Below are 113,087 nucleotides of genomic sequence, written 5' to 3'. Positions count from 1 at the left end.
CCGCTGCTGATTCCGGGCGAGCGCTTCAACAAGACGATCGTCAACTACCTGCGCTTCGCGCGTGAGTTCAACGAACGCTTCCCGGGCTTCCATACGGATATCCACGGGCTGGTGGGCGAGACGATCAACGGCCGCATCGAGTACTTCGTCGATTGCGTGCGCGGCTGAAGATGGCACGGTTGCAACGGATCGGCGGCGCCTGGCTGTTGGCCGCCGCCGTGGTGCTGACGATGGCGTCGACGGTGACGTCCAGCGCGCGCGCCGAAGTGGCCGCGGCCGATCCGATCGACGCGGCGATGCGCGCGTGTCTGGCGCGCAGCGACATGTCGTCGACTGCCGGGCAATTGCAGTGCATGGAGACGGCCCGCTTCGGCTGGCAGGCCGCACTGAACACGGCATGGCAGCAACTGCTGGCGAAGCTGCCGCCGGCGCGGCATAAGCCGTGGGAAGACGCACAGGCGCGCTGGCAGGCATCGCGCGATGCGCAGGCGCCCTTGCTCGACGCGGTCTTCGCGACCCGGCAAGGCACGATGTACCAGTTGGCCGAGGCCGACATGCAACTGCAGCCAGTGCGCGACCGCGCGCTGGCCCTGCGCAGCGCGGTGGCCGGTGCGGCGACCGGCGCGGCCGCTCCGGTTCGTCCACGTCCCTGCAACGCAGATGCGCTGTGCGAACACGCGACCTTCGATATGAACCGTTACTACCGCCGTTTGCTGGCGAAGATGCCGGCGCGTGCCCGTCCTGCTCTCGTGCGGGCGCAACGGGCGTGGACTGCTTACCTGGTTGCTGCGAGTGCGGTGACCGATGAATCCGGACGGGTCGATATCATCGGTGCGCGGGTGGCGACGTTAAAGCGCTTGTCGGAGACTGTCGGCAGCGCCTGAACCCAGGGACGGGGGACTGTTGCGCACCCCCGGACTCCACTGCGGCAACAAGGCGGCGGCCTTCTTCCGCTGCGGCGACGAGGCGACGGTCGGACCGCACGTGTTTCAGCCCGACGACGAGCACAGTCGACCCAACGAGCACTGCACCGATGAGGGCCACGACACGCAGGGTCATGCGTCGGTTCGCACACCATGACATCCTGCCGGCGCAACGGGTCGATTGCCGCCACCGTGCCGCGGGCCATAGGCGCGGGGCGCCGCGAGCGGCGTCGATCAACGGCGGATCGATCTGCTCCGGCAATGGGGCCGCGGCGGCCTCTTCAATCTTGCAGGACAGGCCGGACGGCACGAATCGATAACCGGCGCGCGGCAGGGTTTCGATATGGTCGCCCAGATTGAGCGGCCGCAGCGATTTACGCAGCCGGTAGACCAGTTGCGTCAGATAGAGCTCGTCCATGAGCGCTGCACGCTGTCCCCAGATCGCGCCCATCAGTTGTTCTCTTGTGCACAAGGCGGGTGCATGTTCCACCATGAGACGTAACGCGACTTTCTCCTGGCCTGAGACCCGGGCCGTGATGTCGCCACGCGTGACACGTTCATGCTGCCAATCGAACCGGACGATGTTGCAGTTTTTTTCCATGGAGTGCTCTCACGTCGTCAACTGGCACGTAACGTAGCAGAGAAGGGACTGTGTACCAATGGAGCCATGGCAGGCTCGCAGAAATAACTTCTGCGGCGAATAGGACACCCGACTTTCCATATAGGTTCGCCCTGGACAGGCGTTTTTCCATGTGTTTTCCATGTTCCGCACCGCTTCGGCCGACGAGGATGAGTGCGTCGTTTCAATTGCAGAACACGCTGTGATTGAGCGACGTCCACTGACTCATCTACGAGGTTTTTATGAGACTTTTCAACGAAGTCGTTGCCGGCACAACGCCCTTGCAGGCACAACGGGCAAACAGCAAGCTTGTCTATGACGGCGATCCTGGCGACCAGGCCGGTGCCCAGGGCGCGACGGAACAGAAGTACCAGCAGAACGGCTACAAGGCCGCCACCGAGGTGGAGAAGTTCAGCTATACCTCGGGCCGTGTCGCGAAGCGCGTGTATAACCGCTATGCGTCGAATGACCTGACGGTGTTCGGCTACTACACAGACTGGTCGCAGTACGACGGCCGGTATGACGGCCTGTTCGCCGACGATCAATGCGGCCGCGGCATCGATCTGATGCTGCTCGATCCGAACGCGTACGACAAGCTCGTGCTCGGCTTTGCAGGCATCGTCGGCGACAAGGGCGAAAAGCAGCAGACGATCAATCGGGCCGCGAGCGACTTCGCTCGCAAGAACGATGAGGCGACCTTCGTCGATGCCTGGGGCGATGTCGCTTCGTACCGCAATTGCGGCTTCCCTGGCTGGGTCAGCAACGACTACAAGATGTTGTTCGATCAGAAGACAGCGCAGGGTGTGTTGGGCGGCTTGCGCAAGCTGAAGGAGAAGAATCCGAAACTCGTGCTCTCGTTCAGCATCGGCGGCTGGACGATGAGCGAGGCGTTTCACTGGGTCGTGGCGTCGGCGGAGCGCCGTCGTACGTTGATCTCCAGCATTCTCGATATTTTCAAACGGTTCCCGATGTTCGGGGAGATCGATCTCGACTGGGAATATCCGGGCGCAGAAGGCAATGCCGGCAATACCTACACCGACAGCGACACGCCAAACTTCAAGGCGCTCGTTCAGGAACTGAGGCAGGCGCTCGATACCGGGGGCCGTGCCGACGTGTTGATCAGCATTGCCGCATCGGCCGCGGTGAAAAAGATGCAGAAGGCCGACCTGAAGGGGATGCTCGATGCCGGCGTGTATCGCATCAACCTGATGACCTATGATTTCTTCGGTACACCGTGGGCGCCGGCGCTTGCGCATCACACGAACCTGCATCCAGGTCATCCGGACAACGCCGATGAGTTCAGCATCGATGCCGCGCTCGACTATCTCGAGCAGACCGGCGTGCCGCTCGGTCGGGTCGTGCTCGGATATGCGGCTTACAGTCGCAGCGCGCGCAATGCCGAAATCAGCAACTGGTCGCCGCTCACCGGCACCTACACGCCTGGCAGCGGTACGACCACCGGCAGTTTCGAATCCGGCACCACGGAATGGTATGACCTGATCTATAACTACCTCGATCTGGAGCACCAGACGGGTATCAATGGCTTCAACGTCTACACCGATCAGACGGCCGATGCCGACTATCTGTACAACCCGCAGACGAAACTCTTCCTCTCGGTCGACACGCCGCGCTCGGTCAAAGCGAAGGGCGAGTATGTACGCAGGCGTGGTCTCGCGGGGCTCTTCACCTGGACCATCGAGATGGACAACGGCGTGCTCGCCAATGCCGCCCGCGAGGGGCTCGGCAATCAACTGGTCAAGCAGGCCATCGATATGGCGCCGTTCTACTTCGAGGGCGTGAACGTGGGCGGCGCCAACAGGCCGCCGGTCGCTGCGATCGACGGCCCGCTCGAGGCGTTCGAAGGCGACACGGTCCAGTTCACCGGCAAGCGTTCGAGCGATCCGGATGGCGACACGTTGACGTACCTGTGGTCGGCACCGGGACTGCCGTTCGACGGCGCGACCGTGGCCGAGGTCGAGGGTATCGTGCCGGTGAACGGCGCAGGCGCCAGTTACACCGTGACACTGACTGTGGACGACGGCCACGGCAAGCGCAACGCCGCCTCGGTCAGCCTGCGCGCGAAGACAAAGGGTGGACAACCGCCTGTCGCGCTGTTGACGGTGCAGCTAGCGTCGGGCACGCCGTTCCAGGTGTCGGGCGCCGCTTCGTTCGACCCGGACGGCGATCCGCTGACGTATGCATGGAGTGCACCGCAACTCGCGTTCGACGGTTCGGCGGAAGCGACGGTCAGCGCCGTGGTGCCATCGGTGGACAAGCCCACCGACTACCGGATCCAGCTCTCGGTCAGCGACGGCTCGGCGAAGTCTGACGAGGCGATTTACCTTGAGGCGATGCCCTCGGCCGGCACGTCGGTGCAAGCGGTGATCACCGGCAAGGCGAAGGTTGAAAGCGGCGGCCCATTGAGCCTCTCGGGCGCCGATTCGAGCGGGCCCGAGCCGTTGGTGTACAAATGGTCCGCGCCGGGGCTGCCGTTCGACGGCTCCAGCCAGGTCAGCATCCAGGTCACGGCGCCAGCGGTCGCGAAGGACACCGACTATCCGGTGCAGCTCACGGTGACCGGCCACGGTGGCGATGGGGCGCAGTCTGTCGCGTCGGTCACGGTGACAGTGCACGCGAGCGGCAGCAGTGGTACCTGGTTGCCGCAAAGCTATCCGGGCGACTCCGAGGTCACACACGATTACAACGGGCAAGGACTGCACCGGTACCGTGCGAAATGGTGGACCGCAGCGGATAACGAGCCGGGTGATCCTGCTTGCACCAGCACCTCGGCGGACGGCAACGACAAGGTATGGCTCGATCTAGGCAAGACCTGATAGCCAGGCTCGACTGAGACAGCGCTAAGCTGCTCGCGCCGCGGTGTACGCAAGGACGCCGCGGCGCGCTTCAGTCGAGCACGAAGTCGCGTTGGGTGGCGCTGGCAACCTCGACGCCCGGCTCCGCGAGCAGATCGCGCGTGGCGTCTTCGATCGCCGCGCACATCGTGTTGAGCGCGAGATCATTGTCTTCGGTGCCGAACGGGTCTTCGATCTGCGAGGCGATCGCTTCGTGGGCCATGAATGCATAGGCGACGAACACCGAGAAGACCGGCGTGAAAATGCCGATGCTGTCGACGAGGCCGAACGGCAGAGTCGCGCAGAAGAAATAGACCGTGCGGTGAATCATCACCGAATACGCGAATGGCAGCGGCGTCGAGGCGATCCGTTCACAACCGCCAATCACATCCGAGAGCGTGTCCAGATTGCGGTCGAATGCGAGCACCCCCCAGCCATCGAGCGCTTCTTCGCGTACGCGGCGTTGCACCCACTCGCCGAGCCACATCATCAGCGTGGCGGGGCGGTAGCGCGAGGCCATCACGCGTTCGACGAGCGCTGCGGGAAGGCGTGCGGCGAGGTCCGCACGAGGATCGGAATGGCGCAACTGATGGCGCAGCGCATGCGGCAGTGTGCAGAGCACCTGCATGATTTCACGCACTTCTTCCGCGCTCGGTGTGCCGTTGCGGGGCAGTGTCAGTGCCTGGCGGGCGAGCGAGCGCGTGTCGTTGAGCAGCTCGCCCCACAGCTTGCGGGCTTCCCAGTAGCGGTCATAGCTCGCGTTATTGCGAAAGCCGAGAAACACGGCGAGCGCAATGCCAATCAGCGAAAACGGCGCGGTACTGAGACTGATCGTGATCTTCAGGACGTGATCGTGCACCGCCACCGCGCCGAGCGAGATCAGGAAGATCAGGAACAGCCGCGGCAACAGTTGCGGCAGCACCGAGCCGCGCCACGCGAGCAGCATGCGGAACCAATGCAGATGGGGGCGGACGATCATGCCTGGGCTCAGGTGTCAGGTGTCAGGTGTCAGGTATCAGGCGTCTGGCGTTACGCCAGGTTTGCGCGCGCTGCCTCGACCGCCTTCAGTACCTGCTCGGGAGCCGTGCCACCCGGATGATTGCGGCTCGCCACCGATCCTTCGAGCGTCAGATAATCGAACACGTCGTCGCCGATCAGATGCGCGACGTTCGGCAGTTCGGTGCGCATTTCGTCGAGCGTCAGGTCGGCCAGATCGCAATTGCGGTCCACGCAGATCCGCACGGCGTGCGCTACCGCCTCATGCGCGTCGCGGAACGGCAAGCCACGCTTGACCAGATAATCGGCCAGATCGGTAGCCGTGGAGAACCCCTGCAGCGCCGCAGCCCGCATCGCCTGCGGCTTCACCGTAATCCCCGCCGCCATCTCCGCAAAAATCCGCAACGTATCCGCCACCGTATCCACGGTATCGAACAGCGGTTCCTTGTCTTCCTGATTGTCCTTGTTGTACGCCAGCGGCTGACCCTTCATCAACGTCAGCAACGCCATCAAATGCCCGTTCACGCGGCCGGTCTTGCCGCGCGCCAGTTCCGGCACATCCGGGTTCTTCTTTTGCGGCATGATCGACGAGCCGGTGCAGAAACGGTCCGCCAGATCGATGAAGCCCACCCGCGGGCTCATCCATAGCACCAGTTCTTCCGAGAAACGCGACACGTGCGTCATCACCAGCGCCGACGCCGCCGTGAATTCAATCGCAAAGTCGCGATCCGATACCGCGTCCAGAGAATTTGCGCAGATGCCGTCGAAGCCCAGCGTCTTCGCCACCGCATGGCGGTCGATCGGGTAGCTCGTGCCGGCCAGCGCCGCCGCGCCCAGCGGCAGGCGGTTCACGCGGGTGCGGCAGTCGCGCATGCGCTCGGCGTCGCGCGTGAACATTTCCACGTACGCCAGCAGGTGATGGCCGAACGTCACGGGCTGCGCCACCTGCAGATGCGTAAAGCCCGGCATGATCGTTTCGGCGTTCTGTTCGGCCAGATCGATCAGCGCACTGCGCAGGTCCTTCAGCAAGCCGATAATCCGGTCGATCTCGCCGCGCAGCCACAGGCGGATGTCCGTCGCCACCTGGTCGTTGCGCGAACGGCCCGTGTGCAGGCGCTTGCCCGCGTTGCCGATCAGCGCCGTCAGGCGCGCTTCGATGTTCAGGTGCACGTCTTCCAGATCGAGTTGCCACTCGAACTCGCCACGCTCGATTTCGCCCTTGATCTGCGCCATGCCGCGCTGGATGGCCGCCAGGTCGTCGGCGCCGATGATCTTCTGCGCAGCCAGCATCGCGGCGTGCGCGAGCGAGCCCTCGATGTCGACGAGCGCCAGTCGCTTGTCGAAGAAAACCGACGACGTGTAGCGTTTGACAAGCTCCGACATCGGCTCCGAGAAGCGAGCCGACCAGGCTTCGCCTTTTTTGTGCAGTTGGGACGTCATGGTGTTGGGGCAGTGAACGTGCAGTGAAGAGGCCATCGGCTGTGCAGACGTCGCCGATGCGAACAAGACAACGATTTTAACATCCGGGAGCAACCGGCCAGGTGAGCGCCGCGTCGCCACGGCATAAGCGGGCCTGCAGACGACCGATAGGCGGCCCTGCAAGCGCGCCGCTACTCCCGCACCAGCACCACCAGCTTCAGGTCTTCCCGGTGCGCCGGCTTGAATGTGATCTGGTCGAACACGACCCGTCCGTCGCGCGGATGGTTGAATTCGCGCCGGCCGCCTTCGCGCTCGCCCACATCCTGCGACGCCCAGAAGCGGGCGAACGCGTCGCTCGTGCCCGTCAGCGTGTCGATCAGGCCGCGCGTAGGCGCGTCCGTCAGGTGCCGGATCGAGTCGGCGCGAAACTCGGCGGCGAGCCGCCGCGCGCGCGTTTCCCAGTCGACGATCAGTTCGCGCGCCGTCGGCTCCGTAAAGGTGAAGCGCAGCAGGTTGCGGTCGTGGTCGCCGTCGAGCCAGCCTACGAACAGGTCCGCCGCGCGCTCGTTCCACGCCAGCGCGTTCCACTGCCGGTCCAGCACATAAGCCGGAGCGTTCACCAGTTGCACGGTTTCGAGCAGCGTCGCGGGGGCATCGGCGGCGGCCGGGTCGGGCTCGGCCGGGTCGCGTTGGGCCGCCAGTTCGAACAGATAGGCGCGCTCGGCACGCGACAGTTGCAGCGCGACGGCGATCCGGGCCAGCGCATCGGCAGAGGCCGAAACCGGCCGTCCTTGCTCGATCCACGTGTACCAGGTGGGACTGACGCCGCACAACTGCGCGACTTCCTCACGCCGCAGACCCGGCGTGCGCCGGCGCGGGCCGGGCGGCAAACCCACTGCCTGCGGTGAGAGCCGCTCGCGGTGCGCGCGGATGAAGTCGCCTAGCGCATGGGCAGGCGTCGCATCGAGCGGAGGCGGGGCGGAATCGGTGGGGGACGGCGTGCTCATCGTGTCGGTAAAGGGGGTGTTGGCGATACCAGAATAATTGCTCGGCCTGTACTGGTACAAACTGGGCTCCATTGTAGCGGCAGGAAGCGTGCATGCGCACGCTGCGTCTGCAGCGTGGCTGCAGACGCACGTGGTGGACGGGCGCACAAAACAAAGCGCCCCGTATTGCTGTGCAGTACGGAGCGCTTCGAGTATCCCGCTCAGTCATCTATCAACGCGGATCCGGCGAGCCGGCCGTCCACCGCCGGCTCGCCACCAGTGTCGATTCGCCGGCCTCAACCCGTATTCCGCAAGCCCGCCGCGATGCCATTGATGGTCAGATGAATCCCACGGTTCAGGCGGACGTTTGTCTCGCCCGCACGGTGACGCTTGAGCAGTTCCACCTGCAAGTGATTCAACGGATCGAGGTACGGGAAGCGGTTCTTGATCGAACGCGCAAGCAGCGGGTTGTCCGCGAGCCGTTCGGTCTTGCCGGTGATCTCCGACAGCACCTTGGATGTGCGCTCCCATTCCGCGACGATGCGCTCGAACACATGCTTGCGCAGTTTCTTGTCGGTGACGAGCGCGGCGTAGCGCGAGGCGACCGCGAGGTCGGTCTTGGCCAGCACCATGTCCATGTTCGACAGCAGGTTCGCGAAGAACGGCCAGGTCTTGTGCATCTTCTTCAGCAGCGACAGACGACGGGCCCGCTCGGCATCGGAAGGCGCGCTGTCCAGATGGGCGGCCACCGCGCTGCCGAAGCCGTACCAGCCGGTCAGCAACAGGCGGCATTGGCCCCACGAGAAGCCCCATGGAATGGCGCGCAGATCTTCGATCCTGCGCTGCTTCGGGTCCTGCAGCTTGCGCGAGGCCGGACGGCTGCCGATGTTCAGTTCGGCGATCTCCGAGATCGGTGTCGATTCGAAGAAATACTCCTTGAAACCCGGCGTTTCGTAGACCAGCGCGCGGTACGACGCCATCGCCGCGTCGGACAGTTGCTGCATGGTTTCCTCGAAGACCGGCAGTTGCGCGGGCGTGTTGCCGTGCGGCAGCAGCGACGCTTCGAGGGTGGCGGCGACTACGGTTTCAAGGTTGCGCCGGCCGATTTCCGGATTGCCGAACTTGCTGGCAATTACCTCGCCCTGTTCGGTCAGGCGAATCTGGCCGTCCACCGTGCCCGGCGGTTGCGACAGGATGGCCTGATAGGTCGGGCCGCCTCCGCGTCCCACTGTGCCGCCGCGGCCATGGAACAGCCGCAGCGTCACGCCGCGTTCGTTGAAGAGCGACACCAGCGCGAGTTCGGCGCGGTACAGCTCCCAGTTCGAGGTGAGGAAGCCGCCGTCCTTGTTGCTGTCCGAGTAGCCGAGCATGACTTCCTGCTCGCCGCCCTGATGTTCGATCAGCGAGTCGACGCCTGGCAGTGCGATCAGATCGCGCATGATGTGCGGCGCGTTTTGCAGGTCGGGGATCGTCTCGAACAGCGGGATCACCATGAGCCCGGCCTTGGCCGGGTGATGTGCGTCGCCGAGCAGCCCATGCAGCAGGCCGGTTTCCTTTTGCAGCAGCATCACTTCAACCAGATCGCTCACGGTTTCCGTGTGCGAGATGATGTAGTTGCGCACGGCCCGCGCGCCGAATTTTTCGCGCGTCACGCGAGCGGCTTCGAGCACGCCGAGTTCGCTTTTCACGAGCTCCGAGTACGCCAGGTAGGGCGAGCGCAACAGGCGCGGCTGCGCGAGTTCGTCGAGCAGCACGCGCAGCTTGTCGGCTTCGGACAGTCCCGCGTAATCCTCTTCGACACCGGCGCGCTTGAGCAATTCGGCGATCACCGCTTCGTGGATGTCCGAGCTTTGCCGCAAGTCGATGCTCGCGAGGTGGAAGCCGAACACTTCGGCGGCGCGCGCGAGCGGCGACAGGCGCGGGCTTGCCAGCGACGCGCCATGGTGCTCGGCGAGCGAATCGATCAGCACATGCAGGTCGCGGGCGAACGCGTCGGCGTCCTCGTAGGGTTGGGCGCGCACCGGCGCCGCGCCGCGGCCGGCGCTGCGCAACGGCACCGCGCCTTCGCCGAGCCGCACCCGCGCGCTGGCCGCGAGCCGCGTATAGATGCCGATCAGCGCCCGGCGATACGGCTCGTCGACGCGATGCGGCGACTGGTCCGGCGACGCGGCCGCCAGTTCCTTGAGCGCATCGCTCGCGCCCGTCAGCAGGTTCGACACCGACAGTTCGGCGCCGAGCTTGTGCACCTGCTCCAGGTAATGTTCGAAGATCACCGCGGCCTGGCGCGTGATGGCTTCTTCGAGCGTCGCGGCGCTGACGTTCGGGTTGCCGTCGCGATCGCCGCCAATCCAGCTGCCCATCTGGAAGAACGCCGGCAGACGCGCATCGAGACCGTGCTCGGCGAGCGCCGCTTCGATATCGGCATACAGGGCGGGGATTTCCTCGAGGAAGGTGGCGCGGTAGTACGACAGCGCGTTCTCGATTTCGTCGGCCACCGTCAGGCGCGCATCGCGCAGCATCCGCGTTTGCCATAGCGAGGTGACGCGGGCGCGCAGCATTGCTTCGTTGTGCGCACGTTCGCGGTCGGTGAGCTGCTGATCGCGTTCGGCAAGCAGGCGGGCGATGTCGTGCTGCGCGTCGAGGATGCTCTTGCGCTGCACTTCGGTCGGGTGGGCGGTGAGTACCGGCACGATCAGCGCGTCGTTGAAGAACTGCTGCAGGACCGGCGTGGCGGCGGCGTTCGCCTCCATCAGCCGTTCGAGCGCATAGGCGATCGTGCCGGACTGCGCAGCCGAGCCGGCCAGCGCATGGATGCGGTGGCGGCGATTGCGATGGCGGTCTTCGGCGATGTTCGCCAGATGCGAAAAATAGCTGAACGCCCGCACGACGCTCACGGTCTGCTCGGGGCTCAGCGAGCGCAGTTTCTTTTCGAGCGTCTGTGCTGCGCTGCTGTCGTCTTCGCGGCGAAACCGCACAGCGGTCTGACGGATCGTCTCGACTACTTCGAATACCGCGTCGCCTTCCTGCTCGCGCACCACGTCGCCGAGCAGGCGTCCCAGATAGCGGATGTCCTGGAAGAGCGGCTGGTCTTTGTCCTCGCGCGTGCGGCTGCCGGCTTTCGGCGCGGGCGCGCTTGTTTCCGACACCGCGTGCAGCACCGTCGCTGCCGTGCCGTTGCCGGCGGCCTTGCTGCCTGGGTTTTTCGTGGGCTTGCCGGTTTTCACGGCGCTGGACGCCTTGTCTGCCGCCTTGCCTTTAGCCGGCTTGTCCGCCTTGGCTGCTTTGCTGGCCTGCCTGGGCCTGGCCGGGTCGGCGGCGCCGCGTTTGGACAATGCGCTGGACGTGGCCGGTGCGGTAGGGACAACTACGGGCGCACCCGCAGAACCGTTGAGCGATGCAGTGTTGCGGCGGGCAGGGCGCGCCGATCCGGAAGACGTCACGATGGGTTTCCTCAGGGAAGCCAGGGTCTAAGAGAAATGGACTGCTACAACAAGAACACAGCGCACGAGCGGCGCAGGTACTGCGATGCATCATCCCGCAGGATGCCGTTCGGCGCGCGAACGACCGTGCGTGAAAGGCGGTGCGGCGCGACGGCACAACGATGGGGTCGAAATCTTGCGGGTGCCCGGAGCGGGCCTGTCTCCTTCAACGGTGGTGCGCCAGCATAGCCATCAGGCCGATAAAGCAAGGCTGGAGCGCGTGCTAACATTGTTTGTTATTAGCTCCCGTCCTCCACTGACCTCGCAATGAATTCCGAGACGCTTTCGGCGCCACCGCCCTCTACCCTGGTCATCGCTTCGCGGGAAAGCCGCCTTGCGATGTGGCAGGCCGAGCATGTGCGGTGTGCGCTGCACAAATTATATCCATCTTGTGACGTAAAAATCCTCGGGATGACGACACGCGGCGATCAAATTCTCGATCGCACGCTTTCGAAGGTCGGCGGCAAGGGCCTGTTCGTGAAGGAACTGGAGAACGCGCTGGCCGAAGGCCGCGCCGATCTCGCCGTGCACTCGCTCAAAGACGTGCCCATGGAGCTGCCGCCGGGCTTTACGCTGTCCACCATCATGGAGCGTGAAGACCCGCGCGATGCGTTCGTCTCGAACGGCTACGAGTCGCTCGCCGCGCTGCCCGCGGGCAGTGTGGTCGGCACCTCGAGCCTGCGCCGCGAGGCGATGCTGCGCGCGCGTTATCCGCACCTCGTCGTGCAGCCGTTGCGCGGCAATCTGGATACGCGGCTCGCGAAGCTCGACCGCGGCGATTACGCGGGGATCATTCTGGCCGCCGCGGGTCTCAAGCGTCTGGGGCTCGGCGAGCGGATCCGCGCATGGCTCGATCCGGACGACAGTTTGCCGGCGGCCGGGCAAGGCGCGCTCGGCATCGAGATTCGCGCGGGGCGCCCCGAACTGGAAGCGTGGCTGGCACCTTTGCATCACGAGCACACGGCGGCTGCCGTCGAAGCGGAGCGCATGGTGTCGCGCGCGCTGGGCGGCAGTTGCGAAGTGCCGCTGGCGGCCTACGCCACCTGGCACGACGGCGCGCTGCATCTGCGCGGCGTCGTGGCCACGCCCGATGGCCGGCGCGTGCTGAGCGCCCAGGCCTCGGCGCCTGCGCCGACGGTCGAACGGGCCGTGCAGTTGGGCCTTGAAGTCGCGCAGGCGCTCGAAAGCCAGGGTGCCCTTGATATCGTCCGTGCCCTCAGCACGGCGAGCGGTCCGGCGACTGGCGCGTGATGGCGGCACAGGCAGGCGTCAACTCATCCCCCCAACCGAACGGTCAGGCGCCGTCGTATACGGTCGTGATCACGCGTCCGGCGGGCCAGTCGGCGGCGCTCGCGGCGCAACTGAATGCGGCCGGCGTCGCCACGCTCGAGTTTCCGCTGATCGAGATCGCAGCCGCCGAAGATGTGGCGCCGCTGCATGCCGCGTTAGGCGCGCTCGAACGTTATGCGCTGGTGGTGTTCGTTTCGCCCAACGCGGTCGACTACGCGTTTGCCGAGTCCGGCTCGATCTGGCCGCATGCGTTGCCGGTCGGCGTCGTCGGCCCGGGCAGCGTTGCGGCGCTGGCGCGTCATGGTGTCGCGGCGCCGGCGTACCGGGTGATCAGCCCGTCGGCCGCGGCGGACGACGAAGCCGCGCGCTTCGATTCCGAGGCGCTGTTCGCAGCCATCGACACCGCGCTTGGCGCGGCCTCGCTCGAAGGCAAGCGCGTGCTGATCGTGCGTGGCGACGGCGGCCGCGAGTGGCTGGCCGAGCGTCTGCGCGAAGCGGGCGTCGAAGTGGAGACGGTGGCGGCCTACCGGCGCCTCGTGCCGGAGCCGTCCATTGCCGCGTGGACGCGCGTGCATGAACTGCTGGCGGGCGAGCCACACGCGTGGCTCGTCACCAGCTCCGAGGGCGTACGCAATCTGGATGAACTGGCGCGCGAGCATCTGAACGCCGGCGAAATCGCGCAATTGAAGCGCGCGACGCTCGTCACGCCTCACCCACGTATCGCGCAGACCGCGCGGGGACTGGGTTTTGATAGCATTACGGTGTCCGGCGCGGGCGATGAGCGCATTGCCCCTGCCTTGCTTTGCGCCGTACCTCCCGTTGTTCAACCGGTACCGACCAACCCGGCTCACTCACGCATGACTGAATCGAACGCCTCCACGAACGCTTCACCCCAGCCGGCTGCGACCACAGCGTTGCCGCCCAATCCCCCCTTCACGCCCTACGAAGCGCAAAAGCGCCGCAGCGCGAGCGGACCGCTGCTGTGGTTTGTCGTGGTGATCGTCCTGTGCGCTGCAGTGGTCGGCGGCATTGCGCTCAATCGCAAGGTCATCCGGCTCGATCAGCAGTTGACCCAGCGCCAGCAGGCCAACGACGCGCAAACCGCTGCGCTCGCCGTGAAAACCGATCAGGCGGTGGCAACGGTGCACGAGATCGATTCGCAGATGTCGCAGCTCGAAGGCAAACTGACCGATGCGCAGCAGGCCGAGCAGGCGCTGCAACAGCAATACGCCGATCTCGCGCGCAATCGCGACGACTGGACCCTCGCCGAAGTGGGGCAGATGCTGTCGAGCGCGAGCCAGCAACTGCAACTGACCGGTAATACGCAGCTCGCGCTGTTCGCGCTGCAAAGCGCCGACACGCGGCTGGCGGCGTCGGACGGTGCGCAGGTGATGGCGGTGCGCAAGGCGATCGCCCAGGACATCGACAAGCTGAAGTCGGCGCCGTCCACCGATCTGACGGGCCTTGCCATCAAGCTCGACAACGCGATCGACCAGGTCGACGCGCTGCCGCTCAACGGCGAAGCGCTGATCGCGCACACCGTGCCGCACGCGGTTGCGCCGGCCGATACCGCGCAGGTTGCGGCGGCCACCGGCGAGCCGCGCTGGAAGGTGTGGTGGCAGCAGTTCTACACGGGCATCGGCCAGCAATTGACGAGCCTCGTGCAGGTACGCCGCATCGACAACGCTGACGCCATGCTGATCACGCCGGACCAGGGCTACTTCGTGCGCGAGAATCTGAAGCTGCGCCTGCTGTCGGCGCGTCTCGCGCTGCTGTCGCGCAACCAGACCACGCTGAAGTCGGATCTGCACGCGGCCGACGCGGCGCTCGCACGCTATTTCGACAACGCGTCGAAACGCACGCAGACCGTGCGTGGGCTGGTGAAGGACGTGGACGATGGCTCGGCGGCCGTTGAAGTGCCGAACCTGAATACGAGCCTGCAGGCCGTCAATCAATACCGGAGCCGAGGTTAATCATGGCGATCCGGGGACTTCTTTGGCTGGCCCTGCTGTTTGTCATCGCGGTGGCGCTGGCGACGGTCGGGCGTTTCGATACGGGCCAGGTGCTGCTCGTCTATCCGCCGTACCGGGTGGACGTATCGCTGAACCTGTTCGTGGTCGGACTGGTGGTGCTGTTTATCGTGGTGTATGCGCTGTTGCGCATCGTGCGCAACATCTGGCGCATGCCGCAGCGCGTGGCCGCTTACCGGGCCCGTTCGCGCGTGGCGAAGGCGCATGCGGCACTGCGCGATGCGATCGGCAATCTGTATGCGGGACGTTTCTCGCGCGCGGAGAAAGCGGCGCGCGACGCGCTCGCCAACGGCGACAACAAGGGCGCGGCGGGTCTCGTCGCTGCTACCGCCGCGCACCGCATGCGCGAGTACGCGCGGCGCGACGAATGGTTGTCGCAGATCGACGAGGCCGACTGGCAGGACGCCCGCCTGATGGCTACCGCCGACATGCGTGCGGACGGCCGCGATGCGGACGGCGCGCTGGCCGCGTTGACGGAGATGCAGTCGCAAGGCGGACGCCGCATTCATGCGCAACAGATCATGTTGCGCGCGCAGCAGCAGTTGAAGAACTGGAGCGAGGTGCTCAAGCTCGTCAAGACGCTGGAAAAGCGCGAGGCGATTCACCCCGCGGTGGCGGTGCGCTTGCGCCAGCTCGCGGCGGAGAACCTGTTGCGCGACCGTCGTCATAACGCCGATGCGCTGCTGGAGTTGTGGCATTCGCTGTCGCCCACGGAGCGGCACTCGCCGCGCCTCGCTGACCTCGCCGCTGAATTGCTGGTGACGCTCAATCGTCCGCAGGACGCGCGCAAGATCGTCGAAGAAGCGCTGGCGCAGAACTGGGACGCTCGTCTGCTGCGCCGCTATCCGGACACGGCTGGCGGCGACGCGTTGCCGTTGATCCAGAAGGCCGAAGCCTGGCAGAAGGAACGTCCGGAGGACGCCGATCTGATGTTCACGCTGGGCCGCCTGTGTCTGCATCAACAACTGTGGGGCAAGGCGCAGTCGTTCCTCGAGACGGCGCTGAAGCTGGCCGATAACGAGACGCTCAAGATCCGTTCGCATCGGGCGCTGGCCCGCTTGCACGAACAGTTGGGCGACGGCGAGAAGGCGAGCCAGCACTATCGGGAAAGCGCGCTGGCGATGAACGTGGTTTGAGTTCGGGCGGTGTCGCGGTTTAGCCGCGTAACGGTGTAGCGGCGTAATGGCGCAAGGCCGCAAGGCCGCGAGCGCGCAGCAGCAGCCGGCACACCGGCACACCGGCACACCGGCGCAAAAGGAAAGCCCTCGGAGGAAACACGCTCCGAGGGCTTTTTATCGTCCGCACGCGCTACTTGTTCACGAGCTTTGCCGGCACGCTCAGCGCCAGCAATCCGCCCAGCACCATGAACGCCGCCAGCATATACATGCCCGAATCGTTGGCGGCCGTGGCCTGCTTGAGCCAGCCCACCGCGTAGGGACTCAGGAACCCGGCCAGATTGCCGATCGAATTGATCATTGCGATTCCCGCTGCTGCGCCGGTGCCGGCGAGGAATGCCGTCGGCAGACTCCAGAAGAGCGGCAGCGTCGTGAGGATGCCCATGGTCGCGAGCGTGAGGGACGCCATCGCCAACAACGTGTTGTGAGCCCATACCACCGACAGCACCAGGCCCACCGCCCCCGCCACCGCCGGCAGCGCGATATGCCAGCGCCGCTCGCGCTTGCGGTCCGCGCTGCGCGAGACCAGCACCATGCCCACCACCGCGGCGGCGAACGGAATCGCCGAGAGCAGGCCGATCATGAACGCATCGGTGACGCCGGTTGCCTTGATGATGGTGGGCAGCCAGAAGCTCACGCCATAGAGGCCCATCACGAACGAGAAGTAGATCAGGCTCATCAGCCAGACGCGCGGACTCGCGAGTACCGTGCGGATCGGCAGGTCGTGCTTGGCGGCGTCCTCGGTGGCGATATTGCTTTCGAGCAGTTGCCGCTCTTCCGGCGTGAGCCAGCTGGCTTTGGCGATGCGGTCGTCGAGCAGGACGAACACGAGGATACCGACGACGATCGACGGAATGCCTTCGAGCAGGAACAGCCACTGCCAGCCATGCCAGCCGTTGGCGCCGTTGAAGGTCTTGAGGATATAGCCCGACACCGGCCCGCCGATCACGCCCGACAGCGCAATCGCGGTCATGAACCAGGTGGTCATGCGGCCACGCCGATGCGCCGGATACCAGTAGGTCAGATACAGGATGATGCCGGGGAAGAAGCCCGCCTCGGCGAGCCCGAGCAGAAAGCGCATCACATAGAACAGGGTGGGCGTGGTGACGAACATCGTCAACATGGAGATCACGCCCCACGACACCATGATGCGGGCAATCCACACGCGCGCGCCGACCTTGTGCAGGATCACGTTGCTCGGGATCTCGAACAGAAAGTAGCCGACGAAGAAGATGCCGGCCCCGAAGCCGTAGACCGCGTCGCTCAGGTTCAGGTCGGTGGTCATCTGCAGCTTGGCGAAGCCGACGTTGACCCGATCGAGATAGGCGACCACGTAGCACAGCATCAATAGCGGCGTGAGACGCCACGCCACCTTGCGGTAGGTCGCCTCTTCGAAGGTTGAGGGCGGCGCCCCCGCGCCGGGATGATGAAGCGGATTCGCAGGACTTGCCATGGTGGTGTCTCCTCTTTTTTTGTGGAAATCAGGTGCCGCTCTGTGCCGCAGGGTGCCCGGGGTTGACTACACGCAGCGCCCGCCGTCCACCTCCAGGCACACGCCGGTGACGAAATCCGCTTCGTCCGACGCCAGATAGAGACAGGCATTGGCGATGTCCTGCGGTGTCGAGAAGCGGCCGAGTGGAATGCCTGCCAGGAAGCGCTGGCGGTTCTCCGGCGTATCTTCGACGCCCATGAACTCAGTCAGCAGTCCGGTTTCGCCCATCACGGGATTCACGCAATTCACGCGGATCCGGTCTGGTCCCAGTTCGGCGGCGAGCGCCTTGCTGGCGATGATCACCGCGCCTTTGCTGCCGTTGTACCAGACGAGCCCTGGACGCGGCCGCACGCCCGCGGTCGAGGCGATGTTGATGAACACGCCGCCGCCTTGCTCGCGGAAGTACGGCACGAATGCCTGCACGCTCCAGTAGAGGCTCTTCACGTTGACCGCGTAGACACGGTCGAACTCGGCCTCCGTCACGTCGAGCACGGGCTTGTTGCGATGCGTGGTGCCGGCATTGTTGACGACCACCTGCACGCTGCCGAAGTCCTCGAGCGCGGCTTGGCGCAGACGCTCCCAGTCGGCGCCAAGCGTGACGTCTCCTGGCACCGCAATGGCCTTGCCGCCCGCCAGCGCGATGTCGCTCGCGACGCGTTCGGCCGCCGCGGCGTTCAGATCGTTGATCACGACGTTCGCGCCTTCGCGCGCGTAGGTCCTGGCAATGCCCTCGCCGAAACCCGAGCCGCCACCCGTGACGATGGCCGTTTTACCTGTCAACCGCATGATGTCTCCGTATGTGTCAGCGTTGTGGTTGCCGCTAGCCGTGCCGGATCGCGACCGTCTTCAGTACCGTAAAGCCGTAAAGCGCCTCGAAGCCTTTTTCGCGGCCGTGGCCGGAATGCCCGACACCGCCGAACGGCAGTTCGACGCCGCCACCCGCACCGTAGTTGTTGATGAACACCTGGCCCGACCGCACCCGCCGCGCGAGGCGCAACTGGCGGCCGCCATCGCGCGTCCAGATGCCCGCGACGAGCCCATACGGCGTGCCGTTTGCGAGCGCCACCGCTTCGTCTTCGTCGGCGAAGGACATCGCGGCAAGCACCGGACCGAACACTTCCTCTTGCGCGAGACGGTGATCCGGCGGCACATCGCGCAGCAGCGTGGGCGCCTGATAGAAGCCGGTTTCCGGCGCCTCGTGGATGACCTCGCCGTGCGCCGCCATGGCGATGCGGTCGTGATGCGCGTCGGAGAGAAAGTCCCACACGCGTTGCTGCTGTTTGGCGCTGATGAGCGGCCCGCAGTCGAGATCGGCGTGCGCCGGCCCCACGCGCAAGGCGCTGAACGCGGCGCCCAGGCGGTCGAGCAAGGGTTCGTAGATGGCGCGCTCGATCAGCACGCGGCTGCCCGCCGAACAGGTCTGCCCGGCGTTCTGCACGATCGCCGAGACGAGCACGGGCAAGGCGGCGTCGAGATCGGCGTCGGCGAACACGATCTGCGGCGACTTGCCACCCAGTTCGAGCGTGACGGGCACGTGATTCTCGGCGGCCATCTGCACGACCAGCTTGCCGGTCTGCGGCGAGCCGGTGAAGGAGATATGGTCGATGCCCGCATGACGCGCGAGCGCCGCGCCCGCTTCGTGGCCGTAGCCGGTCACGATGTTCAGCGCGCCGGCCGGCAAGCCGGCTTCGACGGCCAGTTCGGCGACCCGCAGCACCGACAGGCAGGCGTCCTCCGCCGGTTTGACGACGCAGGCATTGCCCACCGCCAGCGCCGCGCCGACGCTGCGGCCGAAGATCTGCATTGGGTAGTTCCACGGCACGATGTGGCCGGTCACGCCGTGCGGCTCGCGCACGGTGAAGACGGTATAGCCTGTTTGATAGGGCAGGGTTTCGCCGTGCAGCTTGTCGGCGGCGCCGGCGTAGAACTCGAAATAGCGGGCCAGCGCAGCCGCGTCCGCGCGCGCCTGGCGCAACGGCTTGCCGGTGTCGCGTGCTTCGAGTTGCGCCAGCTCTTCGTGGCGGGCGGCGACCAGCATGGACAGGCGGTACAGCACCCGGCCCCGGTGCGCGGCGCTGGCGGCGCCCCACGGGCCTTCGAAAGCGCGCCGCGCCGCCTGTACCGCGGCCTCGATATCCGCCGCGTTGCCGCGGGCCAATTGCGTGAAGGGCTGTCCGTCAGACGGATCGAGCACCGGAATCGTCTCGCCCCCGGCTGGGGCGACCCATTCGCTGCCGATGAAGTGTTTCGCTTCTTCCATGCATGCTCCTGGCTGAAAAGGCTGTGAGTCCGAGCCTTGGCGCGCCGGCGAGGTGCCCCAAAGCGCCGGCAAAGCCGGTGTCCGGGCGCCGCCGCAGCGCGCGTGAAGCGGCGCTTGAGATCGCGCCTGCAATGACGCTGACAGCCGCGCTCACAAAGATTATCGCGCCGAACGTCCGGGCGGTGCCATCGGCCGATTGGCTATAATGACGCATTCCGCACTTCCGGCCCGCTGTGTCACGCCCGATTGACGTCAGGCACCGCATCGCGTGCCGTGTTCCGAATTTCATCCTGTTCAGAGAGCGCTCATGAGCTTCAATCACGTCCCCGCAGGCAAAGACCTTCCGCAAGATTTCAACGTCATCATCGAAATCCCGGCGCAAAGCGATCCGGTCAAGTACGAAGCAGACAAGGATCTGGGCCTGCTCGTCGTCGACCGTTTCATCAGCACCGGCATGCGCTATCCCGCCAACTACGGCTTCATTCCGCAGACGCTGTCCGGTGACGGCGACCCGGTCGACGTGCTGGTGATCACGCCGTTCCCGCTGCTGGCCGGCTCGGTCGTGCGCGCGCGCGCGCTCGGCATGCTGCAGATGACGGACGAATCCGGCGTCGACGCCAAGCTGATCGCCGTGCCGCACGACAAGGTCTGCCCGATGACGGCGAGCCTGAAGTCGATCGACGACGTGCCGTCGTACCTGAAAGACCAGATCAAGCACTTCTTCGAGCAATACAAGGCGCTGGAGAAAGGCAAGTGGGTGAAGGTCGAAGGCTGGGCGGACGTCGAAGCCGCTCACAAGGAAATCACTGAAGGCGTGGCGAACTACAAGAAGTAAGCCGGCTCGCTCTTCCAGAGGTTAAAAAAACCGCGCAGGCCCGAATGAAAGGGCGGCGCGGTTTTTTCATGGCGGCGTGGATTGGGGCCTTAGGGTCTTAGCGTCGTTACGCAAGCATAGGCATACGCATAGTCCATAGTCCATAGTTCGCGCATGCACATGGACTCGCCACGGCCATGCCCTGCAAACACTAGGCGTTATCCGACTCTTTAGCTTCGGTCGCCGCGTCCGCTTCCTCTTCCGCTTGAACCACCACCGGCAACACGGATTCAAGCGTGCGCACACCCGCTGCCAGCGCCCGCTTCTCCGGCGGCGAGAGCCGCTTGACCCAGTACTCCGCGCTCGACGCGCTCGACCGGTCCGCGAGTTCGAACGAGGCCAGCACCTGCACCGGCTTGCGCGAGCGCGTATACCGCGCCCCCGTACCGCTGACATGCTTCTCGAAGCGTGCCTGCACATCCACCGCAATGCCGGTATAAACACTGCCGTCGGCGCATTCGATCAGATAGAGAAACCACGGCATGGCTAGCTCTTGAACGGATTATGGTCGCGCAACTCGTCGACGTAAGCGTGGATGCTGTTCGTCTCGCTGTCGAGAAAGCGCGCCACCGCGTCGGAGAAAGCCGGATGGGCAAGCCAGTGCGTCGAGCGCGTGACGGTGGGCAAAAAGCCGCGCGCCATCTTGTGTTCGCCTTGCGCGCCGCCTTCGAACACGCCGAGCTTCTCTTCGATGCAGAATTCGAGCGGCTGGTAGTACGCGGTCTCGAAGTGCAGGCACGGCACGTGTTCGAGGGCGCCCCAGTAGCGGCCGTACAGCGTGCCGCCGGTTTTTTCGTCGCGTTGATACACCACCAGCGAACTCGCAATCGGCTTGCCCTCGTACTCCGCGATCACCAGCAGCAGGTTCTCCGGCATGGTCGCGCCGATCGTGCGGAAAAACTCGAGATTCAGATACGGACTCGAAAAGTGCTCGCGGTAGGTCTGCCTGTAGCATTTGGCGAAGAAGCGCCACTCGGCATCGCTGATGTCTTCGCCGCGTACGCGGCGCATCGTGACGCCCGCTTCGCGGACCTTGCGGCGTTCGGCGCGGATGTTCTTGCGTTTCTTCTGCTCGAGCGTCGAGAGGAACTCGTCGAAGTCGCGATAGCCGTCGTTCAGCCAGTGAAACTGCACGCCCTCACGCTGCATCATGCCGAGTTCGGTGAGCGCGTCGGCTTCGCCGGCGGTCGGAAACAGCACATGCAGCGACGACACGTCCGCCTGTTCGGCAAACGCCATCAGCGTGGCGGCGAGGTGGCGCAGCGCGTGCGGATCCGCGGCCAGCAGCCGGTTGCCCTGCACCGGCGTGAACGGTACGGCGCACAGCAGCTTCGGATAGTAGGCGAGGCCGTTGCGCTTGTAGGCGTCGGCCCAGGCCCAGTCGAACACATATTCGCCGTAGGAGTGTCCCTTCAGGTACACGGGCGCCGCGGCCACCAGCCGGTCCGTGCGCGGATCGGTCAGCGTGACGAACTGCGGCGCCCAGCCGGTATCGGCGACCGCGGATTGGCTGGTGTGCAGCGCGCTCAGGAACTCATGCCGCAGAAACGGCGTGGGCTGGGCTTGCTGGGCGAGGAGGGCGTTCCACTCTGCCGCGTCCACCTCGGAGGGCGAGGCCAGAATGCCCGTGCGATAATCAAAGCGTTGCTGGTTCAATCTGTTTGACTGTTCCTGATCTGAGCGGCGCTCCGCATGTAGCGGAGCGTCGTTCGTTTGTCCGTGTGTGTGTCCGTTGCGTCGAGCCACCTGGCCTTCGTAACCGGCAAGCTGCGCGGCTTGCCCCCGATCCTGCCATGAAGACCCGAATCGCTCTTGCTCAACTCAATGTCACTGTCGGCGACTTCGCCGGCAACGTCGCGAAGCTTGTCGCCGCCGCCCGCGCCGCGCACAACGATGGTGCGAAGCTGCTCGTCGCGCCGGAACTCGCGCTCTCCGGCTATCCGCCCGAAGACCTGCTGCTGCGTCCCGCCTTCTATGCCGCCAGTGCCGCGGCACTGGCCGATCTCGCCGCGCAACTGAAGCCGTTCGCCGGCTTGCACGTGGTGGTCGGCCATCCGCACCGCGACGCCGCGCACGGCCATGGTAAAGCAAACGCGCCAATCGAGCGCGGCGTGCCGCCGGTCGATACCTTCAACGCCGCGTCGCTGATCGTCGACGGCGAGGTAGTGGGCACCTATCTGAAACAGGACCTGCCCAACAGCGAGGTGTTCGACGAGAAGCGCTACTTCGCGTCGGACCCGAAGCCGTTCGTCTTCGAGCTGGACGGCGTCAAGTACGGCATCGTGATCTGCGAGGACGTCTGGCACGCGCCGGCGGCCCAGCAGGCCAAGGCGGCCGGCGCCCAGGTGCTGCTGATTCCGAACGGCTCGCCGTATCACCTGAACAAGGAAGCGGTGCGGGTCGACATCCTGCGGGCGCGGATTCGCGAGACCGGTCTGCCGATGGTCTACGTGAACATGGTCGGCGCCCAGGACGAACTGGTGTTCGACGGCGGCTCGTTCGTGCTGGACGGCCACGGCGAAATGGTCGCGAAGATGGCGCAGTTCGAGGAAGGGCATGCGATCGTCGAATTCGACGGCGCGCGTCCCGTGCCCACCACGGTGGCGCCCGAGCAGTCGCTGGAGGCGCAGGTCTACGCGGCGCTCGTGATGGGCGTGCGCGACTACATCAACAAGAACGGTTTTCCGGGCGCGCTCATCGGCCTGTCCGGCGGCGTGGATTCGGCGCTGGTGCTGGCCGTGGCGTGCGACGCGCTCGGCGCCGAGCGGGTGCGCGCCGTGATGATGCCGTCGCGCTACACGGCGGATATCTCCACCACCGACGCCGCCGAGATGGCGCGCCGGGTCGGCGTGCGCTACGACGAGATCGCGATTGCGCCGATGTTCGACGCCTTCCGCACCTCGCTTGCCGACGAATTCGCCGGCCGCGCGGAAGATGCCACCGAGGAAAACATCCAGGCACGGATTCGCGGCACGTTGTTGATGGCGTTGTCGAACAAGTTCGGCTCGATCGTATTGACCACGGGCAACAAGAGCGAGATGGCGGTCGGCTATTGCACGCTGTACGGCGACATGGCCGGCGGCTTCGCGGTGATCAAGGACATCGCCAAGACGCTGGTGTACCGTCTGTGCCATTACCGCAACGCGGCTACCACCTTCGCGAAGCAGGACATCATCCCGGAGCGGATTCTCACGCGCGCGCCGTCGGCCGAACTGCGCGAGAACCAGACCGACCAGGACAGCCTGCCGCCGTATGAGGTGCTCGACGCCATCATGCGCATGTACATGGAAGAAGACCGCTCGCTCGCCGAGATCATCGCCGCGGGCTATGCGGTGGACGATGTGAAGCGCGTTACGCGCCTCATCAAGATCAACGAGTACAAGCGCCGTCAGGCGCCGATCGGCATTCGCGTGACCCATCGCGCGTTCGGCCGCGACTGGCGTTATCCGATCACTTCGCGCTACACCGAACCGGTCGAATGAGGGAAGGCTGAACCGCAGCGCGAGTGGCGGCTTGCCCGGTAGCCCGGGCGGCCGCCCGAAACGCATCCCGAATGAGGCCCTGCCGGAAAGTCCGCAGGCCTTCCGGCACAGCGTAGAATCGAAGCTATCTATTTCCTTTCGACTTTCCGAACAACGATCCGATCAAGAGACGAGGTACGCCATGAAACGCATCACTGCAGTCATCAAACCCTTCAAGCTCGACGAAGTCCGCGAAGCGCTCGCCGAAGTCGGCCTGACCGGGCTGACGGTGACCGAAGTCAAAGGCTTTGGACGCCAGAAAGGTCACACGGAGCTGTATCGCGGCGCCGAATATGTGGTCGACTTCCTGCCGAAAGTGAAGATCGAAGTGGTGGTGGCGAACGATCAGTGCGATCAGGTGATCGACGCGATCATCGGCGCGGCGCGCACCGGCAAGATTGGCGACGGCAAGATCTTCGTGGCGGAAGTGGAGCGGGTGATCCGCATTCGCACCGGTGAGGAAAACGAAGCAGCGGTCTGAAGCGGTCTAAGGTTTAAGGTTTAAAGCTTAAAACGCAGGAACGCGTAGCGGACGCAGCGCCGCGCGCGCCAATAAAAAACGGTGCGATACCCTTGCGGACATCGCACCGATACGCGCCTCTCGCAGCAGCGTGAAAAAGATTCTAAAGCTGTTCTAACTGCACCGTTCGTTTAGAACGAGTGCTGGATACCTGCGTAAACACCGGTCTGGCTGTGGCCAGGCGTCGGGTTTTCGTTGTATGCCGCACCGCCCGTACCCGGATCGGCAGCCGTACCGCCAACCGTACCGCCCGCGCCTGCGTTGTTCGCATCGAGGCCGAAGTTGGCCGTCTTGCTGTTACGCACCGTAGCGATCTGGATGTCGAGCAACGTACGCTTGGACAGGTTGTACGAACCACCAATCGTGTAGATGTTCGCGTTGCCTGCACCGTTGTTCGCGTTCACGTGATACACGGCTGCGATCAGTGCTGCGGCCGGCGTAGCTTGCCACGTCACGCCACCCCATTCCTGGTCGGTCGTCGTCGGCGTGCCGATAGGTACACCCGTTTCGCCCGAAGTACGCGCACCTTGGTACACAGCCTGAATCTTGAACTGACCGAGGAACACGTTCACGCCGGCGAAGTATTCGCGGCCGAAGCTGAACGGACCGTTGACCGAACCCGAGGACGGATCGCCGAGGCTGCCGTTGACGTTGTTGCGGATTTCGTCGTACAGGCCACGCACCTGGAACAGCGAGTTCGTGTAGGTCAGTTGCAAGCCGTCTTCACGACCCGGTGCAGCTGTGCTCGGGGTGCCGCCGCCGCCGTTAAACGACGTGGAGTTCGAGAAGGAGTACTGGCCGTACACGTCAAAGCCACCGAACTTCGGCGACTGGTACGAAACGTTGTTGCTCGATTGCGGCCAGTTGCGGCCACGGACCAGCGACGCCGACGACCAGTTCGATTGACCGAACGGGTCGAAGTCCCACACGCCATTGGAGATGAACAGTTCGCGACCGAGGAGCAGGGTACCGAACTGGTCATTCGAACCGCCGACTGTCGCCCAGCGATTCCAGAGAGAGCCGGCCGAGCCGAGTGCGCCGGTCGCCGTGCTGAAGGAGCCTTCCAACTGGAACAGGATCTTGTTGCCGCCACCGATGTCTTCGACACCCTTCATGCCCCACAGGCTCGTGCCCCAGTCGCCGCTTTCAAGGCGGACACGCGACGTGGAACCGTTGTAGCTGTTGTTCGGAAGGCCGCTGATGTATTCGACACCCGCATCCAGACGACCGTACAGCGTCACGCTGCTTTGAGCGTGCGCAACTACACCGGCCGACATCAGCGCCGCGGCGAGTAATGCTTTCTTCATCTTCTCCTCCATACCCTGTCAAAAGAAAAACCCAGTACTGCGAATGGTGTCCGGACGCCAGAGGTGCCGAACAGAAATCCGTACCAGGGAGACGGTTTGGGTCGAACGGGGTGTGTTGTCATAACGATGCAGCCTGGGGCTGTCTTTGCGTCATGCCGATCCCTCGTTGACCGGTATCTCCTCTGCGTGTTTTGAAGTGAAACTACTTTTAATCAACTTTGTTTTGGTACTTTGGTTACTAATTTATCAAAAATACCCCTCGATGGGAGAAGAAATTGGTCTTGGGTCGCGCAGGTGTCTCCAAATTGCAATAGTGGTGTGCTCAAGCACTCACGGCGGCGTCCCAAAAACACCATGAAACCCTTGTCTGACAAGGGAATCACGGTTCGCCCGAGGCAACCTTAAGGATTGCCACTATTGACGCTGCAAAACGGTGGGAGTAGGGCAAAAAACGGGATGTTGGTGCGGTATTTGGGACATTTGACGACCCAAAACGCAAAGCGAACATGAAAAAAGGCGCTGTTTGAAAGCGCCTTGTAATACTACATTGACTACAGCCGTTGTCCTAAACGTTGTTCCAACGTTATTTGAGGCTGCCGGAGAGAAATTGCCTGAGCCGTTCGCTCTTCGTGTTCCTGAATACTTCGTCGGGATGACCCTCTTCTTCGACCCGGCCCTGATGCAGGAACATCACGTGATTCGACACGTCGCGGGCGAACGCCATCTCGTGCGTGACGACGATCATCGTGCGGCCTTCCTCGGCGAGCGTCTGCATGACCTTCAGCACTTCGCCCACCAGTTCCGGGTCGAGCGCGGAGGTCGGCTCGTCGAACAGCATGACGTCGGGATGCATCGCCAGCGCCCGTGCAATTGCGACCCGCTGTTGCTGGCCGCCCGACAGATGCGACGGATACTGCTTTTCCAGCCGCGGCGCGAGACCGACCTTTTCCAGGTATTGACGGGCGCGTTCCTCGGCTTCGCGGCGCGGCAGTCCGAGCACGTGGACCGGCGCTTCAATGATGTTCTCCAGCACGCTCATGTGCGCCCACAGGTTGAAGTGCTGGAACACCATCGAGAGCCGGGTGCGCACGCGCTGCAACTGTTTGGGATCGGAGACTTTCAGCGCGCCGGTTTTGTCTTTCTGCGTACGCACCTCTTCGCCGTCGACGAAGATACGCCCGGAGTTGGGCTGCTCGAGAAAGTTAATGCAGCGCAGCATCGTGCTCTTGCCCGAGCCGGACGAGCCGATCACGCTGATGACGTCGCCGGCGTTCGCGCGCAGCGAGACGCCCTTGAGCACTTCGTTGTCGCCGTATTGTTTATGCAGCTCGTCGACGAAGAGCTTTTGCTTCCTGGTGTTCATGAGTCGGGGTCCTTGACGGCTTATTTGCCTTGCGGCCGCAAATAAGCGAGCCAGCGGCGCTCGGCGCGGCGGAACAGCCACACGAGCGTGAAAGAAATAACCAGGTAGAGCAGGGCGGCGAGGCCGAACGCGTTGAACGACTGGTAGGTCGCCGAGTTCACGTCGCGGGCGATCTTCAGGATGTCCGGCACGGTGGCGGTGAAGGCGACCGTCGTGGCGTGCAGCATCAGGATCACTTCATTGCTGTAGTAAGGCAGCGCGCGGCGCAGGGCGGACGGCAGGATCACGCGCCGGTACAGCGTGAACGGCGACATGCCATAGGCCCGTGCGGCTTCGATCTCGCCGTACGGTGTCGCCCGGATGGCGCCGGCAAAGATCTCCGTGGTGTACGCGCAGGTGTTCAGCGTGAACGCGAGCAGCGTGCAATGCATGCCGTCGCGGAAGAACGCGTTGGTGAGCTCGTGATTGCGGATCACTTCGAGGCTGTAGAGGCCGGTGTAGCAGAGCAGCAACTGCACGTAGAGCGGCGTGCCGCGGAACACATACGTATAGAGCCACACCAGACCCGAGAGCCACTTCTTCTTCGAGACGCGCGCGACCGAGAGCGGAATCGACAGGCAGAAGCCGAGGCCGATCGACACCACCAGCAGCCACAACGTGATCACGAGGCCGGTGAAGCGGTAGCCGTCGCTATAGAGGTAGTTGCGCCAGTATTCCTGAATGATCTCGATCATAGATCCGCCTTGCGTACGCCGGTCGAGTAGCGCTTTTCGAGGTACATCAGCACGAAGTTGGAGACCGTGGTGATGACGAGGTAGATGGCCCCCGCCAGCAGGGTAAAGAAGAAGAACCGCAAGGTGCCCTTGCCGGCGTCCTGGGAGGCTTTCACGACGTCGGCGAGGCCGATGATCGATACCAGCGCGGTGGCCTTCACCATCACCTGCCAGTTATTGCCGATGCCTGGCAGCGCGAAGCGCATCATCTGCGGGAACATGATGCGCGAGAACACCTGCCAGCCGGTCATGCCGTAGGCGTGGCCCGCTTCGAGCTGGCCGCGCGGCACGGCGAGGAACGCACCGCGGAAGGTCTCCGTGAAGTAGGCGCCGTAGATGAAGCCGAGCACCGCTACGCCGGCCACGAACGGGTCGATGTCGATCTGGTCCCAGCCGAGCAGGTCGGTCAGGTTGTTCAGGCAGATCTGCAGGCTGTAGAACAGCAGCAGCATCAGCACGAGGTCGGGGACGCCGCGCACGAGGGTCGTGTAGAGCGTGCCTACACTATAGGAGACCCGGTTTTTCGACAGTTTGGCCGCCGCGCCGAGCAAGCCCAGCACGAACGCGAACGCCAGCGACAGCACCGCCAGCTTGACGGTCTGCCAGGTGCCGTTGAGAAGCAACGGGCCGTAGCCTTGAAGGAACATATAAGGTCCTTGACGATGCGTGAAGTGCGCACCGCGAAAGACGCGGCCTGACTGCACCGCTGAGCAAATCATGACCGTCCGGCCGTTGCCGGCTGGACAGCGCGTTTTCCGACTGTATTACGAAGCTCGCGGCAGGCCCATGCGGGTCCGTCCCGAGTTCCGGATGTTGTGAGGCAGACTGGACGCGCGGCGCCCGGCCGGTTGGAGCGGTCGAAACCGACGAACCGGCCTTGAGCGGCCGTCGCTATTCTAGGCGGTCAAAATTGTCGTGCCGGATCGTTTTGCCCGGCCGTACAGGTCCGGCTTAGGTGGCCTGCGAGCGGGCCGCCCCTGCCTGTGCGTTTGCCTCGAAGACCTCGCCAAGGTTGTCTCCGTAGGACCGCACGCCTGAGTCTGCCCAAAAAGCGCGGTATTTTACCCGAACGGCCGCACCATGCCAGTCCGGCGCTCCAGTACCCGGCAGCGCGGCCCTCGGCTGGCCTTGGGCTGCCCCGGTTGTGGCGGCCCAGGTCAGCGCAACTGGAGCGACGCGCCGATTGCCCGGATTTTTGGAACGATCCGGTGCGCCGGCGCGGGTTGTACTGGACGCCGTGTGCCCATACATTCTGGGCATCGCAATGCATCCCTACTGGAGAACCCTATGATCGAGATCCGCCGCTCCGACGAACGAGGTCACGCTAACCATGGCTGGCTCGACTCGTATCACAGCTTCTCGTTTGCCGACTACTACGACCCGGAGCACATGCACTTCGGACCGCTGCGCGTGATCAACGAAGATCGCATCGCGGGGGGGCAGGGCTTCGGCACGCATGGGCATCGGGACATGGAGATCGTGACGTACGTGCTCGACGGCGCGCTTGCTCATCGCGACAGCATGGGCAACGGCTCGACGATTCGCCACGGCGACGTGCAGCGCATGAGCGCCGGCACGGGCGTGATGCACAGCGAGTTCAACGCGTCGGAACACGAACCGGTGCATCTGCTGCAGATCTGGGTCTTGCCGCAGCGTGCGGGCGACCAGCCGGGTTACGAAGAAAAGCGCTTCGACGATGCCGACAAGCGCGGCCGTCTGCGTATCGTCGCGTCGCCGGATGGACGCGACGGCTCGGTGACGATTCATTCGGACGCGTCGATCTACGCGGCGCTGATCGACGGCGCCGAGCAGGCTGCGCTGCCGTTGCAGGCGGGCCGCCGTGCCTATGTTCACGTGGCGCGCGGCGCGCTGACCGTCAACGGCGAAGCCCTGGCGGCGGGCGATGCCGCCATGATCGTCGATGCCGCCGCGGTCACGCTCGAACAGGGGCGCGACGCCGAGGTGCTGGTGTTCGACCTCGGCGCGTTAAACGGCTGAGCGAATGACGCATTGAGTGATTGAACGGCCCAGGGGACGACACCTGGCCACGTTGCCGCTGCCGCAATGCCGCCGCCGCCGCAAAACAGAAACGCCACGGAAGTCTCTTCCGTGGCGTTTCTGTTTGCATGACCGGCGACCGACAGCGCGCCGGTCATGCACAGGCAGCAAGCGCTTACTGATTCGCTGCCGGGGCCGATGCCGCGCCCTGATGATGCTGCCAATGCTCGCGCATCTTTTCGTGACGCGCTTCCATCTTGGCCCAATGCTGCTTGAGGGCCGTGCTGACGATGGTCTTCTGCTTGTCGTTCAGGCCGTTGTAGAAGTTGAGCCAGGCTGCCGAGGTTTGCTCGCGCAACTGATGGTTCTGCTCTTCAGCCTTCTGATGCATGTCGTGCAGCGCATTCAGATCGAGGATCGGCTGCTGCTGCAGCGCCTTCATCTGGTCGTGCATCTGCTTGTGGGCGGCGCGCGAGGCTTCACGATTCTGTTTCATCGTGTCGAGTGCGGCCTGCCACTGCTTTTCCTGATCCGGGCTCAGGTTCAACTGGCCGTGCAGCTTGTTCAGTTCCTCCTTGAACTCGCCGTGGTGATGCCAGCCGCCGGGACCGCCGGGGCCGCCCTGGCCGTCAGGTTGAGCGGCGTAAGCGCCGAGGCCAATGGCAAGCGATGCTGCGGCGACGGCGACGAAGCGTGACATTTTTGTGGACATGAATGGCTCCTTGTAATGGAATAGCCGACGATGCAAACACGGCAACAGAGGACGGGATGCATTCGGTAAGACACAGCGTAAAGACCCGCGACGTGCGCTGTGTTACCTGAGCGCGTGTCGCTATTACGCGACATTACTGGCGCCTTTCGCCGTAACACCCGGTAACCCTTTGCGGGGTGTCCGGCCCGGAAACCCAACCTCCTGGGCGTTAAACTTCATCTCATGGCTACTCAAATACTTGTCGTCGACGACGACCTCGAACTCCGCGATCTGTTGCGCGACTATCTGGCCCGCCAGGGCATTGAAGTGTCGGTGCTGCACGACGCCGGCTCGCTCGAGCGGCGGCTGGAGCGCGAGCGCCCGGATCTGATCGTGCTCGACCTGATGATGCCGGGCGTGGACGGCCTGACGGCGCTGCGCAAGCTGCGCGCCTCGGGCGACGACATTCCGGTGATCATGCTGACGGCGCGCGCCGACGACGTGGACCGCATCGTCGGCCTCGAACTGGGCGCGGACGACTACCTCGGCAAGCCGTTCAATCCGCGCGAACTGCTGGCGCGTGTGCAGGCCGTGCTGCGGCGCCGCCGCACGCTGCCGTCGGCGGCCGCGCCGGAGCAGCGCGAACCGTTCACGTTCGGCCGTTTTACGCTCGACTTCCAGTCGCGCACGCTGAATCTCGAAGACAAACCGCTGACCTTGTCCGGCAGTGAGTTCGCGCTCCTGAAGATTTTCGTCAATCACCCAATGCGCACGCTGACTCGCGAGCGCCTGCTCGAATTGCTGCATGGTCCGGAATACGACGGCACCGACCGCGGCATCGACGTGCAGGTCTGGCGTCTGCGCCGCATCCTCGAAACCGATCCGTCCACGCCGCGCTTCATTCAGACCGTTCGCGGCCGCGGTTACGTGTTCGTGCCGGATGGCGAACAGCATGCGCCGACCCATTGATTCACTGTTCGGGCGGCTGGCGTTGCTGGTCGTCGGGGTGCTGCTGCTGTCGCATTTCGCGGGGTATGCGCTGTTTCGCCTCGAGCGCAGCCAGTTTCAGAACCGCTATGCCGTAGAAGAGGCCACCTTCCTCGTCGACGCCGTGCGTCAGCACGTCCTGCATACGCCGGATCAGCCGTTGCCTTCGCGGGTGCGGCTGGTCGATCCGTCGAGCAAGGATGTGCCGGCGCTGCAAGAGGGTTCGAATACACCGCTCAACCACTTCCTCGAGGACGTGCGCGACCGCATGCCGCCGGGTACCCAGGTGCGCCTCGGCGAACCGGGCAAGCCGCCTACCTTGTGGGTGCGTCAGCCGAGCGACGCCGACTGGATCGTCGTGCCGGTTCAGCCGCTGCGTCCGCCGCGTTCGGTGGACCGCATGGTGCTGTGGCTCACCATCATCTTCACGTTTGCCGTGATGGCCGCGCTCTTTGCGGCGTGGCAATTGCAGCAGCCGTTGCGCTCGCTCGCCAGCGCGGTCGCCCGCTTTGGCCGCGGCCAGCCGGTGCCGCCGGTGCCGGAGCGGGGCCCGCGCGAATTGCGTCAACTGACGCATGGCTTCAACCAGATGGTGCAGGAAGTGGCGCGCACGGAGAACGATCGCGCCGTGATGCTCGCGGGGGTCGCGCATGATCTGAAGACGCCGCTCGCGCGGCTGCGCCTGCGCGCCGAGATGATGGACGAGGTCAAGGTGCGCGACGGCGTGGTGCGCGACGTCGATTCGATGACGCATATCGTCGAGCAGTTTCTGGTGTTCGCTCACGACGGCGCCGATCGCAGCGAAGCCGTCGAAGTGGATGCGCAGTGCGAGCGTGTGGTGCGCAGCTACCGCGCGGTGGCGGCGGGCGCGGCCACCGTGCTGACCGATCTGAAGGCGGGCCCGGGCTTCCTGCTGCCGGCCGCCACGCTCGACCGTATTCTGTCCAACCTGCTCGACAATGCGCATGCCTATGGCGCGCCGCCTGTCGTGCTGGCGACGGCCCGCACGTCGGCGGGCTATACGTTGTCGGTGCAGGACAATGGCGGCGGAATTGCTGCGCAGGATCTGATCAACGCGAGCCGGCCGTTCGTGCGGCTCGACCCGGCGCGCGGCGGCAACGGCCACAGCGGGCTGGGGCTGGCGATCGTCGAACGGCTGGTGCGGCGCGCCGGCGGGGAATGGGAACTCGGCAATCACGGCGGGCGCGGCCTGCGGGTGTTGATGACGTTCCCGTTCGAGGCCGTGCCGCGCGTGAATTCAATGTCGGAAAGCGCGTGGTCGTGATGCGGTAGCGGTGGATTACTCCGAAAACAGCGTATTCAATGCGTTGGCCGCTTCACTGTCCACCGTGTTCCACGTCACGGTCTCGGCTTCGAAAATATAGTGCGTCGTATATTTGCCGAGGCGCGTGAGAATCTCCTCCTGAATCAGCTCCGGCGCCACCTCCAGCTTCAGATACCACGCGGTCGACGATAAGCGCGTCTGAAAGGCGCCGTACTCGGCCAGCAGATGGTCGAACGCGTCAGCATCGTGATCGCGGCAAACAATGACCAGATTTCCCTTCATGCATCTCTCCCGATAGAGCGGTAACAACAAGCTTCGTATGAAGGTTGATCATACCTGCTTGGCTCGGGCGTGTTAGCACATGGTGCGCGGGCGGCGCGTCGGCGCCGGTCCTCACCAGGTCGTGGCGGCGGTGCGCGCCGGCGGCGCGGTGTCGTCCGGCGGCAGCGCCTCGGTGCGGTCGCGGCCGCCGGTTTTCGCGGCATAGAGGGCGAGGTCGGCGCGGCTCATGATCCGCTCGGGCAGATCTTCCGGCGACAGTTCGGTGATGCCGATGCTCACGCTCAGGTTGGCGGAGGCCGGCAGCTTGGTCGACGGCACCGCCTTGAGCCGGGTGCGCAGCCGTTCCACCACGTCGCGGCCGCCTTCGAGTGCGGTGGCCGGCAACAGGATGCCGAATTCCTCGCCCCCCAGACGGCCGATCGCATCGCCGCCGCGCAGTTCGGCGCGACAGGTATCGACGAAGTGCTCGAGGGCGCGGTCGCCGGCGGCGTGGCCGAAGCGGTCGTTGATCTGCTTGAAGTGATCGAGGTCGGCAATCGCCATGCACAGCGGCTCGCCGCCTGCGTGAGCGCGTTCGATTTCATGCCGCAGCAGATCGAGGAAATAGCGGCGCGACAGCGCGCCGGTCAGCGCATCGTGACGGGCCTCGGCGGATAGCAGCGTATTGGCCGATTGCAACTGCTCGGCGAGGTCGCGCGTCGCACGATGGTGGCGCCGCTCGCGCACATAGGACACCGTAATCACCCATGCCAGCGCCGCGGTGCCCGCGAGCGTCAGAAACACCAGCAGGCGGTCGCGCTTATGGTTGCGCAGCAGTTCGGGCCAGGCGGCGAGCGGATCGACCAGATGGGCGGACAGTCCTGAGTTGAGACCGCCGCGCCACTCGTAGAGCGCCGGCTCGGCGCGCTCGCCCATGCCGAACAGTTGCATCGCGATGTCCGTCGGCACCCACGGCGCCTGCTCGCGCACCGGCTGCATGTCCGCCTGGATCGGGACGTTCGGAAAGTCTTCGTGGCGATAGATGTTCTGACGTTCGACGCTGCTCATCTGCTTGATGTGCCCATCCGGCAGGACATGGCCTTCCAGCGCGCTGTTATGGGCCATGATGATCACGCCGTTCTCGTCGGCCACGAAGGTTCCTTCGTGGGCCACCCAGTGGCGCAAGCGCGAAATGCCGACCTTGGCGATCACCACCCCGACCAGCACGCCGTCGTCATACACCGGCGCGGCGATGAAGATGCCCGGTTCGCCGCTCGCGCGGCCCACGCCGTAGGCCTCGCCGAACGCGCCCAGCAGCGCGTTGGAGAGATAGTTGCGCCCGCGCATGTCGATGCCCACGAAGTTGCGGCTCTGCGTATTGCTGGACGCGACGCATAAGCCGTTGGCGTTGACGAGCCAGATCGAGTCGAGTCCGGAGAAGCCCTGGGCGTCGTGCAGGAAGTTGCTGACGGCCACCAGTTCCGGCACCTTGAGCAGGTTCGCGTGCAGCGTAGCGGCCGGCACGGCGCTGCTCACGGCATAACCTTGCGACTGCGCAAGCGCGCGCTGGACGACGTTGATTTCCGCCATCGTGGCCGGAATGGCGCGGGACATGGAGAGGTCGCTGGCGATCACTTCGGCCATGTTGTCGACGATCGACGAAGACATCTGCCGTTGCGCGCGCAGCGCGGCATCGAGTTCCTGCTGAACCATGCGGTCCGCGATCATGCCGGACGCGAGCCAGCACGCGACCACGACCAGCGCGAAGCTGAGCGGTCCGATGGCCTGGCGCAAGGAATTCCTGTTCATCGACTCTCTGATCCGTCTGACTTTGGGTTGCAACAAGGTCAATCGTTGCAGCGCGCCGGCGCTGAGTCGTTGCTGCGGGCAGCGGGCAATCCGCGGCGTGTCCGGTCACGCCAGGTTCGCTCCTTTTACCTGGCTGACCGAAACCATCCGCCCTGTCTCGATTTTAACCGCCAGGTGGCGCAACGCCATCCGTTATTGCGACTCGGCGCACGCCATCAGGTAATTAACGACCATACGAGTCCCTTTCTGAACGGGGGTGCGGGTTTTCCAGATGTCTCCGGCACGCCACGCCGCGCGACCGGCCGGGTCGTCCGGGGGCGTGCCGTGCGACTGATTTGCCCCGAAAGGTTGTGCCTGAAACACAGGTTGTAGTAGTGTCGTGCCGTCCAAAACAAGGAAAGCTCGCCAGCCTTCGGGCGGCGCCTGCCCTGACAGGCGGCTGCAGCGGCGGTCCGGGGTGTTTCGCCCAGGGTTCGGCCGCTGCCGGTCAATGTATCTCCGACGCTAACGACTACCGCGCATATGCTTGCTGCCACGCCTGATTTTCGCTTTCCGGACCGTTCCGCCGGCCTGCTTGCCGTGCCTGACCGGCAGCCTGCAAGCCACGCCTGTCCCGCACACTCGGCGCCGTCCCGCGCGGCCTGTCTCCACCTAGCCTACGCAAACAGGAAGGGCGTCTGATGGACTTCAGTTTCGATCTGAAACGCACCGCCAATGCTTCCGCGTGGCGCCTGCTGCCCAACGGCTGGGACTTCGTCGCCTTTCCGCTGATCATCTGCGTGATCGCTTTTGCGGCGATTGGCTTTCACCAGACGCTCGCGCCGATGTCGACGCTGAAGACCCAGGTCATCTCGCTCGACCCAACAAACCTGCCTGAATATGCGTTGCGCACGACGCTGCGCATGCTTGCGGCGATGGTGGCGTCGCTCGTGTTCACGCTGAGTTACGGCACGCTGGCGGCCAAGAGCCGCCGCGCGGGCCTCGTGCTGGTGCCGATTCTCGACATTCTGCAGTCGGTGCCGGTGCTGGGCTACATTTCGTTTACGGTCACGTTCTTCCTCGCGCTGTTCCCTGGACGCGTGCTGGGCGCGGAGCTCGCGGCGATCTTCGCGATCTTCACGAGCCAGGCCTGGAACATGACCTTCAGCTTCTACCAGTCGCTGCGCACAGTGCCGCGCGATCTGGATGAGGTCTCGCGCGGTTTTCACCTGACCGGCTGGCAGCGTTTCTGGAAGCTCGAGGTGCCGTTCTCGATGCCGGGCCTCATCTGGAACATGATGATGTCGATGTCGGGCGGCTGGTTCTTCGTGGTGGCCTCGGAGGCGATCACGGTGGGCAACAACACGATCACGCTGCCGGGCATCGGCGCGTATCTGGCCCAGGCCATTTCCGACAAGAACCTGCATGCAGTCGGCTGGGTCATCCTGACCATGACGGTTGTGATTCTGGTCTATGACCAGTTCCTGTTCCGTCCGCTGGTGGCGTGGGCCGACAAGTTCCGCATGGAGAACACCAGTTCCGGCGATGCGCCGGAGTCCTGGCTGCTCGACCTGATCCGCCGGACGCGCCTGATTCACCGTCTGCTGGTGCCGATGGGCTGGGTCTTCGCCAACGCTGCGCGGGTGCCGCTACGGATGCCGGCGTTCGCCCGCTTCAACTTCGCGCTGCCGCAGCGCCAGAAGTCGTCGCGCGTGGGCGATATCGTCTGGGGCATCCTGGTGATCCTGCTGACGGTGTTCGTGGTCTATCGCGTGATCTCGTATGTGCGGACCGGCGTCACGCTGGACGAAGTCGGCCACGTGTTCGTGCTCGGCCTGATCACCTTGATCCGTGTGCTTCTGCTGATCGCGATCGCCTCGGTGATCTGGGTGCCGCTCGGCGTGCTGATCGGGCTGCGTCCGGCGTTGGCCGAAAAGATTCAACCTGTCGCGCAGTTCCTCGCGGCATTCCCGGCCAACCTGCTGTTCCCGGTGTTCGTCATCGTGATCGTGCGCTTCCATCTGAATCCGGACATCTGGCTCTCGCCGCTGATCGTGCTCGGCACGCAGTGGTATATCCTGTTCAACGTGATCGCGGGCGCCAGTTCGTACCCGAACGACTACAAGGAGGCGGCGACCAACTTCGGCATTCGCGGCTGGCAGTGGTGGCGCAAGGCGATGCTGCCGGGCATTTTTCCGTACTACGTCACCGGCGCTATCACCGCTTCGGGCGGGGCGTGGAATGCCAGCATCGTGGCCGAGTTCGTGCAGTGGGGCGATACCAAGGTGGTCGCCCACGGTCTGGGTTCCTATATCGCGCAGACCACCGCCGCGGGTGACTTCCCCAAGATCATTCTCGGCATTGCCGTGATGTCCCTGTTCGTCACTTTGTTCAACCGCCTGCTGTGGCGTCCGATGTACGCCTACGCCGAATCCAAGCTTCGGCTCGATTGACAGGAATTTAAAGGCAAACCGCGATGCAAAATCCTAAAGCTGCTGTAACCGCCGCACCGGTCCAGACGCCGCCTATGCCTCCGCGCCTGGGTGAGGAGATTCTGTCCGTCAAGGACGTGTCCCGAGGCTTCAACAAGAACCAGGGCGAACTGCTGGTGCTCGACGACGTGAACCTCTCGCTACGCGAAGGGGAGATCGTCGGCATGCTGGGCCGTTCGGGTTCGGGCAAGTCGACCCTGCTGCGGATCATCGCCGGCCTGATCCGGCCGACCGACGGCAAGGTGGACTACCTCGGCAAGCCGCTCGACGGTCCCGCCAAGGGCGTGGCGATGGTGTTCCAGACCTTCGCATTGTTCCCGTGGCTGACTGTTCTGCAGAACGTGGAAGCGGGCCTCGAAGCGCAGGGCGTGGGTGCCGGCGAGCGCCGCGAGCGCGCGCTCGCGGCCATCGACCTGATCGGTCTGGACGGTTTTGAAAACGCCTATCCGCGCGAGCTCTCGGGCGGCATGCGTCAGCGTGTGGGCTTCGCCCGTGCGCTGGTGGTCGACCCGACGCTGCTGCTGATGGACGAGCCGTTCTCCGCGCTCGACGTGCTGACCGCCGAAACGCTGCGTACCGACCTGCTCGATCTGTGGACGCAGGGCCGCATGCCGATCAAGTCGGTGCTGATCGTCACGCATAACATCGAAGAAGCGGTGTTCATGTGCGACCGGATTCTGGTGCTGTCGTCGAACCCGGGCCGCGTGATCGCCGAGATCAAGGTGCCGTTCAATCACCCGCGCAACCGTCTCGATCCGGCGTTCCGCAAACTGGTGGACGAAATCTACGCCAAGATGACCGCGCGTCAGACCGACGAGTCCACCAAGAAGGGCCTGGAGCTGGGCAGCTGGCTGCCGCACGTGTCGACCAACCTGATGGCCGGTCTGATCGAAATGCTGGCGGCGGCGCCGTACCACGGCCGTGCGGACATGCCGGAAATCGCCCGTTCGTTGCATCTCGAGGTGGACGATCTGTTCCCGGTCGCCGAAGTGCTCCAGCATCTGGGCTTTGCCGACGTCCGCGAAGGCGACATTTTCCTGACGCCGCCGGCACGCGTGTTTGCCGAGTTCGGCACTCAGGAGCGCAAGATGATGTTCGCCGAGCATCTGCTGCGCCATGTGCCGCTTGCTTCGCAGATCAAGAAGGTGCTCAACGAGCGTCCGGGTCACCGTGCGCCGCGCGTGCGTTTCGAACAGGAACTGGAAGATTTTCTGTCGGACAGCGCCGCGGAAGAGACGCTCGACGCGGTGATCAACTGGGGCCGTTACGGCGAGATCTTCTCGTATAACGACCAGACGGAAATCTTCAGTCTCGAGGACGTCGAGTCCTGATTCCGAGGGTCTAAACGAGGGAGTGCCGTAGAGGATTGCCGCAGAGGGATTGAAGCAGCAGTTGAAGCGGTATTCGAGGCGGTGTTTAAAGCGGGGCGGCGCGATTCGATCGGCCGCCCCGTTTGCGTTATTGCAGGTTGCCCCACCGTTCCACCGCCGGTTCGGCCGACGCCCATTTCCAGCCGCTGTCCTGCAGGCAGGCGCTGGCGGTGTACCAGTCTTCGTGCGCGCCGGGCTTGTCGCCGTCGGCCACCGAGAACACGAATTCCTTGCAGATGGCGAGCGCCGATGTGAACGCGCGCGTCACCCGCACTTCGCCATGGCCGTTCTCGATCGGCAGCTTGTGCTTGACGCTCCACGGCTTGCTGTCGCCCACCGGCATGCCGCCTGCCAGCGCGGCGATCTCGTTCTGCTGATCGCCGTGCATGGTGCGCATGTAGCGGTTCACGGCTTCGTCCGTGGCCGCCTGCACGGCGATGCCGACACCGATGCCGACCGCAGGGTTCGCCGTCACCAGACCCGAAGCGACGCCGGCCGCCGCGCCGCTCGCGGCGCCCACCGACGAGCAGCCGCTTGTCAGGACGCTGGCGCCGACGCACAGCGCGCCCGCCAGCACGAGCCGCAGGCTGACCGGCAGGCCGCTGCGTAGCGGCGGCACGGGCCGCGCGTCATGCGCCGTCACTGTCAGGCGCGGCTTCATTGCAGCGCGCCCCAGCGTTGGGTGGCGGGCTCTGCGGATGCCCATTTCCATGCCGTGCCGTCGCGGCAGATCGAGGCGACATAGAAGGCGCTGCTGGCCGGCTTGTCTTTGGTGGCGTTTTCGTCGACCGAGAAGACGATTTCCTTGCAGTCGAGTGCGCCTGCGCTGATGGTGCGGCTCACGGTGACGCGGCCGTGCGTGTCGTCTTCGATCGGCACCGTGTGGGTCACGCTCCACGGCGCGACCGCGCCGACGTCGAGCGGGCCCGCCACCTTGGCGATGCCGTCTTGCGTATTGCGGTGGACCACGCGTTCCGTGTACTGCACCCCGGCGCTGGCCGCGGCGACTACGCCAAGGCCGATACCGGTCGCAACCGCGGCGTTGCGGGTGACTTTGCCGGCGACCGCGGCGCCCGCGATACCTGCGCCCGCGGTGGCGGTTTCCGAGTAAAGCGAACTGCAGCCGCTCAGATTGGCGGAGAGTACTGCGGCCAGTGCGACGAACGATGCGATGCGCGCGCGCGGGACCCGTCGGGCCTCGTGCGCATGACTGTTGTTTGGTTTTTGCATTTCCCTGTCTGTGCTCCTGCCTCTGCCGTTCGTGCCGGCCGGTCGCGGCACGCTGGGCTGACGACGCGTCGCCTGCGACGCTGCAGCATTTTGCAGGATGCGTTTTGCAATTGGGATAGGGAAAATGCAAGCAATTGCAAAAGATGATGCGACGCGCAGCCTTTTCTGGCTTGGCTCAGCGCGCCTTGCCGTGTCGATCGGGCGCCGCTTGGGCGGGGACGAAGCCAAGCGGGCCTCAGGGCTCGCCGTCCTCCGGCGCGTCGTCGGTGCCGTAGGTGCTGAGCCGGTTGTAGAGCGTCTTCAGGCTCACGCCAAGGGCCTTGGCGGCACGGCGCTTGTCGCCGCCGCAGTACTTCAGCGTGCCGAGGATGATCTGCTTTTGCGCATCGGCCAGCGGCGTGCCGATCCAGACGCTCATCGCGTCGCCCTGGGTGACCGCCTTCTTCACGCGCGAGGCCAGATGCGGATGCGGCAATTCCACCGTTTTCTCGGCGAGGATGAAGGCGCGGTAGATGGCGTTTTTCAGCTCGCGCACATTGCCCGGCCATGACCACGTGCGCAGCGTTTCGATGGACCGTTTGCTGAAGCTCTTGCTGGTGCTTTCCTGCGTGTTTAGCGCGGCGAGGAAATGCTGCGCGAGCAGTTCGCGATCGCCTTCGCGTTCCCGCAGCGGCGGGGCGCGCAACGGAAACACCGCGAGCCGGTACATCAGGTCTTCGCGCAGGCCGTTTTCCTTCACGGCGACCGCGGGGTCGCGGTTGGTGGCCGCGATCACGCGCACGTCGCTGTGGATCAGTTCGTTGCCGCCGACCCGGTAGAACGTGCCGGTCTCCAGCGCGCGCAGCAGCTTCACCTGGCGCACCGGCGCCATCTCGGTGATTTCGTCGAGGAACAGGGTGCCGCCGTTGGCATGTTCGAAGTACCCGATGCGGCCCTGCACCGCGCCCGTAAAGCTGCCTTTTTCATGGCCGAACAGTTCGGCTTCGATCAGTTCATCGGGAATCGCGCCGCAGTTGACGGCGATGAAGGGCGCGTCCTTGCGGCCGCTGTGGTCGTGAATCGTGCGGGCGATCAGTTCCTTGCCGGTGCCGGATTCGCCGATGACGAGGGCGGTGGCGTCGGTGGACGCCACGCGTTCGATTTGATCGTATAAATCCAGCATCACGGGCGACGAGCCATACAGCAGACCGTACGATTTCAGTCCCGCGATGCCGTCCGTCACGCGCGACTTGCCCGGTGCCGCTGCGTCGCCGCCAGAGGTCACAGTGGGCGAGTCCAGATCGATTGACGCCATAACCAGGTTGTCCTGTGCAAATGTGTTCGATAGTGCCGCGCAGGCCTGTGCAGAGTGTGAGCCGCGCAAGGGCGATGGGTCACTATCTCATAAAAATTGATTTAACCATTCGTTGCGCACCACGACAATCCGCGCATTCACGAGCCGTCATGATCGACGCCTCGCGCTAACGATTGCGCGCCGACGCTGTCCAACCCCCATGACGTATCGCTGCCGTTGTATGAGCGCCGAGGCGCTGATATGACGTGTCGAATGGCGGTGCCCGTCGGCAATATTGACCGTCAATGGCGGCCCGAATCGGCACCTTTGGCGGATGCGTAGATTCGCAACCCGTCACGCTAGCCTCGATGACTGATTATCGGGTACGCCGTTTGCAACGCTATAACTTTTTCGAACTGCGGCGCGCGTGCCGATGCCGTGCAATCGGTCACGCCACCGGGTCGCAGACGGACAGACAGGAGCGACGCATGACTCAAACTACGCAGCAACTGGAACTGGGGCGGCAAAAAATCGTTGAGGACTTGCGCGTACTACTGACGGACTCGGAGGAAATGCTGCGGCTCGCAGCGAATGTTCCGGGTGAAGGCGTCGGTGCGCTGCGCGAGCGCCTGAGCACGCATGTCGATACGCTGCAGACGGCGCTCGGCGATGCGCAGAACGCGGCGCAGCGGCGCTACCGTGTCGCGGCGGTGAATACCGAGCGCTACGTACGCCACAACCCGTGGCGAGCCATCGGCATCGCGGCGAGCGCCGGGTTTCTGCTCGGCGTGCTGGCGGCCCGTTAGCGTCAGGTGTTACGACTTACGCCTTAAGCCCGCGAGTGGGCTGCCTGACCTTTGTTCGATAGCACGCTGCCCCGGCATGCTGAGGCAACGGCTAGCACCGACTGACGAGACTCACGATATGGAGGATGCACCATGGCACGGCCCAAGATTGGCATTTTCGGCGCACTGGTCGCCGTCGGCGGTTTGCTGGCGTGGCGCTGGGCGCAAAAGCACCGGGCCTCGCAAGCCAATTTGAACCGCGACCTGAGCCGCTGGGAAGGCGAAGGCGGTGCCGTCGCGCCGATTGCGCAGGCCGCGCCGAACGTCCCGGCCGTCGTGCCGGGCAGCGCCGCCGGCGCGACGCCTCCGGGCGCGACCAATGGTGCGAGCCATCCGAACGGTCTCGGCGAAGCGTGGCCTTTTCCCCATAGTTGAGACGTGGCGGGGCGACCATTCCTCTTGCCCGGGAACGCACGGCGAGCGGGCCCGTAACGGGCCGCGCAATTGGGGCGCAAAAGGCGGACGGACCTGCAGTTTGTCTCGATAAAGCCGTATAATGGGCATTCATACAACAATAGCCCCGTTTAACCCTGCATCATGCAGGCATTGTTGCGAGTTCGTGCTAAGTCAGGTTTGGCGCAGCACGATGGGCCGCATGCCATCCACAACCACAACTTTCGGGCTTTCGAGACGCGATGCCACACGTATTGATTGTTGATGACGACGCCAGTACCCGCGAGGCGCTTGCAACCATCATCGGGGAAGACGGCCTCACTACGGCCACTGCGGGCGATCTGCGCGAAGCGCGCATCCAGTTGGTCCGGCAAATGCCGGATGTCGTATTTACAGACCTGAAGCTGCCGGACGGCAGCGGGGTCGACCTGTTCGAAGACCTCGACCCACGCTCGGGTGTCGAAGTGATCGTGATTACCGGCCACGCGACGGTGGAATCGGCGGTCAACGCGCTGAAAATGGGCGCGACGGACTACCTTGTGAAGCCGATCAACATGCAGCGCGTCAAGGCGATCCTGTCGCGCCTGCCGCGTCCCGGCGACCTCAAGGCCGAAATCGGCACCTTGCGCGGCGAGCTGCGCCGCATGGGGCGCTTCGGCCTCATGCTCGGCAATTCGCCGGTGATGCAGGAGGTCTACGACCAGATCAGCCGGGTGGCGCCGACGGCGGCCTCGGTGATGCTGGTGGGCGAGTCCGGCACCGGCAAGGAAGTGGCCGCGCAGACCGTGCACCAGTTGAGCCTGCGCCGCAAGCACGCGTTTCTCGCGGTGAACTGCGGCGCGATTTCGCCGAACCTGATCGAATCGGAAATGTTCGGCCACGAGCGCGGCTCGTTCACGGGCGCCGACCGTCAGCACAAGGGCTATTTCGAACGGGCCAACGGCGGCACGCTGTTCCTCGACGAAATCACCGAGATGCCGATCGAGTTGCAGGTCAAGCTGCTGCGCGTGCTGGAAACCGGCATGTTCATGCGGGTCGGCACGACCAAGGAAATCGAAACCGATGTGCGCCTGATTGCGGCCACCAATCGCGATCCCGAGCAGGCCGTGCTCGAAGGCAAGCTGCGCCTCGACCTGTATCACCGCCTGAACGTGTTTCCGATCAGCTTGCCGCCGCTGCGCGAGCGCGGCAAGGACGTGGACCTGCTGGCCCAATCGTTCCTCGACGACCTCAACGAGCGGCACAGCACGCGCAAGCATTTCCCGGCAGCGGTCAAGGAGATGCTGTTGTCGTACCCGTGGCCCGGCAATGTGCGTGAACTGAAGAACTACGTGCAGCGCGCGCACATCATGTCCGGCTCGGATTCGGACAGCACGGCGACGGTGCCGTTGCAGATCACGCTGTCGAAACCTGCGGCCGGCACGGCCATCACGATTCCATTCGGCACTTCGCTCGCCGAGGCGGACCGCCAGTTGATTCTCGCGACGCTCGAGCAGTGCGGCGGCGTGAAAACGCGTGCGGCGGAAATTCTCGGCATCAGTCTGAAGACGCTCTACAACCGGCTCGTCGAGTACGGCAACGATGCCAGCCGCGGCGAGGACGGCGACGTGCCGGACGAATCGCGGGCCTTGGGCGACGCCGACGCCTGATCTGCCGCCGCGGGGCGCGTGCGCCGCGGCATAGGCTTTGCTGTGTTCGGGTTGAACGCACACAAGGAACGACTATGCCGCTACACGCTCCCGCTCCCTCGCTCGAGGCGCATCGTCCCGAGCCGACCGACCCGCCCAATCCCAACGAACCCGACACCGTGCCGGACCCGACCCGCGAACCGGTCGAACCCAGTGCGCCGCCGATCGGCGATCCTCCGCAGCAACCCAATGAGACGCCGCATATTTCGCGCGCTGCAGTTCAGCACATGACGTTCTGACGCCACTTTCCAGACAGGCGGCCAGCCCATGACCGCCTTCCACGCTGCAAGCGTTCGTTTTGATGTACTTGTTACAAAGCGGACGACGCTTTTACCGGCAATTTGCCGCGGCGGGCCCTAGACTACATTCAGGTCGTCCAGCAAGGCGGCGGCTTCCCCAGGAGGCATCGATCATGAGACATCCGGCATTGCGGCGCTCCGCGCGCCACGCGAAGCGCGATTCGCGCCCCGGCAGCGGAGCAGGCGGCCCGCCATCGGGAGACCCGCCCGTAGGGCCGGATCCGGCAGGGCAAAACCGCATCGCGCCCAATGCGCCGCCGGACGGCGAGCACAACCAGGGCGGTGTGCGTCCGGAAGGTCTCGAATACCAGCGCGACCTCGGCTCCGAGCAGGACGCCTGACGGCTTTCGGCAGCCGTAGGCCACAAGCGGAAAGCGGAAATATTTTTTTGCAAGCGGCCTGCCGCAGGCGGGTTTGCGCTTGCCCGTCACATTTGCATACATTTTTATTCCTCCAATTTTGAGATGCGGCACGCGACTTGCATGCAGCGTAATGGCACATCCCCGCATGCAACGAACAAACTGAATGAGGTGGAGCACCAATGAGCAGATTGATCGTGGTATCGAATCGTGTCGCGCCGACGCAGGAAGGCCGCCCCGCAGCAGGCGGTCTTGCAATCGGTGTACTGGACGCCCTCAAGGAAACCGGTGGCGTATGGTTCGGCTGGAGCGGCGAGACGGTGGCGGAGCCGTCGCCGCCGGTGATCGAAAAGCAGGGCAACGTCACTTACGCGACGGTGGGTCTCACCAAGCGCGATTACGACCAGTATTACCGTGGCTTTTCGAACGCGACACTGTGGCCGACTTTCCACTATCGCAACGACCTGTCGCGCTTCGATCGTCAGGAGTACGCCGGATATTTGCGCGTGAACCAGACGCTCGCGAAGCAGCTGAAGGAGATGGTCAAGCCCGATGACATCATCTGGGTGCACGACTATCACCTGCTGCCGTTCGCCAAGTGCCTGCGCGAACTGGGCGTGAAAAATCCGATTGGCTTCTTCCTGCATATTCCGTTTCCGGTGCCGGAAGTGCTGCGTAGCGTGCCGCCGCACGAAGAACTCGTGAAGGCCATGTGCAGCTACGACGTGGTGGGTTTTCAGACCGAGGCGGACCGCCAGTCGTTTGTCGACTATATCGAGCGCGGGCAGCACGGCACGTCGAGCGAAGACGGCATGGTGCATGCCTATAACCGCTTCCTCAAGGTCGCGGCCTATCCGATCGGGATTTATCCCGACGCGATTGCCAAGGCCGCCGAACAGTTCACCGACCGTAAGCCGGTGCGTAGCCTGCGCGACGGCATGCGTGGGCGCAAGCTGATCATGAGCGTCGACCGCCTCGATTATTCGAAGGGACTGGTCGAGCGTTTTCAGGCATTCGAGCGTCTGCTGCTGAGCGCGCCAGGTTGGCACGGCCGCGTCTCGCTGGTGCAGATCGCACCGCCGACGCGCTCGGATGTGCAAACCTATCAACGTATTCGTCAGACGCTGGAGGGTGAAGCCGGGCGCATCAACGGCCGCTTCGCCCAGCTCGACTGGACGCCGATCCAATACCTGAACCGCAAGTACGAGCGCAATCTGCTGATGGCGCTGTTCCGGCAATCGCATGTGGGTTATGTGACGCCGCTGCGCGACGGCATGAACCTGGTTGCGAAGGAGTACGTGGCATCGCAGGATCCGGCCGATCCGGGCGTGCTGGTGTTGTCGCAGTTCGCCGGCGCTGCCGAGCAGTTGCCGGGCGCGCTGGTGGTGAATCCGTTCGACCTGTCGCAGATGGCCGAAGCACTGGAACGCGCGCTGTCGATGCCGCTCGCCGAACGTCAGGCCCGTCACGCGGACATGATGGCGCCGTTGCGCGAAAACAATCTGTCGGTGTGGCGCGATACGTTCCTCGCCGACCTGCGCAATGTCGCGACGGCGTCGTCGGTGACGGCCAAAGCGGTAAAGCTCGCAGACGTGACGGCGACGTAAAGCGCTAGGTGATTGCGCGGCGAGGCGCTGGCGGGACGTATGCCGACGCAGCCTCGCGCACGCTGTCACGTCGAATTCGCAAAACGGCAAGCCAGGCTGCCTGATCCGATGCAGTTCAGGGGTAGCTGGAGAGATGCACAAAACCACTTGTACGGCGGCCCATACGGCCGCCGTTTTTACGCGTGCTTCACGCGCAATGTGCTGATCACGGACGCGACCGCCGCAAAACACGCGGCCACATAGAGCGCGATGGTCGGTCCATGCTGCGGCGCGACGCCGAAGATCAGCGCCACCAGCGCAGCACCGAGCGTTTGCCCAGTCAGACGCGCGGTGCCGAGCATGCCGCTTGCACCGCCGCTGCGCTCGCGCGGCGCCGCGGCGAGCATGGTGCGATTGTTGGGCGACTGGAAAATGCCGAAACCCGCGCCGCACAGCGCCATGCGCCACGCAATCTGCAGCGGCTCCGGGTGCGCGCCGAGCGTGGCGAGCAGCAGCAGGCCCGCGGTCAGCGAAGCGAGTCCGATACCGCCCAACCAACCCGCCGACAAACGGTCCGACAGCACCCCCGAGAGCGGCGCGGCAACCACGATGACGAGCGGCCACGGCGTCATCAGCAGGCCGGTCTGGACCTGCGATAAACCGAGCGTGTCCTGCAGCATGAACGGCAACGAAACGAACGCGAGCATCTGCGCGGCGAACGAGCAGACCGAGGTGCCGATCGATAGCGCAAAGATCGGGATACGCAGCAGATCGATGGGCAGCAGCGGGGCCGGCTGGCTCAGTTGCCGCCGCACGAAGAAGTAGCCGATCACCACGGCGCCGAGCGCTTCCATGGCGATATATCCCCACGCTTCGCCGTGTCCGAGGCCATCCACGGCGAAGATCAGCAGGCCGAACACAAACGCGTTCATTATCGCGCTGAGGGTGTCGTAGGGCGCCTTATGGCCGGCGTTGACCGGCAGCGCTTTAAAGCCGCTGACGACGGCCGCAATGCCGATCGGCACATTGATCGCGAACAGCCACGGCCATGGTGCGATGGCGAGCACGCCCGAGGCGACCGTCGGCCCGACCGCGGACGAGACCGCCACCACCATGGCGTTGATCGCCACGCCGCGGCCGAGTTGGGTCCGTGGATAGATCATGCGCACCAGCGCGGTGTTCACGCTCATGATGCCCGCCGCGCCGAAGCCCTGGATGACGCGGGCGAGGGCGAGCGTCGGCAGCGAGGTGGCGAGCGCGCAGCCGAGCGAGGCGACAGTGAAGAGCATCAGGCCGCCCAGATAGACGCGCCGGTAGCCGATGCGGTCGCCGAGCGAGGCCAGCGGCAGCAGCGAGATGGTCACCGCGAGCTGATACGCGTTGACGACCCAGATCGAGGCGGCCGCGCTCGCATGCAGATCGCGGGCGATGGTGGGAAGCGCGACGTTGGCGATGGCGCTGTCGAGGACGGCAAGCGTGATGCCGAGCGCCACCACGACGATTGCCCAATAGCGTTGCGGCAGGGGCAGACCCAGTTCGGGTTCGGGTGCGGTCGGGCGGGCGCCGCTGGGGGCGTGCTCAGGGTGGTTGGAAGTGTCGTTGCCGGAAGCTTGTGCGTGCATCGTGCAGGTATTGTATTGACGGCTTTGAGGCGCGAATCGGGGTGAGAGGGTTCGCCACGCGCACCTGTCTCCTGGTGGCGTTGCGCCCACGACGCCGGGGCGCGTCTGACGCGCTGCCCGGCGCCGCTTCGCGCGACTATTTCAGTTCGTACAGACCGGTGTGGGTCGTTGAATCGAGTTCGTTGAGATGGGTCATGAAGCGCGCGATCGCATTGGTGGTGTCCGCGTTGATCGGCAATTGCGCGACCTTCAGCGCGTGCAGGCGGAAGATGTAGCGATGCGTCCTGTCGCCGCGCGGCGGCGCAGCGCCGCCGAAGCCGACCGTGCCGTAGTCGTTGCGCACCTGCAGGGCGCCTTGCGGCAACAGCTCGCCGTCGGCCGCGCCCGCATTGCGCGGCAGCGAGCGGACATCGGCGGGAATGTTGACCACCACCCAGTGCCAGAAGCCGCTGCCGGTGGGCGCATCGGGATCGTGGACGGTGAGCGCGAAACTTTGCGTGCCCTCCGGCGGCGCTTCCCATTGCAGTGAAGGAGAAATGTTTTCGCCATCCACGCCGAACGCTTTGTCGTTGTATTCGTGCGCTTTCGGCATGAAGCCGTTGGTGGGGAACTCGTCGGACCAGAGACGGAAATCAGCCATCGTATGCCTCCCTTAAGGTGGTTCTCAGATGGGCCGAGCTGCCGGAAAGGGTGCTGCGGACAGACCCGGGTGAGCAAATCGAGTGTATCACCGGCCACGTGTTCGCTTGCTCGAAACGGGCTATGGCGCAAGTGCGCCAAACCCACCGGGTACCCGTGTGGATTTACCGCGCGTGAGACGCGGGAATCAACTGCGCTCTTCGAATTCCGTGACGTCGCTGTGCAGCCAGTCGATCAGCCGTCGCAGCACGCCGTCGAGATCCCGGTTGGCTCCGCGCAACGCGCATTCCCACACCACGGCGACGCGCCAGCCGGCGGCGAGCAGGGCGGCGCGCGATTTCTCGTCGTTGCTGCGGTTGCGGCCTATCTTGTCGCGCCAGAACTCGGGGCGCGTTTGCGGCCATTTGAAGAGCGGGCAATCGTGGCCGTGCCAGAAGCAGCCGTGCACGAACACGACGGCGCGATAGCGCGGCAGGACGATATCGGGACGTCCCGGCAGGTCGCGCGCATCGAGCCGAAAGCGGAAGCCCTGCCGGTGCAGCAGGCTGCGGATCAGCAACTCCGGTTTGGTGTTGCGGCCGCGAATGCCGGACATCATCCGGCTGCGCGTGGCGGCGTCGACGATGTCGACCATCAGCTCAAGCGCACCCGCGCCGATGGGGCCGGCGCAAGCAGCGCCTCGACATGCGGCCGCATGATGCGCGCGACTTCCTGCATGACCGGCATCACCACGCTGTTGCCGAACTGGCGGTAGGCCTGGGTGTCGCTGACCGGAATCCGGAACGTGTCGGGAAAGCCCATCAGCCGCGCACATTCGCGTGGCGTCAGCCGGCGCGGGCGCAGCCGTTTGCCCTGGGCGACGAGAATCTCCGAGCCGTCCTTGTGATAACGGGCCGACAAGGTGCGCGTCACGCTGTCCGGGTAGGCCATGCCGAAACCGAAGCCGTTGCCCGCCGCGCGATGCTTCTCCGCGTAGTTCTGCAGGTAGGTCCACAGGTTCGGTGTGAGCGTGTACTTCGGCTGCACGCGTTTTTTCGCGTGGTCGAAGAAGCGGTCGTGGTCCCACGGCAGCACCGGCTCGCTGCCGTCGGTGCGATGCAGGATCGAGCCGAGGCGCGGGCCGACGGCGGGTAGCTGCAGGTCGTCCCAGGAGAACGCCGTCTTGCCGCGAAAGCCGACGATGATGATCCGCTCGCGGTGTTGCGGCGTGAAATGCTGGCCGTCGACGATGCGGTAGTGCACTTCGTAGCCAAGTTCGTCGCGCAGCGTCTGCAGGATGACTTCGAAGGTGCGGCCCTTGTCGTGCGACAGCAGGTTCTTCACGTTCTCCAGCAGAAACGCGGCGGGGCGCTTGGCCGCGATGATACGGGCGACATCGAAAAACAGCGTCCCCTGGGTGGCGCACTCGAAGCCGTGCGGCCGGCCCATGGCGTTTTTCTTGCTGACCCCGGCGATGGAAAACGGCTGGCAGGGAAAGCCGCCGAGCAGCACGTCGTGAGCCGGCACCTCGTGGGCGGGAAACGACACGATGTCGCCGATGAACGAGTGCTCCGCGCCGTAGTTTTCCAGGTAGGTTTTCTTCGAGAAGTCGTTCCACTCGCTCGTGAAGACGCATGCGCCGCCCTGCGCCTCGAAGCCCATGCGGATGCCGCCGATCCCGGCGAACAGGTCGATGAAGCGGAAGTTGGCGGCGCCGTCCGCGTCGCCGTGCCTGAGCGCGGCGCCCGCGTGCAGCAGATCGCGCAGCGCGGGCTCGAGCATCGCCGGACATGGCGTCTCGCCTTTTTCCCAGCGGCGCACGGTCTTGATGTCCTTGCCGACGTGAGCGGCGATTTCTCGTTGGGTGAAGCGGGTACGCGCCTGTTTTAGCAGCTCGAGCGGTGGGGCCTGGGTCACTAGCAGTCCTTGCTGGGGATTTTTGCGGACATTATGACCTGGAGTTGTCCCTTTTTCCCGAAATTCCCCGATTCGACGAGCAAAAATGGCTCGATCGACGCCTCGCGCAAGACGACGGCACGACTCTGCGAACAGGTCAGACAAGAAAACGTTCCGTATGCAAGTTTGGCATTTTGCAAACGTTAACGGCCTTGAATGTCAAGGCATCTGTTGGCTTACGGTTAACGATGGTTAATTCGCGGTCAGACAGATTGCGAGCGCAATAAAGGGTTGTTAGGCTTTACCCCAGTGACGCTGATCTCCGCGTTACGGTGTGTTCGAGCCGCGGCATAGGTCCGCGGCTTTTTTTTTACCGACTGGCACGCCGGTAAGAACGGGAATCGGCGGGGAACAAACGGGCAGTCGCGCGTCGTGCGCTCAGCTAATGCGCTGGAGCGGCGCCGGGCGGTTTTCGTGGGCGCCGAGCGGCAAGGCTTTCCACTCGGGCAGGCGCTCGGCCGGGTCGAACTGGTCCAGTTGCAGCAGCAGGCCGTCGACGGCGCACAGTTGCGCGTGGGTCAGGTGCTCGGCATCGAGCAGCGCGTGCAGACGCTTGCGCCAGTAGGCCGGCGGCAGGATCGAACCACCCAGATCGCCGAGCAGCGAGGGCTCCATCACGCGGCGAATGTGCGCGATGTCCTGATCGATAAGCGTCGCCAACAGGGCGTTGTTCGGCGCGGTCAGAGTGTGGTCCATGTCACATTAACGGCACGGCCCGCATTGACTTTAGGGGTGTGACCGAAAATTTTTTCGGCTGCGTGCGGGCGGCGGTTCGGCGCCGGGCACACCCGTTGCTGTGGAAGAGTACTGGCGCAAATTCGCGCCGGCACTGCAATCGCAAGGAGCCGAACATGAATAAGGACCAGGTGAAGGGTGTCGCAGAACAGGTCAAGGGCAAGGTTAACGAGGCAGTGGGCAAGGCCACGGGTAACAAGGCCAAGGAACTGAAGGGCGACCTCCAGCAAGGCGCGGGTGAGATCCGCAAGGCCTACGGCGACGGCAAGGAACAAGCCAAGGACAATGCCAAGCGGAACGCGCCGTAACGGGCATCCCGGTTTGACGAAAAGGCGCTTCGGCGCCTTTTTTTGCGCGCCGCAGGCGTCGTCCCGACCGGGTTGACCCCGCGCCGGAAAAGTTTGGCAGGAGCGTTTATATTGATCGCTTTGTTCGCCGGACCCGTTGCCTCAAGGAGGCAGCGTCGCCATCGCGCCCGACCCCTCTGTCCAAAGAGCCCTTATGACCGATCTTTCCGCGTTTCCCATTACGGCTAAATGGCCGGCCCAGCATCCCGATCGACTGCAACTCTACTCGCTGCCTACGCCGAACGGCGTCAAGGTCTCGGTGATGCTCGAGGAGATCGGCCTGCCTTACGAGCCGCATCTGGTGCGCTTCGACACGAACGATCAGATGACGCCGGAGTTCCTCTCGCTGAACCCCAACAACAAGATTCCGGCCATCCTCGATCCGAACGGTCCCGACGGCAAGCCGCTGCCGCTGTTCGAGTCCGGTGCGATCCTGATCTATCTGGCCGACAAGACCGGTCAGCTCATTCCTCAGGACGCCGCCGGCCGCTACGAAACGATTCAATGGGTGATGTTCCAGATGGGCGGCATTGGCCCGATGTTCGGCCAACTGGGCTTCTTCCACAAATTCGCCGGCAAGGAGTATGAGGACAAGCGTCCGCGCGACCGTTACGTCGCCGAGTCGAAGCGCCTGCTCGGCGTGCTGGAGAAGCAACTGACCGGACGTGCGTGGATCATGGGCGACGCCTATACGATCGCGGATATCGCGACCTTCCCGTGGGTGCGTAACCTGATCGGCTTCTATGAGGCCGCCGAGCTGGTGGGGATCGCGGATTTTCCGAACGTCAAGCGAGTGCTCGACGCGTTCGTCGCGCGTCCGGCTGTGGTGCGCGGGCTCGATATTCCGAAGCGTAATTGAGGCGCGGTCTAACGCCCTCCTAAGCGCTCTCCGCGCGCGCCGCCAATGCCGCGCGCGCCGACTGGATCGCGCTGTCCCAATCGCCCAGCACCGGCTGGCGAAACAACTGCGCGCTCGGGTACCACGGACTGTCCTGGCGCTCGAGCATCCAGCGCCAGCAGGTGTCGAAGCGATTCAGTATCCACACGGGTTTGCCCAGTGCGCCGGCAAGGTGGGCCACCGCCGTGTCCACCGAGATGACCAGGTCGAGGTTTGCTACCAGCGCTGCGGTGTCGGCGAAGTCGGTGAGTTCTTCCGTGTAGTCGACGATCCGCTGGCCGAGCTCCGGCGTCTGCGTCAGTTGCTGCGCCGCCGGTCCTTTCTGCAAGCTGTAGAAGCGGACATGCGGGACGTCGAGGATCGGCCGCAGCGCGTCGAGCGTGATCGAACGTCGTGCGTCGTTTTTTCTCAGCTCTGCGACATGCGGTCGACTTCCACCTGCCCACACCAGGCCCACTTTGAGGCCGTCGCTTCCCGCATCGTGTGCGATGCGCTCGGCCCAGCGTTGCGAGGCTTGCGGATCGGCGAACAGATAGGGCGTGGTTCCGGGAATGCTCGCAAGCGTCGTCTTGAGCGCGAGCGGCAGACTGAGCAACGGACAGTGGCAATCGAAGGGCGGCAGCGGTTGGCCCTGCTCGATCAACTGCGTCACGCCGTCCAGATTCGTCAGCAGGCGAATCAGCTCGGATGGGACTTCGAGGACGATCTTCGCGCCCAGCCCGGACACCAGCGCGGCATAGCGGCAGAACTGCAAGGTATCGCCCAGGCCCTGTTCCGCGTGCAGCAGGATAGTCTTGCCGGCGATGGAGAAATCGCCCAGCCACAACGCTTGCTTGAAGATCCGTTGACTTGCCTGGATCCGGTTGCGTTTCCAGCGCCACTCATACTTTGACCAACCTTCCTCTAGCCGGCCCAATTGCAACAGGCAGAGCGATTCGTTCCAGTGCGCTTCGGCGAATTCGGGGCTCAGCGTCAGCGCGCGTGCGTAGCTCTGCAGTGCCTGCTCATGTTGATTCAGGTCGACGAGCGTGAGACCGAGGTTATTCCACGCGTCCGCAAACGCAGGCGCGAATTCGAGTGCGCGCTGGTAGCTCTGTTGCGCATCCTGTGGGCGGTTCAGATCGCTCAGCGCGTTGGCGCGATTGCTCCAGGCATCCGGGTAGTCCGGTTGCAACGCGATGGCCTGGTCGCAGCTCGCGAGGGCGTCCGCGGGACGGCCGAGATCGCGTAGCACACAGGCCCGGTTGCTCCATGCCTGCGGGAACTCCGGACGCAGTTTCAGGGCGCGTTCGAAGTTTGCCAGCGCCTCGGCGGGCGCATCCAGACCGGCTAGCGCGTTGCCGCGATTGTTCAAGGCGTCGACGAAATCGGCCTGCAATGCGAGTGCGCGATTCGCGCTGGCGAGCCCTTCCTTGAAGCGCCGCAAGGCGTTGTAGGCGAAGGCGAGATTGGAGTGGATCGGCGCCTGCATGCCGTTGATCGTGACCGCCTTTTTCAGCAGTTCGATGCCTTCCTCGAGACGACCCGATTGAAGCGCCAATGCACCGAGCAACTGGATCGCGTCGAAGTGTTTGGGACGCAGCTTGAGAATCTCGCGGTAGACGTCTTCCGCCTCGGCATATGCGCCGTTTTGCTGCAGGGCCACGGCTTCGCGAAGAAGGGTGTCGATCTGGCGCTGCGGGTTCGCTGTCTTGCTCATAGGGGGCATTGGGGTGGGCGCGTGCCGGAACGTATCCCGCGCGACGCGATTGCGACGCACGGAGCAGGGCAGGCGGATGGCGGCGATTATCGCCGAAAAGAAGCCGGCCGGCACCGCTGCGCAGATTCGTCAAGGTTGAGGCCCGGCGTATCATGTGCCGGTCAAGACGAACGGAGAGGGGACGATGACATTGCGCAGTTCACTTCTGCTGATGGGCGCCATGCTGGCGGCCCTATCGCTCACGGCATGCACGCAGGCCGGTCCGGTTGAGTTTTCCGCCACGGGGGCCGACGCGCCTGATACGTCGCGAGCCGACGATCTGGACTTTGGGCCGATGGACCATTCCATCGCCGCCTGCAAGGCCACCGCCCAAAGCGCGGGGCCGGGCCGCTGCGCGAAAGTGCGGGCGTATGAAGCGTGCATGAAGACGCGCGGCTACATTACCGTGCTGGGACCGGAGAATCCTGCCGCCTGTGGAGAGCCTGCGTGGGAGCAGGACGTGCGCAAGTGGCTGCAGTGAGGTGGGCGTTGCGATGCTGCGACGCGGGAAACCGCGTCGGTAAGCGGATGCTTCGAGGGACGAGATATTAGCCAATCCTAATCGATTGGTTGAATGGACGATGCGGTATGGCGAACGACCGCTCGCTTGTGCGGTTGAGTGTCGATTTTCACTGGGATGTCAGCAGTCATGCAAACAACAGAATGGTCGGTCGCGCCAGTGTCGGTTCCTGGCGATTCGCGTGTGGCGGGGATCTACGATGCGCCGTATCTGGCGGATGCTTTCGCCATCCGTTTGCCCGAGGATGCGATCGCGGATCCCGAGTTGCTAGCGCGATTCCTGTTTGCCCATCAACCTTCCTGGGTGGCGGGGCTCCTGTCGGTGCGCGATGCGCTGGTTGTCCGCTTCGGTATCAAGACCGCGAAGCAGTTGCGCTCGTCGCCCAAGCCGGTGGGCGACGAGCGTGTCGATATCTTCAGGATTTATGAGCGGCGTCCGCACGAGATCATTCTGGGCGAGGACGACAGGCATCTCGACTTCCGGCTGTCGGTGATGCGCGAGATGAGGACGCTTTCAACTGGGCCGCGCCCGTATCTGGTTGTCTCAACGGTCGTGCATTGCCATAACCGTCTGGGGCGGACCTACATTACGCTGATCGCACCGTTCCATCGCCTGGTGGTTGAAGCATCGCTGCGGCAAGCCGCGCGTCGCGGATGGCCGACGGTAGCCCCGGCTTGACAGACAGTCGCTTTTCTTGACTTGCGGTCAGCTCCGGTGGTCGCTTCTTGCGATGAGGGCGATGCGTTACTGGACCAGTTGAAGCTGCGGCTGTTGCGACGCGGGCAGCCTGGTGCAGAGATCGAACTCGTCCAGTTCGAGCAGCAGACTATCGACGGTGCGTAACTGCGCATTCGTGAGGTGCGTGGTGTCGAGAATCTGATAAAGACGCTGACGCCAATAAGCGGACGGCAGATACGAGCCGCCGAGATCCCCATACAAGGCCGGCCGCATCACGCGAGCGATATGCGCGATGCCTTCGTCGATAAACGTGTTCATAAATGTCCCCGTGTGTCCTGCCGGCCGGTCCAGCCGTGTGCGTTACGTCTGATGAATGGCGCGGTTTCGTGGACGCGTGGTCGGGACGTCTACCGGCTTTCATTAGGTAGGAATCCGTCCAATTTCACGCGGTCGAGGCAGCGCATGGATTGAAGAGTACGCGTGCGCCATGTGGGTCAATCGGACGAATACGGCGGCATTATTGGGTCAATTCGTGCTCTGCGAACCGGCGCCCGGGCGGCCGCGACGCGCATGGCCGCGATTGTGATATTTGCGACAACAGTGAATTCGAAATCGCGGTCTTCACCCCGGGGTACAAGCCTTCTAGACTGTTCTTACCGGCTGCAGACATTCACGTTTGTAGCGCTGCACAAAACAATCTCTGGAGGTATCACCATGAAATCGCTCATCAAGGCTGTTGCTATTGCTGCTGTTTTGGCTGCCCCGATCGTTTCGTTTGCTCAGACGAATGAACCGGTGACGCGTGCGCAGGTTCGCAGCGAACTGATTCAACTCGAGAAGGCCGGCTACAACCCGGCGACGGCGAACGACAACGACTACCCGGCAGACCTTCAAGCCGCGGAAGCGCGTGTGGCCGCACAAAACGGTACGGCACAAGCGGATGCGACGGGTTATGGTCCGGGCGTCAGCGGTTCGAGTCAGGCGGGACAGCGGAGCGAAACGACCGTTAGCACGTACTCGCCGCCGGTTTATAACGCTCGTTAATGGATTGCGGCTGACGCGACTGCGGATAGTTTAGGGTGTCTGTGGTTGGCGGTTGTCGATGATAAACAGGCCTGCATCTCGAAGGAGATGCGGGCCTGTTTGCTTTGGGGAAGGGTTGTAGGGGGACTGACTGCGTGTGCCGTGCAGGTGATGCACTTTTGCGGTATTTTTCATCCACTTCGATCATGGGTGGCGTGGCCCGAGGATCCGTTATGACAGAGCGTAAGCCGTTTGATGCAGCGGTGCGTCGTTTGCTGGATGAGCAGGCTGTTGCCACGGGCGCATTGCCTCCGGCAATGACGAACGAGGAACGGGTGCGGATGGCGCGCGGTTTCATGATGCGTGCGCTGGAGAGCCGGGTGTCGATTGCCGGGTTGCCCAATGGCGTCGAGACGCGCGATGTGGAGATTGCCGCCGGTCTGGGGGCGCGAGTTTATGTGCCGCTGGGCGACAGCGCTTCTCGGCCCGTGGTGGTGTACACGCATGGCGGCGGGTGGGTGGTCGGGGCGGTGGCGACCGTCGATCCGTTTTGTCGTCTGCTGAGCGAGGCGGCGGGGGTGATCATTGTGTCGGTCGAGTATCGGCTCGCGCCGGAGCATCCCTACCCGGCGGCGCTGGACGATACGCTGGCGGCTTTCGAGTGGGTGGCCGAGCATGCGCATGAGTGGGGTGGCGACGCGTCGCGGCTCGCTTTGGGTGGTGACAGTGCCGGTGCGAATCTGGCTGCGGTGATAGCGAACCGGATTTGCTCTGTGGCGCCGGTGAAAGAGCATGCGCAGGCGTTGCGTGCGTTGCTGCTGCTTTATCCCGTCACGGATCATCCGGGTGCGGATCATCCGTCCTATGCGGAGAACGCGAGCGGCTTCGGGCTCGAGGCCAATCTGATGCGCTGGTTCTGGACGCAATATGCGCCCGGCGTTTCGGCGGATGATCCGAGTATCGCGCCGTTGAGGTTGCGCGAAGTGCCTGCGTTGCCGCCTACGTTGGTGACCACCGCGCACTACGACGTGTTGCGCGATGAGGGCATCGCCTATGCGGAGAAGTTGACGGCGGCGGGGGTGGCGGTAAGCCATCTGCATGCGCCGGATATGGGACATAACTTTCCGGTGACGCCGAGCCAGGTCGCACGGTTTCCGCAGGGGGTGGAAACGCTGGGTGAGATTGCGGATTGGTTAAGAGAGACCTTGGTGGTTCGCCAGGTTCGCTAGTTGGTGACGAAGATCGTGACAGGTTTCGGCTGCGTTAGCTCAAAGGTGCGAACGCGGCCCGCGCGGACATCGAGTATCAGACGTTCGATGAGTTCGATCTGCCGTGACTCCATTTCGACGTTGCCGCTTTGCGCCGCGGAGATTTTTGCAAACCACGCGCGACGTTGACCCAGTAAGTACGTCACTGCGCTGCCGCGTGCCATGAAAAACCGCTCCATTTAGTTTGTCCGTCTGTTTCTGGGTAGGTGTGCGTGAACCTGGGAGGGGCGAACATAGCATGGGGAGGGGGCGGTTTTGCGGGGGACGAAGGGGGTGAAAGATTGGGGGCGGTGGTCGTTGTGGCTTGACGTGGTGACTCAAGCAAAAAGCCCCGTTTCGGGCGAATGACGGGGCTTTGTGTGGGATTCTGGAAGATGTGCTGCGAGGCCTGCTGCTGGTCCCCCCGACAGCACTCACATTGTCGTCTATGGCCTATATTCTATATGGGTTGTGCCGCGTCGAGTGAGGGTGGATACCCCCAAACATACCCCCAAATGCTGATTGCTAGGACCTAATCTGAACTGGGGGACAAGTCTCTGACGTGGTGATGAAACATGTCGTCGTACAGTCGAACGTTCCCTGAGGAGACCATGTACGGCTGCAGGCCGTTCGACTGCAATGCTTAGGCATCTCGATGATTGGCGCTTAAGGTTTTCCTCGCTCTCATCCGCGAAGGTAGACGGGTTGTTAGTTAGTCCGCATTTACCATAGAGCTGTCGTGCCCATCATTCTACGTTTCGATGGACGTGTCATTCTCCCACCGATCAAGCAACGAAAACGTCCTTTCAATGCTTTCATTCGGTACGCTGGAGAGCGCTTGGGACACGGCCGCGTGTGCGCGCTTCAGGGTCGTCGCTATAGACCAAACACAGTTTTCCATCTCTTCATGAACGGCAGGCTTGTCATAGACGAGTCGGGGTGGCTCGGTGCGTTGATCCACATGGTGAGCTTGAAGCACGTGCGGATCGTTATGCGTTTCCAGCGACAAGAACCAATAGTCGGTGAAGTACGCGTCCAACATGCCGGCCTGTTCGAACCTGCTGCGATCAGTCAGGTTTTTCCCTCCCTCCGCCTTGTATTTAGCGATCTCCGACTCGTGCTCTCTTTTTTTCTGCACAAGATCGTATTTTTCAACTATTTGCTTCAGATACGAATCGGGCGGAGCTTCATCAATAGCGCGCTTGAACAGGTGCACGCTTTGGGCGCGGCATGTACAGAACATGCTCGCGGGATAACTTGGGTCTTTCGAGACATTCACCAGGTCAGCGGATGCGCTCAGTAGCGGCCGTAATACAATACGCAACGCTGCGAGGTGGCCGGCGCGAGCTAACACAACACAGGATCGGGCAAGATCGAGTACGCGAAGATAGAGGTTCGTTGCTTGAAGCCCTTGCTCTGAATCGAATGAGAACCGCAACACGTCCGTACTTGCGTAAAGCTCGCTCAGAAGTTGTTCAACGATGGATAAAAGTTCAGAGCTTTTGTCTGCCATGTTACGCGCCGTTCCGTGCAGGTGAGGAGGCATCAGAAGGTCTTGCCTCGCGACATTATCGCGGTTCCCGGTGGCAACTCTGCGAATGGGATCACTCATGCCAGCGTTTTCAAATAGTTCACGAACGCCGTGCACGCGAGCAGAAAATACTTCGCATCATCAGCAGTCAAATTCGATTCGTCCATTAGCGCATGGCGGATTCCGCTAGCGCCGCTGGTATACCCGTAGAGAGCCGTATAGCCTTTGCGCAAGGCACCGTGTAGTTTGCCTGTTTGTTCCAGAGCCGCGAGCGCATCCCCGAGTTCCGCCTTTTCTTTCCGGCTTATGACCTTGGCAATCGCCTCCACTGCCGAAATGGACTCTTTGATGGAATTTCGATAGTCAGGGTTCTGCCTGTTGCTGAGATGATTAAGCGCTGACGCAAGATGAGTGGCAACTAGCGCAAACGCACCTCTGTCCGAAAGCGCCTCCTCTAACGCTTTGATTTCTTGCTCATTTGTGACCGGTACTATCCGCTGATTTACGACGCGATATGCCGCAAGCTCTTTCGCGAGAACTTCATCGACCGCCGATCCTAACTGGCGACCTGAAAGGCCCATGCCGATAAAGAATTCTAAGAAGTCATAGACACCATGCCACGGGACTTTGAAGAAATTCTCGCGCACCATTCGCCACGCATCTCCGAAGCTAATGCCTGTATAGCTCTCTTTGAACGGGATCGCGTCTATGGGAGCCTTCCAATGGTCTCGCCAAATTGCCTGAAGCAGCTCGCTCTCTGGCGCTCGCCGGAGCCATGGCAACAGACAATTCCAAAGCGCGTTGCGCAGTTCGGGAGGCATCGCCTCAGGTTTCAGTGCGTCGGGTAACGGTGTGATGCCCTGACGTTGACTAAATTTCACAGTTCGTCCTTTGTGACAGGAGTGATTTCGTTTTCCTGCGAATCCGTATGTTGCAGTGCCATGCTTCAAGCCCGATGGGAATGGCTGGTCTCATTTGGCGACCGGCGGCGGAGCTAAGAGGCGAAAAGCGCGAGGCGGCTTGCGGATACTAGTCGGCTGAATATCATCACGCATCGCCTGGATGGCTGCGCTCAACAGGGCGTCGTGCCGAACATCGTCTCGCTCTGTGTTGCGAATTGAGATTTCTTTTTGGAACGCGTCGACTGCATCTAAAACTGCCGGAGGAGCAACCGGTGCGAAGGCGTTTACGGAGTCGGCGTAGCGTTCTTGAGCCGCAGGCGTTGAACGTCCCGAGACAATAGCCGAGAGTGCCGAGACGTATTCCTGATAATGTGCAGCTCGCGTTTGCCGCCATTCGGTCTCGTGCTCACGTCTTTGCGCAAGGAACGACGTGACGATTACGCCCACAAGGGCGAACACGCCAGATGCTAGCGCGGCGAGGATCGCCGGCAGGGTGGCAGAGCTAATGTTCACGACTCGTCCTGGAAGTCACGGTTCTGCTGATTATGCCGCCACCTGATCTAATCGACCGGATCGAAAAATTTCCCATCAATCCATGATTCGCGCGCCGCCGCTGTACACCCGCCGTTTCCCCGCGCGGCGGCCCTCCTTGGACTACCAAAAGAATCAGGTGGTGTCTGTGAAGTGCAAATCAATGGCGACGAGGCAGCTAGATGGCTTGGGCGGATGTGCCGGGCCTCGCGGTAATTAAACTACCGCTTTTTTACCGCCACAAAAAACACAGGAAAAATGGAAACAAAGTCCGCATTGCTGAATTGATTTCCACATGGATAATTTCCACGTTATCTTTCCAATGAGCGCGACATGTCCAAGACCTTTTTGTATGCGCGGGTCAGCACCGGCGACCAAACGACAGCGAACCAGATCATGCTCGCCGAAAAGGCGGGCTACGTCGTGGCAAACCGTCACGTCTACGCGGAGACCATCAGCGGTACGGTCGCCGCGATGGAACGCCCGATGTTTGCCAAGCTGGTAGGCAAGCTAGATGAAGGGGACAAGCTCGTCGTGACAAAGCTAGATCGACTGGGACGGAACGCGCGCGACATAGATGCGACGGTCGCGATGCTGCGAGACATGAAGGTCGCGGTCATCGTCCTGGATTTGCCTGTCATGGAGGTCACGAGCGCGGCCGGCGATCTCGTGTTGCGCGTGTTCGCCGCGTTCGCGCAGTTCGAACGTGATCAGTTGGTGGAGCGCACGTACGCAGGACTTGCAAGGGCCAAGGCAGAGGGGCGGATTTCCGGTCGCCCGCTGTCGTTAACGCCGACGCAACGCGCGGAAATCAAGGTGAAGTTGGCCGCCGGTGCGACCGCACGCGGGCTCGCAAAGGAGTACGGCGTGTCACACCCGACTATTGCCAAGGCTGCAGCGGACGCCGCGTAGTCGATTAGCAGATTGTCAGCGACCTGCGGAAGTCGACCTTGAACGGACGGTCGGACTTCTCGACAACGGCATACGACCGGACTGGCGGGGAATTCGGCTTCAACGATTCAAGCAGTTATGCAACTCGTTTGGCTTTGCAGTGGCGACAAACAATCGACAGAATTCATCATCGCACAAAAGCAGAGCCGTAACGGATTGTCGTTTTAGACCTCTATTTGCTGTCGTCAGTATTTTTTATGGGATGCCAGTTCACTGGATTAACAAGTATCCCCGACAGGGATCGATCCATCGTCATCAATGACGTGGCGCGAACTTGAGCTTGATGCTTTCTTATTTTAGCAAATCCAGAGCTGCTGGGGGATCCCCAATGATCGGCGGAAATTCTTCCAGTGCCATTCGCAGCAGCGACATAGTTGAAATTTCGATCAAAAAATTCAATTTTTATATCTGCTTCTTCATATTTTGAATTTGGGGCGAGCGGATCAAAATATATATTAACTATGGCAAATTCGTCTGGTTTGGATTTTTTTGCTTGAGCAGGATTGTCGTAAAATTTAACTTCTCCGAAATTGGTGGTAAGTGATTTTGTTACCCACTGAATAAAATAATTTGGATCTGTTTCTTCGGCAAGAGTTTTGTCGATGGTGCTGTGAAATATTTTTTTGTCAAAACTTGTTTTTAATCCTTCCAGGTAATTTATATTTTCAATCGTGTTCTTGCTTAAGATTACCGTAAGACGCACATTTTTGCCATTTAAAACTTTCGTAGCTTTTGACTGGATTTGCGTCTGAAGAATTCCGTCATCCATGCCTAACTGCTGTGGAGGAGAGGCTGCGCAGGCTTGAAGTAGGAGAACGAGACTGACAACGGCTATTGCTCGGAATTGTGTCGTTATATTCATGATGTATGTTCTAGGAAAGAGGGCAGGTCAACTTGCTCCATGGGCATCGTGTAAGCGGGCTATTTATAGCACCAACCTGCCACACCGTTTACCACCGCATTTGGATTGGAAATACAAATATTTGAGGAAGATCCACCCTGACCGGGCACATTGGTTGGCGCTGGCCCAAACTGCTGAGTCGGAGCGGAATAGTTTGGTTTTGTTGCAACGCTTGCCGCTGTCGCAGCGGGCAACATTTTTGTGACGACGGGAGCCGCCGCTGCCGCTGCGCGAACACCATTGGCTGCTTGCACTGCCGATAGTCCTTGAGCAGCTCCGCCGAGCACGCTAAGAAATGCCCCCAATATCTGATTGCCGGAAGACGCGCCATCGCCGGAAGATCCATCGTTAGCCTGATTGCTCGAAGACCCACCACCAATCAGCTGATCGAATCTCGCATCGGACTCGGCTGGATCGAAATTTGGATTGGCTTCAGCGTCGTTAAACATCTTTGATACTTCACCGGTATCGTCGCTGGTCCCTTTTTCTTCGCTGTTATCCTTTTTGCTATCGTCCTTTGTTGCATAGGTTTGGCAGCTATCAATCGACACAGATTGACTTGCAATTGTCGTCGTACCAAAAATTTGCTCGACTACGGTGCTTTTATGATCGAAAACGGATAGGTACGGCGTCGAGTCGACATAGAAAGTGACCTTTGAACATTCGCCGCCCGAGCTTGTTACCTTAACTTCAGCAGCAGAGTTAACCTTGTTCGGATCATTTCTAACATTCTGCAGCACGTAGTTCGCCGTGCAAGTACCTACGATCTTATCGAAATCGCAGGATTGAGCATCGGCGATTACCGGCCAAAGAAGGGAAGAAAAAATCATTGCTAAGAGCGTTTTGTTCATTTTATTTTTCTTCAGTTGCTTGGGAAGTTCTTGCAAAGTCCCAATATCGTCAGGGTCTAGGCGCTTTGCTACATGAACTTCCGCAAATTGTTTAGATCCGGCGTTGCCACGCTAAGGATGATGCGGCTCGCATTGACCGTGTTCTGCAGCATCCGCGTTGCAGAGAACGTATTTCAATTCGTTGCTTCGCGGATTGGTGTCCGTAGTAGTTGCGATCATCACCTCGTTGCCAGCACCCACCGGACCAAACGATGCAGCGGTTGAGTCAGTGCAACTATGGAGTTGGCTATGTATAAAACAAAACTGACCAACAATCGGAATACCGCAATGGTTCTCCACGAGAATTGAATCACCTTCAACCTTCAGGGCCAGGCATCGCCCGCGCGGAGCCTGATAATGAACATTACTTTCCTTGGATTGAGCTTTCGTGTTGGCCGCTGATGGGTTTGCATTATTTGACGCGGAAACTTGAGGGTTTTGCAGTTGGTTTAATGCCTCTGCATACGCTGAGGCAAAGCAAGAATCAAAGGCTCGCTCGCTTGGAGGACTTCCGTTTGAATCAGCATTCGATGTGAGTTCATTATATTGCTGCACCCAGAATTGAAGTAATTTTATGTTTTTTGATTGTACTATTTTCTGAAATTGCTGATTGGCGCTGGGCCACTGAACCGGATATGGCGTCCCCGCTTCTTCACATACTGCATGGGCAGAATTCATGGCGAATGAGTAGGATGAAATTAATATAGCTAATCTCAGAAATTTCATGTTCGGTCTCATCTTAAGGTTAGGGGTAGAAATAAAGCGTGAGTCCCGATATAGTTCTCGTCGCATGTCCAATTACGGCTCGTCGGTGGTTGACGTCCAAAAGGCGGCCAACACGAGCCGAATTTTTTAAGGGCCGATTAGTTACTGCGGGACAGAAACCCCGTAACTAGAGTTCAAACTATCGATATTTTCTTGATATGGGATGATCCAGTTGAGCCACGACCAGCCATTCGAAAAATCAGAAATGCCAGTCCAGATCGTGGAATTCATCTGGTAATTGGTACCACTATCTTTTTCGATATCGCTGAACCCATAGAGAGGTGTACTTGAGGTCGACGTTGCACCATCGTTCACGTGGACGCTGGTCGTATAAATCGCACCATTCACAAAAAGTACATCCAGCGCTTGTTGATATTGCTGGTTATACGGCAGCGTTGTGATGTTCAATTCCGAGTAGGTGTTGTCATCATTGTTATGGAAAATCGTCGGAGCCCAGTTGCCTTGTGTTCCATCCGGTGCCAGGCCGATGAGGAAAAGATCGTATTTTCCAATATTCTTTAAATCGATCAGTTCCGCATCGTAAATGTTGGCATTGCAACCATTACACGATGACGCAGGCGCTTGTAGCGGAATCTGGCCGTAACCATATGGAATAACAGTGGGTAGCCGGGTGAAGTTCTGGCTAAAGGTCCCATCACCATTATTCACGAGAAAATACGGGGTGTGTTGAATGGACGTATCAGTTATGACAATGTCGGCAAAGCCCTTTCCGCCGAAATCAGCAGCTGACGCACCATGGGCATAGGCCGTATATGCAAGAGTCACGTTCTTATAGGTACCGTCTGGCTGACTGAGCAACACGTGCGATTGCTCGCCTGGAAACGGAGCGGCATCAAAACCAGTGCAGGAAAAAAAGACATCGGGCTTCCCATCACCATTGAAGTCGGCAACGATTGCCTTTCGCGGATGCAGGCAGCCAGTGGTGTTCGACAAAATGTCGGCCGTGTGATCGACCCATGTGCCGTTTACATTCTTGTAGAAGTGAATCTGTCCGTAGTCGGTCGATGTTGATGGATCATTCACATTGTACAAAAGCGAGTGCGTCACCATCGAATAGGTGCCGTCTTGAAAAAAGTCGGCAAACGCGACCGCATTTCCGCTCGCTACTTCTGATGGAAGAGGTTGCGGGCCAATCGCCGCCGCTGCCGTAATTTTGTTCAGGTACGAAGTGGCCTGCACGGGGATAGGTACGGCAAGCGTCGTTGATTGGGTAGTCTGTCCACCAGAGCCAGAACAAGTCAACGTATATGTTTCAGCGCCACCGGAGGCTGCGGTTTCTGTCGCCGTTCCCGATGTGGCCTGCGCGCCTGTCCATGCACCAGACGCCGTGCACGATGTGGTGTTCGTTGAAGACCAGGTGAGCGTTGAGCTTTGGCCAACAGCGATCTTCGGTTGGCTGAATGTCATGGTGATCGAGGGCGCAGGCGTGGACCCACCCCCTCCTCCGCAAGCACCAAGAATCGTAAGGGAAAATAAGGTTGCGGCTATCCGTGCGAAGCCCGTTTTGAAATAATTCTGAATGGTATTTTTAAGGTTCATGACTTCTACTCCGGATTATCTTCGGCGGATCGTAGTGACAGCCCAAGGTAACTTGACTCAAGCTGGCCTGCATCCCCAAAATGGGGGATAGATTGGGGGGATCCGCTGAGCGGCATTACCCCTCATCACTCGGGGAGATTTCATGAAAGAGACGGCCGACAGGGTGATTGCGGCGCTCTACACGGCTGCCGTCGACCCAACTCAGTGGGATGCGGCACTTGGGGCATTGACGTCCCTCGCTGACGGGCGGGCTGCCAACTGTTTTGTGCACGACGCAACGACAAACAACTTTCTTGAATATCGTTTCGCAGGGTACGGGCCGAACTGGGCGCGGGATTACGCCAGCCACTACCACCGTCTCGACCTCGCTCGAGGCGTCTTGTTGGCGAGGGCTGCCGGAGCGATGTATCCCATGCATCGTTACGTGCCTGACGCTGCTGTGGAACGCAGCGAGTACTATCAGGATTTTTATATTCGGGAGGGACTCCGCTATTCGTGCGGCGGAACGTTACTTGATGGAAACAGGCGTCTTATTTTGGCCGTGCATCGTCCGGTAGGCCACCAGCCGTATGAGGATGAGACGGTCGGCGAACTGCAACGGGTGCTGAATCATTTGCCCGGCGTATTCCGCGTGCGAGATATCACCGCGCAGACCGACAATAGTTCGTTGATCACGACTGCCGCACTTGATGCGCTACCACGCGCCGTTCTCATTGTCGATTGCGGACTGGATATTCAGTATCTGAATGGGGCAGCGAGGTCGCTCTTGCGTTCGTCCACGGAGATCAATGTCCGGGCCAACCGCTTGACACTATCCGAGCAGAGAATTACTCAGCAACTGACGCATCAGGTTCAGTTCGCCTGCTTAAAAAGTTCGACGTCGGAAACAGCGCCACTCTATGTGCCTGGAGCAAGCGGTCTGTGTTCGCTAGAGATTCAGATCGTACCGTTAAGCGCTCAGCTCGCGGCCGGGATTGCTCGCCCCCAACCACTGGCTATGCTGCTGCTACGCCAACCGTTCCGCAAAGTCGAATGGCCTCGCTCAACCAGCCGCCCATTCGCCCTGTCGCATGCGGAAATGGCGGTTGTCTCAGCAATGGTCGAAGGACTTACGCCCACAGAGTACGCGACGCGCAGAGGCGTGCAGATCAGCACTGTGCGCAGTCAGATTAAATCCATTCTCGCCAAAACAGGCACCCGCCGAATAGCGGAAGTCGCCGCGTTGTTCACGGCAATCGATATTCCGGTGACAAGTGCATAGCGAACTGCCGTCTTAAACGATTGAGGCAATGATCAACGGACGATTTGTCGCCAGTTCTTCGAGCCGTTCAATACAGCTTGCCACCTGATCGCGATCTGTGGGGAATGCCACGAACTGTCTTTGGACGTTGCCGGAAATGAAAACCCCCGCAAAGCTTGGCTTGGCGGGGTTTCGGGGATTTCTTTGGACTTCGTTGGATCGTTTTGTGGTCCCCCCGACAGGAATCGAACCTGTATCTAGCGCTTAGGAGGCACTTGTTCTATCCATTGAACTACGGGGAGATAGACCATCAACAGAGCGGGCAGAAACCTATTCAACAGTTCGCGTGACCTGACTCCGTGGGCGTTTGCGGCTTTTCTGCTTCGTCCTAAGCGAAGCGCCGCCATGAACCGCAGTTTACCGCCGTCTCCACAGCACTTTGTCAGAAAGTGCTGCTGCGGCGTCTACCGTTGCCGCGACGGGGAAAACCATGGCTTGAATCCTGCCAGTAGGCAGTCGCTGGCGAGCCCAAGGCGCAAGCGAGCGCAGAGTATAGCAAAAACACCCGAAGTCAAAGGGTGCGCCACCACGTTCCGCCACCGCGAGCCACTGTCATTTAGCAGCTATGAAGCGATGCTACCCTCAACCCAACGTCGCCCGTGCCCACCCAGCGACGCTGCGGTTTCTTTCGCGAAAGCCGCTCCGCCCGCGGCTCCATCCCCACCTTTGATCAAGAGGTCACCATCATGAGCGACGCGAATAACGCCCCACGTCCCCAGCGGAATACGAAGGCCGATCATCATTACCGGTTCCACATGCCGCATGTCCATCTGGGCTCGGTGTTCGGCGACGACTGGTTCGCGCTGAAGGCCGAGAGCTTCGCGCGCTTCTTTGGAACACCGACTTTCCTGATTGCGCAGACGCTGATTGTTGCCGTCTGGATTGCCGTGAACATGTTGGGCTTTACCAAGTTCGACGTTTATCCGTTCATTCTTTTGAATCTCGCTTTCAGCCTTCAGGCGGCCTACGCTGCACCGCTGATTCTGCTGGCGCAAACCCGCCAGGCGGATCGCGACAAGGCGCATTCCGATGCCGACGCACGCCATCGCGAAGACATCGCGACGGCAAACGAGCAGCGCCAGGCGTTGGCGGCGAAACAGACCGAGCAGCTTGTGGTACTGCTTGAACAGAACACGCAACTCACTGCTCTGACAAAGCAGATGAGCGAGCGTATCGAAGCATTGACGCTTGAATTGCACAGTCAGCTGGCACGACGCGACGCAAGTACGTAAAAGCTTCTGTGGCTTCATGCAAGAGCGGCGTGCTTAAGGCTGGGTATCTGGCGACGCAGCGGGGTTACCAGCAGGCACGCTGGAATCCGTACGATCCGGTTGGCTGTCCTGACGTCGCCCTTCCCCAAGCGCGAGCCGCTCCATAGGCAGCGTCGTTGCGTCGTCGATGGCATCCACGTAACTGAAGCGATAGCGGGCATAGGTGGCCTGCAACCGCCCGAAGCCGTGGCAAAAGTCGTCGTGCACCACAGGCCTGAAGCTGAAGCCCAGCGGATAGTGCGCGTGTTCGAAGCATGTTTGCGACGGGTCCGGACCATAGAGCGCGTCGTCGAAGATGTAATCCTCGGTGGTCTCAAGATCACATGACGTCACCGCGAACGCGCAAATTACCGCAACAAGAAGCATCCCAACTATTGGTGCGCGCATATCGAATTGAGTCGTAGTGGTATCGGCCAATACAGACTCATGCAGGACAACAAAGTTTTTTGACAGCACCTTACCGGGTGTTTTCTGCGTGGCAGTGGCCGGCCCTTTCGAAGAGCGGTTGCGACGTCTATGCAGTCACTGATGAACGCGCAGAACAAAGCCATTCGTGCCTACGAAGCGCGGCGCACCCCGGGCGCCGGCCGCGACGGCTATCACGACCGTTAAGGCCGTTACGACCGTAACCTCCAAAAACAAAACGGCCCAGCAGACACCAGGCCTGCCGGGCCGTTCAGATCAACGCGCACCGCCACCCTCAGGCCGCGCGCCGTCCTCTACAGCGTCGCTTCAGAACTCCACAACCGCGAATTCCGCCTTACCCACATCGCACAGCGGGCAGCGCCAGTCTTCCGGGATGGCGGCGAAGCGCGTGCCTGCCGCGATGCCTTCTTCCGGCAGACCGTCTTCTTCGTTGTAGATCCAGCCGCAAATCAGGCAGACCCAGCTTTTGTACTCAACAATGACTTCGCTCACGACACACTCTTTTTCAGTTCAGCGACAACAATCCGCGCAGTCTGCCCCTTTTTGGGGCGCGCGGCGACCCGCAATATTACCGGAATTTGACAAAGCGCCCATGTGGGCCAATGCCGCGGCGCCGCACGCCGTCACGGAACCCGCACGGTCACATAGCGTCACCACGTGGCCGGTTCGCGGGCGAGAGCCGGGCCCGCAGCCTCGCGTCAAACGCCTGCATGCCCGACAGGGCCAGCGCCCCGGCCTTTCGGCCTATATCTTCCGGCATCCAGGCATCCGCCCGCGCGCCCGGTACAATGAGCGGTTCCGGCTCATTGCTGTCTTCTCTTCCAAATCTCCATGTCGCTTTACACCATTACCGGGGCGCAACTGGCGTTCGGTCACGTCGCGTTGCTCGATCACGCGGATTTCTCTCTCGAAGCGGGCGAGCGCGTCGGGCTGATCGGTCGCAATGGCGCGGGCAAGTCGTCGCTGCTGAAGATCGTCGCCGATCTGAGCAAGCCTGACGACGGCCTCGTCACGCGTCAGCAGGGCCTGACTTCGGTCTACGTGCCGCAAGAGCCGGAGTTCGATACGGACGACACGGTGTTCGACGCCGTCGCCGCCGGCCTCACGCACGCCCGCGCGCTGCTGGATGAATACGACGTGGTCGCCAACCAGCTTGCCGACGAACCCGAAGGCCCGGCGCACGACGCGCTCATGTCGCGCATGAACACGCTGCAATCGGCGCTGGACCATTCGGACGCCTGGAACTGGAGCACGCGCGTGGCCACCACGCTGCAGCAGATCGGCCTGAACGGCGAGGCGCGGGTCGGCTCGCTGTCGGGCGGCATGCAAAAGCGCGTGGCGCTGGCGCGGGCGCTGGTCGTGCAGCCGGACGTGCTGCTGCTGGACGAACCCACCAACCACCTTGACTTCGACGGCATCCGCTGGCTCGAAGATTTACTGGTGTCGCTGCGCGCCGGGCTGCTGTTTATTACCCACGATCGCGCGTTTCTGGACCGCGTCGCCACCCGCATCGTCGAACTGGATCGCGGCCGCCTGCTGTCGTATCCGGGCAATTTCAGCGCCTACCAGACCCGCAAGGCGCAGCAGCTCGAAGTCGAGCAGGTGGAGGCGGCCAAGTTCGACAAGCTGCTGGCACAGGAAGAAGTGTGGATTCGCAAGGGCGTGGAAGCGCGCCGCACGCGCAGCGTTGGCCGGATTGCGCGGCTCGTGCAGATGCGCAACGAGCGCGCCGAGCGTCGCAACGTGCAGGGCAACGTCAAGCTGGACGTGGGGCAGGGCGAGAAGTCCGGCAAGATCGTCGCCGAACTGACGGATGTGACCAAGCGCTACGGTTCGCGCACGGTGGTGGACAACTTCACCGCCACGGTCATGCGCGGCGACAAGATCGGTTTTGTCGGCCCGAACGGCGCGGGTAAGACCACGCTGCTGAAGATGATCCTCGGCGAGTTGCAGCCGGACGACGGCACGGTGCGCATCGGCACCAATCTGCAGGTCGCGTATTTCGACCAGATGCGCGCGCAACTGGATCTGGACAAGAGTCTTGCCGATACCATCAGCCCGGGCAGCGAATGGGTCGAAGTCAACGGCCAGAAGAAGCACGTGATGAGCTATCTCGGCGACTTCCTGTTCGCGCCGGAGCGCGCGCGTTCGCCGGTCAAGTCGCTCTCGGGCGGCGAGCGCAACCGTCTGCTGCTGGCGCGTCTGTTCGCGCGGCCGGCCAACGTGCTGGTGCTCGACGAACCCACCAACGACCTCGACATCCCGACGCTCGAACTGCTCGAAGAACTGCTCACGGAGTACGACGGCACGGTACTGCTGGTCAGCCACGATCGCGCGTTTCTGGATAACGTCGCGACTTCGGTGATCGCGTCGGAAGGCGGCGGCAAGTGGCGCGAGTACGTCGGCGGCTTTACCGACTGGCAGATCCAGCGCGACCGCTCGCAACAGATGGCGCAGGACGCGCAAAAGGAAGCCGCCAAGGAAGTGGCGTCGAAAGACAGCGGCGGCGCGGCGGCAGCCCGCACTACGCCGCGTGCGGCCAAGTTGTCGTTCAAGGAGCAGCGCGAACTGGATGCGTTGCCGGCACAGATCGCCGCGCTCGAAGCCGAGCAAAAGACGATAGGCGCGCAACTCGAAGATGGTTCGATCTTCGCGAAGGATGCGGCGGAAGGCACGCGGCTGACGGCGCGCTACGCGGCGATCGACGAGGAGTTGCTGGTGGCGATGGAACGGTGGGACGAGCTGGAGAGCCGGCGGAAGTAAGCGGTGAGCGCGGCCGGAATGGCCGCGTGCTCGGCTTACCCCTGTTTCAGACTTAGAGGTAGCTGCCGGAGACCGGGTAGCTCGCGTTGCAGGGTTTGCCCCTCCGCCCCCCCACCAAATGGCCGATCGGACATCCGGCAAATTGCTCCCCGTATCGAAATCAGTAAAATACCCCGCGAACAGGCTTCCTGCGGCGTTCGCACCGGCTTACCGCCCATCGAGCGGCACGTCGGGCGCGCCAAGAGGAAGCCAGGCCACAAAAAAGTTTGCCCGCCGTGCGGGCACCCCACCCACCCCGTTGTTTCGTTTCGCTTTTTTTGAAAACTCAACGCATTGTCCACGGACCTGTCCACAGGACCTGTGGACAACGATGAACCGACGGACCCGAGTAAGCCATGTCTACGAAAAAGCCAAACGCCGCGTATAGCGAAGCGTCGATCAAGGTGTTGAAGGGCCTGGAGCCGGTCAAGCAACGGCCCGGCATGTACACCCGCACCGAGAATCCGCTGCACATCATTCAGGAAGTCATCGACAACGCCTCGGACGAAGCCCTCGGTGGCTACGGCCGGCAGATCACGGTCACGCTGCATGCGGACCAGTCGGTGTCGGTGGACGACGACGGCCGGGGGATTCCCTTCGGCCTGCATCCCGAAGAGGGCGTGCCGGTCGTCGAAATCGTCTTCACCCGCCTGCACGCAGGCGGCAAGTTCGACAAGGCCGCCGGCGGCGCCTACACGTTCTCGGGCGGTCTGCACGGCGTGGGCGTGTCGGTCACCAACGCGCTGTCCACGCGCCTCGACGTCACCGTCTGGCGCGACGGCAAGGTCGCCGAACTGGGTTTCGCCAACGGCGACGTGGCCAAACAGCTCCAGGTACGCCCGGCCGCCCGAGGCGAGAAGAAATCCGGTACCCGCGTCACCGCCTGGGCCAATCCGAAATACTTCGACTCGCCCAACCTGCCGCTCGGCGAACTGCAGCGTCTGCTGCGCTCGAAGGCGGTGTTGTTGCCGGGCGTCGAAGTCACGCTGATCAACGAGAAAACCGGCGAGAGCCAGACCTGGAAGTACGAAGACGGTCTGCGCGGCTATCTGCTCGAAGGCATGAACGGCAGCGACCTGCTGATTCCGCTCTTCGAAGGCGAACGCTACGCCGAGAACTCGCGCTCGAACGAAGAAACCTTCGCGGAAGGCGAGGGCGCCGCCTGGGTGGTGGCGTGGAGCGAAGAGGGTGCGCTCACGCGCGAGTCCTACGTCAACCTGATTCCGACGCCCGCGGGCGGCACGCACGAATCCGGCTTGCGCGACGGTCTGTTCCAGGCGGTCAAGAGCTTCGTCGAGTTGCATAATCTGCAGCCAAAGGGTGTGAAGCTGCTCGCGGAAGACGTGTTCGCGCGCGTCTCGTTCGTGCTGTCGGCGAAGGTGCTCGATCCGCAGTTTCAAGGGCAGATCAAGGAGCGTCTGAATAGCCGCGACGCAGTGAAACTGGTGTCGTCGTTCGCGCGTCCGGCGCTCGAGTTGTGGCTCAACCAGCACGTCGAGCATGGCAAGAAACTCGCGGATCTCGTCATCAAGCAGGCGCAGGCTCGCACGCGCGCCGGCCAGAAAGTGGAGAAGCGCAAGAGCTCGGGCGTGGCCGTTTTGCCGGGCAAGCTGACCGACTGCGAATCCACGGATATCGCGCGCAACGAACTGTTCCTCGTCGAGGGCGACTCGGCCGGCGGCTCCGCCAAGATGGGCCGCGACAAGGAATACCAGGCCATCCTGCCGCTGCGCGGCAAGGTGCTGAACACGTGGGAAACCGAGCGCGACCGCCTGTTCGCCAACAACGAAGTGCACGACATTTCGGTGGCGATCGGCGTCGATCCGCACAGCCCCGACGATCATATCGATCTGTCCAATCTGCGCTACGGCAAGATCTGCATTCTTTCGGACGCGGACGTCGACGGTTCGCACATCCAGGTACTGTTGCTGACGTTGTTCTTCAAGCACTTCCCGCAACTGATCGAACGCGGTCATGTGTGCGTGGCGCGTCCGCCGCTGTTCCGCGTCGATGCACCGGCACGCGGCAAGAAGCCCGCGCAGAAGCTCTACGCGCTGGACGACGGCGAGCTCGAAGCGATCCTCGACAAACTGCGCAAGGACGGCGTGCGCGAGACACAGTGGGCCATCAGCCGCTTCAAAGGTCTCGGCGAAATGAGCGCGGAGCAGTTGTGGGACACCACAATGAACCCGGACACGCGGCGTCTGTCGCCGGTTGCGCTGGGCGAGCTCGACTACGACGCCACGGTCGCACGCATGACCATGCTGATGGGCAAGGGCGAAGCGGCTTCGCGGCGCAGCTGGCTCGAAGAAAAGGGTAACGAAGTCGAAGCGGATATCTGAGCTGAGCGCCTCTACCAGGCCTGCTCGCGCAGCGTTCCTTCACGCCACATACGGATACGGAATCTAGATGGACGACAACACGCCTGATCTTTTCACCGAGGCGCCGGCGCCCGGCGACTCCCTGACGCTTGGCAACTACGCCGAGCGCGCCTATCTCGACTACGCGGTGAGCGTCGTCAAGGGTCGCGCGCTGCCGGACGTCTGCGACGGCCAGAAGCCGGTGCAGCGGCGCATCCTGTTCGCCATGAACGACATGGGCCTCTCCGACAACGCCAAGCCGGTGAAATCGGCGCGCGTGGTCGGTGACGTGCTAGGTAAGTACCACCCGCACGGCGACCAGTCGGCATACGACGCGCTGGTGCGTCTCGCGCAAGACTTTTCGATGCGCTATCCGCTGATCGACGGCCAGGGCAATTTCGGTTCGCGCGACGGCGACGGCGCTGCGGCCATGCGGTACACCGAAGCGCGCCTGACGCCGATCGCCAAGCTGCTGCTCGACGAGATCGACCAGGGCACGGTCGATTTCATGGCGAACTACGACGGCTCGGAGCAGGAGCCGCGGCAACTGCCCGCGCGTTTGCCGTTCGTGCTGCTGAACGGCGCCTCGGGCATCGCAGTGGGTCTGGCTACGGAAATCCCGTCGCACAACCTGCGCGAAGTCGCGTCCGCAGCGGTGGCGATGATCCGCAACGAGCATATCCAGCACGCCGAGCTGATGCAGCACATCGCGGGGCCGGATTTCCCGGGTGGCGGCCAGATCATTTCGAGCGAAGCGGAAATCTCCGCGGCTTACGAAAGCGGCCGTGGCACGTTGAAGGTGCGGGCGCGCTGGAAGATCGAAGACCTGGCGCGCGGTCAGTGGCAACTGGTCATCACCGAACTGCCGCCGAACACGGCCGCGCAGAAGGTGCTCGAAGAAATCGAAGAGCAGACCAATCCGAAGATCAAGCTCGGCAAGAAGACGCTCACGCCCGAACAACTGCAGACGAAGCAGACCATGCTCGCCCTGCTCGACGCCGTGCGCGACGAATCGGGCCGTGATGCGCCGGTACGCCTCGTATTCGAACCGAAGTCGAGCCGCATCGATCAGACCGAGTTCGTCAACACGCTGCTCGCGCATACGAGTCTTGAGTCGAACGCATCGCTCAATCTCGTGATGGTCGGCGGCGATGGCCGGCCGTGTCAGAAGAGCTTGCGCGACATGCTGAGCGAGTGGGTCGCGTTCCGCAAGGCCACGGTCACGCGCCGCACGCGCCATCGCTTGACCAAAGTGAACGACCGGATTCACATCCTCGAAGGCCGGATGATCGTCTTCTTGAATATCGACGAAGTCATCCGCATCATCCGTGAGTCGGATGAGCCGAAGGCCGCGCTGATCTCGGCATTCAGCCTCTCCGATCGCCAGGCCGAAGACATTCTTGAAATCCGTTTGCGTCAGTTGGCGCGGCTGGAAAAGATCAAGATCGAGAAGGAACTCACGGAACTGCGCGACGAGAAGGCCAAGCTCGAAGAACTGCTCGGCAGCGAATCGGCGCTGAAGCGCTTGCTCATCAAGGAAATCGAAGGTGACGCGAAGCAATACGGCGACGAGCGCCGCACGCTGATCCAGCAGGAAAAGCGCGCCACTTTCGAAGCCCGCGTGGTCGACGAACCGGTCACGGTGGTGATGTCGCAAAGGGGTTGGGTGCGCGCGCTGAAGGGTCATGGGCTCGATCCGGCCGGCTTCACCTTCAAGGCGGGCGACGCACTTTACGCGGCGTTCCAGTGCCGCACGCCCGATACGCTGATTGCGTGGGGCAGCAACGGGCGCGTCTATTCGGTCGCGGTGGCGCTGCTGCCGGGCGGCCGCGGCGACGGCGTGCCGGTTACCTCGCTGATCGAGCTCGAGTCGGGCAGCCACCTGATGCACTACTTCGCCGCGCCGGCTGATCAGGCCTTGCTGCTGGCATCGAGCAACGGCTTCGGCTTTATCGCCAAGGTGGGCGACATGGTGAGCCGCGTGAAGGCCGGCAAGTCCTTCATGACCATCGACGAAGGCGCGACGCCGCTCGTGCCGATGCCGATGCTGCCGGACGCGACCCACGTCGCCTGTCTGTCGGGCGGCGGCCGTCTGCTGGTATTCGGTCTCGACGAGATGAAGACGCTCTCGGGCGGCGGCCGCGGCGTCACGCTGATGGCGCTCGACGACAAGGAAGCGTTGACCCAGGCGCTGGCCATCGGCAAAGCGGGCGTGGTCCTGCTCGGTACCGGTCGAGCCGGCAAAGCGTATGAAGAAACGCTGAGCGGCGCGGCACTCACGCCGCATATCGGCAAGCGTGCCCGCAAGGGCCGCGCGCCGGACACGAAGCTGAAGGTGTTCGAAATGCGGCCCGTGCTGCCCGTCGCGAAGTAAGTCGCAGTACCGCGTGCGGGGCCTTTAACCACAGGCTGCGCACGCGGCAGGCAGCAAATTCGGGGATCGGCGCGCGGCGCAGCGCGCCGGCACAATCAATAAAACGATGGCATGAGCGATGAACTGCGGAACTGCGCGAACAACGTGTGGTCGAATGCGGTCATTAGCCGCGTCGGGCAAGGCTTTGATCCGCGTCGTTTAGGGGTCCAACCTGTCCGTCGACGAGCGGCACGCCCCATCATCGAGAGAGGAAAACAACATGACCAAAGCCGTCGAGCTCGCGCTCTTTTTGCATTTGCTGGGTGTGGCCGTGTGGGTCGGCGGGATGGTCTTTGCGCATTTTTGCCTGCGCCCGGCGCTCGCCGACCTCTCGCCGCAACTGCGCCTGCCGCTGTGGGAATCGGTGTTTGGGCGCTTCTTCAACTGGGTCGCCGCTTCGGTGATCATCATTCTGCTGACGGGCGGCTTCATGCTGACGCAGTTCGGCGGCGCCCACGCGTCGTGGCAACTGCATGCCATGGCGGGTCTCGGCATCGTGATGATGCTGATCTTCGGGCATATCCGCTTCGCGGTGTTTCCGCGTATCCGCCGCGCCGTGCAGGCGCAGAACTGGCCGGACGGCGCACGGGCGGTTGGAACCGTACGGCGCCTGGTCGTTGTCAATCTGGTGCTGGGTGTGGTGACGATCGGCGTGTCCGTTCTGTCCGGCGGGGTCTAGGCCACGCGCCGCAGCGCGTTGCGTGCCATGAGACGCGCCGCATCATGCCTCGCCAAGAAACGCCGCTGCCAAGCGGCGTTTTTCACATCCGCGCCGCCGCCGTTGGCGTTTGAGCCATCGGCCCCACAAGCCGCTCCGCCAGCGAATAGCGCTGCATGCACCGCTCCATGCTGTCGAGAAACGCGTGATCGGCCGCGTTCATCTTGCGGTCGCGATGCCACAGCAGATGCACGTCGACATCCGCGAGGCCTTCTTCCGGCGGCAGGCGCCAGAGCCGCTGCTGGGCGAGATCGTCGCGCACGATATGCTCCGGCAGACAGCCGACGCCATACCCCGCGAAGATCAGCCGCCGCACTTCGTCGAGGCTCGGCGACGACGCCACGATGCGCCCCGTGAAGCCCTTCTGGTCGCGAAACACGGTGAGCGGCGAGAGGCTGTCGCCGATCTGGTCGCTGGTGAACGAGACGAAATTCTCCGTCAGCAGGTCCTCCATCGTCAGTTGCGACTTGCCGAACAGGCGATGGTGGCGTCCGCAGAAAATCGCATAGCGCTGGCGCAGGAAGCAGCGCATTTCCAGCTTGTCCATCGGGGTGCGGCACAGGCTCAGGCCGGCTGTCGCCGTCTTCTGCAGCAGCGAGGAGATGATGTCCGACGAGCGCATCACTTCGATCTGCAGATCGATGCGCGGATAGGTGCGGTGAAACTCGGCGAGGAATTCGTCGTAGACCGGCGAGTCGATCCGGCTCACGCTCAGGAGGCGGATCGAACCGGTAATGTCCTCGGTGCGGTCGTCGAGCTCGGTCTCCAGCCGGGAAATGTTGCCGTAGATGTCGCTCGCGATCCGGTAGACCTCTTCGCCCGCCTGGGTGGGCACGAAATGCGGGCCACGCCGCTCGATCAGCTTGCGCTGGAGGGTGTCTTCGAGCCGCTTGAGCGCCTGGCTCACGGCGGGCTGCGTGACGTACAAACGGGCCGCCGCGCGGCTTACGCTGCGCTCCTGCATGATCACAAGGTAGGTGCGCAGCAGGTTCCAGTCGAGCCGGTCGTTCAGAAAGCGGGTGATTTCGGCGCGCATGGGAGCCTTGTTCCTGGATGGGTATTAGCCAGATTTATGCGGGGAATAATAACGCGAAATTTGACTAATGTTTTATGGCTGCCGATAAATGACCCCATCAGCCAAGGAGCCAGCATGAACCTACCTGCAATGTCCGCCCGCCAACCGGCGCGCGCAGCGACGGCCGCGTTTATCGGCACCATGATCGAGTGGTACGACTTCTACATCTACGCCACGGCGGCCGCGCTCGTATTCGGCGCGCTGTATTTCCCGTCGCACGATCCGTTTGTCAGCACGATGGCGTCGTTCGCCACCTTTGCGGTCGGCTTTTTTGCTCGTCCGATCGGTGGGCTCGTGTTCGGCCACCTCGGCGACCGGATCGGCCGCAAGAAGGCGCTGATGACCACGCTGATGATGATGGGCATTGCGACCGTCTGTGTCGGGCTGCTGCCGGACTTCTCGAAGGTCGGCGTGCTCGCGCCGGTCCTGCTGGTGCTGCTGCGCGTCGTGCAGGGCATCGCCGTGGGCGGCGAATGGGGCGGGGCGGTGCTGATGGCCGGCGAACACGCACCGCAAGGACGGCGCACGTTTTTCGCTTCGTTCGCGCAGTTGGGCAGCCCGGCGGGACTCATCCTGTCGCTGGTGGCGTTTCGCGCCGTGACCTCGCTCGACAAGGCCGACTTTCTGTCGTGGGGCTGGCGCCTGCCGTTTCTCGCGAGCTCGGTGCTGCTGGTGGTCGGCATCCTGATCCGGATGGGCGTCAACGAATCGCCGGAATTTGCCCAGATCAAGGAAGCGAACAAGACCGTCAAGCTGCCGGTTGCCGAAGTGTTCAGTTCAGCCTGGCGACTCGTGCTGCTGTGCATCGGCGCCAATACCATCGGCATTGCTGGTGTCTATTTCACCAACACCTTCATGATCGCCTACACGACGCAGTACGTCGGCGTCACCCGCTCGCTGATTCTCGATTGCCTGTTCGCGGTCGCGATCATCCAGTTGTGCGCGCAACCGGTGGCCGCGTGGCTCGCCGAGCGCATCGGCAGTGCGCGCTTTCTGAAGTTCGCCGCGCTCGCTGCGATGCTCTCGCCGTATCCGATGTTCGTGCTGGTGCAGAGCGGCAGCGTCGTGCCGATGGTGATCGGCATTGCCATCGCGGTGGTCTGCATGGCGAGCTTCTATTCGGTGATCGCGGGCTTCGTGAGCGGCGTGTTTCCGACGCGCGTGCGCTATTCGGCGATCTCGCTGTCGTATCAGGTATGCGGTGCGGTCGCGGGCGGCCTCACGCCGCTGGTCGGCACCTATCTCGCGCATCGCTTCGTCGGTCAGTGGTGGCCGCTTGCCGTGTTTTACACGTGTCTGGCTGCTGTTTCCCTGCTGTGCATCGTTGCGCTCGACGCGCGACGTTCGCAACGCGCCGACGCGAGCGAAGCGCTGCACGCAAGCTGAGCAAGAACGAACACCGGTAATACCAAGGAATCCGCATGAAAACGTTTTTCCATCCCGAACAACTGCTGCATCATCCGCGCAGCTATCTGTCGCGTGGGCAAATGCGGGCGCCGCAGGAAGTGCCCGAGCGCGCGACGCGCCTCGTCAACGCCGTGAAGGCCCTCGACTTCGACGTGCGCGAGCCGGCCGATTTCGGCACCGCCGCCATCGCTGCGGTTCACGACATGAACTACCTGCGCTTTCTCGAAGAGGCGCACGCCGCGTGGAAGCAGATCCCCGACGACTGGGGCGACGAGGTCATGTCGAACATCTACGTGCGCGAGCCGAACCCGCTGCGCGGCGTGCTGGCCCAGGCCGCCCGTTATCAGGCAGACGGCAGTTGCCCGATCGGCGAGCATACGTGGCGCGCCGCTTACTGGTCGGCGCAAAGCGCGCTGGCTGCCGCGGCGGTGGTCAACGACGGCGGACGCGAGAGCTACGCGCTGTGCCGGCCGCCCGGCCATCACGCGCGCGCCGATGCGGCGGGGGGCTTCTGCTACCTGAACAACGCGGCCATTGCGGCACAGGCGCTGCGCAAGCAATATCGGCGCGTCGCGATTCTCGACGCCGACATGCACCACGGCCAGGGCGTGCAGGAAATCTTTTACGGCCGCGACGACGTGCTGTATGTCTCGATTCACGGCGACCCGACCAATTTCTATCCGGTCGTGACAGGCCATGAGGATGAGCGCGGTGCGGGCTCCGGCGACGGCTTCAACGTCAACTTCCCGATGCCGCATGGCTCGTCAGAAGACGTGTTCTTCGAACGGGTCGACGACGCATTGCGCGTACTGAAGCGTTTCGAGCCGGACGTGCTGGTGCTGGCGCTCGGCTTCGATATCTACAAGGACGATCCGCAATCGAAGGTGGCGGTTACCACCGCAGGCTTCGGCCGTTTGGGTGCGGCGATCGGCGCGCTGGATTTGCCTTCGGTGATCGTTCAGGAGGGCGGCTATCACCTGGAGAGTCTCGAGGCGAATGCACAGGCTTTCTTTGGCGGCTTCGCAGCGGCGCGCTCGCGTTAACCACCGGTAGCCATGCTCCAGGTAGCGGATAGCGTGAGACGCAGCCCGCTGCCTGACTTTCAACCCATCGCCGCATACGCCAGCCACAGCCCGCACACGCCGGCCACCGTCCCATAGACGATGTACACCGGCACCTTGAGCTTGGCGAAGCACATGCACGAGAACAGCGCGGTCACCAGATACTGCGGCTGCAACGGCACGCGCTGGGCGATGCGCAGCACGGCGACCGCGAGAAACGCTGTTGTCACCGCGCGCAGAATCCGCATGCCGTGCTCGAAGCGCGGATTGGCCTTCAGTTGATGCAGATTGCGCTGCGCCAATACGACGAGGCAACCCGAAGGCACAAATAGCGCGAGCGTCGCGATCAAGGCACCCACCCAGCCATCGACGAGGTAGCCGAAGAACGGCACCACGTTCAGGAGCGGCCCGGGCGAGAGCGGCGAAAGCGAAAACGCCAGCGTGAAGTCGTTATCGGACACGCCGATTCCAGGCGTGACGAACAGCGCCTTGAGTACCGGCAGCGCGGAGAAGCCGCCACCGAACAGCGTCATGCCTGCCCCCGCCAGCCGCGGCCACAGCAGCGCGAGTTCGTAGCGGTGCGGCAGCGGAATGGCGAACAGCGCCAGCAGCACGCACAGCGCTGTCATCAGTTGCAGGTCGCTGCGCGCAATCGAAATCTTGAGCCGCACCTGGCGGGAGGGACTGTTGAACCAGCCGACCGCGAACGCCACCCCGAGCATGGCCACGTAAGCGGCCGGGCTGCGCGCATAGGCCAGCGTGAGACAACCGAGCAGCGCCGCGACCCATTCCAGCTTGCCGCGCACGAGCGCGCGCGTCTGCTTGTACCAGGTTACGCCGATCAGCGTGCCCAGCACGACGCTGAAGTGATTGAGCAGCGTTTGCGAAGCCACGGCGCGCACGAACGGCGTGCGGTAGAAGATCGCGAACAGCGTCATCAGCATGAAGAAGGGCAGCACACTGGCGACGCCCGCGACCCACGCGCCGGACCGTCCACGTAGCGCATGCCCCACCTGCACGGCGACGTTGCAGCCCACCGGTCCGGGCACCATCCATGCCAGCGCGATCAGATCGGAGAAGGCGACCCGCGACAAACGGCCTTCGCGTTCGACATAGTGATTTTCGAGTTGCGCCATCAGCGCGAGACCGCCCCACGACAGCGCCGACAGGCCGCACACGACCCGGAACAGCGTCCATAGCGGTTCCCGCTCACCTCGTCGAATAGCGTCCTGGCTGCTTATCATGTACATGACAGTCTGCACGCCGGGCACGCCGGACGTGCTGATATTGAGAGGCCGTTTCGTTATCGTATGCGCCCTGCGTGGCCGGGAAGGCGCGTGGAATGCTTCAGTACTCTTGAATATATCCGGTTTTGCGAGTGCGCGTCGTGATGCGGACGCGTTTATGCGGATTGTCCGCTGTTTGACGTGGCGCCGGCGCCGGCGTTGTCCGCGGCCGGTTCGCGCGCGCCGCGCCGCTCAGCCATGCCGCATACGCCGAAGCGTTCGAGCAGCGCCGGAATGGCGTCGACGGGAACAGGGCGCGAGAACAGGAAGCCTTGCGCTTCGATATGGCCGAGCGCTGCGAGCCAGGCGATCTGTTCTTCCGTTTCGGTGCCTTCGACCACCACGGTGAGGCCGAGCGAGCGCGCGAGGTTGACGATGGCCGTGACCATCACGCAGACGCTGCGGTCGCCGGGAATCGCCTGCACGAACGAGCGATCCACCTTCAGCGTATCCACCGAGAAACGGTTCAGGTACGACAACGAGGAGTAGCCGGTACCGAAGTCGTCCAGGGCGATGCGCACGCCCAGACGCTTGAGCGCGAAGATCTTCTCCGATACGAGCTCCGGGTACTCCATCATCGCGGTCTCGGTAATTTCGAGTTCGAGGCGGCGCGCGGAGATGCCGGTTTCCTCGATCGCATGCGAAATGGTTTCGTAGAGGTCGCCGCGCCAGAACTGCACGGCCGAGATGTTCACCGCCAGCGACAGCGTGTCGTAGCCCTGCTGTTGCCACACCGCGAGCTGGCGGCAGGCGGTCTCGATCACGAAGTCGCCGATCGGCACGATCAGGCCGGTCGATTCGGCCACCGGAATGAATTCGTTAGCGGGAATCAGGCCATGCTGCGGATGATTCCAGCGCACCAGCGCTTCGAAGCCGGTGATGCAGCGGCGCGTGAGATCGATCTTCGGCTGGTAGGCGAGAAACAGTTGCCCTTCGGCGAGCGCCACGCGCAGTTGCTGTTCCCACTTCATCAGGTGATCGGCGCGATGCGAGAGTTGCGGCGAGTAGAACTGGTAGCAGTTCTTGCCGGCGTCCTTCGCGCTGTACATCGCGAGATCGGCTTTTTTCAGCAGGTCGATTTCGCTTTCGTTCGGCACGGAGTAGAGCGCAATGCCGATGCTCGCATGCAGCACGAAGGCACTGCCTCGCACTTCGAACGGCTTGGCGAAGACTTCGGCCGCCGCTTCCGCGAGATCGACGGCGCGCTTCTCGACTTCGTCGCCCTTGATCACCACCACGAACTCGTCGCCGCCGATGCGGCTCAACGCACCGCCGTCGCCGATCGCATCGGCGAGGCGCGAGGCCGTCATCTGCAGGACGATGTCGCCTGCATTGTGGCCGAGCGTGTCGTTGACGGTCTTGAAGTTGTCCAGATCGATAAACAGGATGGCGAGCCGGCCCAGGTTGGCCGGGTTGGCGACGTCGTGGCGCAGGCTCTGCAGCGTCGCATAGCGGTTGCGCAGGCCGGTCAGCAGATCGTATTCGACCAGATGCGTCATCTCGCGCTCGCGGCCGAGCAGCTTGCCGATCAGGCCGGTGGCGACCGCGAAGAAGCTGAGCATGGCGAGCGAGATGAAGCCCGCCATCAGCAGATAGACGTTGCGCGTGTGGTTGTAGTCGGCGAACTCTTCGGCTTGCGACAAGCCCACCAGCACGCCGAGCGGATAGCCGTCGATATGCCGGTACGAGAAGATGCGCGTGACGTTGTCGATCGAATCGACGTAGGTGCCCGAGACGTGCTCCGAGGTCGGATACGAGCCGCTTGCGGAGAACTTGCTGCTGGCGGAGTCGGAGTTGCCGGTGCGGCGCGCGAGCACGGTGCCGTTGTCCGAGATCACCGCAATCACACCGTCGCGGCCGATCGCCGCGTTGTTATAGAAGTCGCTGGTGAAGTAGCTCGGGTCTTCCGAGACCACCACCACGCCCGCAAACGAGCCGTCCTGGTGATTCAGCCGGCGCGTCATCTGCAGCGTCCATTGCCCTGAGACGCGGCCGAGCACCGGCTTGCTGATGTAGAGGTTGTCGTCGTTCTCGTGCTCGTGGACCTTGAAGTGCTCGCGGTCGGACAAGTCGATCTGCTTCGGGTTCTGTTCGGCCGTGTTGGAAACCAGAATGCCGTGTTCGTCGATGATCGACACCTGGACCAGGGTGTCGCTCTGCACGACACCTTTTTCAACCGTGCTGGCGAGGTCGAAATGGTCGGGGGTCTTCTCGAACTCGTATTTGACGAAGCGCGTGATCTGGTCGACCTGATGGATCGCCTTGACCGTATGTTGTTCGAGTGCGGCCGAGAGGATCGCGGCGGAGGCCATGGCCTCGCGCGAGGTGGCGTCTTTCTCGACCGACAGGCGCGCGAAAATCACCGTCCATAGCAGGATCAGCACCAGCACGCCGAGTGCGGGAATGGCGAGCAACGCGCGACGGCGCGGCACAACCGTATCCGGGCGGTGCCTTGCATCGCGCGCAGCAAAGAGGCGGTGCTGACTCATCGGGAAGACCGCGCCCGTGTGCCATGGCGCAGCGGCTTCGTGTACATCGACTGCGCTGGTTTCGAGAGTGGCTGCATGGTGAGCGGGGTGCCGAGACTGCTGCGCAGGAGGAAAGAGCGTGGCGTCGTGCCAGACCATCCGTGGGTCATCGAATACCGTTCGATATTACTGAATGCCACTCGATTAAGGAAGAGCCCATGCTGCGGGTATACGCGCGCCTGACCAGGCATGCGCGGCGCATGATTTTCCCATGTGCGGCAGCCACGGCCAGAGCCGCGCCGTATGGGCGTTTTCGAAGGATTCGTCGAGTCGAAGCCGGCCTCTGTGCCCGGCTGCAGCCGAACCTGCTTACATCCGTGCGACATCGAGTTGTCCTGACGAGGCGTTTTGTGGACAAGCGGGGTTCAAATGGGCAATCGACGCGCACGGGTTTTTTGCATGCAATGTGCGCGGCGCTCGTTACTGCCCGGCTTCGTGCGTTAGGGCAGTCTAAACGTGCCGTCGACCACTGTGACCGAAGCGCCGCCTATCCATGTCTTTCCTGCTGCGTCGTCATAGCTCACGGACACCTGGCCTGCCCGGCCAATGGCCGTGCCCTGGCGTACGGTGTATGCAAGGCCCGGGCGCCGTTGCTGCGCGCTCAGCAATCCGGCGAGCGCAGCGTTCGCACTGCCCGTGACCGGATCTTCGCCGACTCCGAGATTGCCGCCCACCATCAGGCAGCGTACTTCGAACGTGGCGGGACCGTCGGCGTCGTGCGGACCGTAGACGGCGACGCCATGCGTGCCGACCGCTTCGACGACACGTGCGAGGGTGTCGGCATCCGGCTTGATGGCGAGACACGCTGCCGCCGACTTGACCCGCACGACAAGCCACGGTGCACCGTTATCGATGCCGCAGGGTGGGGCCGTGAAATCGATGGCGTCGCTTTGCAGTGCCTCGGCGAGCGTTGCGTACCAGTCTGCCGGCAAGGGCGTGACGCGTGCAGGCGGTGCGGCGAAGGCCCATGCGCCGCCTTCCTGAGCGCGCAGTTCGACGAGGCCGGCGCCGCATTGCTGAAGCAGTTTGCCGGGCACCTTGGGCTGATAGCCGCTTTCGAGCAGTGCGTGAGCCGTGCCCAGCGTGGGATGCCCCGCGAACGGCAATTCGCCGTGGGTGGTGAAGATGCGCACGTGGTAGTCCGCGGCCGGCTCGCTCGGCTTTACGAGGAAGGTGGTCTCCGACAGATTCGTCCAGCGGGCGATGGCCTGCATCTGGGCGTCGTCGAGGCCGTCTGCGTCGAATACGACGGCCAGCGGATTGCCCTTGAACGGCACCGCAGTGAAGACGTCGACTTGTTTGAAGCGGACAGTGCGAGCGGACATGGGACTCGTTAGCAATTGAGTGGCACGACGCGCCGATTCTACTGTGGGATTGGGTTCCAGCCACCGGCGGCGAATTATTTTTTGTGGAGTTTTTGAGTGTTTTTATTGGCCTGATTGACTCAAGGCGGAATAACGTTATTAAAAAAATGTGAAGCGGCGAAAGCACTGGCGCGGCATCGGCGATTGAGCGCCGCCAAACAAAACGCGCCGTGGGCGACTCGGCACCGCACGACGCGTGACAGCTAACAGACCGACCGGAAGGCTTATGCGACTTCCGCGATCAACTCGATCTCGACGCAGGCGCCCAGCGGAATCTGTGCGACGCCGAAGGCCGAGCGGGCATGCTTGCCGCGTTCGCCGAACACGTCGGCGATCAGTTCGGATGCGCCGTTGGTGACCAGATGCTGCTCGGTGAACTCGAGCGTCGAGTTCACGAGGCTCATCAGCTTGACGATGCGCGTGACGCGGTTCAGGTCGCCCACGTGAGCGTGCAGCGTGGCCAGCAGGTCGATGGCGATCGAGCGGGCCGCCGCCTTGCCTTCCTCCGTGCCGAGGCTGGCGCCGAGCTTGCCGGTCCACACCTTGCCGTCCTTCTTGGCAATGTGGCCCGACAGGTACACCGTGTTGCCGCTCTGCGCGCTCATCACGTAAGCCGCGGCGGGTGCGCCGGCGGTGGGCAGTTCGATGCCCAGTTCCTTCAGCTTGTCATACACGTTCGCTTGAGTCATGGCATGTCCTTGTCGATAGGGGAAAGAGGGGCGGGCGGATTCAAACGCGGGCGCGGATCAGTTCCGCGAGGCGTGCCACGCCTTCGTCGATCTTGGCCGGCGGCACCGTCACGAACGACAGGCGCAGCGTGTTCTGCTGAGCCTCGTTGGCATAGAACGGACCGCCCGGCACGAAGGCAACATTCTGAGCAACCGCTTCTTCGAGCAGCTTCATGCTGTCGATGTGTGCGGGCAAGGTCACCCACACGAACATACCACCTTCGGGACGGTTCCAGCTCACGCCTTGCGGCATGAAGCGTTCGAGCGCCGCCAGCATGGCCGCGCACTGGTCGCGGTACAGCGCGCGGATAGTGGGCACGTGCGTGTCGAGGAAGCCGTCTTTCACGACCTCGTGGACGATGCGCTGCGTGAAGCTCGGCGTGTGCAGGTCGGTGGCCTGCTTGGCCTGGACCAGCTTGAAGTGCAGTTCCTCGGGCGCAATGATGTAGCCGATGCGCAGGCCCGGTGCGAGCACCTTCGAGAACGAGCCGAGATGCACGATGTGGTCCGGCGCCATCGACAGCATGGTGGGCAGCGGTTCGCCCGCGTAGTCGAGCGCGCCGTACGGGTCGTCTTCGATGACCGGGAACGGCGAGGTCTTCGCCAGCTCGGCGAGCGCGCGGCGGCGCTCGATCGGCAGGCGGCGGCCGGTCGGATTCTGGAAATTCGGTTGCGCGTACAACAGGCGGGCGCCGGCGGTCAGCTCAGGGGTGAGCGCTGCGGGGATCAGCCCGTTGTCGTCGGTCGCCACCTGAACGTAGCGCGGCTCGCACATGGAGAACGACTGCAGCGCGCCCAGGTACGTCGGAGTTTCGACCAGCACGGGGCTGTCCGGATCGATCAGCACCTTGCCCAGCAGATCGAGCGCCTGCTGCGAACCGGTGGTGACCAGCACCTGGGAGGCGCGGATGTGCGCGCCGTTGACCGAATAGCGTGCCGCGATCCACTCGCGCAGCGGCAGGTAGCCTTCGGTGGCGCTGTACTGCAGCGCGGCGGCGGGCGAGTCGCGCAGGATCCGGTCCGATGCTTCGCGCATCCGTTCGGCGGGGAAGGTGGCCGGGGACGGCAGGCCGCCCGCGAACGAAATGACTTCCGGCCGTTCGGTGACCTTCAGGATTTCGCGAATCGCCGAGCTGGTGAGCTTGCGTGCGCGTTCGGAAAGTTGCCACGTGGGGGCTTGAAGGTCGCTTTGGTCCATGGTTTCCTCGACAGCTAGTGCTGGATCAGATTCGTCAAAAACTTCCATTATCGCGCGAGTCGCCTGACTGCGCGCGGCTCATAAGGCCTGAGACGCCTTTGCTTCTACTGCGGCGGGCTGGGCGGCGGTGCACTACTTCAGCGTGCGCAGCCCGTTGGGGGTATCGAATTCGGCGACTAGCGCCGTTGTGCCGGAGGCCTCGTCCACCGGCCCGGAGACCTCGATCAGGTGGGCCGCGCCGAGCCAGCGCAGGTGTGCCGTGACCGTCTCCGCCTGCGGGTGAAGCGCCTTCAGCGACTTCAGCGCCAGCTCCGTTTCCGGCAACACGGCCGACGGGTGATCCGGCGTGTCCCACTGGATCAGGGTGGGCACGATGCCGTCGCCGGCGCCTTGCCAGTGGGGGAAGGCGCCGTCGTCCGGCACCGCCAGGCCCCACGTGAAGGCGCCGCGGCTCATCGGCACGACCGGCGGGATGCGCTGCGGATACTGCGCCTGCCAGCGCTGCAGATCCTTGGGCCGCTCGACGCGCACCACCCAGTGCGACAGATACGGTCCGGCGGCGAGCCTCGCCTGGGTTGCCGGGTCGTCGAGCGCGAACAGGCGCGCGCGTGCTTCGACGCCGCTGGCGGGCGCCTCGGCGTCCGGATCGACCGCGATCACTTCGAGATACACGCCACCCCACAGGTTCAGCAGCCGGTTGTGGGTGCGCATCAACGGATGCGCGCCGCCGCCGGCCGGCGCGACGCCGAGCGTATCGGCGACGTACTGGGTGCCCTCGTCGAGCGTGCGGGCGGAAATCACGAGGTGGTCGAGTCGGAGCGTGTGTGCGGTCATGGCGGTGAACGGAGTCGGATTCTGCGGTGCAGTGCAGCGCAGTGCAGTGCAGTGCGGCAGGCCTGCGGCATCGTGATGAAACCTGGGTGAAGCATGCCGGGGCCGTAAGCATAACCGCTTGCTGCGCCGTCCCGGTATCCGGGCTTGTTCCAGATCGAATGTAACGCCGCCTACCTGCACAGTAACGGTACAATCGGGCCGATAGTGTTCGGTACAGTTGGAGCCCCCTATGTCTACCGCCCTCGACCACGCGCTTGGCCAGATCCCCGCTCCGAACGACGCCTCGTCGCTCACCCTCGTTGATCAACTGGTTCAATGGGCGCGCCGCCGCATCGAGGAACGCGTGTTCCGCGCCGGCATGCGCATGCCGTCCATCCGCAAGCTGGCGCTGGACAAGGGCGTGTCGCGCTTTACGGTGGTGGAGGCCTATGAGCGCCTCGTCGCGCAGGGCTATCTGGATTCGCGGCGCGGCTCCGGCTTTTACGTGCGCGAGCGTCTGGCCGCCCCGCTGCCCGGCGAGCGGCGGCAGAACGCCGAGACCGCGCCGGCCTCGAGTACGATCGACGTCGTCTGGCTGCTGCGCAACATGCTGCAGACTTCGACCCGGCCGGAACGCGGCCCCGGCCTCGGCTATCTGCCGAGCCGCTGGCTCGACGGCGACCTGATCACCGGCGCGCTGCGCACGCTCGGCCGGCAAAGCGGCGCGCAGATGCTCGGTTTCGGCACGGCGCAAGGTTTTCTGCCGCTGCGCCAGCAGTTGCAGACCCGGCTCGAAGAGCTGGAAATCGGTGCGTCGCCGGATCAGATCGTGCTCACTTCGGGGATTACCCAGTCCATCGACCTGATCGCGCGCATTTTCGTGCAGCCGGGCGACGCCGTGATCCTTGGCGATCCGGCCTGGTTCCAGATGTTCGGGCGCTTCGCCTCGCAGGGCGCGCGTCTGATCGGCATGCCGTACACACCGGAGGGGCCCGATCTGGACGCGCTGGAAATCCTGGTGCAGACATGGCGCCCGAAAATGCTGGTCATCAACTCGGTGTTGCAGAACCCGACCGGTACCTCGCTCACGGCCGCGCAGGCTTTTCGCATCCTGCGTCTCGCCGAGGAATACGATTTCATCGTCGTCGAGGACGATGTCTACGGCGACCTCTGCCCGCCGGGTTATCCGGCCACCCGCCTCGCGAGCCTCGACCAGTTAAAGCGTGTGATCTACCTCTGCAGCTTTTCGAAGACGCTGGCGCCCAATCTGCGGGTCGGTTTCATCGCCGGCGCGCCGCAAGTGGCGCAAGCCGTCGCGGACCAGAAGATGCTGGTGGGCATGACGAGCCCGGAACTGAACGAGCGCGTGCTCTACAAGATTCTCACCGAGGGCCACTACCGGCGTCACGTGGAGCGGCTGCGCGCGCGGCTCGACGGCGTGCGCGACAAGTCCGCGCGGATGCTGGAGAAGACCGGCCTGAAGCTGTTCCAGACCCCGGGCGCGGGCATGTTCCTGTGGGCCGATACCGGCGTGGATACGGACATGCTCGCCGCCGCCGGCCACGAAGCGGGGTTCCTGCTGACGCCGGGCAGCCTGTTTTCGCCGCAGCAGTCCCCTTCGAGCTGGACGCGCTTTAACGTCGCCAATTGCGGCGATCCGGCGCTGCCGGCCTTTCTGTGCCGCTATCTGGACGGTGTCGCACGGCGCGCCTCTTGAAATCGCGCCGATAGCACCCAATTAGCCGCCTGATCCGCCGCGTGACCGGCCGCCGGCGCCGCGGGTTCGTGCCTGCCGCATGAGCCCGAGGGGTTCAGACACCGCCGGCCACGCCTGCCCAGAATCAACCGCAACAAACAGAGAGGAAGTCCGACCATGGCACAAGAAACCATGAGCTTTCAGGCAGAAGTGAAACAGCTTCTGCAACTGATGATCCATTCGCTGTACAGCAACAAGGAAATTTTTCTGCGTGAGCTGATTTCGAACGCCTCGGACGCGGCCGACAAGCTGCGCTTCGAAGCGATCGAAAACAACGCGCTGTACGAGAACGACCCGAATCTGCGGATTCGCGTGTCCTACGACAAGGCCGCGCGCACCATCACGATCGACGATAACGGCATCGGCATGAGCCGTGAGGAAGCGATCTCGCACCTCGGCACGATCGCCCGCTCGGGCACCAAGGAATTCTTCGGCAAGCTGTCCGGCGACCAGCAGAAAGATGCGGCGCTGATCGGCCAGTTCGGCGTGGGTTTCTACTCGGGCTTTATCGTCGCGGACAAGATCACGGTCGAGACGCGCCGTGCCGGTTTGTCGGCGGCGGAAGGCGTGCGCTGGGAAAGCGCCGGCGAGGGCGATTTCGCCGTCGAGACGATCGAGCGCGCGCAACGCGGCACGACCATCACGCTGCACCTGCGCGCGGATGAGGACGAGCTGCTGTCGTCGCACCGCCTGAAGTCGATTATCCAGAAATATTCGGACCACGTCGCGCTGCCTATCCTGATGAAGAAGGAAGAATGGGATGCGGAAAAGAGCGAGATGGTCACGAAGGACGAGGACGAGACCGTCAACCAGGCGAGCGCCCTGTGGACCCGTTCGAAGAACGAGATCACCGACGAGCAGTACAAGCAGTTCTATCAGCATCTCTCGCACGACCATCAGGATCCGCTGACGTGGACGCATAACCGCGTCGAAGGCCGCAGCGAATACACGCAGTTGCTGTACGTGCCGGGCGCGGCGCCGTTCGACATGTGGAACCGCGATCATCGCGGCGGGCTGAAGCTGTATGTGAAGCGCGTCTTCATCATGGACGACGCCGAGCAATTGCTGCCCACGTATCTGCGTTTCGTGAAGGGCGTGGTCGATTCGAGCGATCTGCCGCTGAACGTGTCGCGGGAAATCCTCCAGGAAAGCCGCGACGTGAAGGCGATCCGCGAGGGCGTGACGAAGCGTTCGCTGTCGATGCTCGAAGAACTGGCGAACGCCGACAACGACGCCGACAAGGAAAAGTACGCGACCTTCTGGAAGGAATTCGGTCAGGCGCTGAAGGAAGGCGTGGGCGAAGACTTCGCCAACAAGGACCGTATCGCCAAGCTGCTGCGCTTTGCGTCGACGCTGACGGACTCGCCGGAGCAGAACGTTGCGCTGGCGGATTACGTTGCGCGCATGAAGCCCGAGCAGACCCGGATCTACTACGTGACCGCCGATACCTTCCAGGCCGCGACGCATAGCCCGCACCTCGAAGTGTTCCGCAAGAAGGGCGTGGAAGTGCTGCTGCTGACCGATCGCGTCGATGAATGGATGCTGTCGTTCCTGAACGAGTTCGACGGCAAGCCGCTGCAAAGCGTCGCGCGTGGCGACCTCGATCTGGGTGCGTTGAACGACGAGGAAAAGCAGGCACAGGAAAAGGTCGGCGAAGATCTGAAGCCGCTCGTCGAGAAGATGAAGGAAGCGCTCAAGGACAAGGCCAAGGACGTGCGTCTCACGTTCCGCCTGACCGATTCGCCGTCCTGCCTCGTGGCTGACGACGGCGAAATGAGCGGCTACCTGCAGCGCATGCTGAAGGCCGCGGGTCAGCAAGCGCCTTCGTTCCATCCGATTCTGGAAGTGAATCCGGAACATGCGCTGGTGAAGGGCCTGCATACGGATAGCGCGAACTTCGACGACTGGTGTCACCTGCTGTTCGACCAGGCACTGCTCGCGGAAGGCGGTGCGCTGGAAGATCCGGCGAGCTTCGTCAAGCGGACCAATGCGTTGTTGCTGGCTCGCGCGGGTTGAGTTTTTGACTGTCGGCTCTGACGCGGTTTTTAACGCGGCAGTAGATTGAGAAAATGCGCTGCTTCGGCAGCGCATTTTTTTTGCACGTTGCGGCGGCGCGTGTCGCACGCCGGGTTGCGACGTGGACGGGCCGCTGCCTTGTCGGCGCCTGATGGGCGCTTGTGAGTGCTTACCGGCCGCTCAAGATCTATCGATCAACGCGCCGGTGCATGCTCGTGCAGGCGTACCTGCGCGAGTACCGATCCCGCTAGTTCCTTCGCTTCCACGCAGGCGCTGTGGTCGGCCAATACCTTGGCCGCCAGGCTGCCGATCGCCGCGCTCGTCTGTTTCGCGGTGTGATGTTGCGCGAGCGCGGAGCCTGCCAGTTCCTTTTCCAGATGAGACGAACTGTGCCGTGCGAGCACGACGGCGGCCAGATGCGCGATGCGGTCGGAGGTTGCTTTTCCGTTCTGATTCACTTCGACTCCTTTGCGATTTTTCTGAATGCGACGTAAAGAGGTGGATCACGTTCGGCCGAACGAAAAATCAGTATGGTTTACTAAGTAAAATTTATCAACGCCATTAATTTGAGATTTAAATATGAGATGAGGTCGCGCGATTTAGCCATATTCTGTGGCGGTCCGGCTTCGGACGCCCGAGCAGATTTGAACTGACTTCAACGCATTGGGGCGGCGAGCGGACGTCTTATCGTCACTTCCTGGTTCTCCTCATGTCCGAAACAAACTTGGCCACGCCGGCCGATCCTGTGTACCTCGTGTGGTCCCTCCTGTGCGAGCAGGGCTATGACGCCGCCCAGCAATGCGCGGTCGCTTTGGTGCACGAAGGTGTGACGCCGCAGATTCACGCCGATCTGTGCGCGAGTGCGGGGCATTTCGAGCAGGCGTATCACAGTGCGTCGCTGGGGCAGGGAGAATCCACGAGCGGTCGCCGTTACGCACGGCTCGCGCTGTTTGCCGATGCGCAGGGCAAGCAGGACGTCGCGCGGCATTACAGCCAACTGGCCGTTGCAGCGCAATCCGAGGCGCAAACAATCGAATGGATGGCCTGGTTGATCGACCACTGCCGGGCGTATCCGGCCGCGGCGCATCTGTTGCGCGCATACGCGCAGCGCGCGCCGCACGATGTACTCGCACCGTGGTGGCTGGCCGTGGCCCTTGCGTCGATGCCGGGGGCGGAGGCGAAGGCCGAGCGACGTGAAGCGCTGGCGCGTGCCTACGCACTCGATCCGGCGATTCATCCGCTGTTGCCGCTGCATCTGGCGCTCGCTTACCGTGAGATCCGCGATTGGGATACGGTCGAGCGAGTGTGCCGCGACGTGCTTGCGAAGAATCCGGCTGATACGGAGATGGCGTGGCAGTTGAGTCACGCGCAGTGGCAGCGTAACGACGCCGCGGCGGCCGAGGCGACGATGCGTGCCGTCGACGCGGCAGCGCCGGGTAACGCAGCCGTCATCGCTGCGATTGGCCAGTATCTGGGCGAGCAGGCGCGCTACGCCGAAAGCGAGGCGACGCTGCGTGCCGCGCTGGCGCTCGATCCGCACGCCGTGCAAGCGGCCGTCGATCTGGCCGATCTCGAACTACGCCGTGGCGACTGGTCGAACGCGTGGCCGCGCTTCGAGGCACGGCTGAGGCGTGACGACCGCGAAGCGAACAACGTGGTGACGGTGATGGCGCGTCTGTGTCCGCGTTGGCGCGGCGAGCCGCTTGCCGGCAGGACGCTGGTCGTCCATAGCGAGCAGGGCAATGGCGACGACATCCAGATGGTGCGCTTTCTGCCCGAGCTGGCGGCGCGCGTGAACGACGAAGGCGGACGTGTGGTGCTGGCGGTGCGCGAGGCGCTGCAACCGCTGTTCGCACGCTTTTACGCCGATTGCGTGTCGATAGAAGCGGGCCCGCTCGGCAAGCCCGACTATGCGTTGCCGATGATGAGCATGCCGCACCTGCTCGGCGTGCAGCCGGAGCAGGTGCGCGGTGCAGCGTATCTGCAGGCGGACGAGCAGCGGCTCGCGCAATGGCAGGCGAGGGTGAGGGCTGCGGATGCGCAACAACCGGCCCGGCTCCATGTTGGGCTCGTCTGGTCCGGCAGCCCCACTCACCGTCGTGATGGCAAACGTTCCATCCCTTTCGCGTCGCTGGCGCCGGTGCTCGCGCTGCCTGACGTCGTGTTCCATCCGCTCACGCCGGGTCTGACCGCAGACGTCGCGGCCATGATGGCGCAGGGCTATCGCCTGCGCGATCTGACCGGGCGCTATGACGCCGGCTTCGATGACGTCGCCGCACATGTCGCAGCGCTCGATGCTGTCGTGACCATCGACAGCGCGCCCTTGCATCTGGGCGGCGCGCTAGGCCGTCCGGTGCTGGCAATGCTCGACCATGTCTCGCATTGGAGCTGGGGTAATGCAGAGACGCAGCCCTGGTACGACTCCGTCGAACTCTACCGGCAGCCCGAGCCGGGCGCATGGGCGCCGGTGGTCGAGCGGGTGGCGGCGCGCTTGCGGGCACTGGCGCACGCAGGCTCGCCGTTGCCGCACGAAGGCGCACGCGCTTTCGGCCGCGCATAGCAGGGGGCCATGTCGTTGCACGATCCACATTTCGCATCCGCTTCTTCGTCGACCGGCATGCAAGAACTCGATATCCTGATCGCCCGCGCGGACGCCTGCCTTGCGGCGAATCAGACGCCTGAAGCCATGCAGCATTACCAACGCGCATTGGAGCTGCAACCGCAGCATGCGCATGCCCTGCACCGGATGGGCACTAGTTGCTTTCGACTGCAGCAGACCGAACGCTCGCGCCAGTATCTGGACCAGGCGCTCACCGTTGCGCCGGAACGGGCGGACATCTGGGAGCATCGCGGCATACTCGCAGCAGCGACGCACGACCGTGTCGCCGCCGAGGCGTTCTACCATCGCGCGCTTAACCTCACGGGTGGCACCGCCAGCCTCCATCGGAATCTGGCCGATTGTCTGCGCGCCTCGGGCCGTCTCGCTGAAGCACAACAGCACTACACGATGGCGCTGGAGCGCGAGCCGGGCTTGCCGCACGCCGTACGCGCCCTGGCCAGAATCAGCACGACGCTCGAGCAGTTTCCTGATGCCGCAGACTATTGGCTGCAAGCCTGCGCGCTCGATTCGATCGAGCCGTCCGACGCGGTCGAGTTCTTCGCCGCCTTGTCGAAAGCCGAACGCCACGCGCAGATCGATGGGGTACTCGCCCAGCTTCGCGAGCGCTTCGCCACGGACGGCGCCGGGCTGGAAAGGCTGGCCTTTGCGCTAAACGGGATTCATCGCTTCCGCGACGCAATCAGCGTGGCCGAGCAGGGAATTGCCGTCGATCCACGGAACGCCTGGCTGCATCACAACGCATCGTTCTCGTTCAACATGCTCGGCGAATTTGCGCCGATGCGGCTGCACACCATCGAAGCGGCCAGGCTGCTGCCCGACAACCCGAGCATGCAGTTCATTCTTGCCGCGACACAACTGCGTCTCGGCGATTTCGAGCAGGGTTGGAAGCAATACCGATGGCATGAAGCCCTGCCGGAAAACGCAAACCTGGTGCGCCCGGGTTTTCCGGAGTGGGCCGGCGAGCCCGTAGCGGGGCGCAGGTTTTTGCTCGTCGGCGAACAGGGGCTGGGGGACCAGCTTCAGTTTCTGCGGATGGCGGACTGGCTGAACCGGCAAGGCGCGCAAGTCGACGTTTGGGTCGACGTCCCCTTGGGGGAGGTGGCGTGCGGCGCGGCGGGCGTGCATGCCGCCTGGACCACGTCGCCGCCGGAGCCCTACGACTACTGGTGCCGAATGTTGAGGATGCCGGAGCATATGAAGCTTACGCTGCCGATGCTTCCGCTCGCGATGCCGTATCTGGCTGTAGAGCAGGCTAAGGTTCGGCGTTGGGAAAGCCGGCTGGATGCGATTGCCGGAACTCGCATGAACGGGGCGCGGCGCAAGCGCGTCGGCCTCGTGTGGGCGGGCAATCCCGCGTATGGACTGGACCGTTATCGTTCGATCCCGTTGAGCCAATGGCAGCCGCTCCTCGGGGCGTCGGACGTGCAGTGGTTCGCGCTGCAAATGGGTCGTGCCCAGGATGAGGCCGCCGCGCTGCCGGCTGATATCGACATGCACCTGCTGGGCCGCGAAATCAGCAGCTTCGCCGATACGCTCGCGATCATCGAATCGCTCGACCTGGTCATCACGGTCGACACAGCCGTCGCCCACCTGGCGGGTGCGTCGGGACGGCCGGTCTGGGTGATGGTGCCCGCTTGCACGGACTTTCGCTGGATGATCGGGCGCAGCGACAGTCCCTGGTATCCGTCCGCGCGTCTGTTCCGGCAGCGGGAGTTGGGTCAGTGGGATGCACCGTTGGACGAGGTGCGCACTGCACTGCTGGAATTCGTGGAAACCACGCGCGCCTGAAGAGGGCGCGTGGGTGAAACAGGCGTAGAACGACGCTCAATGCACGCGGCGCGTTGCACGCCGCGCTGAATGCCGACCCAGAGGGCCGATGCGACTAGCGTCCCATCAAGGTATCCATCGTCTCGCCACGCACGAGGATCTCGGTGCGCCGGTTCTGGGCGCGTCCCTCGGGCGTATCGTTGCTCGCGACAGGGCTGTCATAGGCATTGCCCTTCGTGCGAATGCGCTCCATTGACACCCCTCGCGCCACCAGCGCGAAGCCCACCGCCTTGGCGCGCGCTTCCGAGAGTTGCTGGTTGTATTCGAGCGTGCCGACGTTGTCGGTGTAGCCCTCGACCACGATCGGCTTCTTGCTGCGACCGAGCAAGACCGCGGAACGGTTGACCACGGCCGCTGCGTCGGGACGGATCTCAGACTTGCCGAAGTCGAACAGCGCGATTTCGGGCAGCTTCACGGACACGCCGTTGGCGACCGGCTTCACCTCGATACCGACGGCCTGGTTCAAGGAAGTCTCTTTGGCGCGATTCAACGGCGCCGCGCAACCCGCCAGCACCACAACCGCCATGGCGCACGCAGTTGCGCCCAGGAATGCTCTCATCTTTATTCTCCTCCTACAGTATCGGATCACATGGCGCGCCCGTGACACATCAGTGAGCGGCGCGCCGGCTTTGTCGTGCATCGATCTTTTATCGCGTGAGGCGGTATGAGGAAAATAAGACCTGTCTGAAAGCTGCGAGTGGATTGATGCCGGTCAGCACGGACGCGAGGGTGTGGGGAACCTTATGTCTTGCCCGCGACGAGGATCATCCTGATGGAGCGCCGTTATAATCCGATACCATGCTCATCCGTTTCGATGCCGCGGACGCCCACTGGCGCGTCGCGCCCTTACCCGGTTTCAGCCGCGACCAGAAAGACTGGCTCACGCGCGGCGGTTCGCTGACCGCGCATCTGCGCACGCTCGGTGCGGTGGCGGTGCGCGTCACGCGCGAAGCCGTCGCGATGCCGTGGGCGGACGAGCACGCCGCGCTCGGCGTCGAATCGCGCGCGCCGGTGTGGGTGCGGGAAGTGGTGTTGTCGGTGGACGGCACGCCGTTCGTCGCGGCGCATAGCATTGCGCCGCTGGCGGCGAGCGTCGGCGTCTGGCAGGCGATGCGCCGCTTGCGCACCCGGCCGCTGGCCGAACTGCTCTACAGCGACAGCAGCGTCGCGCGCTCGGCGTTGGTGAGCCGCCGGCTCACGGCGCGTCATCCGTTGTACCGGCTGGCCGCCCGCGAAATTGGCGGGGTGGATTCGCATCCCCAGGCGCTGGTCGCGCGCCGCTCGGTGTTCGAGCGCCACGGCGCGCCGCTGATGGTCACCGAATGCATGCTGCCGGCACTGTGGGCGCACCTTGCGGCGGCGTCGCCCGCGGTGTCCGCGCATGAGTCACAGCGGACGCATCCGCGCGAACATGGACGGCCGCTCGAGCACACGGCGTCACGCGCCCATCCGGTGACCCAGCATGAGCACGGCGGGAAGGCGTCGTGACGCAGAAACGCTGCTTTGCGCCCGTCGTCGACGCCAATACACGAATCCTGGTGTTGGGCAGCCTGCCGGGCGAAGTCTCGCTGGCGCAGGCGCAGTACTACGCGCACAAGCAGAACCGGTTCTGGTCGCTGATCGGCGATGTCACGGGAGAGGACTTGCCAGGCTTCGACTACCCTACGCGCCTGCAGGCCCTGCTGCGTCATCGCGTCGGCTTGTGGGATGTCGTCGCGGAGGCCCAACGTGAAGGCAGTCTGGACAGCCGGATCCGCAACCATGCGAGCAACGACCTGCTTGCCCTGGTTGAGTCGCTGCCGCATCTCGCCGCCGTCGCGTTCAACGGCGGCACGGCTGCGCGGCTCGGCATGCGGGCGCTGCAGGACGCGGTCGGGAAGGTCGAATTCATCAGCCTGCCTTCGAGCAGTCCTGCGTACACGCTGCCTTATGCAGAGAAGCTCAAAGCGTGGCTAGCGCTGCGTGACTGGTTAACCGAACCGCCCGCCGCCGACACCCCAAGCAGTCGCGCGAGGTAGGCCCGGCCTGCACTAGCCTAAACCCCAAGCCTCGCGAACTCGCCATACACCCGCTGCAGCCACACTTTGACGCGTTGCCGTTCCAGCAAGCCGAGCCCCGTAGCGGCACGGTCCGGATGATTCACCGCGGCCCAGAAGCTCGTGCTTTGCTGATCGATCTTTTGCATGGTCGTATCGGGCAGATGACGCAGGGTCATCACGCTGGCGCCCAATGCTTCGGCTCGCGCGCGTTCGCCGGACGCTTCCAGAATCTCGAAGCGGTCGCCGCGCAGTTCGTTCAGCACCAGCACCAGCTTGAGCTTGCCGCCGAACTGGTCGAGCCACTGCCGCAGCAGATCGACCGAATCGCGGCCGCTGTCCATGACGTGCCACCACGTCAGCGCGATGCCCAGTTCCTGCGCCATCCCGAGCACATCCGAATCGTCGAGCCATTTGGCGAGCGGCTGCTGCGTCTGGGCCGCGAGGTCCACCAGAATCCGCCGCTGCGGATCTTCGCTGGCGGCCTCCATGATGGGGTCCAGGCTGTCGTGCTGGTCGAGCACGGCCGGTGCGGCATAGTCCGCGTAAAAGCGCAGCAGCGCGCCATGCGAGCGGTCCGTGTCGAAGCCTAGAAACGGCACGCCGGTGTCGATAAAATGCTGGGCCAGCACGCGGGCGACGAGCGATTTGCCCACGCCGCCTTTTTCCCCGCCAATGAAGTGAATGGTGCTCATGCTTGCGGATCCCTTGTGGTGAGGTGTGAGGTGGTCTGAGCAGCGATAACCCTAGCAGGCTTCGGTGACGTCACGGCGAAACCCGGAAGGCAGGGAAGAAGCAGATTACACGGAAAAGAAAAGCGAGTCTGGCGAATGCTATGCTCTCATCCGAACCAAAATTGCGCCTTTGACGCGACCTCTCTCCATGACGAAACTGATCAAGCGCGCTTCGGCTGAAGCGCGCGCATTCCGCAACAAACAGTCCGACTCCGCTGATGCCGGCGAAAAAATGCAGAAAATCACGCGCACGAGCAAGCGCGCACGGCGCGACGACGACCTTGACGACGCCCCGCAAATCGAAGCGCCGCGCAAGCCGCGCTTCGCACCGGTGACGTTCTCGGAAGAGGGCGGCGTGCGCTATCTGCACTTCGGCACGGAATGGGTGCAAGGCGCGATGCGTTTGCGCAAGCCCGATCACATCGAGCTCGAATACGCGCAGCAAATGATGGCCTGGCTGCTGTTCCTCGAAACGCCGAAGCGCATCGTTCAGCTCGGCCTCGGCGCAGCGGCGCTGACCAAGTTTGCGTATCGCTTTCTGCCGCGTGCGAAGGTCGAAGCGGTCGAGTTGAATCCGGCCGTGGTGGTCGCGGCGCGCACGATGTTCGAACTGCCGCACGACGATGCCCGTCTGACGGTGCACGAAACCGACGCATGGGACTTCGTCAACGACCGCGCCAACCACGGCACGATCGGCGCGCTGCAGATCGACGTCTACGACGCGACCGCACGCGGTCCGGTGCTCGACAGCGTGGCGTTCTACCGCGCGGTGCGCGCGTGTCTGGCTGACGCGGGCGTGGTGACGGTGAACCTGTTCGGCGATCACCCAGGCTTCGTGCGCAACATGAAGCGTCTGAACGAAGCCTTCGACGGCCGCGTGTTCGCGCTGCCTGAAGTGCACGACGGCAACCGTGTCGCGATTGCGTTTTCGGGTCCGGCGCTCGACGTACCGTTCGCGACCTTGCAGGCGCGTGCCAGGCTGATCGAAGCGGAACTCGGTCTACCGGCGCGCAAGTGGATCAAGGGCCTGCAGGAGTCGACCGGGCAGCAGGACGGTTCATTCTCGATCTAGGCACACGGCCTCGCGCACACGGTTCGGTGCATACGGTTTGGCCTCGGGTCGTCCCTGCTTGACCGTACCTTTGCGACTCCTATACTCTTTCAATGCTTTCGGGGCGCCCGTGGCCTGGCCGCGGGCCGGCCTCCAGCCGTCGGGTTCGCCACCCGTCAACCACGGGACACAAATCAATAAAAGGAAAGAGGAGACGTCATGGCTCACGACGCCACCGCGAACAAGGCCAGCAAACACTGGCTCTGGTTGCTGCTGCTCCCCTGGATCGCGATGATCTGGGTGCCGTCATACAACAAGGTCGAACCCCAACTGTTCGATTTCCCGTTCTTCTACTGGTATCAACTGCTGTGGGTGCTGATCAGCGCGGTCATCACGGCTCTGGTGTACTTCAAGACCAAAAAACGTTTGCCGGATAGCTCGCAGGGGGGCGCTCAATGAATCCCGTCGCCACCTTTGTCTTCGTCCTGTTCTTTATCGGCGTCACGATCCTCGGCTTCATCGCCGCGCACTGGCGGCGCGGCGATCTCGCGCATCTGGAAGAGTGGGGTCTCGGCGGCCGGCGCTTCGGTACCATCGTCACGTGGTTCCTGCTGGGCGGCGATCTGTACACCGCCTATACCTTCGTCGCGGTGCCCGCGCTTGTGTTCGGCGCAGGCGCTACCGGCTTCTTCGCGCTGCCTTATACGATCCTGATCTATCCGTTCGCGTTCGTCGTGTTCCCGAAGCTGTGGAGCATTGCGAAACGTCAGGGCTACGTCACGTCCGCGGACTTCGTCAACGCCCGCTATGGCAGCAAGTCGCTTGCTCTGGCAGTTGCCGTGACCGGTATCGTCGCCACCATGCCGTATATCGCGCTGCAACTGGTCGGTATCGAAGTGGTGATCGGCGCGCTCGGGTTCGACACCACGGGTTTTGTCGGCGATCTGCCGCTCATCATCGCCTTCGCGATTCTGGCGGCCTACACGTACACCTCGGGCCTGCGCGCACCGGCCATGATCGCGGTCGTCAAGGACGTGCTGATCTACATCACGATCGCCGCTGCCGTGATCGTGATTCCGCCGCAACTGGGCGGTTTCGGCCACATCTTCGCCGCCGTGCCGCCGGCCAAGCTGCTGCTGAAAGCACCGGACGTATCGAGCCTGAACGGCTATAGCGCCTATGCGACGCTGGCGGTCGGTTCGGCGCTCGCGCTGTTCCTTTACCCGCACTCGATTACGGCCGTGCTGTCGTCGAAGTCGGGCAACACGATCCGCCGCAACATGGCGATGTTGCCGGCGTATTCGCTGGTGCTTGGCCTGCTGGCGCTGCTCGGTTTCATGGCGCTCGCAGCGGGCGTGAAAGACATGCCCGAGTTCGCGCCGTACTTCAAGGCCTTCGGTCCGAACTTCGCCGTGCCGGCGCTGTTCCTGCACTTCTTCCCGTCGTGGTTCGTCGGGGTGGCGTTTGCGGCCATCGGGATCGGCGCGCTGGTGCCGGCGGCGATCATGTCGATTGCGGCCGCCAATCTGTACACGCGCAACATCCACAAGGAGTTCATCAACCGCAACATGACGAACGAGCAGGAAACCAATATCGCCAAACTGGTTTCGCTGATCGTCAAGGTGGGGGCGGTGGCTTTCATTCTCGGCTTGCCGCTCACGTATGCGATCCAGCTGCAGTTGCTGGGCGGCATCTGGATCATCCAGACGCTGCCGGCCATCGTGCTGGGGCTGTACACGCGCATGCTCGACTACCGCGGCCTGCTGCTCGGCTGGGCCGTCGGGATCGGCACCGGCACGTGGATGGCGGTCTCGCTGAAGCTGGCCAGTTCGATCTTCACGATCCACCTGTTCGGCCTCGCGATTCCCGGCTATGCCGCGGTGTGGTCGCTGATCGTGAACCTGGTGGTGTCGGTGGTGGTGAGCCTGCTGGTGCGCGCGGTGGGCATGAAGCACGCCGAAGACCGCACCCGTCCGGAGGACTATCTGGACGTGGTGGAAAGCTGACCGGTTCAGGTATCCGAAGAAGAGCATGCAACGAACGCCCGCAACGAAAATTTGCGGGCGTTTTGCATTTTGGTGCAGCATAGGCAGGTTGCCTCTCTCACTTCCGCACGCCCATGTCCTCAACCGATTCGGATCCCGTGGTCCCGCGCCGTACCGCCATCGGCCGGGCAATCAGGGTGATCACTTCGCCGTACTACCGTTACCGGCACGCCAAACTGCTGCATAGCGTGCGGGTCGGGCTGGCGATGATCGTGTCGATCCTCGCTACGACCGGCATCCATATCCCGCACGGCATCTGGTCGTCGGTGACGCTGCTGGTGGTGATCGGCGGCTTGCAGCATCACGGCAATATCCGCAAGAAGGCCGCGGAGCGGGCGGCCGGAACGTTACTCGGCGCAACCATCGGACTCGCGCTGATCCTGCAGCAGAACCTGTTCGGCTCGCTATGGCTCACCTACGTGCTGATGTCCGTCGTGGCCGGCATCTGTGCGTGGTATGCGATCGGCAAGGGCGGCTATATCGGACTGCTGACGGCGATCACCATGTGCATCGTCGCGGGCCACGGCGACAACCTGATCGATACGGGCCTGTGGCGCACGCTAAACGTGCTGATCGGCATTGTGATCGCGCTGGCGTTCTCGTTTGCGCTGCCGCTGCATGCGACCTATTCATGGCGTTACCTGCTCGCCGACAATCTGCGCGGCTGCGCGCGAATCTACATGCGCCTCGTGGATGGCGCACCGTTCGATGCGGACCAGCAGATCAAGACGTTTCTGGAGTTGAACGCGCGGCTGGTGCAATTGCGCGCGTTGATGCCCTCGGTTGCGAAGGAGATCGAGGCGCCGCCGGGCAAACTGGAAGAGATCCAGCGCGTGCACCGCTCGGTGCTGAGTGCGCTGGAAATCATGGCGACCGGCGCGCTGGCCCAGGCGGACGCCGCCGGGCGTGCGGCCTTCGCGCGGCAATGCGGCGCCGAGTCGCGCGCGGTGCGGGCTATGCTGCTGGCGATGGCGCGCGGCTTGCGCTTCGGCGGCGCGGCGCGATTTCTTGCACCCAAGGTCGTGCTGGCGCGCGTCCCGAGCCGTGCACTCGCGCCGCACCTGGCCCCCGAACTGCAGGGGCCGTACTGGCTGGGCGAACGGATGATCGAGCAGGTGGACCACTTGCGGGCGCTGCTGCTCGAAACGGAGCCGAACTGGAACATCGAGCGGCACGGCGACCCGGTCAGCGCCGCGGCCTAGCCGCGCTGAGGGGGCGCCCCGTCTTCGTTGTGCTGGTGGTCCTTGTCCCCTTGTCCCTCAGCCGGCGGCAATGGACCTGGTTCAGTTGGCGTCGGGAATCGTCACCATCCAGCCGATGCCAAACTTGTCGGTCACCATGCCGAAGCCCTGGGTCCAGAACGTGGCTTGCCAGGGCATGTTGACGGTGCCGCCTTCCGCGAGCGCGTTGTAAAGCTTTTCGCCGTGAGCAAGGTCATCGCCCGTCAGCGACAGCCTGAAACCGTCGTGGGTGACCTTTTCGCTCATGCAGTCGTCGGACATCATCAGGATGCTCGAGCCGATCTTGACCGAGGCATGCATGACGAGATTGTCGTTCTTCGGGTCGGCCGGACGGTTGGCGTCGGGCGGCGCGTCCTTGTAGTGCATCTTGAACAGCACTTCGGCGCCGAGCTTGTCGGCATAGAAGCCCAGCGCTTCTTCGCAGCGGCCATTGAAAAATACATAGGGCTGAATTTGCATCGTCGTCTCCGAGGAGTATTGGTATGCGCAGCGCCGTGATGCCCAAGCGGACAGAACAACGCCACAGCAAACGATTGTAGTCGTCTGCTGTGGCGTCAATTGTGAAAACCGGTCAAACCGTACGGCTCCCGGTCAAATCGTGGCGGTTAACGCAGTTCTTCGATCAGCTTTTCCAGCTTGACGGCGTCGGCGGCGAACGCGCGGATGCCTTCGGCGAGCTTTTCGGTGGCCATGGCTTCGTCGTTGACGAGGAAGCGGAACGACGACTCGTCGACCGGCACGCGTTCGATATTGCCGCTCTGGCCCAGTTCCGGCGACAGCTTGCGCTCCACCTTCCCGGTGCTGTCCTGCAGTTTTTGCAGCAGATCGGGGCTGATCGTCAGCAGGTCGCAGCCCGCCAGTTCCAGTACCTGGCCCGGCGTGCGGAAGCTCGCGCCCATCACCTCGGTCTTGTAGCCGAACTTCTTGTAGTACGCGTAGATGCGGCGCACCGAGTGCACGCCCGGATCGTTCGCGCCGCCGTCCTTCGCCTCATCCCAGGCGCTGCCGGCGTTCTTCTTGTACCAGTCGTAGATGCGGCCCACGAACGGCGAGATCAGTTGCGCGCCCGCTTCGGCGCAGGCGGCGGCCTGGGCGAGCGAGAACAGCAGCGTCATGTTGCAGTGGATGCCTTCTTTCTGCAGTTGCTCAGCCGCGCGGATGCCTTCCCACGTGGAGGCGAGCTTGATCAGGATGCGCTCGCGGCCAATGCCGGCGGCTTCGTACAGCTTGATCAGTTCGTGACCTTTGTCGATCGAGCCCTTGACGTCGAACGACAGGCGCGCGTCGACTTCGGTCGAGACGCGGCCCGGGATGATCTTGAGGATTTCGGTGCCGAAGGCGATCAGCAGATGGTCGATGATCTCGCCGACCGGCTTCGACGCGTGATCGCGCACGGTTTTTTCGAGCAGCGGACGGTAGTCGTCTTTCTGCACGGCCTTGAGGATCAGCGACGGGTTGGTGGTCGCGTCCTGTGGCTTGTACTGGGCGAGTTGCTGGAAGTCACCGGTATCGGCGACGACGGTCGTGAATTGCTTGAGTTGATCGAGTGCGGTAGTCATGTCGAGCCTTCAAGGCGCACAGGCGCAATGGTCCAGAGTTGGAGGGTGCCGCAGCGGTAACCTGGGCGGTCGCGCCGGCGGCAGCATGTCACGCTGCGGCACTCCCGTGATTTTGCCGTGGAATGCCGCCCGATGCTTCTATTCTATGGCGGATCGGATGATGCAGTTTTGACATCGGCATGCGCCGGTCCGTTCAGCCTTCTGACGAGGCCTTGTTCAGCGAGGCTTCAGCGAGGCTTCAGCCTTGGTTCAGCCGTGCTTCGGCCTTCGCTCAGGCGCGCCGCGCGTTCAGCACCAGTTGCGTCAGCACGCCCGCCACCAGCCCCCAGAACGCCGAGCCGATCGACAGCAGCGTGAGGCCGGAGGCGGTCACCATGAAGGTGACCAGCGCCGCTTCGCGCTGCTTCAGGTCCTGCATGGCGTTGGCCAGCCCGCTCATGATCGAGCCGAACAGCGCGAGCGCCGCCACCGAGACCACCAGCGCCTTGGGCAGCGAGGCGAACAGGGCGGCGATGGTGGCGCCGAAGATCCCGGCGATCAGGTAGAACACGCCACACCAGACGGCGGCGGTGTAGCGCTTGTTGCGGTCCTCGTGGGCTTCGGGGCCGGTACAGATGGCCGCGGTAATCGCCGCAAGATTGATGCCGTGCGAGCCGAACGGCGCGAGCAGCAACGAGGCGATGCCGGTGGTGGCGATCAGCGGGGCGGACGGCGTGGTGTAGCCGTCGGCGCGCAGCACGGCGATGCCGGGCACGTTCTGCGAGGCCATGGCGACCACGAACAGCGGAATGCCGATGCTGACGATGGCCGCAACGGAGAAAGTGGGCAAGGTCAGCACCGGTCTGGCGAGGGCCACATGGAAGTGGCTGAAATCGAGCAGGCCGAGGCCGCCGGCCACCGCCGTGCCGACGATCAGCGTGGTCACGATCGCATAGCGGGGCGCGAGGCGCTTGATGACAAGGTACGTGAAGAACATCGCCAGCACCAGCGCGGTCTGGAATTGCGCCGCGCGGAATATTTCGATGCCGATCTCGAACAGGATGCCCGCCAGCAGCGCCGAGGCGATCCCGGCTGGAATCTTCTTCATCAGCGTATCGAACCAGCCGGTCAGACCGACCACGGTCAACAGCAGCGCGCAGACGATAAACGCGCCGATCGCCTCCGGATAGGCCACATGCGGCAAGGACGAGACCAGCAGGGCGGCGCCCGGCGTCGACCACGCGATTACGATCGGCGCGCGAAAGCGCAGCGACAGGCCGATCGTGCACAGCGCCATGCCGATCGAAAGCGCCCAGATCCACGAGGAAATCTGCGCGTCGGACAGATGCGCCGCCTGACCTGCCTGGAACATCAGCACGAGCGAGCTGGTATAGCCCGTCATCATCGCGACGAAGCCGGCGACCACCGCCGATAGCGAGGTGTCCGAGAACGGCCGAAGGCGCGCCGGCGGTGCGGCGGAAGGGGACAGTTCGGGCGACGAAGGGGAACTCATGCAGAAGGTCTCGGGTTTCTTGTGGGTAAGGTCTTGCCGGCGCCACGTAGGGCCCGGCTTGCACGCATCGCCTGGCCTGGCTTGCGCCCGGCGGGTCGATTCAAGCTACTTGCTCAACGCGCGCATCGCGGTTTCCAGGCCGGCGAGGGTGAGAGGATACATCCTGTGGCCCAGCACTTCGCGAATCACCGACACCGATTGCCGGTATTCCCATAGGCCTTCGGGCTCGGGATTCAGCCATGCATGGTGCGGAAAGTGGTCCGCGAGCCGTCGCAACCACACGGCGCCCGCCTCGGGATTGTTGTACTCCACCGAGCCGCCGGGCTGCAGCACTTCGTACGGGCTCATGGTGGCGTCGCCCACGAAGATCAGCTTGTACTCCGGCGTGAACTTGTGCAGCACGTCCCAGGTGGGCATGCGTTCCGCATGACGGCGGCGGTTGTTCTTCCACAGAAAGTCGTACACGCAGTTGTGGAAGTAATAGAACTCGAGATGCTTGAACTCGGCCTTGGCGGCGGAGAACAGCTCTTCGGTGCGTTTGATGTGGTCGTCCATCGAACCGCCCACGTCGAGCAGCATCAGCACCTTCACGTTGTTGTGGCGCTCCGGCACCATCTTCAGATCGAGCCAGCCGGCGTTCGCCGCGGTGCTGCGGATGGTGTCGGGCAGGTCGAGCTCTTCGGCGGCGCCTTCGCGCGCGAAGCGCCGCAGCCGGCGCAAGGCGATCTTGATGTTGCGTGTACCGATTTCGACCTGATCGTCGTAATCGCGATAGGCGCGCGCTTCCCACACCTTCACGCCGGTGCGGTTGCCGGACGACTCGCCGCCAATGCGGATGCCTTCCGGGTTGTAGCCGCCGTTACCGAACGGCGACGTGCCGCCCGAGCCGATCCACTTGTTGCCGCCTTCGTGACGGTCCTTCTGTTCGTCGAACAGTTCTTTCAGACGCTCCATCAGCTTGTCGAGGCCGCCCATCGCCTCGATCTGCGCCTTCTCTTCCGGCGACAGGTCGCGCTGCAGCTTCTTTTTCAGCCAGTCGAGCGGTATGTCGAGCGCCAGTTCGGACTTCATTGCCACGCCGTTGAAATAGGCGCCGAAGGCCTGGTCGAACTTGTCGAAATACTGCTCGTCTTTCACCAGCGTCAGGCGGGCGAGGTAGTAGAACTCGTCGAGGGACGGCGCAATCACATTGGCTTTGAGCGCTTCGAGCAGCGTCAGGTACTCCTTCACGGAGACCGGCAATCTGGCCGCGCGCAACGAATAAAAGAAGTCGATCAGCATGCGGGTTCCTCTGCAGCGGCGCACCGAGTGGCGCGTGCGCCGGCGTCAGGCGTGCGTATCTGATCCAGAAGGGTTCAGGCGGTTCAGGCGCACGCGCTCGGTTCAACGGTTGTTGCGGTTCATGAAGATGAGCCGCTCGAACAGGCTCACGTCCTGCTCGTTCTTCAGAAGCGCGCCATGCAGCGGCGGAATGATCTGCTTCTGGTCCGACGAGCGCAGCGCTTCGGGCGGAATGTCTTCGGCGAGCAGCAGCTTTAGCCAGTCCAGCAGTTCCGAGGTGGACGGCTTCTTCTTCAGGCCCGACACGTTGCGCAGTTCGAAAAAGCTCGCCATCGCCGCGCTCAGCAGGTCTTTCTTGATGTTGGGGAAGTGCACTTCGACGATCTGCTGCATCGTCACCGGATCCGGGAACTTGATGTAGTGGAAGAAGCAGCGGCGCAGGAACGCGTCCGGCAGTTCCTTCTCGTTGTTCGAGGTGATGATGACGAGCGGACGGTGCTTCGCGCGCACCAGTTCGTGCGTCTCGTAGACGTAGAACTCCATGCGGTCGAGTTCGCGCAGCAGGTCGTTGGGGAATTCGATGTCGGCCTTGTCGATCTCGTCGATCAGCAGCACGGTCTGCTCATCCGCTTCGAACGCCTGCCACAGCACGCCCTTGACGATGTAGTTGCGGATGTCTTTGACGCGCTCGTCGCCGAGCTGCGAATCGCGCAGGCGCGACACCGCATCGTATTCGTACAGCCCCTGCTGCGCCTTCGTAGTGGACTTGATGTGCCATTGCAGGAGCGGCATGCCGAGGGCCGCCGCCACTTCCTCGGCGAGCATCGTCTTGCCGGTGCCGGGTTCGCCCTTGATGAGGAGCGGGCGCTGCAGGGTCATCGCGGCGTTGACCGCGAGCTTGAGGTCGTCGGTGGCGACGTATTGCGATGAGCCTTCGAAACGCATGGCGAGACGCTCGTTCGGGAAAAATTCCAGTATAAGTCAGAAGCCCTGTTGGGCTGAATCGGGCTGGCGTATGGTGTCATCCGCACCGCTTGCCGGGGCGCGGCCCGGTGGGCGGGCGGCGCACGGGCGGCGGGTGTCGAGCGGGGAGGCGCGTCGGGCCGCGCCTCCCGCCCGGTGGACGCCCGCGATAGCGGCGCGGTACAATTAGCCCGATTTTTTTGGCCTGCGTGGTAACCCTAGAATAAGAATGGTGCAGGCTGTTGCCTTTCGGGCGCCCGTTTCCCCTCAAGCCAGGTTACATGCTATGAATAAAATCGTTGGCAAACACGTCGTAATCGCAGCGCTGTCGGTGCTAGCGGGCTACGCGGCCAGTGCGCAGGCCGTGGATGTCGTCGGCAACGCCAAGGCAGGTCAGGGCAAGGTCGCGATGTGTATTGGCTGCCACGGCATTCCTGAATACCGCACGGCATACCCGGAGGTCTACCGGGTGCCGGTCCTCGGCGGCCAGAATCAGGCGTACCTTGAGAACGCGTTGCACGAATACAAGAAGGGCGACCGTCACTTCGAGACGATGCACGCCATCACCGCGTCGTTGTCGGATCAGGACATTGCCGACATCGCTGCGTACTACGCGGCGCAGACCCCCGCTTCGAAAAGCAATCCCGACAAGTAACCGGCTGCCGTCATCCACCCAGTCACTCGGCTATTTACTTTCGCGGGATAGGAGAATTCATGAAGAAGCCTCAACTGGCACTCCACACGACGTTCAAGGCTGCCTGTGCAGCGGCGGCACTGTTCGGTCTGGCCGCAGCCAATGTGGCGCATGCCGCCGACGCCGACAACGGCAAGGTGCTGGCCGACGCGCACAACTGCGCGGCCTGCCATGGCGTGAACCTCAACAAGCCGGTGAGCCCGGAATATCCGAAGCTCGCGGGTCAGCATTCCGATTACGTGTACTGGGCATTGCGCCAGTATCAGATGGGCAACGGCAATCCGCACTTCGGTCGCAACAACGCGATCATGCAGGCGCAGGTGCAAAGCCTGTCGCAAAGCGACATGAAGGACATCGCGGCGTATGTCGAATCGCTGAGCGGCGATCTGGTCCAGAAGAAGTAAGGGTTTTACCTCGCGCTTCGCGTGGCCTTGCAGATATGAAAACACCCCGCCTTGGCGGGGTGTTTTGCTTTCGGGTGAACCCTAAGCAGCGACGCTTCGTTGACGATGACGCGGGTCAGTCGCGCGAGGCGCGGCGTTCGATGCGTTGCAGGTACGCGTCGGTGTCGGGCGGCGTGCCGCTGCGCTGCGCTTCCCACAGGGTTTCCCCGAGGCACTCCATGATCGCGTGCTGCGCGTCATGGGTCGAGCCGAGACGGGCAGCGAGACGCTCATGAGCGGCGCGAATGCCGGGCGGCTGATCGATCGACAACTGTTCGCTGATCGCCAGATGCATCGACAGATGCAAAAACGGGTTGGTCTGGCCGCGCTCCGGCGAGTAGTCCTGCGCCGACGCGGCGGCGCCCTCCGTCAACTCGGCGTGGTATTCGGGGTGTTCGACGATCCAGTCGGCGGCGATGGCCTCGAGCGGTGTCAGGATCGCGCCTTCGCGCTGCTTGCGCCAGGTCTCGGTGAAAAAGCTTCGGACTTCGTCGCGGCTGGGATTGAACATCGTGGACTGGAAGCGGTGTTGAAGGGTGCGCGCAGTGAGGGTCAACCCTGTGCGCGACGACAAGCGGTCATTTTACGCCGGGGGCCGGCGCGGCGCTGGCAAGCGGCCAGCGGTGCCGGCACGTAGCCAGCGGTGCTGCGTGCACACTGCGCGCTGCATTGCATTGCATTGCGGGAAATCCGCATGCCGCTTACAGATCGGGCGGCGGGGTTTTCGGCCTGAACTCGCACAGCGGTTCGATCACGCAATGCCAGCACTCGGGGCGACGCGCCTTGCAGACATAACGGCCGTGCAGAATCAGCCAGTGATGCGCGTCCTGCTGGAACTCGGCGGGCGTGAATTTCTCCAGCGCCGCCTCGACTGTGCGCACGTCCTTGCCCGGCGCCAGGCCGGTTCGATTCGCAACCCGAAAGATGTGCGTGTCGACCGCGATGGTGGGATGGCCGAAGGCCGTGTTCAGGACCACATTGGCCGTCTTGCGGCCGACCCCCGGCAGGCTCTCGAGCGCCTCGCGATCGTCCGGCACTTCGCCGCCGTATTGATCCAGCAGAATCCGGCAGGTCGCGACGACGTTCTTCGCCTTGGTCCGGTAGAGGCCGATGGTCTTGATGTAGCCGGTCACGCCTTCTTCGCCGAGCTCGACGATCTGTTGCGGCGTGTTCGCGACCGGGAACATCTTGCGCATGGCCTTGTTGACCGATACGTCGGTGGCTTGCGCCGACAGCATCACCGCGATCAGCAGTTCAAACGGCGTGGTGTATTCGAGTTCGGTCGTGGGATGCGGGTTGAGGCTCTGGAGTGTCTCGTAGATGGCGCGGCGTTTGTTCGCGTTCATACCGGGGCGGGAGGTCAGGGTTTGGGTACACGAGGCGTGGCGGGCGCGTCGGCGGCTGGCGATGTGGGTGCGGACTCAGCGTTTTCCTCGATGCCCAGGCGCCGGCGGCGCGCTTGCGCTGCGTCGATCTGGGCCTGCACGTCGGCACTCACGCGCTCCGTGTTTTGCGGACCCGCGCCTTTGGCGGCCAGTTCAGCCTTCTTCTGACGGGCACGTTCGAGCGCGGCTTGAATGATCGCGCGTTTTCTGGCATCGGCGTCGTCGGCGGTGGCGGTAGCAGCAGGTGCGGGCGTGTCAGCAGGCGCAGCGGATGCAGCGGACACGGCAGCGGCCGCCTCACTGGCTGTGCTGCTCGCAGCCCGGCGAGCGGCCACGCGGGCTTCCGCTGCATCGCGTTCGCGTGCGAGACGCGCCTCGCGCTGGTCGTGGTGTTCGCGAGCGGCTCTCGCCTGTGCTTCGGTCCACGCGTCCCAGCCGGTTGCCGCGCCCGTAACGGGGACCATCGCAATGCAGTCGACCGGGCAGGGCGCGACGCACAGATCGCAGCCGGTGCAGAGCGCCTCGATCACCGTGTGCATTTGCTTCGGTGCACCAAGGATCGCGTCCACCGGACACGCCTGCATGCACAGCGTACAACCGATGCACAGGCTCTCGTCGATCACGGCCAGGGGCCGCGGCCGTTCGACGCCATTGGCGGGATTGAGCGGGATCACCGGCTTGCCGAGCAGGGCGGCCAGCCGCGCCACGCCTTCGATACCGCCCGGCGGGCATTGGTTGTAGTTCGCTGTGCCAACGGCCACTGCTTCGGCGTACGGGCGGCATGCTGCATAGCCGCACTTCGTACATTGTGTCTGGGGGAGCAGATCTTCGACGCGGTCTGCGAGTGTTATGGAATCGGTCACGGTCACGACGGTGAGGCTTGCCGACAGGGCGCTTGCCATGCTCGGCGACAGACGGGCGCAGCTCGGCTTTGGCTGGCTCCGTCAGGCGTAGGGGAAATAGCACATTATCGCCGATTTCCCCGATTGCGATTGTCAAACCATGTGCCATAATCGAAGCGCTTTTTCGAAAGACCGCAGAAGGGTGTCCCCCAACCATGGCGCGCCCGCTAACGCTGTCGGTGCAAGGCCCGAGGAGAGGCCGGCGGCGCGATCCGGATAACGCGGCTCACGATGATGCCACCATGAATCAGCCGAAAATCAAAAGAGATCCTGAAGGCACCCGGCGCCGTATTCTGCTCGCGGCAGCTGAGGAATTTGCAAATGGTGGGTTGTTCGGCGCGCGCGTCGACCAGATCGCCCGCCGCGCGGAAACCAATGAACGCATGCTCTATTACTACTTCGGTAGCAAGGAGCAGCTTTTCACGGCCGTCCTCGAACACGCCTTCGGCGCGCTC

General features: G+C 63.2%; 104 protein-coding genes and 1 tRNA gene (2 of these 105 running past the window's edge). 49 read left to right on the top strand and 56 right to left on the bottom strand.

Going from position 1 to position 113,087, the window contains the following annotated elements; all coding sequences use genetic code 11:
• Positions 1–168 carry the final stretch of an Orn/Lys/Arg decarboxylase N-terminal domain-containing protein gene (locus P3T42_RS20780; RefSeq protein WP_429307100.1) on the top strand. Its footprint begins 2,118 nt before the window's first position, so the window shows 168 of its 2,286 coding nt (coding positions 2,119–2,286); its start codon lies off the left edge, out of view; the stop codon is at positions 166–168.
• Positions 169–170: 2 nt separating this feature from the next.
• On the top strand, positions 171–884 hold the full coding sequence (locus P3T42_RS20775; RefSeq protein ID WP_429307099.1) for a lysozyme inhibitor LprI family protein: 714 nt from the start codon (positions 171–173) through the stop codon (positions 882–884).
• On the opposite strand, the gene P3T42_RS20770 is transcribed toward P3T42_RS20775, so the two are convergent.
• A complete protein-coding gene (locus tag P3T42_RS20770) occupies positions 826–1,524 on the bottom strand; it encodes a winged helix-turn-helix domain-containing protein (RefSeq protein WP_429307098.1) in 699 nt (232 codons plus the stop codon). The genes P3T42_RS20775 and P3T42_RS20770 overlap by 59 nt on opposite strands.
• 260 nt (positions 1,525–1,784) lie before the next feature.
• Here P3T42_RS20770 and P3T42_RS20765 point away from each other — a divergent pair, with 260 nt between their 5' ends.
• Positions 1,785–4,376: a glycosyl hydrolase family 18 protein gene (locus P3T42_RS20765; protein WP_429307097.1), complete on the top strand. Its 2,592-nt coding sequence runs from the start codon at positions 1,785–1,787 to the stop codon at positions 4,374–4,376.
• 70 nt (positions 4,377–4,446) lie between these two features.
• On the opposite strand, the gene P3T42_RS20760 is transcribed toward P3T42_RS20765, so the two are convergent.
• From P3T42_RS20760 to ppc, 4 genes are all read right to left on the bottom strand, one after another.
• Positions 4,447–5,373: a bestrophin family protein gene (locus tag P3T42_RS20760; protein ID WP_429307096.1), complete on the bottom strand. Its 927-nt coding sequence runs from the start codon at positions 5,371–5,373 to the stop codon at positions 4,447–4,449.
• A 50-nt stretch (positions 5,374–5,423) separates the two neighbouring features.
• Complete coding sequence (gene argH / locus P3T42_RS20755; RefSeq protein ID WP_074302063.1) at positions 5,424–6,830, bottom strand: argininosuccinate lyase; 1,407 nt, start codon at positions 6,828–6,830, stop codon at positions 5,424–5,426.
• Positions 6,831–7,000: 170 nt separating this feature from the next.
• On the bottom strand, positions 7,001–7,816 hold the full coding sequence (locus P3T42_RS20750; protein ID WP_074302738.1) for a helix-turn-helix transcriptional regulator: 816 nt from the start codon (positions 7,814–7,816) through the stop codon (positions 7,001–7,003).
• 275 nt (positions 7,817–8,091) lie between these two features.
• Positions 8,092–11,235, bottom strand: coding sequence for a phosphoenolpyruvate carboxylase (gene ppc, locus P3T42_RS20745; RefSeq protein WP_074302062.1), 3,144 nt, complete (start codon positions 11,233–11,235; stop codon positions 8,092–8,094).
• 306 nt (positions 11,236–11,541) lie between these two features.
• Here ppc and hemC point away from each other — a divergent pair, with 306 nt between their 5' ends.
• Genes hemC through P3T42_RS20730 form a run of 3 tightly spaced genes read left to right on the top strand, consistent with a single transcriptional unit; the run spans position 11,542 to position 15,730 of the window.
• Positions 11,542–12,525, top strand: a complete 984-nt coding sequence (gene hemC, locus P3T42_RS20740) for a hydroxymethylbilane synthase (protein WP_074302061.1) — start codon at positions 11,542–11,544, stop codon at positions 12,523–12,525.
• Entirely contained in the window at positions 12,525–14,537 is a 2,013-nt protein-coding gene (gene hemDX, locus P3T42_RS20735) for a fused uroporphyrinogen-III synthase HemD/membrane protein HemX (protein WP_429307095.1), read from the top strand. The genes hemC and hemDX overlap by 1 nt, the downstream gene beginning before the upstream one ends.
• 2 nt (positions 14,538–14,539) lie before the next feature.
• Complete coding sequence (locus P3T42_RS20730; RefSeq protein ID WP_074302059.1) at positions 14,540–15,730, top strand: heme biosynthesis protein HemY; 1,191 nt, start codon at positions 14,540–14,542, stop codon at positions 15,728–15,730.
• Between the two features lie 172 nt (positions 15,731–15,902).
• On the opposite strand, the gene P3T42_RS20725 is transcribed toward P3T42_RS20730, so the two are convergent.
• The 3 genes from P3T42_RS20725 to P3T42_RS20715 form a co-directional block, all read right to left on the bottom strand.
• Positions 15,903–17,222 (bottom strand): MFS transporter, encoded by a 1,320-nt coding sequence (locus P3T42_RS20725; protein ID WP_429307094.1) that lies wholly within the window; start codon positions 17,220–17,222, stop codon positions 15,903–15,905.
• Positions 17,223–17,288: 66 nt separating this feature from the next.
• Positions 17,289–18,047 (bottom strand): SDR family oxidoreductase, encoded by a 759-nt coding sequence (locus P3T42_RS20720; RefSeq protein WP_429307093.1) that lies wholly within the window; start codon positions 18,045–18,047, stop codon positions 17,289–17,291.
• Between the two features lie 34 nt (positions 18,048–18,081).
• Entirely contained in the window at positions 18,082–19,521 is a 1,440-nt protein-coding gene (locus tag P3T42_RS20715; protein WP_429307092.1) for an aldehyde dehydrogenase family protein, read from the bottom strand.
• A 307-nt stretch (positions 19,522–19,828) separates the two neighbouring features.
• On the opposite strand from P3T42_RS20715, the gene ppa reads away from it, so the two are divergent.
• Complete coding sequence (gene ppa / locus P3T42_RS20710) at positions 19,829–20,356, top strand: inorganic diphosphatase (protein WP_074302054.1); 528 nt, start codon at positions 19,829–19,831, stop codon at positions 20,354–20,356.
• Between the two features lie 190 nt (positions 20,357–20,546).
• Here ppa and P3T42_RS20705 read toward each other — a convergent pair whose 3' ends face one another.
• Together P3T42_RS20705 and P3T42_RS20700 are read right to left on the bottom strand one after the other, a co-directional pair.
• Entirely contained in the window at positions 20,547–20,879 is a 333-nt protein-coding gene (locus P3T42_RS20705) for a GIY-YIG nuclease family protein (RefSeq protein WP_429307091.1), read from the bottom strand.
• 2 nt (positions 20,880–20,881) lie between these two features.
• Complete coding sequence (locus P3T42_RS20700; protein ID WP_074302052.1) at positions 20,882–22,051, bottom strand: GNAT family N-acetyltransferase; 1,170 nt, start codon at positions 22,049–22,051, stop codon at positions 20,882–20,884.
• A 137-nt stretch (positions 22,052–22,188) separates the two neighbouring features.
• On the opposite strand from P3T42_RS20700, the gene P3T42_RS20695 reads away from it, so the two are divergent.
• The gene (locus P3T42_RS20695; protein WP_074302051.1) at positions 22,189–23,877 is read left to right on the top strand and encodes an NAD+ synthase; all 1,689 of its coding nucleotides are present in this window, start codon (positions 22,189–22,191) and stop codon (positions 23,875–23,877) included.
• Positions 23,878–24,058: 181 nt separating this feature from the next.
• A complete protein-coding gene (gene glnK / locus P3T42_RS20690) occupies positions 24,059–24,397 on the top strand; it encodes a P-II family nitrogen regulator (protein ID WP_074265470.1) in 339 nt (112 codons plus the stop codon).
• A 170-nt stretch (positions 24,398–24,567) separates the two neighbouring features.
• Here glnK and P3T42_RS20685 read toward each other — a convergent pair whose 3' ends face one another.
• The 4 genes from P3T42_RS20685 to P3T42_RS20670 all read right to left on the bottom strand — a co-directional run bounded on the left by P3T42_RS20685 (position 24,568) and on the right by P3T42_RS20670 (position 28,526).
• Entirely contained in the window at positions 24,568–25,743 is a 1,176-nt protein-coding gene (locus P3T42_RS20685; RefSeq protein WP_074302050.1) for a porin, read from the bottom strand.
• A 583-nt stretch (positions 25,744–26,326) separates the two neighbouring features.
• Positions 26,327–27,106 (bottom strand): ABC transporter ATP-binding protein, encoded by a 780-nt coding sequence (locus P3T42_RS20680; RefSeq protein WP_429307090.1) that lies wholly within the window; start codon positions 27,104–27,106, stop codon positions 26,327–26,329.
• A 20-nt stretch (positions 27,107–27,126) separates the two neighbouring features.
• Positions 27,127–27,840: an ABC transporter permease gene (locus P3T42_RS20675; RefSeq protein ID WP_074302048.1), complete on the bottom strand. Its 714-nt coding sequence runs from the start codon at positions 27,838–27,840 to the stop codon at positions 27,127–27,129.
• A complete protein-coding gene (locus tag P3T42_RS20670; protein WP_074302736.1) occupies positions 27,837–28,526 on the bottom strand; it encodes an ABC transporter permease in 690 nt (229 codons plus the stop codon). The genes P3T42_RS20675 and P3T42_RS20670 overlap by 4 nt, the downstream gene beginning before the upstream one ends.
• A gap of 640 nt (positions 28,527–29,166) precedes the next feature.
• On the opposite strand from P3T42_RS20670, the gene P3T42_RS20665 reads away from it, so the two are divergent.
• A complete protein-coding gene (locus P3T42_RS20665; protein WP_074302047.1) occupies positions 29,167–29,877 on the top strand; it encodes a pirin family protein in 711 nt (236 codons plus the stop codon).
• Between the two features lie 175 nt (positions 29,878–30,052).
• On the opposite strand, the gene P3T42_RS20660 is transcribed toward P3T42_RS20665, so the two are convergent.
• On the bottom strand, positions 30,053–30,589 hold the full coding sequence (locus P3T42_RS20660) for a periplasmic heavy metal sensor (RefSeq protein ID WP_074302046.1): 537 nt from the start codon (positions 30,587–30,589) through the stop codon (positions 30,053–30,055).
• A 222-nt stretch (positions 30,590–30,811) separates the two neighbouring features.
• Between P3T42_RS20660 and P3T42_RS20655 the strand changes: the two genes are divergently transcribed.
• Together P3T42_RS20655 and P3T42_RS20650 are read left to right on the top strand one after the other, a co-directional pair.
• Entirely contained in the window at positions 30,812–31,537 is a 726-nt protein-coding gene (locus P3T42_RS20655; protein ID WP_074302045.1) for a response regulator, read from the top strand.
• Entirely contained in the window at positions 31,521–32,840 is a 1,320-nt protein-coding gene (locus P3T42_RS20650; protein WP_074302044.1) for an ATP-binding protein, read from the top strand. Before P3T42_RS20655 ends, P3T42_RS20650 begins: the two co-directional genes overlap by 17 nt.
• Before the next feature lie 15 nt (positions 32,841–32,855).
• Here P3T42_RS20650 and P3T42_RS20645 read toward each other — a convergent pair whose 3' ends face one another.
• Together P3T42_RS20645 and P3T42_RS20640 are read right to left on the bottom strand one after the other, a co-directional pair.
• Positions 32,856–33,122 carry a hypothetical protein gene (locus tag P3T42_RS20645; RefSeq protein WP_074302043.1) on the bottom strand — a complete coding sequence of 89 codons (267 nt, stop codon included), beginning with the start codon at positions 33,120–33,122 and terminating at the stop codon, positions 32,856–32,858.
• 111 nt (positions 33,123–33,233) lie between these two features.
• A complete protein-coding gene (locus tag P3T42_RS20640; RefSeq protein WP_429307089.1) occupies positions 33,234–34,910 on the bottom strand; it encodes a sensor domain-containing diguanylate cyclase in 1,677 nt (558 codons plus the stop codon).
• On the opposite strand from P3T42_RS20640, the gene P3T42_RS20635 reads away from it, so the two are divergent.
• The 3 genes from P3T42_RS20635 (at position 34,882) to P3T42_RS20625 (ending at position 38,712) form a co-directional block, all read left to right on the top strand.
• Positions 34,882–35,133, top strand: a complete 252-nt coding sequence (locus P3T42_RS20635) for a hypothetical protein (protein ID WP_143788573.1) — start codon at positions 34,882–34,884, stop codon at positions 35,131–35,133. The two genes, P3T42_RS20640 and P3T42_RS20635, sit on opposite strands and share 29 nt — an antisense overlap.
• Before the next feature lie 457 nt (positions 35,134–35,590).
• Positions 35,591–37,342: an ABC transporter permease gene (locus tag P3T42_RS20630; protein ID WP_429307088.1), complete on the top strand. Its 1,752-nt coding sequence runs from the start codon at positions 35,591–35,593 to the stop codon at positions 37,340–37,342.
• Between the two features lie 23 nt (positions 37,343–37,365).
• Positions 37,366–38,712 carry an AAA-associated domain-containing protein gene (locus P3T42_RS20625; protein WP_074302040.1) on the top strand — a complete coding sequence of 449 codons (1,347 nt, stop codon included), beginning with the start codon at positions 37,366–37,368 and terminating at the stop codon, positions 38,710–38,712.
• 127 nt (positions 38,713–38,839) lie between these two features.
• Here P3T42_RS20625 and P3T42_RS20620 read toward each other — a convergent pair whose 3' ends face one another.
• The 3 genes from P3T42_RS20620 to P3T42_RS20610 all read right to left on the bottom strand — a co-directional run bounded on the left by P3T42_RS20620 (position 38,840) and on the right by P3T42_RS20610 (position 41,275).
• The gene (locus tag P3T42_RS20620) at positions 38,840–39,412 is read right to left on the bottom strand and encodes a hypothetical protein (protein WP_429307087.1); all 573 of its coding nucleotides are present in this window, start codon (positions 39,410–39,412) and stop codon (positions 38,840–38,842) included.
• Complete coding sequence (locus tag P3T42_RS20615) at positions 39,409–39,981, bottom strand: hypothetical protein (protein ID WP_074302038.1); 573 nt, start codon at positions 39,979–39,981, stop codon at positions 39,409–39,411. Before P3T42_RS20615 ends, P3T42_RS20620 begins: the two co-directional genes overlap by 4 nt.
• A gap of 235 nt (positions 39,982–40,216) precedes the next feature.
• Positions 40,217–41,275 (bottom strand): sigma-54 interaction domain-containing protein, encoded by a 1,059-nt coding sequence (locus P3T42_RS20610; protein WP_429307086.1) that lies wholly within the window; start codon positions 41,273–41,275, stop codon positions 40,217–40,219.
• A gap of 467 nt (positions 41,276–41,742) precedes the next feature.
• Between P3T42_RS20610 and P3T42_RS20605 the strand changes: the two genes are divergently transcribed.
• From P3T42_RS20605 to otsA, 6 genes are all read left to right on the top strand, one after another.
• Complete coding sequence (locus tag P3T42_RS20605) at positions 41,743–42,060, top strand: DUF883 family protein (protein ID WP_074302036.1); 318 nt, start codon at positions 41,743–41,745, stop codon at positions 42,058–42,060.
• 132 nt (positions 42,061–42,192) lie between these two features.
• Positions 42,193–42,474 carry a hypothetical protein gene (locus tag P3T42_RS20600; protein WP_074302035.1) on the top strand — a complete coding sequence of 94 codons (282 nt, stop codon included), beginning with the start codon at positions 42,193–42,195 and terminating at the stop codon, positions 42,472–42,474.
• Positions 42,475–42,734: 260 nt separating this feature from the next.
• Positions 42,735–44,141 carry a sigma-54-dependent transcriptional regulator gene (locus P3T42_RS20595; RefSeq protein WP_074302034.1) on the top strand — a complete coding sequence of 469 codons (1,407 nt, stop codon included), beginning with the start codon at positions 42,735–42,737 and terminating at the stop codon, positions 44,139–44,141.
• Between the two features lie 74 nt (positions 44,142–44,215).
• A complete protein-coding gene (locus P3T42_RS20590) occupies positions 44,216–44,419 on the top strand; it encodes a hypothetical protein (RefSeq protein WP_074302033.1) in 204 nt (67 codons plus the stop codon).
• A gap of 173 nt (positions 44,420–44,592) precedes the next feature.
• Positions 44,593–44,820 (top strand): hypothetical protein, encoded by a 228-nt coding sequence (locus tag P3T42_RS20585; protein WP_074302032.1) that lies wholly within the window; start codon positions 44,593–44,595, stop codon positions 44,818–44,820.
• Positions 44,821–45,020: 200 nt separating this feature from the next.
• The gene (gene otsA / locus P3T42_RS20580) at positions 45,021–46,445 is read left to right on the top strand and encodes an alpha,alpha-trehalose-phosphate synthase (UDP-forming) (protein ID WP_074302031.1); all 1,425 of its coding nucleotides are present in this window, start codon (positions 45,021–45,023) and stop codon (positions 46,443–46,445) included.
• A gap of 176 nt (positions 46,446–46,621) precedes the next feature.
• On the opposite strand, the gene P3T42_RS20575 is transcribed toward otsA, so the two are convergent.
• The 5 genes from P3T42_RS20575 to P3T42_RS20555 form a co-directional block, all read right to left on the bottom strand.
• A complete protein-coding gene (locus tag P3T42_RS20575) occupies positions 46,622–48,046 on the bottom strand; it encodes an MFS transporter (protein WP_429307085.1) in 1,425 nt (474 codons plus the stop codon).
• A 136-nt stretch (positions 48,047–48,182) separates the two neighbouring features.
• Positions 48,183–48,686: a YbhB/YbcL family Raf kinase inhibitor-like protein gene (locus P3T42_RS20570; protein WP_429307084.1), complete on the bottom strand. Its 504-nt coding sequence runs from the start codon at positions 48,684–48,686 to the stop codon at positions 48,183–48,185.
• 186 nt (positions 48,687–48,872) lie between these two features.
• Positions 48,873–49,319: a very short patch repair endonuclease gene (locus P3T42_RS20565; RefSeq protein ID WP_074302028.1), complete on the bottom strand. Its 447-nt coding sequence runs from the start codon at positions 49,317–49,319 to the stop codon at positions 48,873–48,875.
• Positions 49,319–50,581 carry a DNA (cytosine-5-)-methyltransferase gene (gene dcm, locus P3T42_RS20560; RefSeq protein WP_074302027.1) on the bottom strand — a complete coding sequence of 421 codons (1,263 nt, stop codon included), beginning with the start codon at positions 50,579–50,581 and terminating at the stop codon, positions 49,319–49,321. The genes P3T42_RS20565 and dcm overlap by 1 nt, the downstream gene beginning before the upstream one ends.
• Before the next feature lie 417 nt (positions 50,582–50,998).
• Positions 50,999–51,316: a hypothetical protein gene (locus tag P3T42_RS20555; RefSeq protein ID WP_083640798.1), complete on the bottom strand. Its 318-nt coding sequence runs from the start codon at positions 51,314–51,316 to the stop codon at positions 50,999–51,001.
• 155 nt (positions 51,317–51,471) lie between these two features.
• On the opposite strand from P3T42_RS20555, the gene P3T42_RS20550 reads away from it, so the two are divergent.
• Entirely contained in the window at positions 51,472–51,663 is a 192-nt protein-coding gene (locus P3T42_RS20550) for a CsbD family protein (protein ID WP_074302026.1), read from the top strand.
• Positions 51,664–51,856: 193 nt separating this feature from the next.
• A complete protein-coding gene (locus P3T42_RS20545; protein ID WP_074302025.1) occupies positions 51,857–52,561 on the top strand; it encodes a glutathione binding-like protein in 705 nt (234 codons plus the stop codon).
• 19 nt (positions 52,562–52,580) lie between these two features.
• Here the strand turns inward: P3T42_RS20545 and P3T42_RS20540 are convergent, their stop codons facing one another.
• Complete coding sequence (locus P3T42_RS20540; protein WP_429307083.1) at positions 52,581–54,299, bottom strand: tetratricopeptide repeat protein; 1,719 nt, start codon at positions 54,297–54,299, stop codon at positions 52,581–52,583.
• Positions 54,300–54,483: 184 nt separating this feature from the next.
• Between P3T42_RS20540 and P3T42_RS20535 the strand changes: the two genes are divergently transcribed.
• Both P3T42_RS20535 and P3T42_RS20530 read left to right on the top strand, forming a co-directional pair.
• The gene (locus tag P3T42_RS20535; protein WP_074302023.1) at positions 54,484–54,819 is read left to right on the top strand and encodes a hypothetical protein; all 336 of its coding nucleotides are present in this window, start codon (positions 54,484–54,486) and stop codon (positions 54,817–54,819) included.
• Between the two features lie 168 nt (positions 54,820–54,987).
• Entirely contained in the window at positions 54,988–55,536 is a 549-nt protein-coding gene (locus P3T42_RS20530; protein WP_429307082.1) for a DUF2867 domain-containing protein, read from the top strand.
• Positions 55,537–55,602: 66 nt separating this feature from the next.
• Here the strand turns inward: P3T42_RS20530 and P3T42_RS20525 are convergent, their stop codons facing one another.
• The gene (locus tag P3T42_RS20525; protein WP_429307081.1) at positions 55,603–55,854 is read right to left on the bottom strand and encodes a hypothetical protein; all 252 of its coding nucleotides are present in this window, start codon (positions 55,852–55,854) and stop codon (positions 55,603–55,605) included.
• A 396-nt stretch (positions 55,855–56,250) separates the two neighbouring features.
• On the opposite strand from P3T42_RS20525, the gene P3T42_RS20520 reads away from it, so the two are divergent.
• Complete coding sequence (locus P3T42_RS20520) at positions 56,251–56,580, top strand: DUF4148 domain-containing protein (protein WP_074302020.1); 330 nt, start codon at positions 56,251–56,253, stop codon at positions 56,578–56,580.
• A gap of 212 nt (positions 56,581–56,792) precedes the next feature.
• On the top strand, positions 56,793–57,788 hold the full coding sequence (locus P3T42_RS20515) for an alpha/beta hydrolase (RefSeq protein ID WP_429307080.1): 996 nt from the start codon (positions 56,793–56,795) through the stop codon (positions 57,786–57,788).
• Here P3T42_RS20515 and P3T42_RS20510 read toward each other — a convergent pair.
• The 4 genes from P3T42_RS20510 to P3T42_RS20495 form a co-directional block, all read right to left on the bottom strand.
• Positions 57,785–57,991 carry a hypothetical protein gene (locus P3T42_RS20510; protein ID WP_429307079.1) on the bottom strand — a complete coding sequence of 69 codons (207 nt, stop codon included), beginning with the start codon at positions 57,989–57,991 and terminating at the stop codon, positions 57,785–57,787. The two genes, P3T42_RS20515 and P3T42_RS20510, sit on opposite strands and share 4 nt — an antisense overlap.
• A gap of 566 nt (positions 57,992–58,557) precedes the next feature.
• Entirely contained in the window at positions 58,558–59,319 is a 762-nt protein-coding gene (locus P3T42_RS20505; RefSeq protein ID WP_429307078.1) for a DUF5677 domain-containing protein, read from the bottom strand.
• A 95-nt stretch (positions 59,320–59,414) separates the two neighbouring features.
• Positions 59,415–60,218 (bottom strand): AbiJ-NTD4 domain-containing protein, encoded by an 804-nt coding sequence (locus P3T42_RS20500; protein WP_429307077.1) that lies wholly within the window; start codon positions 60,216–60,218, stop codon positions 59,415–59,417.
• A 90-nt stretch (positions 60,219–60,308) separates the two neighbouring features.
• A complete protein-coding gene (locus P3T42_RS20495) occupies positions 60,309–60,752 on the bottom strand; it encodes a hypothetical protein (protein ID WP_429307076.1) in 444 nt (147 codons plus the stop codon).
• 351 nt (positions 60,753–61,103) lie between these two features.
• Here P3T42_RS20495 and P3T42_RS20490 point away from each other — a divergent pair, with 351 nt between their 5' ends.
• Complete coding sequence (locus P3T42_RS20490) at positions 61,104–61,682, top strand: recombinase family protein (protein WP_429307075.1); 579 nt, start codon at positions 61,104–61,106, stop codon at positions 61,680–61,682.
• 211 nt (positions 61,683–61,893) lie between these two features.
• Here P3T42_RS20490 and P3T42_RS20485 read toward each other — a convergent pair whose 3' ends face one another.
• The 4 genes from P3T42_RS20485 to P3T42_RS20470 all read right to left on the bottom strand — a co-directional run bounded on the left by P3T42_RS20485 (position 61,894) and on the right by P3T42_RS20470 (position 65,837).
• A complete protein-coding gene (locus tag P3T42_RS20485; RefSeq protein ID WP_429307074.1) occupies positions 61,894–62,583 on the bottom strand; it encodes a hypothetical protein in 690 nt (229 codons plus the stop codon).
• Positions 62,584–62,642: 59 nt separating this feature from the next.
• A complete protein-coding gene (locus tag P3T42_RS20480) occupies positions 62,643–63,509 on the bottom strand; it encodes a hypothetical protein (RefSeq protein WP_429307073.1) in 867 nt (288 codons plus the stop codon).
• A 75-nt stretch (positions 63,510–63,584) separates the two neighbouring features.
• Positions 63,585–64,238 carry a hypothetical protein gene (locus P3T42_RS20475; RefSeq protein WP_429307072.1) on the bottom strand — a complete coding sequence of 218 codons (654 nt, stop codon included), beginning with the start codon at positions 64,236–64,238 and terminating at the stop codon, positions 63,585–63,587.
• A gap of 141 nt (positions 64,239–64,379) precedes the next feature.
• A complete protein-coding gene (locus P3T42_RS20470; RefSeq protein WP_429307071.1) occupies positions 64,380–65,837 on the bottom strand; it encodes an FG-GAP repeat domain-containing protein in 1,458 nt (485 codons plus the stop codon).
• 142 nt (positions 65,838–65,979) lie between these two features.
• On the opposite strand from P3T42_RS20470, the gene P3T42_RS20465 reads away from it, so the two are divergent.
• On the top strand, positions 65,980–67,098 hold the full coding sequence (locus P3T42_RS20465) for a helix-turn-helix transcriptional regulator (protein ID WP_429307070.1): 1,119 nt from the start codon (positions 65,980–65,982) through the stop codon (positions 67,096–67,098).
• 206 nt (positions 67,099–67,304) lie between these two features.
• On the opposite strand, the gene P3T42_RS20460 is transcribed toward P3T42_RS20465, so the two are convergent.
• A tRNA-Arg gene (locus tag P3T42_RS20460) sits at positions 67,305–67,379 on the bottom strand.
• 357 nt (positions 67,380–67,736) lie between these two features.
• On the opposite strand from P3T42_RS20460, the gene P3T42_RS20455 reads away from it, so the two are divergent.
• Positions 67,737–68,369, top strand: a complete 633-nt coding sequence (locus P3T42_RS20455; protein WP_429307069.1) for a DUF1003 domain-containing protein — start codon at positions 67,737–67,739, stop codon at positions 68,367–68,369.
• A 33-nt stretch (positions 68,370–68,402) separates the two neighbouring features.
• Here P3T42_RS20455 and P3T42_RS20450 read toward each other — a convergent pair whose 3' ends face one another.
• Both P3T42_RS20450 and P3T42_RS20445 read right to left on the bottom strand, forming a co-directional pair.
• Positions 68,403–68,825, bottom strand: coding sequence for a hypothetical protein (locus P3T42_RS20450; RefSeq protein WP_083640793.1), 423 nt, complete (start codon positions 68,823–68,825; stop codon positions 68,403–68,405).
• A 315-nt stretch (positions 68,826–69,140) separates the two neighbouring features.
• A complete protein-coding gene (locus P3T42_RS20445; protein WP_074302012.1) occupies positions 69,141–69,326 on the bottom strand; it encodes a rubredoxin in 186 nt (61 codons plus the stop codon).
• Between the two features lie 339 nt (positions 69,327–69,665).
• Here P3T42_RS20445 and P3T42_RS20440 point away from each other — a divergent pair, with 339 nt between their 5' ends.
• From P3T42_RS20440 to P3T42_RS20425, 4 genes are all read left to right on the top strand, one after another.
• Positions 69,666–71,597: an ATP-binding cassette domain-containing protein gene (locus tag P3T42_RS20440; RefSeq protein WP_074302011.1), complete on the top strand. Its 1,932-nt coding sequence runs from the start codon at positions 69,666–69,668 to the stop codon at positions 71,595–71,597.
• Between the two features lie 395 nt (positions 71,598–71,992).
• Entirely contained in the window at positions 71,993–73,978 is a 1,986-nt protein-coding gene (locus tag P3T42_RS20435) for a DNA topoisomerase IV subunit B (protein WP_074302010.1), read from the top strand.
• Positions 73,979–74,045: 67 nt separating this feature from the next.
• Complete coding sequence (gene parC, locus P3T42_RS20430) at positions 74,046–76,370, top strand: DNA topoisomerase IV subunit A (RefSeq protein WP_429307068.1); 2,325 nt, start codon at positions 74,046–74,048, stop codon at positions 76,368–76,370.
• A gap of 259 nt (positions 76,371–76,629) precedes the next feature.
• Positions 76,630–77,088: a CopD family protein gene (locus P3T42_RS20425; RefSeq protein WP_074302008.1), complete on the top strand. Its 459-nt coding sequence runs from the start codon at positions 76,630–76,632 to the stop codon at positions 77,086–77,088.
• Positions 77,089–77,170: 82 nt separating this feature from the next.
• On the opposite strand, the gene P3T42_RS20420 is transcribed toward P3T42_RS20425, so the two are convergent.
• On the bottom strand, positions 77,171–78,163 hold the full coding sequence (locus tag P3T42_RS20420) for a LysR family transcriptional regulator (protein ID WP_074302007.1): 993 nt from the start codon (positions 78,161–78,163) through the stop codon (positions 77,171–77,173).
• A gap of 114 nt (positions 78,164–78,277) precedes the next feature.
• Here P3T42_RS20420 and P3T42_RS20415 point away from each other — a divergent pair, with 114 nt between their 5' ends.
• Together P3T42_RS20415 and P3T42_RS20410 are read left to right on the top strand one after the other, a co-directional pair.
• Positions 78,278–79,588: an MFS transporter gene (locus P3T42_RS20415; protein ID WP_429307067.1), complete on the top strand. Its 1,311-nt coding sequence runs from the start codon at positions 78,278–78,280 to the stop codon at positions 79,586–79,588.
• Between the two features lie 35 nt (positions 79,589–79,623).
• Positions 79,624–80,652: a histone deacetylase family protein gene (locus P3T42_RS20410; protein ID WP_429307066.1), complete on the top strand. Its 1,029-nt coding sequence runs from the start codon at positions 79,624–79,626 to the stop codon at positions 80,650–80,652.
• A 59-nt stretch (positions 80,653–80,711) separates the two neighbouring features.
• Here P3T42_RS20410 and P3T42_RS20405 read toward each other — a convergent pair whose 3' ends face one another.
• The 6 genes from P3T42_RS20405 to P3T42_RS20380 all read right to left on the bottom strand — a co-directional run bounded on the left by P3T42_RS20405 (position 80,712) and on the right by P3T42_RS20380 (position 88,608).
• Positions 80,712–81,920: a chromate transporter gene (locus tag P3T42_RS20405; protein ID WP_074302004.1), complete on the bottom strand. Its 1,209-nt coding sequence runs from the start codon at positions 81,918–81,920 to the stop codon at positions 80,712–80,714.
• A gap of 152 nt (positions 81,921–82,072) precedes the next feature.
• The gene (locus P3T42_RS20400) at positions 82,073–84,445 is read right to left on the bottom strand and encodes a bifunctional diguanylate cyclase/phosphodiesterase (protein ID WP_074302003.1); all 2,373 of its coding nucleotides are present in this window, start codon (positions 84,443–84,445) and stop codon (positions 82,073–82,075) included.
• Positions 84,446–84,924: 479 nt separating this feature from the next.
• Positions 84,925–85,809: a PhzF family phenazine biosynthesis protein gene (locus tag P3T42_RS20395; protein ID WP_429307065.1), complete on the bottom strand. Its 885-nt coding sequence runs from the start codon at positions 85,807–85,809 to the stop codon at positions 84,925–84,927.
• 263 nt (positions 85,810–86,072) lie between these two features.
• Positions 86,073–86,537, bottom strand: a complete 465-nt coding sequence (locus tag P3T42_RS20390) for a RidA family protein (protein ID WP_074302001.1) — start codon at positions 86,535–86,537, stop codon at positions 86,073–86,075.
• A 40-nt stretch (positions 86,538–86,577) separates the two neighbouring features.
• On the bottom strand, positions 86,578–87,774 hold the full coding sequence (locus P3T42_RS20385) for a PLP-dependent aminotransferase family protein (protein WP_429307064.1): 1,197 nt from the start codon (positions 87,772–87,774) through the stop codon (positions 86,578–86,580).
• Positions 87,775–87,906: 132 nt separating this feature from the next.
• Positions 87,907–88,608, bottom strand: coding sequence for a VOC family protein (locus tag P3T42_RS20380; RefSeq protein WP_429307063.1), 702 nt, complete (start codon positions 88,606–88,608; stop codon positions 87,907–87,909).
• A gap of 229 nt (positions 88,609–88,837) precedes the next feature.
• Between P3T42_RS20380 and P3T42_RS20375 the strand changes: the two genes are divergently transcribed.
• Positions 88,838–90,304: a PLP-dependent aminotransferase family protein gene (locus tag P3T42_RS20375; protein WP_074301998.1), complete on the top strand. Its 1,467-nt coding sequence runs from the start codon at positions 88,838–88,840 to the stop codon at positions 90,302–90,304.
• 156 nt (positions 90,305–90,460) lie between these two features.
• A complete protein-coding gene (gene htpG / locus P3T42_RS20370; protein WP_429307062.1) occupies positions 90,461–92,359 on the top strand; it encodes a molecular chaperone HtpG in 1,899 nt (632 codons plus the stop codon).
• A gap of 194 nt (positions 92,360–92,553) precedes the next feature.
• Here htpG and P3T42_RS20365 read toward each other — a convergent pair whose 3' ends face one another.
• Entirely contained in the window at positions 92,554–92,817 is a 264-nt protein-coding gene (locus P3T42_RS20365; protein WP_429307061.1) for a hypothetical protein, read from the bottom strand.
• Positions 92,818–93,068: 251 nt separating this feature from the next.
• Between P3T42_RS20365 and P3T42_RS20360 the strand changes: the two genes are divergently transcribed.
• Together P3T42_RS20360 and P3T42_RS20355 are read left to right on the top strand one after the other, a co-directional pair.
• Entirely contained in the window at positions 93,069–94,919 is a 1,851-nt protein-coding gene (locus P3T42_RS20360) for a glycosyltransferase family 9 protein (RefSeq protein WP_429307060.1), read from the top strand.
• Positions 94,920–94,928: 9 nt separating this feature from the next.
• Positions 94,929–96,767 carry a tetratricopeptide repeat protein gene (locus P3T42_RS20355; protein ID WP_429307059.1) on the top strand — a complete coding sequence of 613 codons (1,839 nt, stop codon included), beginning with the start codon at positions 94,929–94,931 and terminating at the stop codon, positions 96,765–96,767.
• Between the two features lie 94 nt (positions 96,768–96,861).
• Here P3T42_RS20355 and P3T42_RS20350 read toward each other — a convergent pair whose 3' ends face one another.
• Positions 96,862–97,365 (bottom strand): OmpA family protein, encoded by a 504-nt coding sequence (locus P3T42_RS20350; protein WP_074301993.1) that lies wholly within the window; start codon positions 97,363–97,365, stop codon positions 96,862–96,864.
• A gap of 239 nt (positions 97,366–97,604) precedes the next feature.
• On the opposite strand from P3T42_RS20350, the gene P3T42_RS20345 reads away from it, so the two are divergent.
• Together P3T42_RS20345 and P3T42_RS20340 are read left to right on the top strand one after the other, a co-directional pair.
• The gene (locus P3T42_RS20345) at positions 97,605–98,294 is read left to right on the top strand and encodes a chorismate--pyruvate lyase family protein (RefSeq protein ID WP_429307058.1); all 690 of its coding nucleotides are present in this window, start codon (positions 97,605–97,607) and stop codon (positions 98,292–98,294) included.
• Positions 98,291–98,824, top strand: a complete 534-nt coding sequence (locus P3T42_RS20340; protein WP_429307057.1) for a DNA-deoxyinosine glycosylase — start codon at positions 98,291–98,293, stop codon at positions 98,822–98,824. The genes P3T42_RS20345 and P3T42_RS20340 overlap by 4 nt, the downstream gene beginning before the upstream one ends.
• A 17-nt stretch (positions 98,825–98,841) precedes the next feature.
• Here P3T42_RS20340 and P3T42_RS20335 read toward each other — a convergent pair whose 3' ends face one another.
• Entirely contained in the window at positions 98,842–99,537 is a 696-nt protein-coding gene (locus tag P3T42_RS20335) for a mobilization protein (protein ID WP_429307056.1), read from the bottom strand.
• A 187-nt stretch (positions 99,538–99,724) separates the two neighbouring features.
• Between P3T42_RS20335 and P3T42_RS20330 the strand changes: the two genes are divergently transcribed.
• The 4 genes from P3T42_RS20330 to P3T42_RS20315 all read left to right on the top strand — a co-directional run bounded on the left by P3T42_RS20330 (position 99,725) and on the right by P3T42_RS20315 (position 103,874).
• Positions 99,725–100,648, top strand: a complete 924-nt coding sequence (locus P3T42_RS20330) for a spermidine synthase (RefSeq protein WP_429307055.1) — start codon at positions 99,725–99,727, stop codon at positions 100,646–100,648.
• Positions 100,649–100,846: 198 nt separating this feature from the next.
• A complete protein-coding gene (locus tag P3T42_RS20325; protein WP_074301988.1) occupies positions 100,847–101,086 on the top strand; it encodes a DUF3311 domain-containing protein in 240 nt (79 codons plus the stop codon).
• Entirely contained in the window at positions 101,083–102,633 is a 1,551-nt protein-coding gene (gene mctP / locus P3T42_RS20320) for a monocarboxylate uptake permease MctP (protein WP_074301987.1), read from the top strand. Before P3T42_RS20325 ends, mctP begins: the two co-directional genes overlap by 4 nt.
• Before the next feature lie 113 nt (positions 102,634–102,746).
• Positions 102,747–103,874 (top strand): FUSC family protein, encoded by a 1,128-nt coding sequence (locus tag P3T42_RS20315; RefSeq protein ID WP_074301986.1) that lies wholly within the window; start codon positions 102,747–102,749, stop codon positions 103,872–103,874.
• An 81-nt stretch (positions 103,875–103,955) separates the two neighbouring features.
• Here P3T42_RS20315 and yjdN read toward each other — a convergent pair whose 3' ends face one another.
• From yjdN to P3T42_RS20290, 5 genes are all read right to left on the bottom strand, one after another.
• On the bottom strand, positions 103,956–104,372 hold the full coding sequence (gene yjdN / locus P3T42_RS20310; protein ID WP_429307054.1) for a VOC family metalloprotein YjdN: 417 nt from the start codon (positions 104,370–104,372) through the stop codon (positions 103,956–103,958).
• A 146-nt stretch (positions 104,373–104,518) separates the two neighbouring features.
• On the bottom strand, positions 104,519–105,472 hold the full coding sequence (gene tal / locus P3T42_RS20305; RefSeq protein ID WP_429307053.1) for a transaldolase: 954 nt from the start codon (positions 105,470–105,472) through the stop codon (positions 104,519–104,521).
• A gap of 271 nt (positions 105,473–105,743) precedes the next feature.
• Positions 105,744–106,964 carry a benzoate/H(+) symporter BenE family transporter gene (locus P3T42_RS20300; protein WP_074301983.1) on the bottom strand — a complete coding sequence of 407 codons (1,221 nt, stop codon included), beginning with the start codon at positions 106,962–106,964 and terminating at the stop codon, positions 105,744–105,746.
• 105 nt (positions 106,965–107,069) lie between these two features.
• The gene (locus P3T42_RS20295) at positions 107,070–108,245 is read right to left on the bottom strand and encodes a vWA domain-containing protein (RefSeq protein ID WP_074301982.1); all 1,176 of its coding nucleotides are present in this window, start codon (positions 108,243–108,245) and stop codon (positions 107,070–107,072) included.
• A gap of 102 nt (positions 108,246–108,347) precedes the next feature.
• Positions 108,348–109,190 carry an AAA family ATPase gene (locus tag P3T42_RS20290; RefSeq protein WP_074301981.1) on the bottom strand — a complete coding sequence of 281 codons (843 nt, stop codon included), beginning with the start codon at positions 109,188–109,190 and terminating at the stop codon, positions 108,348–108,350.
• 304 nt (positions 109,191–109,494) lie between these two features.
• Here P3T42_RS20290 and P3T42_RS20285 point away from each other — a divergent pair, with 304 nt between their 5' ends.
• Complete coding sequence (locus tag P3T42_RS20285) at positions 109,495–109,863, top strand: c-type cytochrome (RefSeq protein ID WP_429307052.1); 369 nt, start codon at positions 109,495–109,497, stop codon at positions 109,861–109,863.
• Positions 109,864–109,922: 59 nt separating this feature from the next.
• Positions 109,923–110,306, top strand: a complete 384-nt coding sequence (locus tag P3T42_RS20280; protein ID WP_074301979.1) for a c-type cytochrome — start codon at positions 109,923–109,925, stop codon at positions 110,304–110,306.
• A 115-nt stretch (positions 110,307–110,421) separates the two neighbouring features.
• On the opposite strand, the gene P3T42_RS20275 is transcribed toward P3T42_RS20280, so the two are convergent.
• The 3 genes from P3T42_RS20275 to rsxB all read right to left on the bottom strand — a co-directional run bounded on the left by P3T42_RS20275 (position 110,422) and on the right by rsxB (position 112,599).
• A complete protein-coding gene (locus tag P3T42_RS20275; protein WP_074301978.1) occupies positions 110,422–110,856 on the bottom strand; it encodes a DUF1841 family protein in 435 nt (144 codons plus the stop codon).
• Positions 110,857–111,046: 190 nt separating this feature from the next.
• Positions 111,047–111,691 carry an endonuclease III gene (gene nth, locus P3T42_RS20270; RefSeq protein WP_429307051.1) on the bottom strand — a complete coding sequence of 215 codons (645 nt, stop codon included), beginning with the start codon at positions 111,689–111,691 and terminating at the stop codon, positions 111,047–111,049.
• Positions 111,692–111,705: 14 nt separating this feature from the next.
• On the bottom strand, positions 111,706–112,599 hold the full coding sequence (rsxB, locus tag P3T42_RS20265; protein ID WP_429307120.1) for an electron transport complex subunit RsxB: 894 nt from the start codon (positions 112,597–112,599) through the stop codon (positions 111,706–111,708).
• A 275-nt stretch (positions 112,600–112,874) separates the two neighbouring features.
• Between rsxB and P3T42_RS20260 the strand changes: the two genes are divergently transcribed.
• Positions 112,875–113,087: the 5' end (the start) of a TetR/AcrR family transcriptional regulator gene (locus P3T42_RS20260; protein WP_074301975.1), read on the top strand. The gene runs 420 nt beyond the window's last position; the window shows 213 of its 633 coding nt (coding positions 1–213); it begins with the start codon at positions 112,875–112,877; the stop codon falls past the right edge of the window.

Origin of the sequence: Paraburkholderia sp. GAS38, assembly GCF_050434965.1 — a bacterium.
Classification (GTDB): Bacteria; Pseudomonadota; Gammaproteobacteria; order Burkholderiales; family Burkholderiaceae; genus Paraburkholderia; species Paraburkholderia phenazinium_A.
Note: the sequence above shows the minus strand (reverse complement) of the source record. Positions and strands in the feature narration are given on the sequence as shown.

Excerpts from the sequence above, each read along its gene's own strand:
- P3T42_RS20775 (WP_429307099.1), top strand. The coding sequence starts at position 171 with ATGGCACGGTTGCAACGGATCGGCGGCGCCTGGCTGTTGGCCGCCGCC.
- P3T42_RS20770 (WP_429307098.1), bottom strand. The coding sequence starts at position 1,524 with ATGGAAAAAAACTGCAACATCGTCCGGTTCGATTGGCAGCATGAACGT.
- P3T42_RS20765 (WP_429307097.1), top strand. The coding sequence starts at position 1,785 with ATGAGACTTTTCAACGAAGTCGTTGCCGGCACAACGCCCTTGCAGGCA.
- P3T42_RS20760 (WP_429307096.1), bottom strand. The coding sequence starts at position 5,373 with ATGATCGTCCGCCCCCATCTGCATTGGTTCCGCATGCTGCTCGCGTGG.
- argH (WP_074302063.1), bottom strand. The coding sequence starts at position 6,830 with ATGACGTCCCAACTGCACAAAAAAGGCGAAGCCTGGTCGGCTCGCTTC.
- P3T42_RS20750 (WP_074302738.1), bottom strand. The coding sequence starts at position 7,816 with ATGAGCACGCCGTCCCCCACCGATTCCGCCCCGCCTCCGCTCGATGCG.
- hemC (WP_074302061.1), top strand. The coding sequence starts at position 11,542 with ATGAATTCCGAGACGCTTTCGGCGCCACCGCCCTCTACCCTGGTCATC.
- hemDX (WP_429307095.1), top strand. The coding sequence starts at position 12,525 with ATGGCGGCACAGGCAGGCGTCAACTCATCCCCCCAACCGAACGGTCAG.
- P3T42_RS20730 (WP_074302059.1), top strand. The coding sequence starts at position 14,540 with ATGGCGATCCGGGGACTTCTTTGGCTGGCCCTGCTGTTTGTCATCGCG.
- P3T42_RS20725 (WP_429307094.1), bottom strand. The coding sequence starts at position 17,222 with ATGGCAAGTCCTGCGAATCCGCTTCATCATCCCGGCGCGGGGGCGCCG.
- P3T42_RS20720 (WP_429307093.1), bottom strand. The coding sequence starts at position 18,047 with ATGCGGTTGACAGGTAAAACGGCCATCGTCACGGGTGGCGGCTCGGGT.
- P3T42_RS20715 (WP_429307092.1), bottom strand. The coding sequence starts at position 19,521 with ATGGAAGAAGCGAAACACTTCATCGGCAGCGAATGGGTCGCCCCAGCC.
- ppa (WP_074302054.1), top strand. The coding sequence starts at position 19,829 with ATGAGCTTCAATCACGTCCCCGCAGGCAAAGACCTTCCGCAAGATTTC.
- P3T42_RS20705 (WP_429307091.1), bottom strand. The coding sequence starts at position 20,879 with ATGCCGTGGTTTCTCTATCTGATCGAATGCGCCGACGGCAGTGTTTAT.
- P3T42_RS20695 (WP_074302051.1), top strand. The coding sequence starts at position 22,189 with ATGAAGACCCGAATCGCTCTTGCTCAACTCAATGTCACTGTCGGCGAC.
- glnK (WP_074265470.1), top strand. The coding sequence starts at position 24,059 with ATGAAACGCATCACTGCAGTCATCAAACCCTTCAAGCTCGACGAAGTC.
- P3T42_RS20685 (WP_074302050.1), bottom strand. The coding sequence starts at position 25,743 with ATGAAGAAAGCATTACTCGCCGCGGCGCTGATGTCGGCCGGTGTAGTT.
- P3T42_RS20680 (WP_429307090.1), bottom strand. The coding sequence starts at position 27,106 with ATGAACACCAGGAAGCAAAAGCTCTTCGTCGACGAGCTGCATAAACAA.
- P3T42_RS20675 (WP_074302048.1), bottom strand. The coding sequence starts at position 27,840 with ATGATCGAGATCATTCAGGAATACTGGCGCAACTACCTCTATAGCGAC.
- P3T42_RS20670 (WP_074302736.1), bottom strand. The coding sequence starts at position 28,526 with ATGTTCCTTCAAGGCTACGGCCCGTTGCTTCTCAACGGCACCTGGCAG.
- P3T42_RS20665 (WP_074302047.1), top strand. The coding sequence starts at position 29,167 with ATGATCGAGATCCGCCGCTCCGACGAACGAGGTCACGCTAACCATGGC.
- P3T42_RS20660 (WP_074302046.1), bottom strand. The coding sequence starts at position 30,589 with ATGTCCACAAAAATGTCACGCTTCGTCGCCGTCGCCGCAGCATCGCTT.
- P3T42_RS20655 (WP_074302045.1), top strand. The coding sequence starts at position 30,812 with ATGGCTACTCAAATACTTGTCGTCGACGACGACCTCGAACTCCGCGAT.
- P3T42_RS20650 (WP_074302044.1), top strand. The coding sequence starts at position 31,521 with ATGCGCCGACCCATTGATTCACTGTTCGGGCGGCTGGCGTTGCTGGTC.
- P3T42_RS20645 (WP_074302043.1), bottom strand. The coding sequence starts at position 33,122 with ATGAAGGGAAATCTGGTCATTGTTTGCCGCGATCACGATGCTGACGCG.
- P3T42_RS20635 (WP_143788573.1), top strand. The coding sequence starts at position 34,882 with ATGGCCTGGCGCAAGGAATTCCTGTTCATCGACTCTCTGATCCGTCTG.
- P3T42_RS20640 (WP_429307089.1), bottom strand. The coding sequence starts at position 34,910 with ATGAACAGGAATTCCTTGCGCCAGGCCATCGGACCGCTCAGCTTCGCG.
- P3T42_RS20630 (WP_429307088.1), top strand. The coding sequence starts at position 35,591 with ATGGACTTCAGTTTCGATCTGAAACGCACCGCCAATGCTTCCGCGTGG.
- P3T42_RS20625 (WP_074302040.1), top strand. The coding sequence starts at position 37,366 with ATGCAAAATCCTAAAGCTGCTGTAACCGCCGCACCGGTCCAGACGCCG.
- P3T42_RS20620 (WP_429307087.1), bottom strand. The coding sequence starts at position 39,412 with ATGAAGCCGCGCCTGACAGTGACGGCGCATGACGCGCGGCCCGTGCCG.
- P3T42_RS20615 (WP_074302038.1), bottom strand. The coding sequence starts at position 39,981 with ATGCAAAAACCAAACAACAGTCATGCGCACGAGGCCCGACGGGTCCCG.
- P3T42_RS20610 (WP_429307086.1), bottom strand. The coding sequence starts at position 41,275 with ATGGCGTCAATCGATCTGGACTCGCCCACTGTGACCTCTGGCGGCGAC.
- P3T42_RS20605 (WP_074302036.1), top strand. The coding sequence starts at position 41,743 with ATGACTCAAACTACGCAGCAACTGGAACTGGGGCGGCAAAAAATCGTT.
- P3T42_RS20600 (WP_074302035.1), top strand. The coding sequence starts at position 42,193 with ATGGCACGGCCCAAGATTGGCATTTTCGGCGCACTGGTCGCCGTCGGC.
- P3T42_RS20595 (WP_074302034.1), top strand. The coding sequence starts at position 42,735 with ATGCCACACGTATTGATTGTTGATGACGACGCCAGTACCCGCGAGGCG.
- P3T42_RS20590 (WP_074302033.1), top strand. The coding sequence starts at position 44,216 with ATGCCGCTACACGCTCCCGCTCCCTCGCTCGAGGCGCATCGTCCCGAG.
- P3T42_RS20585 (WP_074302032.1), top strand. The coding sequence starts at position 44,593 with ATGAGACATCCGGCATTGCGGCGCTCCGCGCGCCACGCGAAGCGCGAT.
- otsA (WP_074302031.1), top strand. The coding sequence starts at position 45,021 with ATGAGCAGATTGATCGTGGTATCGAATCGTGTCGCGCCGACGCAGGAA.
- P3T42_RS20575 (WP_429307085.1), bottom strand. The coding sequence starts at position 48,046 with ATGCACGCACAAGCTTCCGGCAACGACACTTCCAACCACCCTGAGCAC.
- P3T42_RS20570 (WP_429307084.1), bottom strand. The coding sequence starts at position 48,686 with ATGGCTGATTTCCGTCTCTGGTCCGACGAGTTCCCCACCAACGGCTTC.
- P3T42_RS20565 (WP_074302028.1), bottom strand. The coding sequence starts at position 49,319 with ATGGTCGACATCGTCGACGCCGCCACGCGCAGCCGGATGATGTCCGGC.
- P3T42_RS20555 (WP_083640798.1), bottom strand. The coding sequence starts at position 51,316 with ATGGACCACACTCTGACCGCGCCGAACAACGCCCTGTTGGCGACGCTT.
- P3T42_RS20550 (WP_074302026.1), top strand. The coding sequence starts at position 51,472 with ATGAATAAGGACCAGGTGAAGGGTGTCGCAGAACAGGTCAAGGGCAAG.
- P3T42_RS20545 (WP_074302025.1), top strand. The coding sequence starts at position 51,857 with ATGACCGATCTTTCCGCGTTTCCCATTACGGCTAAATGGCCGGCCCAG.
- P3T42_RS20540 (WP_429307083.1), bottom strand. The coding sequence starts at position 54,299 with ATGAGCAAGACAGCGAACCCGCAGCGCCAGATCGACACCCTTCTTCGC.
- P3T42_RS20535 (WP_074302023.1), top strand. The coding sequence starts at position 54,484 with ATGACATTGCGCAGTTCACTTCTGCTGATGGGCGCCATGCTGGCGGCC.
- P3T42_RS20530 (WP_429307082.1), top strand. The coding sequence starts at position 54,988 with ATGCAAACAACAGAATGGTCGGTCGCGCCAGTGTCGGTTCCTGGCGAT.
- P3T42_RS20525 (WP_429307081.1), bottom strand. The coding sequence starts at position 55,854 with ATGAACACGTTTATCGACGAAGGCATCGCGCATATCGCTCGCGTGATG.
- P3T42_RS20520 (WP_074302020.1), top strand. The coding sequence starts at position 56,251 with ATGAAATCGCTCATCAAGGCTGTTGCTATTGCTGCTGTTTTGGCTGCC.
- P3T42_RS20515 (WP_429307080.1), top strand. The coding sequence starts at position 56,793 with ATGACAGAGCGTAAGCCGTTTGATGCAGCGGTGCGTCGTTTGCTGGAT.
- P3T42_RS20510 (WP_429307079.1), bottom strand. The coding sequence starts at position 57,991 with ATGGCACGCGGCAGCGCAGTGACGTACTTACTGGGTCAACGTCGCGCG.
- P3T42_RS20505 (WP_429307078.1), bottom strand. The coding sequence starts at position 59,319 with ATGGCAGACAAAAGCTCTGAACTTTTATCCATCGTTGAACAACTTCTG.
- P3T42_RS20490 (WP_429307075.1), top strand. The coding sequence starts at position 61,104 with ATGTCCAAGACCTTTTTGTATGCGCGGGTCAGCACCGGCGACCAAACG.
- P3T42_RS20485 (WP_429307074.1), bottom strand. The coding sequence starts at position 62,583 with ATGAATATAACGACACAATTCCGAGCAATAGCCGTTGTCAGTCTCGTT.
- P3T42_RS20475 (WP_429307072.1), bottom strand. The coding sequence starts at position 64,238 with ATGAAATTTCTGAGATTAGCTATATTAATTTCATCCTACTCATTCGCC.
- P3T42_RS20470 (WP_429307071.1), bottom strand. The coding sequence starts at position 65,837 with ATGAACCTTAAAAATACCATTCAGAATTATTTCAAAACGGGCTTCGCA.
- P3T42_RS20465 (WP_429307070.1), top strand. The coding sequence starts at position 65,980 with ATGAAAGAGACGGCCGACAGGGTGATTGCGGCGCTCTACACGGCTGCC.
- P3T42_RS20440 (WP_074302011.1), top strand. The coding sequence starts at position 69,666 with ATGTCGCTTTACACCATTACCGGGGCGCAACTGGCGTTCGGTCACGTC.
- P3T42_RS20435 (WP_074302010.1), top strand. The coding sequence starts at position 71,993 with ATGTCTACGAAAAAGCCAAACGCCGCGTATAGCGAAGCGTCGATCAAG.
- parC (WP_429307068.1), top strand. The coding sequence starts at position 74,046 with ATGGACGACAACACGCCTGATCTTTTCACCGAGGCGCCGGCGCCCGGC.
- P3T42_RS20425 (WP_074302008.1), top strand. The coding sequence starts at position 76,630 with ATGACCAAAGCCGTCGAGCTCGCGCTCTTTTTGCATTTGCTGGGTGTG.
- P3T42_RS20420 (WP_074302007.1), bottom strand. The coding sequence starts at position 78,163 with ATGCGCGCCGAAATCACCCGCTTTCTGAACGACCGGCTCGACTGGAAC.
- P3T42_RS20415 (WP_429307067.1), top strand. The coding sequence starts at position 78,278 with ATGAACCTACCTGCAATGTCCGCCCGCCAACCGGCGCGCGCAGCGACG.
- P3T42_RS20410 (WP_429307066.1), top strand. The coding sequence starts at position 79,624 with ATGAAAACGTTTTTCCATCCCGAACAACTGCTGCATCATCCGCGCAGC.
- P3T42_RS20405 (WP_074302004.1), bottom strand. The coding sequence starts at position 81,920 with ATGTACATGATAAGCAGCCAGGACGCTATTCGACGAGGTGAGCGGGAA.
- P3T42_RS20400 (WP_074302003.1), bottom strand. The coding sequence starts at position 84,445 with ATGAGTCAGCACCGCCTCTTTGCTGCGCGCGATGCAAGGCACCGCCCG.
- P3T42_RS20395 (WP_429307065.1), bottom strand. The coding sequence starts at position 85,809 with ATGTCCGCTCGCACTGTCCGCTTCAAACAAGTCGACGTCTTCACTGCG.
- P3T42_RS20390 (WP_074302001.1), bottom strand. The coding sequence starts at position 86,537 with ATGACTCAAGCGAACGTGTATGACAAGCTGAAGGAACTGGGCATCGAA.
- P3T42_RS20385 (WP_429307064.1), bottom strand. The coding sequence starts at position 87,774 with ATGGACCAAAGCGACCTTCAAGCCCCCACGTGGCAACTTTCCGAACGC.
- P3T42_RS20380 (WP_429307063.1), bottom strand. The coding sequence starts at position 88,608 with ATGACCGCACACACGCTCCGACTCGACCACCTCGTGATTTCCGCCCGC.
- P3T42_RS20375 (WP_074301998.1), top strand. The coding sequence starts at position 88,838 with ATGTCTACCGCCCTCGACCACGCGCTTGGCCAGATCCCCGCTCCGAAC.
- htpG (WP_429307062.1), top strand. The coding sequence starts at position 90,461 with ATGGCACAAGAAACCATGAGCTTTCAGGCAGAAGTGAAACAGCTTCTG.
- P3T42_RS20360 (WP_429307060.1), top strand. The coding sequence starts at position 93,069 with ATGTCCGAAACAAACTTGGCCACGCCGGCCGATCCTGTGTACCTCGTG.
- P3T42_RS20355 (WP_429307059.1), top strand. The coding sequence starts at position 94,929 with ATGTCGTTGCACGATCCACATTTCGCATCCGCTTCTTCGTCGACCGGC.
- P3T42_RS20350 (WP_074301993.1), bottom strand. The coding sequence starts at position 97,365 with ATGAGAGCATTCCTGGGCGCAACTGCGTGCGCCATGGCGGTTGTGGTG.
- P3T42_RS20345 (WP_429307058.1), top strand. The coding sequence starts at position 97,605 with ATGCTCATCCGTTTCGATGCCGCGGACGCCCACTGGCGCGTCGCGCCC.
- P3T42_RS20335 (WP_429307056.1), bottom strand. The coding sequence starts at position 99,537 with ATGAGCACCATTCACTTCATTGGCGGGGAAAAAGGCGGCGTGGGCAAA.
- P3T42_RS20330 (WP_429307055.1), top strand. The coding sequence starts at position 99,725 with ATGACGAAACTGATCAAGCGCGCTTCGGCTGAAGCGCGCGCATTCCGC.
- P3T42_RS20325 (WP_074301988.1), top strand. The coding sequence starts at position 100,847 with ATGGCTCACGACGCCACCGCGAACAAGGCCAGCAAACACTGGCTCTGG.
- mctP (WP_074301987.1), top strand. The coding sequence starts at position 101,083 with ATGAATCCCGTCGCCACCTTTGTCTTCGTCCTGTTCTTTATCGGCGTC.
- P3T42_RS20315 (WP_074301986.1), top strand. The coding sequence starts at position 102,747 with ATGTCCTCAACCGATTCGGATCCCGTGGTCCCGCGCCGTACCGCCATC.
- yjdN (WP_429307054.1), bottom strand. The coding sequence starts at position 104,372 with ATGCAAATTCAGCCCTATGTATTTTTCAATGGCCGCTGCGAAGAAGCG.
- tal (WP_429307053.1), bottom strand. The coding sequence starts at position 105,472 with ATGACTACCGCACTCGATCAACTCAAGCAATTCACGACCGTCGTCGCC.
- P3T42_RS20300 (WP_074301983.1), bottom strand. The coding sequence starts at position 106,964 with ATGAGTTCCCCTTCGTCGCCCGAACTGTCCCCTTCCGCCGCACCGCCG.
- P3T42_RS20295 (WP_074301982.1), bottom strand. The coding sequence starts at position 108,245 with ATGCTGATCGACTTCTTTTATTCGTTGCGCGCGGCCAGATTGCCGGTC.
- P3T42_RS20290 (WP_074301981.1), bottom strand. The coding sequence starts at position 109,190 with ATGCGTTTCGAAGGCTCATCGCAATACGTCGCCACCGACGACCTCAAG.
- P3T42_RS20285 (WP_429307052.1), top strand. The coding sequence starts at position 109,495 with ATGAATAAAATCGTTGGCAAACACGTCGTAATCGCAGCGCTGTCGGTG.
- P3T42_RS20280 (WP_074301979.1), top strand. The coding sequence starts at position 109,923 with ATGAAGAAGCCTCAACTGGCACTCCACACGACGTTCAAGGCTGCCTGT.
- P3T42_RS20275 (WP_074301978.1), bottom strand. The coding sequence starts at position 110,856 with ATGTTCAATCCCAGCCGCGACGAAGTCCGAAGCTTTTTCACCGAGACC.
- nth (WP_429307051.1), bottom strand. The coding sequence starts at position 111,691 with ATGAACGCGAACAAACGCCGCGCCATCTACGAGACACTCCAGAGCCTC.